The organism is Tenacibaculum retecalamus, from assembly GCF_027941755.1.
In the GTDB taxonomy this organism is placed as follows: domain Bacteria; phylum Bacteroidota; class Bacteroidia; order Flavobacteriales; family Flavobacteriaceae; genus Polaribacter; species Polaribacter haliotis_B.
Window position 1 is genome coordinate 2793873 of record NZ_CP115916.1, and the last position, 95344, is coordinate 2889216.

The window sequence follows — 95344 nt, forward strand, 5'->3', positions numbered from 1 at the left end:
TAAAAACGAAAAAGTAACAGAAAATGAGGCTGCTAAAATAGCACATCAATCTGAAGGGAATTACAATAAAGCACTTCATATATTAAACAACAACTCAAATGACTTAATTTTTGAAGAATGGTTTATTACATGGATTCGTGCCGCTTTTAAAGCCAAAGGAAATGCTGCTGTTATTCAAGATTTAATTAGTTGGTCTGAGGCCATTGCAAAATCGGGTCGTGAAACTCAAAAGCAGTTCTTACAATACTGTTTGCAATTTTTTAGACAAGCGCTATTATTAAATTATGGTGCTCCCGATTTAGTTTTTCTAGAAACAAAATCAGCAAATTTTCAACTATCAAAATTTGCTCCTTTTATACATAGTACGAATATCTTAACTATTGAAAAAGAAGTAAGTGAAGCTCAGTATCATATTGAACGAAACGGGAATGCTAAAATAATTTTGTTAGATTTATCTATAAAACTAACACGTTTATTACATACTAAAGAAGAAAAAATAAAACTATAATTTTGCTAAAAATTAAAAACATATCACTCCGAATTAGAATCTTCCTTTCCATGATATTATTGGTGTTACTAGCATCAATTTTAATTATTAGCGTTACCATATTTCAATATGGTGAACAAACAGACGATTATAATACGCTACGTTTTAACAGAAAAGAAAGTGCTACAAAACAAGATATTGAAATTGAGTTAAAACGCAAGACAACCTATGCGGTTACTACTAATAATTTAGCTAAAATTTTTCAAGATCGTATTTATGATATTGCCTACGTGCATAAACTTACCGTATCTATGTACGATATGGAAGGGCTACTTTTAAAATCGTCTATTCCTTATAATTTTGATAAAAAAGAAGGTAAAAACTTAGCTTCAGAAATCATTGTAGAACTTGCTAATAACTCTGATCATAAAGTTATAAAAGACAAAGATGAAAAAGGAATAACCTACCAATCTTCTTACACTTACATAAACGATACACGTTTTAAAAGAATTGGTATTTTAAAATTACAAATAGCACAGGATAACGAAGAACAAAAGCACGAATTACGTGAATTTATATCTCGCTTATTACTAGTTTATCTATTAATGTTTATCATCGCTATTTCGTTAGCTTATTTTTTATCAAGCTATATTACACGCTCTATTCAAACGATTTCTGAAAAAATTAAAGAAACACGTTTAAATCAGCGTAATGAAAAAATCACCTTGAATTCTGCTAGTTCAGAAATAAATTCTTTGATTGATTCTTACAATAATATGATTGATCAATTAGAAGAAAGTGCCGTAAAACTTGCTAGAAGTGAACGTGAACAAGCTTGGAGAGAAATGGCAAAACAAGTAGCGCATGAAATAAAAAATCCGCTAACACCAATGCGTCTTTCTGTACAGAGTTTCGATAGGCGATTTAATCCTGAAGATCCGAAGATTAAAGAAAAGATGTCTGAATATAGCGAAACATTAATTCAACAAATTGATGTAATGAGTTCTATCGCTTCTGCTTTTTCCGATTTTGCGAAAATGCCTACTCAACGTAGAGAAAAATTAGATGTTGTTGATGTTGTTAAACATTCTTTAGATATTTTCTCTGAAGATTACATACATTACATTCCGCAAGAAACCGAGCTATTTGCTAACTTAGATAAAACGCAATTGATAAGAATTTTAACTAATTTAATAAAAAATGCAACACAAGCAATTAAAAAAAGTGAACCAAACCCTAAAATTGAAGTAAAAGTAACTTCTGATGGAAATAACGTGAAAATTACCGTTTCTGATAACGGAAAAGGAATTACTGATGAAAATAAAGAATTAATTTTTGAACCTAAATTCACCACCAAAACAAGCGGAATGGGCTTAGGTTTACCAATGATAAAAAACATAATTGAAGCGTACGACGGCTCTATCAGCTTTACATCAAAAGAAGATATCGGAACTGTTTTTACCGTAATTTTACCTAAAACTTAATCAAATGAATTTCGAAAAAATCTTAGTATCTATTACTAACGGATTAGCAACAGTTACCATTAACAGACCTAAAAAATTAAATGCTTTAAACAGTACTACAATTGAAGAATTAAGTACTGCTTTTGAAGCTTTAGAAGATGATATCAATGTAAAAACAATCATTATTACTGGTAGTGGAGAAAAAGCATTTGTAGCAGGTGCTGATATTTCTGAGTTTGCAAATTTCTCTGTAGAAGAAGGAGCTAGATTAGCTAGACTAGGGCAAGAATCTTTATTTGATTTAATTGAAAACTTAGCAACTCCTGTAATAGCTGCCATAAATGGTTTTGCTTTAGGTGGCGGATTAGAATTAGCAATGGCCTGTCATTTTAGAATAGCATCAGACAATGCAAAAATGGGATTACCAGAAGTGTCTTTAGGTGTAATTCCTGGTTACGGTGGTACGCAACGTTTACCTCAATTAGTTGGTAAAGGAAAAGCCATGGAATTAATTATGACTGCCGGAATGATTTCTGCAGAAGATGCCAAACAATGGGGATTAGTAAACCATGTGGTAACCCAAGATGAGTTAGTGCCTTTAGCAGAAAAGTTAGCTAGTAAAATAATGCGTAATTCTTCTGTAGCAATTAGCGCAGCAATTAGAGCCGTAAACGACAATTTTAAAGATGGCGTAAATGGTTTTGAAACTGAAATTGCTGAGTTTGGTGATTCTTTTGGTACCGAAGATTTTAAAGAAGGAACTACTGCTTTTTTAGAAAAAAGAAAACCAATTTTTCCTGGGGAATAAAAATTTAAATTTAATCATAAAAAAAGCATTTAGGTTTTAAAATCTAAATGCTTTTTTTCTTAAGGGGAATCATTAATAACAGGGGGATTATCAAATCATGTTGTAAATATATATAATATTAACACATACACAACATTTATTTAAAAACTTTACCATAAAATAATTTTTTTTAACAGAACATTGAAATATGTTTATTTTATCCCACTCCATTCATCATGAAATTGTTGTAAGAAACTTTGCATATAATTATGCCTTTCTAAAGCTATTTTTTTTCCTGCTTGAGTATTCATTTTATCTTTAAGAAGCAATAACTTTTCATGAAAATGATTGATTGTTGGTGCAGTAGATTTTTTATACTCGTCTTTTGTCATATTTAAATTAGGAGCAATTTCAGGATCATATAAAGCCCTGTTTTTAAATCCGCCATAATTAAAGCAACGAGCAATTCCTATCGCTCCAATCGCATCTAACCTATCTGCATCTTGAATTACAGCTAATTCTGGTGAACTAAATTTTTCTCCGCTTGCCAAACTTGTTTTAAAAGAAATATATTGAATAATATTTTCTATATGGATAATAATATCTTCGTTAACTTGTTGATTTTCTAAAAACTCACGCGCCAATTTTGGCCCACAGTTTCATCTCCGTTATAAAATTTAGCATCTGCAATATCATGTAACAAAGCACCTAATGACACTATAAACCCATCCACCGTTTCATCTTTTGCAATTAATAAAGCATTTTTATACACACGCTCTATATGAAACCAATCGTGTCCTCCTTCTGCACCTTGTAATCTTTCTTTTACAAAGGTTATTGTATTTTCTATAATTTGCTCTTTATTCATGCTTCAAAAATAAAAAATCCTGTGCTAATGAATAACACAGGACTGTAATAATATAAAAATACATTTTTTAAACCGTAATCGATTCTTTAATCAAATTATTAGCAACTAAATATTCCGCTATTTGTATAGTATTCGTTGCGGCTCCCTTACGAAGGTTATCAGAAACAACCCAAAGATTTAAAGTATTTTCTTGAGATTCATCTCTACGAATTCGTCCTACAAAAACTTCATCTTTATTATGTGCAGTAATTGGCATTGGGTATAAATTATTCGCTACATCATCTTGTACTATAATTCCGTTTGTATTGTCTAAAATATCACGAACTTCTTTTAAATCAAAATCATTTTTAAACTGTACGTTTACAGCTTCAGAGTGCCCTCCTGCAGTAGGAATTCTAACCGCAGTTGCTGTAACAGAAAAAGAAGCATCACGTAAAATCTTCTTTGGTTCTTTTACCAATTTCATCTCTTCTTTAGTGTATCCATTTTCTAAAAAAACATCGCAATGTGGCAAAGCATTTCTTCCTATTTTATGAGGATAAGCCATATCACCTTCAATACCAGCCTCTTCGTTGGCTAATTGTTGTACTGCTTTTATACCGGTTCCTGAAACAGATTGATAGGTAGAAATAACCACACGTTTCATCGTGTATTTTTTATGCAAAGGCGCTAATGCCATTACTAACTGAATCGTAGAACAGTTAGGATTTGCAATAATTTTATCTTCTGATGTTAACACATCTCCGTTAATTTCTGGAACAACTAATTTTTTGGTAGAATCCATTCTCCAAGCAGAAGAATTATCAATTACTGTTGTACCAACTTCTGCAAATTTTGGTGCCCAAATTAAAGAAGTTTCACCTCCTGCAGAAAACAAAGCCAAATCTGGCTTCATATTTACAGCCGTTTCTAAACCAACAACAGTATATTCAGTTCCTTTAAATTCAATTTTATTACCAACTGAACGTTCAGACGCAACAGGAATTAATTCTGTTACACGAAAATTACGTTCTGCTAATATTTGTAACATTACATTACCTACCATTCCGGTGGCCCCTACAACTGCTACTCTCATTTTTTTAATATTAAGTATGTTAATAAACTTTAATCTATACAAATACAAAGGTTTAAAAAAATTGAATTAGTTGTATCTGTTTTTATTAAAATTTTTGGTTAAAGTTTAAAAAACATCAAATTGTAGTAAAAAGTGTGGTTTTAAACATTAAAAATCAAAAAAGAAGTACATTTGCAAAGATTTTATAGAAATCAACATACATTTTGACTAACTAAAAAAAGTATAGCATGCAACTGTACAATAAGTTAAGCGCAAAAGAACGCGCTGCATTAATTGACGAAGCCGGTAAGGATCGTTTAACAATTTCTTTCTATCAATATTTTAAGATAGAAAACCCACAATTATTTAGAGATAAATTATTCCTAGAATGGGATCAATTAGAGGTACTTGGTAGAACTTATGTTTCTTACGAAGGAATTAACGCACAAATGTCTGTTCCTGCGGAGAATTTCTTACAACTGAAAGAACAATTAGATGCAATTTCATTTTTAAAAGATATTCGTTTAAATGTTGCTGTTGAACACGATAATAAATCGTTTTTAAAGTTAAAAGTAAAGGTTCGTAACAAGATTGTGGCAGATGGTTTAAATGATGATACTTTTGATGTTACTGATAAAGGCGTGCATTTAAATGCTATAGAGTTTAATGAAATGTTAGCGAATCCAAACACAGTTTGTGTAGATATGCGTAATCATTACGAAAGCGAAATTGGGCATTTTGACGGCGCAATTACCCCTGATGTAGATACTTTTCGAGATTCTTTAGATATTATTGAAGAAGACTTAAAGGATAATAAAGAAGATAAAAATTTATTGATGTATTGTACTGGCGGAATTCGCTGTGAAAAAGCTTCTGCATATTACAAACACAAAGGTTTTAAAAACGTTTTTCAGTTAGAAGGCGGAATTATAGAATATACACGTCAGGTAAAAGATGAAGGCGTTGAGAATAAATTTATCGGTAAAAACTTCGTTTTCGATCATCGAAGAGCTGAGCGAATTACTAATGATGTAGTTGCTAACTGTCACCAATGTGGTAAAGCTTGCGATGAGCATACAAATTGTGCTAACGAAGCCTGTCATTTACTTTTTATTCAATGCAGTGAATGTGCTAAAAAAACTGAAAATACTTGTTCTACCGATTGTCAAGAAGTAATTCAATTATCTTTTGAAGAACAAAAAGAATTGAGAAAAGGAAAAGGAAATAGTAACAAAATATTTAAAAAAGGACGATCTGAAGTTCTTAAATTTAAAAAATAATTCAAATCAAAAGCACTCTTTCGAGTGCTTTTTCTTTTTAAATGAGTATTTTTATATTCTAATTTAGCATCTAAAAATGTCACTTCAACCAATACATCGTAAAATTATTCATGTAGACATGGATGCCTTTTATGCTTCGGTTGAGCAATTAGACAATCCTGACTTAAGAAACAAACCTCTTGCTGTTGGTGGTAATGAAATACGCGGTGTAGTTTCAGCAGCCAGCTACGAAGCTCGTAAATTTGGTGTTAGATCGGCTATGAGTGGCGTGTTAGCTAAAAAAAAATGTCCGCATTTAATATTTGTTCCTCCGAGGTTTGATCGTTACAAAGAGATCTCTTCTAAAATTAGAGCAATTTTTTACGATTATACCGATTTGGTTGAGCCACTTTCTTTAGATGAAGCTTATTTAGACGTTACCGAAAATAAAAAAAGTAATTTATCAGCTAGTTTAATTGCCAAAGAAATTCGTGAACGTATATGGAACGAACTCGAATTAAGAGCATCCGCAGGAATATCTATCAATAAATTTGTAGCTAAAATTGCTTCTGACATAAACAAACCTAACGGTCAAAAAACTATTAATCCTGATGAAGTTGTTCCGTTTTTAGAAGAGTTATCTGTCAATAAATTTTATGGCGTAGGTAAAGTTACCGCTGCTAAAATGCATAATTTAGGCATTTTTAAAGGGTTAGATTTAAAGAAAAAAACACTAGAAGAGCTTACTATTTTGTTTGGTAAATCTGGATTGCATTATTACAATATTGTAAGAGGAATTCATTATAGCGAGGTAAAACCGAATAGGGTTCGGAAGTCGGTAGCTGCTGAGACTACTTTTAATGAAAATTTATCTTCTGAAATTTTTATGTTACAACGTCTTGAAAAAATAGCAGATGAGTTAGAACGCAGAATGAAAAAATCGAATACGAAAGGAAAAACTGTTACTTTAAAAATAAAATATAGCGATTTTACACAACAAACTAGAAGTAAAACTGTTGATAATTACATTCAGAATAAACAAAATTTTTATCCGATTATAAAAGAACTGTTATATCAAGAATCTTTAAAAAATTCCGTTCGTTTACTCGGTATTTCTTTTAGCAATTTAAATACAGAGATGAAAGAACCGATATGGGTACAATTAAAATTTAATTTTTAGACTAAAGGTATTCTTAAAGATACTTTTGTTCCACTTACATTCCCGTTTTCATCCGTTAAATCAATATATCTCAACGAATAATTTCCTTGATATTGTTCAGAAAAATTTTCTAATCTTTCTTTCGTTAAATCAATACCTATCGACTTTCTATTTAAGGTTTTATTACTTTTAATTTTAAAAGCTTCTTTACGACCAATTCCGTTATCCTCTACTTCAATCTGATAAAAATCATCTGATATTTTATCAACCGATAATTGAACTCTTTTTTCTCCTTTTTTTGAAGATAATCCATGCCAAATAGAGTTTTCTAGAAAAGGTTGTAAAATTAATGGCGGAATTTTAACGGTTTCTAAATTAAGATTAGGATTAAAGTTTTCTTCATAAATAATTTCATTCGAAAAACGAATATTTTCAATACTCATATACAAAGCCATCGTTTTAAGTTCTTCTGAAAGAGGAACTTCTTTCACTGAAGATGACTCTAAAATACTTCTAATTAATTTTGAGAATTTATTTAAATAATGGACTGCGTTTTTCTGTTCGTTATTTATAATGTATAACTTAATAGAATTTAATGCATTGAATAAAAAATGAGGGTTCATTTGAATTCGCAAAGCATCTTGTTCTAAATGCAAAATTTGCTTATCATTTTTTAATAAACTTTGTCTGTATATTGAATATAATAAAACACCAAATAAAGCTATGGATACCAGTGCAATAATTAAAATATTACGGTTTCTTAATAATTTAAGTTTAGCTATTTCGGTTTCTTTTGCTAAATGCTTTAACTTATTACTACTTACTTCACTGTCGTATTTATTTATAAGACTATTCATATATCTAATATTATTACTACTAGATACTTGGTTTTCTAACGCTATAGTTTTATGATAATATTCTAATGCTTCTTTATATTTTGCTTTTTTTTGATTTAATTCAGATAAATATTTATAAGATAAAATTAAACTCGATGGAGTATTATTTTCTAAACCAATTTTAAGTGATTTATCTAAATATTCTTCAGCTTCTTTATATTTATTTAATTTTATAAGTACCAACGATAATGTATTGTATACCGAAGACAAATAGTACTTATTTCCAATTTTTTCTATAGATGGAACTACTTCTATAATATAAGTATATGCTTCGTTATACTCTCCTTTTTTTATTAAAACATTTGCAATACTATTATGACATATTACTTTACCTAAACGATCTTTATTTAAGGTATTATATGCTAATGATTTTTTATAGCTCTTTAACGCTACATCTAAATCACCAATGTTTTCATGCGCAAACCCTATGTTCTGGTGATTTATTGCTAAACCTCTTATATCATTTAATTTTTCCTGAATAACAATTGATTCATTAAATTTATCTAAAGCCTTTCCGTACTGTTTTAGCGTTAAATAAATATTACCGACACTATTAATTGCAATACTTTTACTCTTTTTAATATCATTACTCGGCGCTTTTATTTTAGCTATAATTTCTAAAACTCGCTGATGGTAACTTAAAGCAGATCTAATTTTATCTTGACGTCTATATACAACTCCTAACTGATTTAATGTTACCACTTCGGCTTCTATACTTCTTATTTTTATCGCTAACTCTAAAGCCTCCTTATATTTCTCTATTGCCTTATCATATTCTGTAACATTTCGATAAGATCTTCCCTGAATATTTTTAGCGTATATAATGCCTAAATTATAATTGGCTTTTTTACTTTTTGATAAAAAAGAATCTATTTCTAAGTCTGTAAATCTAATTTTTCTAAATTGTTTTTGAAGCAAAAAGTAATTCACTTCCTTTTTAGCTAATATACTAGAAGCTACACTATCCATCTTTTTCTGAGGAAAACAAACATTTGTAATAAAACAAAATAGAACTGTTATGAGGAAGTTTTTCATTATTAAAATTTTTCTAGAAAATCTGATTTTCTTTGACGTGAAACTGGAATTTTATGATTATCCTCTAAAACAACATAACCATCTGACTTTAAAAACTCTTTAATTTTATTTAAGTTTATAACAAATGAATTGTGAATTCTAAAAAAATGATCTTCAGGGAGTAATAAGTTTATTTCCTTTAACTTCTTTGTTACAACAATCTTCTTATTATTGGTTGTATGGATTGATGAATAATTTCCATCTGATTCAACAAATAAAATATCCGACTCTTCCAAGAAAATTAATTTTCCATCAGTATTTATAGTTATTTTTCTTTTATTAAACTTCCTATTAAATTTTGTTAGTATTTGATCAAACTTATCGTTGTTGTGATTTTTTGAATGATGATTTTTAATTCGATTTACTGTTTCTTCTAAATCATCTGAATCTACAGGTTTAAGAAGGTAATCTATAGCTTCGTTTTTTAAAGCTTTTATTGCATATTCATTATAAGCGGTGGTAATAACTATTGCAAAATCTTTTTTATTTAGCTTTTCAAGTAATTGAAATCCATCCATGGTTGGCATTTCAATATCTAAAAAAAGGCAATCGATTGGATTTTCATTAATATACTTTATTGCTTTTTCGGCTTCTGTAAATGTTTGTATAATTTCTAAATCATTATTAAAATTAGACAATTCCCAAGTAAGGCCTTGTATTGCCTTAGGTTCATCATCAACAATTACAGCTTTTAACATAAAGTAATATTTTATACCAAATATAGCAGATATTTAATCAATACTAAAACCCGAAAAACGTAAAAACACGACTTAAAGCACGAGAAATATACCTAAAACAACAAAACAAAAACCATCTACACACAAACTCACACCGTTTACACATAAACCTCTTTTTAAAATATATTTTCGTCGCATATTTGCACCATAATACACAAGGAAATCATATTGGTAAATTGGGGGATTAATCAATTAATGAAGTTATAAAAAAAACACTACTTATATAAGTAGTGTTTTTTGTTTTTGGATGCTTTCATAAAAAAACCAGCAAAATAAATTTACTGGTTTTCACTAATTTTTATCTAAGTAATTAACTATTTTATTTTCATCGATTTTGCAATTGCTTCTAATTCAAACAAAAAATCACGCTTATTTACAGAAGGTGCGTAGGTAAAGCCTTCAAAAATAACCAACCGATTATTTTTCTTATCAATGATCGTATAATTTATAAACGATCCAGCCATAAAATCATTTTTAACTTCCCATTTACCACGAGTTTCATACGCTTTTTTCCCATCCAATTCTGCATCAAAAGTAAATGACGTGTATGCTTGTTCGGTAATCATGTACATCCCTTCTTTACTTCCAGGTATGTGTTTTTTACCAATGGTATCACGTACCGCAGTAATATTATCTGCAACCGTGTTTTCATCCTTTAAAGGAACGCTGTATATTAAAATATTATTAGTTCCATCTCCTCTCGCGATTCCGCTTTTTAAACGTTGACGAAACCAAATAAAATCACCTGTATCTTCAACCAATCTAAACCTTTTAGGAATATCTAATGATAATCCTATATTCTGAATAGTTTTGAACTTAGTTTCATCTATACGATCCTTTTTAAAAATACGTTGAGTAAACCTAATATCCTCCTCTTTAAATAACTTAATAATTTCTTTTCCTCTGTTACTTAAAAGAGCTAATATTCCTGCTTCGTTTTTAGCCGTGGCATGCACTATAATTTGCGGAGAAGCATACCTATTTTTCTCAACAGTAATACCTTCTTTTTGGCCTTCTTTAAGGATTAAAATAGCTTTTCCATGTCTCATAAAACTACTAAACCCTACCGGATCTATTTGACTAACCGATAATAAGGTTTCTGGCTGTGGTAAACCTACTTGATGCTCTCCAAAAACTTTACGAATTTGATCTCCTATTTTTCCTTCCCAATCTAATCCTTTTGTAACCACCATTATTTTGTTAGTGTTACCATTAGAGGTAGGTAAAGTGTAACCATCCTTACCATTACCTGTATTACATGATATTGTTAAAAGTACCAAAACAAATAATATTATTGTTTTTTTCATAGTTTGTAGTTTTTAAACGTTGATTTTAGCTCTTAAAAATTTTAAGTTTCATTCCTGGTTTTAGACTTTTTACACTCCAAATATTGTTCCACTTTTTAATTTGCTCTATAGAAACTGATGGATATTTTTTAGAGATTGTCCACAATGAGTCTCCATTTTGTACTACATAAACATCATGCTTACCAGTTGGCACCTTATATTTTTTTTTAGAAACTTTTTTAGAAACGCCAATTTTCTTCGGATAAATACTTAAGCGTTGCCCTATTTTTAAACGATGGTTACGCATACCGTTCCAACGTTTTATATCACTAACTCTTACGCCAAACTTATTTGCTATTTTACCTAAATAATCACCGCTACGCACTTTATAACGGATGCGTTTATCCATCTCAAAATACTTAGGTAAAGGTTTTTCTCTTTTACTTTCATCTTCATTCGCTAAAACATAAATTTCTTTCTCTTTATCCAAAAAATCAATCATATTTTTTCGAGGCAAACGAACTGCGTAATTTTTATTTTTTACATAAGGGATGATATCTAACTTGTAAGACGGATTTAAAAAAGATAATAATTCTGAATCTATCTTTGTTTTTTCTGAAATCTGATCAAAACTAACCGTTCTTTTTACGCGAACAGTATCGGTTTCGAAATGAAAAATATTAGGTGGTTCTGGATAAATTCCATGTTCTTCGGCATATTCGAAAATATACATAGTTGCATAAAATGCAGGTACATAACTTGCAGTTTCGCGAGGTAAAAACGGACGAATATTCCAATAATTACGGTAACCTCCTGAACGTTTTATAGCTTTTGAAACATTTCCAGGCCCGAATTATAAGCTGCCAAAGCCAAATCCCAATCACCAAAAATTCTATATAATTGACTTAAATATTTACACGCTGCAATTGTTGCTTTTACAGGGTCTTGGCGCTCATCAACATACGAATTTACCTTTAAATCAAACTGAACTCCTGTACCATACATAAATTGCCATAAACCTGTTGCGCCCACTCTAGAGCGAGCTGCGGGACGTAAAGCAGATTCTACAATCGCTAAGTATTTCATTTCTAACGGAACATCAAACTGATCTAAGTACTGCTCAAACATCGGAAAGTAATATTGCGCCTTTGCCATTAATGCCGGATAATATTTTTTACGATATTTTAAATAACTATTAATTACCTTTTCTAATGACGGATTATAGGCCAAGTGAAATGGTGTTTTTAAATCTAAATCTGTTAGCCGTTTTTTTAATAAATCTGAAGAAAGAATGGTAGTTGTATTACCTATAATATCTTTATCGTTAATCACATATTGAATACTATCAAATAATGATGAATTAAACTTTTCTTCAATCAATAAACTATCAATAATTTTTAAATCTGCATCAGAATATAATTCTTCTGCCTGTTTTATTTTGATAGAATCTATGGCAACCAAAGTTGAATCAACAATTGTTTCTACAACTGTTTTAGGTATCAAAATACTATCAACAGGTTGCTGTGCAAAAATTGATGTTGTAAAAAAAGTAGTATTAGTAGGTTTCTCATATTTTGATTTTAAATATCTAATTCAACCACAATCGGACAATGATCCGAATGTTTTGCTTCGGGTAAAATATAGGCTCTTGAAATTTTTTCTTTTAACGGCTCTGAAACCATCGCATAATCTAAACGCCAACCTTTGTTATTGGCTCTAGAATTTGCGCGATAACTCCACCAAGAATACTCTTGTCTTTCTAGATTTAAATAACGAAAACTATCTGTAAATCCGCTGTCTATAAATTTAGTTAACCACTCTCGTTCTTCGGGTAAAAAACCTGAAACTCCTTTCATTTTAGGATTGTGAATATCAATAGCTTCGTGACATATGTTATAATCACCGCAAATCACTAAATTCGGAATCGTTTTTCTCAAATCAGCGGCATACGCTAAAATTTCATCCATATAATTGAACTTATAATCCAATCTTGCAGCATTAGTTCCTGAAGGTAAATACATACTCATTACCGAAACATTATCAAAATCTACACGTAAATTTCTCCCTTCAAAATCCATCGACTCAATTCCCGTTCCGTATTCAATATGATTTGGTTTTTCTTTACAAAAAACAGCTACTGATGAGTAGCCTTTTTTTTGTGCTGAAAACCAATAATGATAAGGATAACCAGCATTTTCGAACTCCGTTACATCTAACTGTTCCTTATGTGCTTTGGTTTCTTGAATACAAATTACATCTGGATTTGCAGCCTGCAACCAATCGATGAATCCTTTTTTTAATGCGGCACGAATTCCGTTTACGTTGTATGAGATTATTTTCATTAATCTAAAAATATTGGTTTTTTAAGAAAAATCCACGTTAGCTGTTTCTTTTCTCCTGTTTGCGTTTGAATTATTTTTTTTCTTGGTGATAAAAAATATCCTAAAGCAATTGCTAACGCCATTCGAAGCCAACTTGGCTCTACATGAAATACTTTATCTAAAATCAGTAAAAAAAAGATTGCTAAAAGAGGATAAATAATTCTGTGAATTTTCTTTATTAATTGTATCATTTAATCTAAAATAATAGGCTTTTTTAGAAAAAACCAAGTAATTTGAGTTTTCTCTCCAGACTCAGTTTGTATTTTCTTTTTCCTAGGAGAAACCAGTACTGCAAAAAAAGCAGAAACAGCTATTCTGATTCCTAAACTTTCAATATTAAATACTTTATCTAGAATTGCACTTACAAGAAGTACTACTAGAAAAACTACAATAAAGCTGTTTTTAGCTAAAAACTTCATCCTAAATATTCATTTCAGGAATTTCTCCGTTTACAATTAAAGTTCCTGCGGTAGCTTCTTGAATTTCTTCAACCGACACACCTGGAGCTCTTTCTAGTAAATGAAAAGCACCTTCTTTAACTTCTAATACCGCTAAATTGGTAACCACTTTGGTAACGCAACCAACACCTGTTAAAGGCAAAGAACATTCTTTTAATATTTTAGATTCGCCACGTTTGTTGGTATGCATCATAGCAACAATAATATTTTCTGCTGACGCAACTAAATCCATCGCGCCACCCATTCCTTTTACCATTTTTCCTGGAATTTTCCAGTTAGCGATATCACCGTTCTGAGCAACTTCCATCGCCCCTAAAACGGTTAATTGAACGTGTTTACCACGAATCATAGAAAAGCTAGTTGCTGAGTCGAAAATAGAACCACCATCTAAAACAGTAACGGTTTGTTTACCTGCATTTATTAAATCGGCATCTTCAGTTCCTTCAACAGGAAAAGGTCCCATACCTAACAATCCGTTTTCTGATTGAAACTCCACTTCTATTCCTTCAGGTATATAATTTGCTACTAAAGTCGGAATTCCGATACCTAAATTAACGTACCATTTATCTTGTAATTCTTTCGCTATTCTTTGTGCTATTTGTTGTTTACTTAATGCCATTTTGTTACGCTTTAGGAGTTACAGTTCGTTGCTCAATTCTCTTTTCATATTTTTCTCCTTGAAAAATACGTTGCACAAATATCCCTGGAATATGTATTTGATTAGAATCTAAGGTTCCTGCTGGCACTAGCTCTTCTACTTCTGCAACTGTAATCGTTGCTGCACCACACATATTCGGATTAAAATTACGCGCTGTTCCTTTAAAAATTAAATTCCCTGCTGTATCTCCTTTCCATGCTTTTACAAAGGCATAATCTGCTTTAAACGCAGGCTCTAATACATACATTTTTCCATCAAACTCACGAGTTTCTTTTCCTTCTGCTACTTCTGTTCCGTAGCCTGCTGGTGTATAAAACGCTGGAAAACCTGCTTGTGCAGCTCTACATTTTTCAGCTAAAGTTCCTTGTGGTGTTAATTCTACTTCCAACTCACCAGATAACATTTGACGTTCAAACTCATCATTTTCTCCTACATAAGAAGAAATCATTTTTTTAATTTGTTTATTTTGAAGTAACAAACCTAGTCCAAAATCATCTACTCCTGCATTGTTAGAAATACAGGTAACATTTCTTATATTTAATTTTACCAACTCAGCAATTGCATTTTCTGGTATTCCGCATAAACCGAAACCTCCTAACATAAAAGTCATAGAGTCTTTTACACCTGCAACAGCTTCTTGTACGTTATTTACTTTTTTATTTATCATTGTAATTGTTTGTTTAATGCTAAAAAAAATATTCAACCCTCTTATAAAACAGATGCCTATTAAAAATCCGTTTCTTCTTCTGAAGGGTTATCTCCTTCTGTCTCTTCACCTTCTTTTACCTTGGCACAATTAATTTCTATTGAAAGTTTTTGCGAAGGTTTTTCAAAATCTGTTTGACTAATATTTAATGTTTTATCAGCATAACATTTTTGCATAAATAACGCCCATGTTGGTAACGACATTGCTGCTCCTTGTCCTTTACCAATTCCAGCGAAATGCGTTGCTCTGTCTTCACCACCTGTCCAAACACCAGTTGCTAAATTAGGTACAATTCCCATAAACCAACCGTCAGACTGATTTTGAGTTGTTCCTGTTTTTCCGGCAATTGGATTTGTAAATTTATAAGGATGTCCAGTAATATAATCTGGGTATTTACCCAGTAAACGTAAACGAATACCTGATCCACCTGTTGTTACCCCTTTCATTAAATCTAACACAACATATGCCGATTCTTCACTTAAAACTTCTTTTGTTTCTGGTACAAACTCCTGTAAAACTGTTCCGTTTTTATCTTCTATACGAGTGATCATCATCGGACTTACACGTAATCCTTTGTTTGCAAAAGTTGAATACGCACTTACCATTTCTATCAACGATAATTCTACCGCACCTAAAGCAATTGACGGATTTGCTTCAATTTTAGATTTTATTCCTGCTGACTCCGCTAAACGTGCTACGTTTATTGGAGAAACTCTATCAATTAATTGAGCTGACACCACATTAACTGAATTTGCTAATGCTTTTTTTAATGTTAACTCTCCTCCGTATTTATTATCTGAGTTTTTAGGCGTCCAATCTTCTGGCATACCATATTTTTCTTTCGGAATCGTATATAAAACATTCGGTAACTTGTCACAAGGCGACATTTTTAACTGGTTGATTGCTGTTGCGTATACAAAAGGTTTAAAAGTAGAACCTACTTGCCTTTTTTGTTGCTCTACAGCATCGTACTTAAAATATTTGTGATTAATACCTCCTACCCAAGCTTTAATATGACCCGTTTGTGGCTCTATAGATACTAAACCTGAACGTAAGAAATGTTTATAGTAACGAATAGAATCATATGGTGTCATTACCGTATCACGTTCTCCTTTCCAAGAAAACACACGCATATCAACATCTGTATTAAAAGACTTTTCTATTTCTTTTTCTGATTTACCTGCTGCTTTTAAACGTTTATAACGCGTTGAACTTCTTTTACCACGTTTTAAAATATTTAAAACCTGTGATTTATCTAAATCATAAAAAGGGGCATTTTTATTTCTTTTTTGTTCTTTAAAGAAAAAAGATTGCAAGTTTGCCATATGTTCTCTACTCGCTTCTTCTGCATATCGCTGCATACGAGAATCAATCGTAACATGTATTTTTAATCCGTCTTTATAAATATTATAAAACTCTCCATTGTCCTTCGGATTTTCTTTAGCCCATTTTTTTAAACGTTGCTTTAAGTTTTCTCTAAAATAAGTTGCTAATCCATCACTATGACTTTCTGGTGTGAAATTTATTTTTAAAGGCAATTTTTGTAATGAGTCTTTTTCTTTCTCTGTAATAACATCATTTTTTGCCATTTGAGCAAACACCACGTTTCTGCGTTGTAACGATTTATTTCTTGATATTTTTCTATGAGGATTAAACTGTCGTGGGTTTTTTAACATCGCTACTAAAATAGCAGACTCTTGTAAATCTAACTCCATAGGTTCTTTACCAAAATAAATACGTGCCGCAGAACGAATACCAGTTGCACTAAAAAGAAATCCCTGAGTATTTAAATACATCGTTGCTATTTCTTCTTTGGTGTATTGACGCTCTAATTTTACTGCCAATACCCATTCTTTTAACTTTTGAGTAAGTCTTTTAATTTTATTACTTGCCCCCCCTTTATTAAAAAGGTTTTTGGCTAACTGTTGTGTAATTGTACTTGCTCCTCCTTCAGTTCCTAGTTTTGAAACTGCTCTCGCCAAACCTCTAAAGTCTATACCAGAATGTTCGTAAAAACGTTCATCTTCTGTAGCAACTAATGCTTTTATTAAATTTTTAGGTAAATCTTTATATTGAATTGGAGTTCTATTTGCTTTTATGTAATATTTTCCTAATGTTTTTCCGTCAGAAGAGATAACTTCTGTTGCTAAATCTTCTTTAGGATTTTCTAACTCTTCAAAAGTCGGAAGTTCACCAAAAACGCCCCAAGAAGCTAGTAAAAATAGTAATCCCAGTAAAAGGAAACCTCCTAATATGACACCCCAAAACCATTTGATATATTTACTAAAGTTAGTTATTGTTTTTTCTTTCATTATTGTAATTTTTCAATTCTAAATCCCACTTCAGAAATTCCTTTAAGCTCTTCAATTCCTGCAATTTCACCATTTTTTCTCATGGCTTGGTTAATTTTAAATGTATATTCTCCTGTTCTTGGAAATATGATGTTTTCTTTATAAAAAAGTTTATTTTCTTTAATACTTGAAAGTCCTTTTCCTAAAAATTCACCTGTAACATCAGTCATATCATACTCTAAAGTATCAATAATTACTTGTCCGTCAGGGAAATTTATTTGAGCTATTAAAAACAAATTACTATACTCGTAATCCTTATTATTTCTAAGATTTATAAAAAGATTTCTCTTGTTTATAGAATCTTTTACAGGAAAAGTAAACGCAACCGTATTACTCTTATTCCAAGAGTTTTTTGGTAACGTAATATACTCGTCAAAAACTCTTTTAGCATCACACGACGTAATTATAAAAACAGTTAAAAAGAGGATATATATACTATTCTTTTTCATTCTTTTTTTCGTTATTTTTAGCCTCATTAGGCTTTTTTCTTCTCTGATTGTTATTTCTTCTCTTCTGATTGTTCGGTTTTTTATTTTGAGATTGAACGTTTGTATCGCTCTTTTCACTTTCTGATTTCGGGTTGTTTACTCTAGGAGCATTTCTTGGTTTTGGTTTCCTAGTAGCTACCGTTTTTTTATCAGCATCCTTATTTACCACTTTACGTACTGGTTTTCTTTGAGGATTTTTATTAGATTTTTCATCAGCAGATTGAACACCACTACTTTTATTTACAGGATTTCTTTGAGGCCTTCTTTTTGGTTTTGTTTCAGTAGATACAACACCTCTATTTTTGTTTGCTGGTTTTCTTTGTGGGCGTTTTTTATTATTACCACGAGATTTTTTTGGTGCATCAAAACGAGTTAAACTATCTTGTCCTACAACATTTTCAAAATCAACAACAGCTTCTGTAACTATTTCTAACTCATACTCATCTAACGGTAAAGCCAGTTCATTATTTTTATTCAATTCAATAATTTCTTGAACTTGATCTAATGATAATTGAAACCATTTAAAACTTTCGTGTTTATATGTATACCAAAGTATTTTTTTAAAGATATCCATCTTTACAAAAACGGCATCTCCTTTTTCTGTTTTTAGTATTTTATCTTGCTTCGGAAAACTCTGTAAAGCATCTAAGTAAGTATCTAACTCAAAGTTTAAACAACATTTTAGTTTACCACATTGCCCTGCTAACTTTAAAGGGTTTAGTGATAATTGTTGATAACGTGCCGCTGCGGTATTTACTTTTCTAAAATCGGTTAGCCAAGTAGAGCAACAAAGCTCTCTACCACACGAACCAACACCTCCTAAACGAGCTGCTTCTTGACGCATACCAACTTGTTTCATTTCTACACGAATAGAAAAAGTTCCTGCTAAATCTCTAATTAACTGGCGAAAATCTACACGTTCATCAGCTGTATAATAAAAAGTAGCTTTGGTTCCGTCTCCTTGATACTCAACATCCGAAAGTTTCATTTTTAATCCTAAACGACTAATAATTTCTCTTCCTTTTCGTTGTGTTTCTTGCTCTCTATCTCTGGCGGCATGCCAAATATCGATGTCTTTTTGTGTCGCTTTTCGATAAATTTTATTTACTTCTTCACTATCTACTGCTACTTTTCGTTTTTTCATTTGAACTTTTACAAGCTCTCCCGCTAAAGCAACAATACCAATATCGTGACCAGATGAACCTTCAACCGCCACCACATCACCCATAGAAACGGTTAATTTTTCGGTGTTTTTATAAAAATGCTTTCGTCCGTTTTTAAATCGAACTTCAAAAATATTAAATGGAGCTTCACCTGTAGGCAAAGTCATATTCGATAGCCAATCAAAAACGGCCAATTTATTTCCACTTCCGCAGGTACCTGACGCACAATTCCCATTGCTTTTGCATCCATTAGGTACGCCGTCTTTGCTGGTTGAACAACTGTTACAACTCATAATATAGTATATTTTTACAAGCGCTTTTTAAACCTGAAGTTTCCAGTATCAAAAAACACTTTTTTATTATTGATTTTCAGCTAGATAAACTTTTTTATTCTAACCTCCCTTAATCAGTAAAGATACATATTCTATCGAAAATTAAAAATGGATTTTTAGTATAAAAAAACACGCTATAGTTTTATAAAACTATAGCGTGTTAAAATTAAAAATATTGTTTTTTTTATTTAGTTCTTTTTTGCCCAGTTATCTCGTAAACCAACTGTTTTATTAAACACTAAGTTTTCGTCAGTAGAGTCATCATCTACATTAAAATATCCTAAACGTTGAAACTGAAATTGTTGACCAATTTTTGCTGTTTGTAAACTTGGCTCTACAAAAGCAGTAATTTTTTCTAATGAATTAGGATTCACAAATTCCATAAAATCTTTGTCTTTATGGTTATCTGGAGCTTCATCTAAAAACAAACGATCGTATGCTCTTACCTCAGCTTTTACAGCGTGTTTTACAGATACCCAATGTAAGGTTCCTTTTACTTTTCGCTTGCTTTCTTCTGTGTCACTTCCCGATTTTGTTTTCGGGTCATATGTACAGTGAATTACCGTAATTTCTCCGTTTTCATCTTTTTCACAACTTGTTGCAGTAATAAAATAAGCATTTTTAAGACGAACTTCTTTTCCTAATTTTAATCTAAAGAACTTCTTGTTTGCTTCTTCTCTAAAATCTTCTCTTTCGATATAAATTTCTCTTGCAAAAGGAATAATTCTAGTGCCAGAATTTTCATCCTCAGGATTGTTTTCTGCAATTAAAATCTCTTCTTTATCTTCAGGATAATTATCAATAATTACTTTTACAGGATCTAAAACTCCCATAACTCTGTTTGCTGTTTTGTTTAAATCTTCACGGATTTTAAATTCTAACAACGAAACATCAATAATGTTTTCTCTTTTTGATACTCCAACCGTTTCTATAAAATTACGGATTGATGCTGGTGTATAACCACGTCTTCTTAATCCAGAAATTGTTGGCATTCTTGGATCATCCCATCCGTTTACGATTCCTTTTTCTACCAAAGTTAACAACTTACGCTTACTCATAATAGTATAGCTTAAGTTTAAACGAGAAAACTCGCGTTGCTTTGGCGGATTTGGAAATTCAGCTTTACTGTATTCGTACACGTTATCGCGAAACCAGTTGTATAATTCTCTATGAGGTTTAAATTCTAAAGAACATAAAGAGTGTGAAATTTGCTCTAAATAATCACTCTCACCATGCGTCCAATCATACATTGGGTAAATAACCCAGTCGTTTCCTGTTCGGTGGTGTGTTTTCTTTAAAATACGATACATTAATGGATCACGTAATAACATGTTTGGCGATTCCATATCTATTTTAGCTCTTAAAACATGCGTTCCTTCATCAAACTCACCAGCTTTCATTCTGCTGAATAAATCTAAGTTTTCTTCAACAGATCTACTTCTAAAAGGACTATTTGTTCCAACCTTTGTTGGTGTTCCTTTTTGAGCACGCATTTCTTCAGAAGATTGACTATCGATATACGCTTTACCGTCTTTTATTAATAAAACAGCCCAGTCGTATAATTGCTGAAAGTAATCAGATGAATACAATTCATTTGCCCATTTATACCCTAACCAAGTAACATCTTCTTTAATGGCATCTACATACTCTTGCTCTTCTTTAGCAGGGTTTGTATCATCAAAACGTAAGTTTACTGGCGCATTGTATTTTTCACCCAAACCAAAGCTAATTCCGATAGCTTTTGTGTGACCGATATGTAAATATCCGTTAGGTTCTGGCGGAAAACGAAAACGTAAGTTTTCTTTTGGTAATCCGTTTGCAATATCCTCTTCAATAATTTGTTCTAAAAAATTCAATGATTTTTTTTCTTCTGACATCTTCTGTTGAAATTGAAGTGCAAAATTACGGAAAATTTTATCCAAAAAAAGAAAAGCGAAAACCCTTTATAGAGTTTTCGCTTTCAATCTAAATATCTTTCGTTAAATAATTATCAATCCGTATGATGTGATTCTGAAATAAATTCAGAATGACGTTGAAAATTAGTTATCACATCAAATACAATTCGTCAACCTGAACTTGTTTCAGGTTCTCATTATTAGAACCTATCAACATTATGCTATTCTGAAATAAATTCAGAATGACGTTGAAAATTACAATTCGTTATCCATAATTTGTTATAGATCCTTATAACAAAACTGGTTCTCGATACAATTTTATTCCGTTAGCACTTCTTAAAAATCACTCGAACTGACAGTCCGTAAATTTTAATACTTAAAAATAGGCAACAAGTTTAATTTACCTTTTGTACTACTTATTATTTTCCGAACGTGTTATTTTCTTGATTGATGTCTGCCATTAATTTTGACGGATCAATTTCTACAGATTTTACTTCTTTTGAAGTTGTAAATGTATATGTTGGGTGTGCAAACGTCCAATCTGCAATTTTAGTTGCCTTGGTTGGTTTTTCACCACGCATCATACGTAAAGGAATATTAAACGCTTCTTTGCTTCCATCAACATAAGTAACCTCAACATCTATAGGCATTGGCATTTGACCAATTCTCTCTAAAGTAACTTCTTTACCTGAAACAGCTTTTACACCATAATCAATCGTATGTATGGTTTGTGTCCATTCGTTTAAATACCAATCTAAATGAATTCCTGAAACTTTTTCAGCAGTTCGTTTAATATCATTTGGTGTTGGGTGCTTGAAAGAAAAATCGTTAAAATATTTTTTTAATGTTTTTGCAACATTTTCTTCTCCAATAATATATTCTAATTGAGACAAGAAGATATTTCCTTTAGAATAACTTGCAATTCCGTATGCAGTATTTGTATGATACCTATCTGCATGTGTAGTTAATGGCTCTTCTATATTATTTTTTACTACATAATTATAACCTCTATACGATCCTGTATGTGGATTTCCAGCTTTTTTACCTAAAATTTCATTTCCTGCTTTGTTAGAAATATAAGTTGTAAAACCTTCATCCATCCATGGGTGTTTGCTTTCGTTTGTAGCTAATAAAAACTGAAACCAAGTATGTGCCATTTCGTGAGCTGTTACACCAAATAAACTTCCCCAACTACGTTTCCCTGTAATTAAAGTACTCATAGCGTACTCCATTCCGCCATCACCACCTTGAATAACTGAATATTGTTTGTATGGATATTGCCCTATGTTTTCACTAAAGTAAGTCATTAATTCAGCAGTTTTAGGCTGTAATTTTTTCCAGCTTTCTAAATATTTAGCGTCTAATGTTTTCTTGTATAAGAAATGTAAATCGATACCGTTATCCATCGTTAACATATCGTGTTTATATTCTGGATCTGCAGCCCAAGTAAAATCGTGTACGTTTGGCGCTGTAAAATTCCAAGTTAACTTTTCTCCTGACGGAATATTTAAAGCTTTCTTTTTGTTTTCATAACCATGCCCAACTTCTTGTGCATTTTGTAAATATCCTGTACCACCAACTACGTAGTTTTTATCAATATGTAAAGTAACATCAAAATTACCCCAAACACCATGATACTCACGACCTAAATAAGGAGGCGTATGCCATCCTTCAAAATCATATTCGGCCATTTTAGGATACCACTGTGCCATAGACAAAGCAACTCCCTCTGCATTATTACGCCCAGAACGACGAATTTGATTTGGCACCTGTGCATCAAAAATCATATCAAAAGTTACACTTTCTCCTGGTTGAATTGCTTTGTTTAAAGTAACTTCTAAAATTGTACCAACAGTTTCGTGCTTAACAACTGCTCCGTTTTGTTTTAATGAGTTTACTTTGATATATCCTATTTCAGACGGAGATAATTTTACAATTTTATCTGCAATTTTACTACTCGGATCTTTAATGTTTCTCGAACGAACATCCATTTGAGAATTTGGTTGAAAGGCATTAAAATACAAGTGATAAAACACTTTATTTAAAACATCTGGTGAGTTGTTTGTGTACACCAATTTTTGCGTTCCTTTATATTGAAATGTCTTTACATCCATATCAATATCCATTTTATAATCAACATGTTGTTGCCAATAATTTTGACTTGTTGATTTTTTTACTGGTACTTTCGCTACACTATTGTTGTTTGTTGTACTAGTAGCAGCACAAGAAACTATCGATAATAATGAAAGCCCTAATATTATTTTTTTCATATTAAATTGATTTAATTCCTATTGTGGTTAGGGTGTTTTTTAAGTTATTTAATTCGTTTTCATTTTTTAGTATCGTAAAGCTTCGTTTTTTTCCGTTGTGTAATTTTAAAAATACACGTTCTCTTCCTAAAACTTTCTTAACCTCTAGCCCTTCAATTTCTGAAAGATTGTAATTAGTTTTCCAAGATCTTTTAAAGAGATAAAAAAATACTGCAACTACTGATACTATTGCCAATATAAGCATCAAAACAAAAAGAAATTCATTTTTATAATAACGCATCGAAAACAATTGAACTCCCATATTAAGTGCATTAACTAACATTAATACGATTACTAATTTCGAATGAGATGGTACCTCATCTTTAATTTTTAATTGTTCTTTTTGCTTATCAAACTCTAACTGCATAGGTTGTTATTATAACAAAAAAAGGGCATCAAAATAATGCCCTTTTTTTAAATAGTATTCTGTTTTTATTTTCTTCCGTTTACCATTCTATCAGCCATTAAAACTGCATTGTAAGCGTTTACAATACGGCCAGAAACAGATAAATCTGCAAAAGGAACTAAATCTCCTGCTGGATTTGCTCTAGACGTAGATCCTGGTTTTGTAACCATTAAATCGATCTTTGTACCTGAGTTCATAATAATGTGCTTTACCTGGCTTGCAGATAACTGTGGATAGTAAGAACGTATTAATGCCGCTACACCTGCTGTTGCTGGAGAAGCCATTGATGTTCCACTAATTTTTTGATATTTGTTATCAGGAAAAGTTGAGTGTATTTGAACTCCAGGAGCAAAAATATCTACATTTACTTTACCATAGTTTGAAAAACCTGCTGGTAATTTTTCATTATAATTAGCACTCATTGCACCAATCGTTAAGAAATTATCAGAAACCTCTGTTAATTGATCTGGAGCATCGTTTGGAAATGTTTTGTCTACATCGATGTTTTCTCCTGAATTTCCTGCTGCGTTTACAATTAATACATCTTTAGAAGCTGCATATTTAATTGCATCGTAAACCCATTCTTTATTAGGTGAAAAAGCTTTACCAAAACTTGTGTTTATCACTTTTGCACCATTATCAACCGCATAACGAATACCTAAAGCAACATCTTTATCATACTCATCTCCGTCTGATACCGAACGTACAGCCATCATTTTTACATTAGTAGCAACACCGTTCATACCTTTATCATTGTTACGTGTTGCACCAATAATACCTGTTACGTGAGTACCATGAATTTCTCCTTCTTCAGAATGCCCTGTATTTGCATCACCATAACCTGGTTTATCGTTAATATCGTATGCATTATCACCTACAACTGTACGATAATCTGTTTTTAAATTAGCACCACTAACTGCGTCTGAAGCTGTTTTAACTAATTTACTTAATTGTTCTTTTGCTTCTGTTAAAGAACTTAAACCAAAACCATACATTTGTTTTGCTCCGGCTATTGCTTGGTTTAAACCTACATCTGTTGTTTTAATTGCTAAAACTTCTTCTTTGGTATAATCTGCTTTTCCGAAGTGTTTTGCAAAAGCATCATCAGCCATTGTTACTCCAGCTAACATTTGTCCGTAACGCGCTTCATTTGTTTTTGCTGCTTTAACTTTTGTTTCTTGTAAAGCCTTTACTGCTTTTAAAGTTTCTGCATCAGCAATTGATGGATTCATTAAAATACGTTCGTATTCTAAATGTTCTTTGTATGATTTTCCTAAAAAGTTCCATCCGTTGATATCATCAACATATCCATTTTTATCATCGTCAATTCCGTTTCCTGCAATTTCTTTGGTGTTTACCCAAGCAACATCTACTAAATCTTCATGCTTTAAATCTGTACCAGAATCTACAACTCCAACAACAACTTCAATACCTTTTTTTCCTTTTAAGAATTCGTATGCTTTATCAACACTCATTCCTGGAATAGAATCGGTTGCTAAATCTAAATGATGCCAGTTATCTTTTTCATACGCTGTTAATTCAGCTTTTTTTGCTGACATAGTAACTATTGTGTTACTACCTGTTGGCACTACCTGTTTACTTACTGATGAACAACCTACTAAAGAGGTAATTGCAATTGCTGAGTAAAATACGGGTTTTAAAATTCTCATAATGTTTCTCTTAATTAAATATATCTGTAAAATTATAACTCTCTTTTAATCGCACTCCTTTTTCGGTGTGCTTTACTGTTATTAACTCGTTATAAGCATCGTGCTCTAAAAACAAGTAAAACTCTTTGTCTGCTGCTTCTTTTAAAAAGATTTCTTTTTCTTGCAACGTTAATAACGGTCGTGTATCATAACCCATTATGTAAGGCAAAGGAATATGACCCGCGGTTGGTAATAAATCGGCCATGAAAACAACTGTTTTTCCTTGATATTGAATTTTAGGTAACATTTGTTTTTCGGTATGTCCATCCATAAACAACACATCAAAACCTACTTGGTTTTGGCTATTTTTATTGATGAAGTTTAGCTGTCCGTTTTCTTTTATAGGTTGTATGTTTTCTTTTAAAAATGATGCTTTTTCACGCGCATTAGGCTCAATTGCCCATTGCCAATGCCCTTCATTACTCCACACTTTTGCATTTTTAAAGGCAGGCATAAAACCTGTTTTATCTTTATTCCATTGAATAACACCTCCACAATGATCAAAATGTAAATGCGTTAAAAATACATCTGTAATATCATCTCTATGAAAACCATATTTAGCAAGTGATGCATCTAGTGAAAAATCACCAAACATATAATAATACCCAAAAAATTTATCTGATTGTTTATTTCCTATTCCGGTATCAATAAGTGTAAGTCTATCGCCATCTTCAATAAGTATACAACGCATACTCATTGATATTAAATTTTTATCGTCGGCAGGGTTTGTTTTTTGCCAAATTGATTTCGGAACTACGCCAAACATAGCGCCACCGTCTAATTTAAAATTACCTGTTTCTATGGGATAAATTCGCATACCTACAAATATGCGGAATTTTAACGAAAGTTTTTGTTAATAAAAACAAAAAAAGACACGCCAAATGACGAGTCTTTTTTTTTATGATATACTCTATTACTGAGTAATGCCAGTAACCCAACTTGAAACAAGCTCTAGTACTTTTGGTGAAATGGTTTGTTCAATTTTTCTATACTCATTCATTCTCCCAGTTTCGCACTCTTGAAAAAAGTGATTCAAATTTTCTAATTCTACTATTTTATACGCTTTATTTCCTCCTTTAATTAATGCTTTTCGGATTCCTTCTTGATTTATCTTAGCATTTACCTGTGTGTCTTTACTTCCATTTAAGGATAAAACCGGAATTTTTAATTTCTCAATTTCATCTGCTGGATTGTATTGTAAAAAGTAACGCGACCAAGGCTTTAAACTTGTTTTTAATTGATTTTTTATAAATGCATTAATATTTTTTTCCGGTACATTTAAAGACGTTAATATTGGTCGTATAAAGTTATTATAATGAGCCGTTAACTCTTTTTTAATTTCTGATGTGCTTTTATTAGACGTTACAATTGCAATGGCTTTTCTTGTGTTTTTTTCGTAAGCCACTTCATCTTTAACAGGAAACTGTCTTAATGTTTTAGATTGTATTACTGATAATTCTGTACCAGAAATACCAGTAGAAGCCAGCAACACCATAAAAGCAACATCTTTGGAATTATTAGCCGCTAAAGGTGCAATAATACCACCTTCACTATGACCAATTAAACCAATTTTTTTCGCATCAATATCCTTTCTTGTTTTTAAATAGGTAATAGCGCTCAATACATCTTTCGAAAAATCCTCAGTTGTTGCATTACCAAAGTCTCCTGTAGATTTTCCGTGTCCACGATCATCAAAACGTAAAACACCAATGCCTTGTTTTGTTAAATGGTCTGAAAGTACTAAAAAAGGTTTGTGTCCCATAAAACTCTCGTCTCTATCCTGTAGCTACTTCCGCTAATTAAAATAACCACTGGAAATTTTCCATTTTTATTTGGTAAAGTTAGTGTACCTGCCAAAGATACCTTAGCTTCTTTATTATTAAAAACTACTTCTTCTTCATAATAAGGATAAGGTTTAACAGGTTCTTGTGGCCTTTTTGAATCTTCAATTTTTATGGCTCCTTTTTTTAAATGTAAGGCCATCTCTATTCCCCCTTCTTTATAAGTTCCTTCAAATTGTTTTGCTTCTTTATTATAAATACCTTCATAATACATTCCAACATTAGAACCATTAATTATTAACTTCTCATTTACAAAAGTTGTTTTTGTAGGTTTAATACCCGAAACTCTAAATGTAGGAACACTCATTGTGGTTGAATAAGTGTTATTGTCTTGTGTTATGTTAAAAACGAATGTGATTTCTTTAGTTCCTCTTTTTGCTATTCCGTTCCAAGTTCCCGAAACGTCTTGCGAAAACACACTTGTAATTGTTACCGTAATAAAAAATATAATTGCAATAAATAGTCTCATAATTGTTAAGTTTTTGAATGTAATTATCCTAGCCAAGTATAATTTAGCTGTGATATGTTTAAAAAATAATTTTGTTTTTTTTGAAAAAGATAGCTTTACTTTAACACTATCTTAAAGTATATTTCCTGCTGCTTTTACTTGTGTATCTTTTTGTTTACCCATAATTGAACCAACAAGCATTCCGCCAATTAATCCTAAAGAAATCCCTAAAGAGCGTTCTAAATTTGATAAAATAGCAATTCCAAATAAAAGTCCAAATGACAAACCTAAACCCATGTATCTGTTCGTGTAATATCCTTTAGGTGTTAATGAAAATGTTTCTTTTAAATAGTTTTCGAAAGTATTAAGCGCAGTTTTAAAATACTTTTTTTTATTCTGCGGATTTGAAGCCAACTTTAAATTTGCTAGTTTATTTTCTATCGATTTTATTTCTTCATCTGAAAAAGTTCTTTCTTTTAATTTTGATAAAATATGAAGAAACTTTTCATAAATTTTAATTTCTGATTTGTTGGAAGATTTGACAGATAAATTTTCTAAAAAAATTGAAGCTTCTTGAATAGTCATAATAATTAATGTTTTCTTAATTAGTGGCTTAAAACAAAATTTATTACAGGTGATCGTAATTATTTTTTCGTTTTAACTATTTAAATGTTCCATATCTGCTAATAATTGTTCTAGTTTTTTAAACACTCTTCCGTACACCAGATTTAAATCCCACTTATAAATTCTACCTCCAAAGGTAGCTAGCAGAATTAAAATAATAATTACAATTACGATTCCTAATAAAGGTATTCCGAACACAAGATAAACATCTGGAAAACCATATAAAATTTCAATTACCAACCGCTCACCTAAAGGCATTCCTTCAGCTTCTTTAAACCAAAATCCTATGATAAATGATATAAAAATTATTGGATATAAAAATTTAGAGATTTTTACGTTTATAGAAATTTGCTTTTTAATCCAATCATTAAATGTTTTTAAATATTGATAACTACTAACACCTTTTTCTATTTTTTCTAGATCATTTAGTAATTTTTTATTTATAAATACTAAAACACTTAATGCTATAAAAAAGATAATTCCCATCCACGGAATACCAACAAATACAGATACTACTAAAAAAACAAAAGAGAATGCAACAATTGTAATCAAGTTTATTTTAAACATCCTTTTAAATTTATCAATGATATGAATTGATTTTTGATTGTAAAGGTTATTTATTTTTGGAGCTATTAATGCATCTTTTTTTAGAAACCCTTCTTTCCAAATATTTTCAATTGATTTTTCCATCTAATATCTTTTTTAAGCGTTCTTTTATTCTTTTAATTCTAACACCAATATTATTGGTTGTTGTTCCCATAATTTCGGCAATTTCTTTATATGATTTTTCTTCTAAATACAACAAGATAACCCCTCTATCTATTTCAGATAATTGTCGTATTGCACGGTATAATTCATTTAGATTTTCATCAGAAAAAGCAAAATTATCTTCCGTTAATTCATTCGGAAGTGCATCTGAAGTAAACTGATGTCCTTTCTTTTTGTCTTTCTTCAATAATGTTAAACAAACATTTAATGAAATTCGATATACCCAAGTACTCCACAGTGATTGTTCGTTAAAATTATCTTTGCTACGCCAAATTTGTAAGCAAACTTCTTGATAATAATCTTCAAAATCTTCTTGCGAATTCGTGTAAGCCCTACACAATTTAATAATAATGCCAGTATATGGTAAAATTGATATGTTATAAAAATCGCTGCTCAATGTGAGGTTTTATAAGTTAGTGGCTACTTTTTAAATTTATTACAGCCATTGTAAAAATATATTTTACAATCTCATTATTACTTTATTTTCTAAACTATCTTTACTTTTTTTAATTGAAAACAATGCACACTACATCCTTCTTAAATTACATCAATAAATATATCGATTTAACTTCGGATGAAGAAGCTTTGTTACTTTCTAAAATAGTTCGCAGAAAATATCTTAAAGATCAATATATTGTACAACAAGGTGATATTTGTAAAACGGAATGTTTTATTTTGTCTGGATGTACCAAAACTTTTTATGTTGATGATGAAGGGCAAGAACATATTGTAATGTTTGCTATTGAAGATTGGTGGACATCAGACATGGGTAGTTTTATAACCCAAACCCCTGCCGATTACAATATACAATGTATTGAAAATACCGAACTTTTTCAGATTTCTTATGATATTATTGAAGAGCTTTATATAGAAATTCCAAAATTAGAACGTTTTTTTAGAAAAATTATTGAACGCGCCTTAGTCGCTTCACAAAAACGTATTGTTAGTAATTTTAGTCTTACCGCAAAAGAAAGATATTTGCTCTTTAAAGAAACATATCCGAAGATAGAACAACGCGTTCCGCAATATATGATTGCTTCTTATTTAGGAATCACCAAAGAATTTTTAAGCAAAATTAAAAGTCAACTTATTCAAAATCAATAAATGTTAATCTAGTTTAACATCATTTCATAAACTACTTCATTTTCTAAAAATGTTTTGTTTTAGACATTTGTATCATCATATTTAAAACACAAAAGATGAATACATTATTAGAAAAAATTAGCACAATTAACGATATGATTTTACAAGGAAAAGCCTTAAAAGCTTTTGATGAGTTTTATCATAACGATGTTGTAATGCAAGAAAACGACACCCCTATTGTTAAAGGAAAAGCTGCTAACAGACAACGCGAAGAAGAATTTTTTGCTGCAATTACCGATTTTAGAGGTGCGCAACCTTTAAAAGTAACCATAGGCGAAAACACCACCATGGTTGAATGGCATTTTGATTATACTCATAAAGATTGGGGAATTAGAAACTACACCCAAGTTGCCGTACAAAACTGGAGGGACGGAAAAATAATTAAAGAAAAATTTTATTACGGAGCTTAAACTATAACACTAACAATTTAAAAAAACAAAATGAATAAATCAATAAAAAACATCGCAACTATTGCCTTTATGGCTCTTTTAACTTTTTCTTTTACAACTATAAAAAAAGAAAGAAAGGAAATTAACGTTAATAAAAGTAATGTAATCTGGAAAGGCTATAAAGTTACTGGATCTCACCAAGGAACTATTGCAATAAAATCGGGTCATTTAAACTTTAATGACAATAAATTAACTGGAGGAGCATTTGTTATTAATATGTTATCTATTAATAATACCGACTTAGACGGAGAATACAAAGGTAAACTGGAAGGACATTTAAAATCAGATGATTTTTTTGGCGTAAAAAAATTTCCAACAGCAACTTTAAAATTTAAAAAAGTAAAAAGTATTGGAAAAAATGCTTACAAAGTTACTGGAGATCTTACTATTAAAGGAAAAACAAACTCTGTTAAATTTACACTTTCTGTTTATGGAAATAAAGCTAGTGTATCTTTAAAAATTGATCGCTCAAAATTTAATGTGAAATACGGTTCTACAAGTTTTTTCGATAATTTAAAAGACAAAGCTATTTACGATGAATTTGATTTAGTTGCAGATTTAGAATTTTAAACTATGAAACAATTCGGAATACTCATATTACTTTGCAGTATCGTTTTAAGTAGCTGTAACCTAAATAAAAAAACAGCTATTGTTAATTCGAACACAACTGAAGTACATGTTGATACTTTAACAAAACACTTAAAACCATTTAAATCTGAATTACCTACCATTGGTCTTTTAATTTATAGCGGTGTGTTACAAACAGAAATAACAGCTCCTTCAGATGTTTTTGCAAAACATAGTCAAAACGGCAAACAACTTTTTAATGTAATTACAATTGCACAAACTAAAAATGCCATTACCACAGAAGAAGGTTTAAGAATTTTACCTGATTATACTTTTAATAACGTGCCAAAATTAACTGCCTTAGTAGTTCCTAGTGGTTACGATATGTACTCACAAGTACGCAATGAAAAACTTGTAAATTTTATAATAGAAAAGAACAAGGAAACAACCTATACGGTAAGTAATTGCGGTGGCGCACAATTAATTGGAAAATCTGGTATTGCAGACGGTAAAAAGATTGTAACTTGGATTGGTGGTGGAACACAATTACAAAAGGATTACCCTAATTTATTGGTACAAGACGATACTAAAATAGCTTATGTTGAAGATGGTAAATTTTTATCATCTAACGGAAACTTAGTTAGTTATATTTCAGCACTAAAATTAGTAGAAAAAATGAGTAGCCCTGAACATAGAAAATATGTAGAATCGTATTTATTTCTTGATAGATTTAAAAACTGGAAAGAGTAATTTTTTAATTAAAGAAACGCAAATATTATCTATTTGCGTTTCTTATTATATATATTTTAATTCAATAAACTTAAAGCTAAATTCATTGAGCTTATTAGTTCTTTTTTATCAGGGTTAATTTTCGAAACTACTCGAAGTCCACTATAAATAGTAAATAATAGAGATGCTAATATTTTTAAATCTTGATTAGATTTTAATTGCCCTGCATCCTTTCCTTTTTTTAAAAAATCAAAAAACACTGTTTCTAATTCTTTTTTATTTTCTTCTAATACTTTAAGAATTTTTGGGTCTCCAGGTACCAATTCTGTTGTTGTATTTACTACAAAACAACCTTTTTTATCAGCATCACAAATTGCCTCATCAATGGCTATTTCAAATAATTTAGAAAATGCTTCTTTTACATTTTCAAAATTTTTAAAAAATTGCCTTAAACCTTCAATTCCTGTTTTTCTATAATACTGAAACGCTTTTTTAAACAGCGTGTCTTTATCACCAAAAGTACTGTAGAGACTGGCTCTATTAATTCCTAAATGATTTACTAAATCGTTAATTGAAGTAGCTGCATACCCTTGTTTCCAAAACAAATTCATTGCTTTGTTTAAAACTTCATTCTCATCAAATAATTTAACTCTTGGCATATATAAAAAATGTGGAAGCGTAAAACACTTCCACAAAGATAAAGATATTGGAATTATCATTCCAAAAAATGATAAAAAAATTAACCTACTAACGGATTTACATTCGTTCCTCCATCAATATTATATTCACTTCCTGTAATAAAAGATGCATCGTCACTTGCTAAAAACGATACTAATTTTGCAACATCTTCTGGTTGACCAAATCGCTTTAATGGTATGCGGTTTTGTAAAGTTTCTGCAAAACCATTTAATTGTTCTTCTGGCATACCTGTTTTTCCAAAAATTGGCGTTGCTATTGGCACTGGATTTACCGAATTAATTCTAATTTTTCTTGGTGCTAATTCTGTTGCTGCTGTACGAGTATATGAATTTAAAGCTGCTTTTGACGCTGCATAAATTGCAGTATTTGGCATACCTGTATAGGCATTTATTGATGACAAATTTATAATTGATGCCCCGTCATTTAAAACAGGCAAAAACTTTTCGGTAGTAAATACAGCACCTTTAAAATTAATTCCTATTTGATGATCAAACATTTCTTCTGTTATTTGTCCAACTGGTGCCGGAGCAAAAATACCTGCATTTACAAATAGCACATCTACTTTATTAAAATCGTTTTTTACTGATGCCACTAAGCTATCAATAGCGTTTAAATCGTTTACATCTGCAACAATTCCTTTTACTCCTAATTCTTGCGCTGCAGTTGCTACTTTTTCGGCATTTCTTCCTGTAATAATAACTGTAGCTCCTTTGCTCTTTAATTCTTTAGCGCTAGCATAACCAATACCACTATTACCACCAGTTACTACAGCTACTTTTCCATTTAAATTACTCATAATTTCTATTTTTTTATGTTTTAAATAATAACAGAACAATCGTTCCGTTTGCAAACATACAAATAACAGAACGATTGTTCCAAGTAAAATAACTAATTTTTAAAAAAGTAAAAACTGTTCTTTTTTTAATAACTTAGTCTAATCAATTACACAGTAAAATAGCTTTAAAAAAAAACGGCAAAATCATAAACATGAAATATGAATACACAATACTTTATGTGAAAAATGTAGCTGAAACAATTAAATTTTATGAAAAAGCATTTGGCTTTTGCAGGAAATTTATAAACCTGAAAATGATTATGGTGAATTGATATCAGGAGAAACTTCAATTGCATTTGCTTCAATAAAACTCGGAAATTCGAACTTTAAAAAAGGGTTTGAAAAAATCTCTAATTCTAAAAACCTTTCGGAGTGGAATTGGCATTTACTTCAGAAAATATCGAAAAAGATTTTCAGAATGCAATCACTTTTGGAGCAACTGAATTTGAACCCATAATAGAAAAATCTTGAGGTTAAAAAGTAGGTTACGTTCTTGATAACAACGGATTTTTAATTGAAATATGTACACCGATAAAACTATAGTTTCGAATTTACAAATACGATGAGATTCGAAAATCAACACATAAAAAACTATTTATGTTTCTAAAAATATTAGAACAACCAGAAAAAATAACATTATTTAAAAATACCGCCAAATCATTCATTTGGCTTTTAATAATCTATAAAACGTTTCAGGTAAGTACATCCGAAAAGTTTACATTTATTAGAAACTACATTTAAGCCCAATAATGTTAATAATAAATACTACAAATCAATTTTATCGTTTATCAAAAAGAGCATACATATTTTCAACAAACACCTCTTTATTTGATTTAAATTTATTGACAAACGATTTTGCACCACCTTTTAAATGGTCATTCAAATTATTATCGCTCCATTGTGCTATTTCTAAAATTATTGGTAATAATTCTTTGCCTTTTTGAGTAAGTCTATAAATGTTTGTCTTTTTATTACCTTCCATTTTTCCTTTAGAAATCAATTCTAACTCTACCAATTTTGATAATCTATTAGATAAAATATCTGTTGAGATTTTCTCACTTGAATTTACAAATTCAGTATATGTTTTCTTACCTGAAAACATCATATCTCTAATAATTAAAAGAGACCATTTATCTCCTATAATATCTAATGCTGAACTGATTGGACAAGTTGACCTATGCTTTTGATTCATTTTTAAATTTTATTACTTGGTTAATCCAAGTTATTTACTATTTTTGCTTGGGAAACAAAAGTAATAATAAATTAAGATAACTTAAAATGAAAGGTAAACATTCTAAAATAGTGGTTTTAGGAGCTGGAATTGGAGGTTTAACAACCGCAATAGCATTGCGTCAAAAAGGGTTTAAAAACATTAGTATCTATGAACGTAGAGAAAAGGCAACAACAATTGGAGCGGGTTTAGTTTTATGGTCTAATGCGACTAAAATACTTCATAAACTGGAATTATTAACAGAAATTGAAAAAGTTGGAGGAGAATTAGAACAAATGCAAAGGTGGACTAAAAATGAAGAATTTTTAGGAGCGATTAAGGTAAACAATATCAACACCTCTATTGGTTTCAAAAGCTATTCAATTAGCAGAATGGATTTACAAAATATTCTATTAAAAAAGGTAAATGAATTAAACGTTTCCATCTATTACAATCATAACGCTTTAAATATTTCATATCAAGATAATATTTCTTCTATAAGTTTTAAGAATGATATTTCTGTAAATGCTCAAATTATAATTGGGGCTGATGGAAGAATGGATTCAATAGCTCGACAGTATGTAAACGGAAATAATACTCCTATTTATCAAAATTTTGTCAATTGGATTGGTATCGTTGAAAGCGAGAAACCTATTTTTTCAGAAAACAATGTTCTAGATTTTTGGGGATGTGGTGAACGGTTTGGAATTGTTCCTATAAATAAAAACAAAGGATATTGGGCAGGAGGAAAATCACTACCATTAAACTCTTCTATTAAAAATAAGAATAACAAAACAGAACTTAAGAAACTATTCAATTCTTGGTCACCTAAAATCAAAGAAATTATAGAATTTACGGAAGACAAAAACATAAAATATATTGAAGTTTTTGACCATAATCCGATTATGAAATGGCATAAAAATAATGTATGCTTACTTGGAGATGCTGCACATGCATCGCTACCTACTTCTGGACAAGGTGCTTGTCAAGCTATAGAAGATGCTTGGCATTTTGCTTCTTTTTTAGATAAATCAGAAACAATAGAAAAGGCTTTTAATGATTTTCAAACAAGCAGATTTGAAAAAACTGCTACAATTACAATGGCAGGAAGAGATTTAGCTAAATCATTATTCAATGAAGATGAAGAATATTGCGAACAAAGAAATGAAAATGCAAAAGAAACAGATTATGAAATTGCAAGTCAAAATATAGCAAAATTATGGTCTAAAAATTTACCTAAATAAAAATGACAAAATCTAAAAAGTACATCAACAGAATAGGACGAATTTTATTCAGTATCATATTCATTACAAGCGGATTAAGTAAAATTAGTGATTGAAATAAGACTATAACTTATATGGAATCTCATAATATGATATTTGTCCCTTTTTTTTTAATAATAGCAATACTCTTACAAGTAGTAGGTGGATTATCAATTATCACGAGTTTTAAATCTAAAATTGGAGCAATATTGCTAATAATTTTTATACTCCCTGCAACATTTATTTTTCATAACTTTTGGGCTTTACCAACAGATACAAACGTACAGATAGTTACACAACAGGCTGAAATGGTTTCGTTTTTAAAAAACATCACAGTTATTGGTGCCTTATTATTAATATTTAACAACGAAAATAAGTAAACTAAAGGCTATATTACTGCTATCTCTGAAAACAAAAACCACTTTAACCGAAAAATGGAAAACGAAATACCAAGACTTTCTCGACTAACCTCAATCTTAATAATTTTTCAATCCAAAAAATTAATAACAATTGCTGAAATAGCTGATAAATTTGAGATTAGCACAAGAACAGTTTATCGTGATATTAAAGCTCTTGAAGAAGCAGGGATTCCAATTATCAAGGAAGAAGGTAAAGGTTATTCTTTAATGGAAGGTTTTAATTTGCCTCCTGTAATGTTTACAACACATGAAGCAAACACGTTAATTACGATTGAAAAAATTATCGAAACAAATACAGATAGTTCACTTATTGAAAACTATCAAAATATTATAACAAAAATTAAAGCGATACTTAAATATGCTGATAAAGAAAAAATTGAACTCCTTTCTAACCGAATAGGAACAACAAAAAAGACAAAAAATCAGATTAAAAGCAACTCGTTATCATTGATACAAACGTCAATCACAGACCAAGTCGTTATTGAAATACAGTATAAATCTATCTATAAAGAACAATTAACTAAAAGAGAAATAGCACCTTTAGGGTTATACTTTTCAAATGATAATTGGATAGTAATCGCTTTTTGTAATTTAAGAAATGAGCTAAGAGAATTTAGATTGGATAGAATATTAAATACATTGCCTCTCAAAAAACATTTTGAAAACAAAAATTTTAGCCTATCCGAATACTTTATTCAAGTTTCTGAAAAAAACACTAAATGCGTGACATAGGGTTGTCGCAACCCTAAATTATTTTTGTTCTATTATAAATTTATAAAAGGATAAAAATGATTAAAAAAGATCGAACAAACGCAAAAGTAATGGAATTTACTTCTTTTAAGAAAAAGGAAAATGTAACAGATGATGAATTAATACAAGCTGTAATTCAGTTCGAAAATTCATTCTTAGCAAATCAAGAGGGAATTTTATTTCATTGTTTAGTTAGAAATTTTAATAACGAATATGCAAATGTATTATTTGCTGATAATATGGATACTATAAACAATCTTTTTAAAGAAGCTGAAAATAATGATTCAACTAAACACTTTTTTAGTTTAATAGAAGATGAATCTGTTAAAATAACCATCCATCAAATAGAAAAAGAAAATTTTAGAGTACCAACACATTTTTCTTGTATAGAACACGGTACATTTTCGCTTAAAGATAATAATGATTATAAAAATTTAATTAACGTATCAAATACTATTGAGAAAGAGTATTTAAACAAATTAGAAAATACAAAAGCGCATTTTATTGGTACTGTTTCTGATAACTTATATTCTGAAATTACTTTTGGAGAAACACTTGGAAAAACAAAAGAAGCCTGTTTTGGTTATATGGAAAATAATTTTTGTAAGCCATTATTAGAAATGGCTGATGAAACATCTATGAAACTTGATTTTTGGTATTTAATAGCATAATTGAACAACCAAATACATTGTATAAATAAAATGTTAGCTTGAGAATATTTCAGGAAAAGAGAGTTATGCTTATTTCTTTTCCTGAAATATTATTTAACATAAAATTTCTTGCTGTTTGAAAACCTAAATTTACTACATTGAAAACTTAAAAAGAACAGTAGCTATGAATGAATTTAAAGAAATATCTAATTTTTTTGAAACAGAATATCCTTTAAATCAAGATGGATTAAGAGAACTACTTCTATTATTTAAAAAAGAAACCGTTACAAAAGGAACTCAAATTTTAAAAACTGATACTGAAGAAAAACAACTACGTTTTTTAAACTCTGGCGTTATAAGAGAGTATTTTGCAACTTCAGAAAAAGAAACGAACATTAATTTTTATACTAAACCACAATTTATTACCGATTTATCTTCATTTAATAACGATTTACAAACCAAAAAAAATCAAGAAACTTTAACCGAAGTAACACTTCTTGTTGTTGATAAAAATCCGTTTAAAGAACTGTTAAAAAAATATGAATGCGGAAAGTCATTTATCGATTTATCTTTTCAAAAATTATTAAAACACAAAGAGCTTTTAGAATATAACAGAATTACTAAAACTGCTGATGAGCTTTATAAAGAATTGTTTATTTACAAGACCGATTGGTTAAATAAAATTCCGCAATATCACATTGCTTCTTACTTAAATATTTCTCCAGAAACCTTAAGTAGAATACGAAAGCGCATTTCTTGATTTGAATCAATGGATACTGACCTTCCTTTTTTCAATTTTGTCTTTCAAATTATTTAATTATGAAAATACATCATGTAAGAAATGCTACACTCGTTATTGAAACTAATGATAAAGTTATTTTAGTAGATCCAATGTTAGGAAAAAAAGGAACAGCTGATCCGCCATTTACATTGTTTAGATTTAAACCATTACGAAACCCGATACTCGATTTACCAAATAACGCGATGGAAATCGTGAACAAAACCACACATTGTTTAATTACACATCTACATCCAGATCATTTAGATAAAGCGGCTGAAGCATTTTTAAAAGAAAGGAGTATTCCAGTAATTTGTAGTGTAAAAGATAAAAAAACACTTGTAAAAAGAGGTTTAAATATAACTCAAACTGTGGCATATTGGAAACAATCCGATTTTCTTGGCGGAACAATTGAAGGTATTCCAGCAAAACACGGTTATGGGTTTGTTGCCAAGCCTATGGGCAACGTTATGGGTTTTTTTATCAATCTTAAAAGTGAAAAATCAATTTATATAAGTGCTGATACTATTTATACCAATGATGTTGATAAAGTATTGAAAACATATAAACCAGATATTAGTGTTGTAGCAAGCGGAACAGCGCAACTAGACATTTTTAAACCGCTTTTAATGACCTTAAAAGATATTACTAAATTTGTTAAAAATGCACCTGGTTTTGTTATTGCTAATCATTTAGAAGCTGTTAACCACTGCCCTACTACTAGAAAACAACTAGAAACAGAATTAACGAAACATCAACTTATTAAAAAAACTTTTATACCAAAAGATGGGGAGGTTATGGAGTTTGAATAAATTTTAAGCACCTTTGTAATAGTAAATATTTATAATGATGGAGCAATTACAAAAATACTTAATACGTTATGCTGAATTTACTGACCATGAAATTAAACTCATTTATAATACTTGCACTAAACAAATCTACCAGAAAAAACAATTTCTAATCGAACAAAATCATATTTGTAAATACAAGTATTTTATCCTAAAAGGGTTGGTGCGACAGTTTAGAGTGGAAGAAAATGGCAATGAAAACATCAGTGCTTTTGGAATTGAAAACTGGTGGATTACCAATTTAGATAGCTTTGTAAATAAAACACCTACAATTAACTCAATTCAAGCGATAGAAGAAACTACAGTACTTCAAATTACAAACACGCAATTAGAAGATTTATATTTAAAAGTTCCTCAATTAGAACGTGTTTTTAGAATCATTACAGAAAACACATTGATTGCGCTTCAACGTAAAGATGAAATTTACATGAAAAAAAGCAGCAAAGAGCGTTACTTTATTTTAGTAGCTCAAATACCCGATTTTGCCCAAAGAGTTCCGCAATATATGATTGCTTCTTATCTGGACATTACACCAGAATACTTGAGTGAAATTAGGAAAAAAGGGAATCAAAATTAATTTCTTAAGATACCTTAAGGAAACTTCATTAGCTTGTAAAATACCTTTGTACTATAATAAAAAACAAATTTATATTATGGAACGAATAGCTTATAAAGACATCCCAAAAGGAATGTTTGAAAATTTACGAGAAATTGAAAACTTTATTGAAAGTTCAACCTTAGACATGCAATTACTTGAAATTATAAGATTACGAGTAGCACAAAAAAACGGTTGTGCATATTGTGTAGACATGCACTATAAAGAGCTCAAAAAAACAGGTGAAACCGAACTTCGATTATCATCATTATGTGTTTGGGAAGAAACTCCGTATTTTACAGATAAAGAAAGAGCTGTTTTAAAGTTTACTGATGCTTTAACAAAATTGTCACGAGGCATTATTTCTGATGAAATTTATAATCCGTTGTTAAAATTATTTTCAAAAGAAGAAATATGCTACTTAACCTTGGCTATATCTCAAATAAATACATGGACACGTTTAATGAAAGTGTTTCAATTTACACCAGGGAATTATAAGGTGACCGAATAAAAAAGTGTAAAAAAAGGAATACTAAATTTAGTATTCCTTTTATAGTTTTAATCTTTCTAGGGCTTTCTTTTTGTACAAATCACCTATCGGAATTTCAATTTTATCTATTTCTACATCTTGTTTTGTATACGCAGTTATTTTTTGAGAGTTTACAATATAAGAACGATGCACTCTTATAAAACGGTTGTCTAATTTTTCTTCAAAGGCAGAAATACCATGTTTAATTACCAACTTAGATACTAACGTATGTATTCTGATATAATCCTTTATACTTTCTATATATAAAATATCTTCAAATAAAACCTTGATATTTTTTTTATTACTTTGAACAAACATGTGTGTAGTTTCTTCCTTTTTATTAACAGGTTTCTCTATCGTTTGTGTATCTAGAAATTTTTCTATCGCCTTAAAAAATCGAGTAAAAACAATGGGTTTTAATAAATAATCAACCACATTTAATTCGTAACTTTCAATAGCGTATTCTCTGTGTGCGGTTGTAAATATTACTTTAGGCTTGTTGGCCAAGTTTTTTAAAAATTCAATACCTTTTAAAACAGGCATTTCAATATCTAAAAACATTAAATCTACCGATTCTGTTTTTAACACACTACTAGCTTCTATTGCAGATGCACAAACAGCCACAATTTCAAAATCTGGTAATTGATTTAAATGCGTAGTAATTAACTCTCTCGCTAATTCTTCATCATCAACAATTAAACATTTATACTTTTTCATGTGCTGTTAATTTTAATTCTAAATGATAACTTAATTCTTGATTATTAATTTTTAAAGAATATCCACTATTTGGGTACAATAAATTTAATTGTTTTTGGGTGTTTTTCATACCTATTGAATGCTTTTCAACATCTTCTCTTCCTTGATATGATTTTGGTTTTGTATTCTTTAATTTAAAGGCAATTTCTTTTGTTGTTGCTGATAAATATAAGTCAATAGTCCCTTTATTTAATTCTTGACTTATACCATGTTTAAAAGCATTTTCAACAAAAGTCAGTAAAATTAATGGTGCTATTTTTACATTTTGAATATTATTTTTTTCAAAAACAACTGTTACTCTATTTCCATACCTAACCTTTTCTAAAGCGATGTAGTTTTCTAACAAATCTATTTCTTTATCAATAGGCACATATTTATCTTTACATTGATACAATATATAATCTAAAATCTCAGAAAGTTTGGCAATTACTTCTGGTGTTTTATCTGATTTTTTTAATGCCAATGCATATAAATTATTTAACGTATTAAATAAAAAATGTGGATTTAATTGATGCTTAAGTAAATTAAGCTCGGTCGATTTTTTTTGCTCCTTTAAAGCAATAATATCCTTTTGATCTTGATAATATTTTATAGCAATTAATATGATTGAAGGAAAAACAATCCACATTATATTATTGATAAAAGAAATGAAAGAAAGTAATCGATCCCACAATAAAAAAGGTGGTCGCATTTTATAAATTTCAGGAAAATAAACTTCAAAATAATTGATAATAACAACGATATAAAAAAATCGTAATAAGTAAATAACCATTAAAGCTCCAACTACAAATAAAGCAATTCGTTTTTTATTTAAAAAATACGGAATTAGAAGGTAAAAGGTAAAAATGCTAAATAAAAACTGCAAAAATACTTTAAACGCAATATACTGCACCACAAATAACTTGTCGTGTTGTTTAAACCAATAAGTGCTTAACAGGTAGATAAACATAACAACCCAAAAGATTGTTTTTTGTAGAATACTTGTAGATATAATTTTTTTCATCAATATTAAATATACAATTTATGCGAACGCTAAAATTACGTTTTTGCTACCTCCACATTTTACTTCAAACTTAAAAAAATAAATTATCGCTGCTTCTTTTAATAGACAAAGGCCTATAAAGTAGAGTTAAATAGTTTTTTAAAGCAAATTAATCGTTTAAAAGATAAAAAAGAAGTTTCTATCAACGTTTTTACCCATTAAGTCTACAAAAAAATAAAGCAACCATTCATTTTTCTAGATTCGTTTGATTTTTAAAAATAAAAAAATGAAGACCTATACTTTAATACTGCTGTTTGTAGTAGTAAATTTTTGGAATTTAAATGCCCAGAAAAATAAAAAAAATTATTCAGAATTGATTAAAAAAGGGTGGAAACTCTGTTTAGATAAAGATTTTATAGCCTCGGCAAAAATTTATGAAAAAGCATTTAAAATTAATTCAAATGCGCCCTTAAATGACAGATACAACGCAGCATGTATTTATGCTTTAGCTAACAATTTAAATGGTGCCTATAAACATTTATTTATTGCAGTAAATACTTTAAACTGGTACGACATTAATCACTTAAAAAACGATAATGATTTAAAGAATATTAGAGCCGATAAAAGATGGAATGAGTTGATTACTATAATGCAAAAAACTAAACAAAAAATTGAAAAAAATTATGATAAAGAGTTGGTTACAATTTTAGACAAAATTTATTTTGATGATCAAAGCACAAGAAGTCAAATTAGAAGTAAAGAAGAAAAATATGGAAGAGACTCTAAAGAAATGCGTATTTTTTGGAAAGAAATTTTACACAAAGATTCCATCAATCTACTTAAAGTTAGTAAAATACTAGATACACAAGGATGGCCTAACAAAGAAAAAATTGGTGCAAGAGGTACTTTAACAATTTTTCTTGTTATTCAACATGGAAATCAAGAAGTAAAACTTAAGTATTTATCAATGATTCAGGAAGCTTTAAAAAAGAACTGGCTACCCAAAAGACAGTATGCGATGTTTTATGATAGATTGGTTTTAGGGCAAGGAAAAAAACAACTGTATGGAACGCAGTTAGCAATGAGCAAAGAAAATAAAAAACCATATGTTTTACCATTAGACGATGCTAGAAACGTAGATAAAAGAAGAGCTGAAATGGGTTTAAATTCTATGCAAGAAAATTTAAACAGGTGGGACTTAACCTGGGATGTAGAAGCATATTTAAAAATTTTACCAAAACTTGAAGCTAAGGAAAGAGCATTAAATCAAAAAAACAATTAAAAATGAATTTAAAAAAATTAACAATTTCGTTACTTACACTGTGTATTACCAGTATTACACTAGCCCAAAACACCAATAATTATTTTAGACATTTACGGTACAACCATGTTTCGCCTTATATAAAATTAACTGGAACTTATCCAATTAATGCTATAACTGCCAAAAACACGTCGCATTATATTTTTACATACAATAATGCTAATCAACTTGTTGAAATAACAAACAATCATTATTTTACTGAAAGAAGACACCCTTTGGCTTCAATCGGCGCATACAAAACAATAATTTCATACCTAAATAATACAGAAACTAGATTTTTTTTAGATAAAAACGGTAAAAGAATAACGAACGACCGTCAGGTTTATAAAGAAGTTTTTACTGTTGATAAAAAAGGGAATTATACTAAACTTGAGTTTTTTGATATTAACGACAAACCAATGGAATCTAATTGGCAAATAGCCCGTTACCAATGGTTTAAAAAACATAAAATGGTAGTTGAAAAAAGATTTGGTTTAGATAATAAACCAAGAAATCTTTCTAATTATTTTGAATTTGGTGTTACAGGGATGACCTTTAGAAAAGACGGATCACCAATAGGTAATTATAATTTAAATGAAAATTTAGAAATTGTAAATAATTCTGGTGGTGTTGCTTCGTATCAAGACACCTATGATAAAAACGGCAACCATATAAAGTATACTTATCATGATGAAAATAACAAACTGGTAATGAATCAGTTTGGTCTTTCTATTGGTGTCAAAGAATATGATAAGTTGGGAAATTATATTAAACAAGGTCATTACGATCCTAATATGAAATTTTTACGAGGAAGAGATATTGCTAGTAATCAACACATATCGTTAAGCAAAATAGCTTCAAAAAAAGACAGCTTAGAAATTAAAAGAATTTCTTTGGGTTATTTAATTGCTCTGCAAGAGTTAAAACCTAATTTAATGCAAGAGGTTATGAATGATAGCTTAAATAAAGTAACGGTAGGTTATAGTAGAGAATTAAGAAAAGAAGTAGTTACAGCCATTCCTAAAAAAAGAATGCTTGAAAATGCTGCAAATTGGAATAAATCAAATACTCGTTTTCCTCCTAACCCAAGTAATCAAATTAAAATATTAGATGTTTATCACAGAATAGCAACGGTTAAATTATACTCTGATAATTGGGTAGAGTATTTACACTTAATAAAACTTGATGACAAATGGAGTATTATCAATCTTTTATGGCAACATAAAAACGTTAAAAGATATCCGTTTTAGATGGAAGAGCCTTTTGTAAACAAAAACCCTCAGGATTTAATTCAATCTTGAGGGTTTAAACTTACACACTTTATGGGATAGTACCTGAAATAATGTATAAATACTAGAGTTTTAATCTTTCTAGGGCTTCTTTTTTATATAAATCTCCTATTGGAATTTCTACTCTCCCTATTTCAACATCTTGTTTTGTATACGCTGTAACCTTATCGCAATTAACAATATAAGAACGATGAACTCTTACAAATCTATCATCTATTTTTTCTAAAAAAGCAGCGAGACTATAAATAATTAAGTGATTTGTGTCTACAGTATGAATTTTCACATATCCTTTTAAACTTTCAATATATAATACATCTTCTAATAAAATTTTAATATTTTTTTTATTACTCTGTACAAAGATATGTGACTGTTTAGAAATTTTCTCACTTTTTGAGTTTACAACAACTTGAGTTTCTAAAAACTTTTCTATAGCTTTATAAAACCGTACAAATAAAATCGGTTTTAATAGATAATCAACTACGTTTAATTCATAACTCTCAATAGCATAATCTCTATAAGCTGTAGTGAATATTACTTTCGGTTTATTTACTAAGGTTTTTAAAAAATCGGTTCCTTTTAAGATTGGCATTTCAATATCTAAAAATAATAAATCTATAGATTCTTTCTTTAAAATTCTATTTGCCTCTAAAGCAGACCCGCAACTTGCAATTATCTCAAAATTTGATAGTTGATCTAAATGTCTTGCAATTAATCTTCTTGCCAATTCTTCATCATCAACAATTAAACACTTATACTTTTCCATTATGGTTGATTTTTAATTTTAAAGTATACATTATATCAGTATTTATAATATTTAAATGATACTTTTTGGGATATAATAATTCTAATTGTTTTTCTGAATTTCTCATTCCAATATTACTCTTCTCATTTATTGAACTTTCAATATGAGGTTTTGAATTTTTTAATTTAAAAATAATTTCATCATCTGAAGTTGAAATGAATAACGAAATAAAAGCTTTATTTATTTCTTGACTCACACCATGCTTAAAAGCATTCTCAACAAAATTTAGTAAAATTAAAGGTGCAATTTTTACGTTATTATTATCAATCTTTTTTTCAAAAGACACCTCTACTCTATTACCATACCTAACCTTTTCTAAAACAATATAATTTTCTAATAATTCTATCTCTTTATAAAGAGGTACAAACTTGTCTTTACATTGATATAAAATATAGTCTAAAATTTCAGATAATTTCCCTACAATTTGAGGGGCTTTATCTGATTTTTCTAAGACCAAAACGTACAAATTATTTAAGGTATTAAATAAAAAATGCGGATTTAATTGTTGCTTTAACAACTTAAGTTCAGAGGTTCTTTTCTGCTCTAATAAATTCGCCGTTTCTTTTTGCTTTTTATAATAATTAAAAATTACCAAAATAATCATTGGTAAAGCATAACTTGGTATACTTCTTAAATATTGAGGAAAACTGATAATTCTTTCGTGAAAAAAATCAGTTTGCGTAAGTGCTTCGGTACCTTTTATCCACCTAAAACTAATAAAAATAGAAAAAGAAAAATGAGCTATGTATGATAATACAACTATAAAAGTAAAGAATACATATTTTTTATTCTTATTTAAGAATTTCGGGATAAAGAAATAAATAACTAAATAGGCTATCAATATTTGTAATATCAACTCAAACAAAGTCGCTTCTAAAAGCATTATTTTATTTTTCTTATAAGGCCAAGAAACACTTAGATAATATACAAGAGCAAACACCCAAAACAGAGCATGTTTTACAATTGTATTATTAAAGACTTTAAATAAGCTATTGTTTTTTATCATAATTATTTAAACAAAAATAAAAAGTTTTTAAAACTACAATTATTCTAGTAATTCATTAAAAAAAATTTACCAATACTTGATAAAGTATAATAAAAAAGGATTTTGCGGGTATAAAACCTTTTTTTCTGATTCGTTCATTAAAAACACTCGTATAAACTTAGATAATCTCTATTTGTTTAATGTTTATTTTTAGAGTAAAAACACTTTATAAATTTGACCTCATTAATTAAAAATTAAAAAAATTATGAAGATTCCGTTTTTAAATAAGTTAACGTTAATCCTATTTATATCAATATTCATACAACGGACAACTGTTGCTCAGAATTATACCGCTCCATCTATGATAAATATACCGTCAGGAAATTTTATGATGGGATCAAGTAGAGGGGATAAAACATTAAAACCAGTACATCCTGTCTCAATCGCTCCTTTTCAAATGGGAAAGTACTTGGTTACAGTTGCTGAGTTTAGAAAATTTATAAATGATACTAAATATAAAAGTAATACTATAAAATGCCCTGATTTGATAGATCAAAATTGGTATTCAGATCCTGGAAAAAAAAGTAATGGTACTTGGGAAAAAAATATGCTTAGTTATAGCGATTATCAACCTGTAGCTTGTATTACTTTTCAAGATATAAATGCATACATACTATGGTTAAATAAAAAGACAGGACGAAACTATCGTTTACCTACAGAAGAAGAATGGGAATATTCTGCAAAAGCAAATACCACAAGTACCTACTTTTGGGGAAATGATGAATCTAAAGCTAATTTATATGCCAACTTCGCAGATAAATCTAGTGAATATTTTGCTTCTAAAGAATTCGGAGCCAGTTATGTTGGTTTTATAGGTGCTACAAATAAAAATGACGGAGAACCATATGGAGCTATTGTAGGTATGTATAGCCCCAATCCATTTGGCTTGTATGATATTATAGGAAATGTTTCACAAGTACTTTCATCATGCTATAATGATGAAGGATATAAAACTAAATCACAATATAATATAAAATCTAATAAATGTGAATTTGTTACAGAAAGAGGTGGTAGTTGGCATTATAAACCAAAACCTTTATGGTATAGAGAAAGAACTAAAGTAGAATCAGAATTTTCTAGTACAAGAAGAGGTTTTCGACTAGCAATAGATGGTCATAGTACTAAAGTTGATGAATCAACAAAGAAATTTGAATCAGCACTAAAAAAAGCACAACATATCAGATTTGCAACAAGGCCAAAAATACCTAATGCTCCAGAAAATGTTGAGTTAGAACAAATAAAAGATTCCATTTATAAAATTTCATGGAAATCAAGTAACAATTTAAATGTAGTTGGTTACGACATTTATCAATCAAATAACTCCTATGCTCATTTATTAGGCAAGTTTTACAAGAATTATTATGATAAATTAAAAACGGTAGAGGTTAATAGAAACTCAACTAAGGTTGTATTAACAAAAAAAGGAAACAGTTTTAGAGTTATTGCAAAAACAAATGAGCAAACAAGTTTACCAAGTACTCCTGTAGTAATCGCAAAAAAAAATAAAACTGTTAGTATTCCGGGTAGTATAAAGATGGAAAATAACATTGCCTTAAATAATGTAATGCTAGGTTATAGAAAAGCAAAGAAAGATATTTCAGAATTGTATTATGTAAGAGTGCGTAGCGAACCATATACAAGAAAAGCTGCTACTATTAAATTTAATATAGAGGTATCGGAAACTGGATGGTATAAATTTAATTACTCAGGATGGCCTTGGTCTAGAGAAAAAGGCAACTTTTTTATGTTATATCAAAATGATAATTTGGTTGGAGAAGTTAATTATGATCCTGAAATAGATAATAGAACTACAGATATTTATAAAGTACACTTAAAAAAAGGGAATCATAACTTAAAAATAAGCTTTCTTTTTGAAACAGAAAACTTAAGTTTATGGAGTTTAGCTTCACTTAAATTTACTAAAATAAAGTAAATAACATTATTAAAATTAACTTATATCAGTAAAAAATAAATCACATGAAATCAAAAATTTTATTAATATTTCTTTTAACTACAGTAATTAGTTTTGGGCAAATAAACACAAAAATTAACAAACTAATTAAAAATGAAATTAATGCTGGTAAAGTACCTGCTTTAGCTGTTGCTGTAATTGATGATGGGAAAATTGTACATTTAAGTGCTAATGGTTTAAGAGATGTACAATTAAAGAAGAAAGCAACAATAAATACTCCTTTTCATATTGCATCTGTATCTAAAACAGTAACTAACATGGCGGTTTTTAAGTTAGTTGAAATGGGAAAGATTGATCTTAAAACTGATATTAATACATATTTACCTTTTAAGGTTGAGAATCCTTTTTTTCCTAACGAAAAAATTACTGTTGAGCTTTTACTAAAACATCGTAGTGGTATTAAAGATGATGTAAAATTTTATATTCCTTTTTGGAGTAATCCAAAAGGAGATTCTAATTTAAATTTACATTATTTAAAAGATTATTTAAGCCCTGAAGGAAAGCTGTATAAAAAGAGTCATTATGATGATAAACCAAATCATAAATCCGTTTTTAAATACTCTAATACTGGTATTGCCTTACTTGGTTATATTGTAGAACAAGTATCAAAAATGAGCTATGAAAATTTTTGTCAGCAATATATTTTTAAACCTATGAAAATGAATAATTCTAGTTGGTTTTTAAAAAATTTAGACTCTAGTTTAGTTGCTAAAACGTATATAAAAAGTAAATCTAAAGGTTTTATCTTCAAAGGTCATAATGGATATCCTGATTATCCTGGTGGACAATTAAGAACTTCTATTACAGATTATTCAACTTTAATTGCAGGGTTTTTAAATGCTGATAATAATCAGTTTATCTTAAAAAACCGAACTAAAAACCTTATTGTTCCTAAAGTAAATACACCACATTTAGGGTATTATACTTGGTTTATAAAGGCTATAAATAACAACCTTTATTACGAGCATGGTGGTGGTGATACTGGTGTTAGAACAATCTCTATAATTGAACCAACTAAAAAAAGAGCTATTATTATTTTTGCAAATCACCCGTATGCTTTTGATGATCTCTATAGAAATATCGAGAAAAAAATGTGGGAAAAATAATTTTATTTTCTAAAATACACAATCTAAATTCTATTTGTGAATTCCTAAAATAGGAGTTATATAATTAAAAAACGACGCCAATGGCGTCGTTTTTTGGCATTTATTCATTCGAAATTTAATTTACAGTAAAAGTCCAAACTTGTCCGATAGACTTGGCTCCTGAATTATCGATAGTATTTATTTTCCAATAATACGTTTTACCAGTTTCAACAGTTACTTCATATAATTCTTCAGTAATTGAATTTGTTGTTACTTTTTCTGGATCAGTATTTTCGTCAAAAAACACATCATATGTTAAAGTATCTGATGTATTAGAATCAGCTCCTTTCCATGTTAAATTAATGATTCCAGCATCTATAGAGCTTCCTTCAGCAGGACTTAATTGTTCTGCCATAAAAGGAGCTGTATTGGTTTCTCCTGTGCCTTTTGTATAAAAAGCATTTACTGAAGATGGTACGCCTGCTTCATTTTTACTATCTACTGCTGTCACTCTCCAATAATAAGCAACTCCTTTATCTAAATTAATTGATTTTGTAGAAGAGTTAGCTGTTTCTGTTTTAACAATAATAGCCATGTCTCTACTATTAGAAAACTCTACTTTATATCGAATAGCATCATTATTTGCATCTGTAGCATCTGTCCAATCAAAAACAATCGTATTATCTATACATAATAAATTTTCTGTTGGATATTCTAAATTAACCGTGCTTGGTGCATCATTTACTATTTTTTCATTTTTACTACTTCCGCCACCGCAAGCAACGAATAACGGTAATGAAAATAACATGATTGATTTTATTACTTTTTTCATTTTTTTAATATTTTAAAAGTGTTCGTCTTATCATTTCCTAATTTTAGGATATAAATACCCGATTTATAATTACTAAACGGAATTGATAATTGATTTCCTTGTCTTTCGATTTTCTGATTTAATACAACTTTACCGGTTACATCAAATACAGTTACTTTAACATTTAAAGCTGTTTCTAATGGTACTAAAAGCTCTATAGATTCTATAACAGGGTTATTTCTTAAGAAAACATTATCGATGGTTGTGGTAAATTTACCTTCACAAGCTTTTGCTGTAGTTACTTCAATAAGCCCTTTTCCTTGTACGCTAATATTAAAAGTTGATTTATTAAACGTATTAACTAAATCTCCATTTAAAAAGACATTATAAGGTGCAGTTCCTGAATTTACATTTATCGTATAATCTTTAGACTGATTATTTTTAGCTAACCTTAAAGAAATAGTATTTGCTTCAGTAATTGTTATTTCAAAACACTGCTTATGGTTTTTATCATTAATTTCAACACATACTTCGTAATCACCTGGTGCTAAATTTTCAAAAGCATATGATGTTGATGTTAATTGTTTTGTTTCATTTATTCCATCTCCTATTAAAGTTAGCGTATAGCTTACAAATGTTTGCTTTACATTTATAGTAACTTTACCATCATTTTGATTAACACATGTTTCTGATGTAGTTTGAATAGATATATTATCTTGATTTAAATAACTTGTATCACAAATATCACCAATCCCATTATTGTTAGTATCAGCTTGATCTGGATTTATAGTATTAATACAATTATCTACATCATCCATAACACCATCAGTATCTGAATCTTCACACGCATCTCCAATTCCGTTATTATCAGCATCTTTTTGATCTGGATTTGCAGTGTTTATACAATTATCAGTAGTATCTATAACACCATCGCCATCTGTATCTTGACAAACATCTCCAACACCATTCATATCGGTATCAGTTTGAGCTGCATTTGATGTGTCTGGGCAATTATCTATATTATCCATAACTCCATCCGTATCAGAATCTTGACAAACATCTCCTATACCATCATTATTAAAATCTTTTTGATCTGCATTCATTGTGTTTATACAGTTATCAATATTATCCATAACTCCATCCGTATCAGAATCTTGACAAGCGTCTCCAATACCATTCATATCAGCATCTTCTTGATTTGGATTTGCTTTTTCCGGACAATTATCATTAATATCTAAAATTCCATCTCCATCTGTATCTTGACACACATCACCTATTCCATTCATATCAACATCTGCTTGATCTGCATTCGCTGTTGTTGGACAGTTATCAATATCATTATTTACACCATCATTATCTTCATCTTCGTTAGGGTCTAAAAAACTACCTGAAAATATACCTCTACCATAAGTTGCTGCAAAAACAACATTATCACCATTTCTTAAATCTAAATCTAAAACAGGTACATTACTCATCCCATTATATGATTGTTTCCATGTTGGTGAAACGGCATCGAAATTACTTGTTCTCCAAACTCCTAAATCTGTACCAATAATTACTTCTTTTTCATCATACGGGTTTTGTATAATAGTTTTAACTGGTAAGTCTGGTAAGTCTCCTTCTTTATTCATCCAGTTAACACCTCCATCTATAGAATGCCATACACTTACAACTCCGTAATTATGCATCGTAACAAAAATTTCATTTTCATCTTTACCAAATTCAATATCAGAAACAGAACCAATAAAATTAGAACCTGTAATTTCTGACCAAGTACCAGCACCTACATTCGCATTTGTAACTTTTAATACTTTTCCATTTTTCAACCCTAAATAAAGCTTACTAGAATCTGTGGTATAAGGAGAAATCTTTAATGCAGATGGGGCATTATCCATCAATACATTTGTTAAGTTTCCTTTAGCAATCACTCCTAATAAATTTGAATACCTTTTTACGATAAACTCAGTTCCATTAGAATAATTAGAATACAAAATATTTAATTGTGAATCTAATTCCTCTTGGTTTATAAAATCTCCGTTAGCAATGTTTTCATCATTAATAATGATGCTACTACTTGTTGTGTAATTATATAATACTATACTTTGATTATAAACATAATTAGATATAAAATAATGATCAGTTCCATCAGTATCAAAGAAACTAGCAGCTCCATCACCTCCTGCTGCTCTAATAGAACTATTTATACCTACTTCTGCTTCTTGTACTAATTGAGTTCCGTTATCCTGGGCACCTGCTAAAAAATATTCTTTTCCTGCAAATGCTGCTGTTGGAGCAACCCCAACTGTATAAAACTGTAACGTATTGTAATTATTATTTCTTGCTAAAATATCTACTCCTGAATTATTTGAATAATATACTCCTCCATCATTACCAAAAACCATTTTATCTGATGATGCAAAAGCTAAACCATGTTGATCTGCATGAACAGTAGATACTGCTAAATTTAGTAACTCATTATTATTCGACCACTTTGATATCTGACCCCATGAATTACCTGCGTCAATAGATTTAAATAAATCAATACCTCCAACATACAATGTATTTCCATTGTTAGGGTCTACTCTTAATAATAAATCATAAAAAGCCTGCCCTCTTGTAAAATCATTTGCAGCAATCCCCGTATCAACATCATTTGGTAATGATAAATCTGAAACACTTATAAAATTATTAGTTGTTTTAAACATTTTTACTGGTGCCCCTGGAGTACTCATCTGAGCTAAAACGTATACTATATTAGCATTTGTTGGTGATACAGCTATTTCGGTTCTTAATCCACCTGTTATTGTATGTACTTTATTAAAAGTAGTACCATCTACAGAATTAAATATAACTCCTCCTCCATCACCATTTGTAATACTTCTTGTAGTACTTATGTATATTGAGTTATCAGCTGTTATTTCTATATTATTAGGTTCATGCTCGTTACCGGCTAAAGTTTTCGGAATATTTAATTTTGAAAAATTAGTCCCATCAACTGACTTATAAACACCAAAACTATCCCCTCCTAAAGAAGTAGCTCCCGTATAAGCAGATTCTCCCGCTGCTATATAAACTTCTGAATTTCCAGCATTATTTCTAACAACGATGTCATTAATATGTTGTATACCTGGTACAAACGTAATATTTGTAGCATCAACATTCGCTTCAGATAATGTTCCAGTAACAGTTCCTGAATTCAAAGCGTTAATTATATCCTCCCCGTCTTTTTTACCAATCATTACAGTAGGAATAGTTACTGTTACTGCATTATCTCCTGCTGCCATATTAAATGGCGTTGTATTTTGGTTATTAACAACTATTACTGCTACTGCTCCTGCGTCTTGTGCATTTTTAGCTTTCAATGAAAAATTACAAGTACCTCTTAAGATTACTGCTATTTTACCTGCCAACGCTGAACTATTAGTAATCACCTCACAACCATCTTCGCTTGGTACTGTTCCGTCTTCTACTAAAACTAATTCTTTTGTTACACTTGCAGATAAATCTCCTCCAAAAGTAGTTGTTAAAACAGTTACATAATCCCCTGAAATTGCAGCTGGGGAAGTAATAGTTAATTTAGAGTTTGTATCTAAAAATGAGGCATTAGTAATTCCTCCAAAAATATTATCCCAAGTAATTCCTCCGTCAATACTTTTCCATAAACCATCTCCATTTACATCTCCATTTACATATGACTCTCCTGTACCAACATAAAATATTTTAGAATTATTTGGATCAACTGCTATACAAGAAATAGCTAAGTTTTCCGGAATTCCTACACGAACCCACCTTGAGCTAGAGTTTGAAATATTCGTATTCTTCCACAAACCTCCACTTACTCCTCCTGCAAATACAGTTTCATTACTGGCATCATTAGGATCAAAAATCAACGCTCTTGTTCTTCCTCCTACATTATCAGAGCCTCTCTCTTCCCAATTATTATCCACCTCTCCTGGTGCTCTTCTACTTTGTCTTAAATCATTTAACTTTTTTTGAAGTTTTAAAACATCTTCTTTATGAGTTACTCCCGTATTAGGGTTTATTTCATTTAAATACTTTTGTTCAAAGTATGCATTTGGTGGCAAGCCTTGTGCTTTTCTTTCTTTTTTAGGAAGTTTTCCTGTTTTCTGAAAAGGGTGATTTTTCAAAAATTCTGCATGTTGACTTCTCAATTTGTCGGCAGCTGTCTCTTTAGAGCCTATTGAGTTAAAGACAACACCACCTATAGCTAAAACTAGTAAGCCAACAAATAGTATTTTTTTATTCATGGTAAAGTTATTTATGATATATAACAGTTAGTGTTAAAATTACCCTAACTTATTTAAAAAAAAACTAAATTATAGATTATATACTCACAAAAAAACAATTAAATAATTAATTACGTAATATTTCCTTTTGTTTTTTTGAACAATCGTATGGCAAAACTATCTGACAAGCCAGATACATAACTACAAATTTGCATAACCCTATCATAAAGTGCTGCTTTTTCTTGTTGATATTCCTCAGGAAGTAAATTCAACACCAGTGTATCGTAGTTAGATTGTGTTCCGTTATACTTATTGTTTAATGCCGTTACAAAAACATCTAATAAATCGGCAATAATCTTATACCCTGCTACTTCTTTTTCAATAACATCTTTACTACGGTATATTTTTTCTACACTTATTTTTATGATATCGTTAATTTGTGCCTCATACTTACACTTGTCTAATAACGATTTTTCGAAATTACCATTTAAAATAGCTGTTTCGTTTTCTAAAAATATATCAACAGCTTCGTTAATTAACACACCTATTGCTAAGGCTCGTAAATAACTAATACGGTCTTTTGTGTATTTTAATGAATGGTATTTTTTACTATCAATCGTGTTTTTAACCAACTTAATCATATACTCTAAAGCATATTCTTCGTTGATTAACCCTAAGTTAATTCCATCTTCAAAATCGATAATTGTATAACAAATATCATCTGCAGCTTCTACTAAATACGCTAATGGATGGCGGTAATATGAAATTCCGTCACTTTCTTTTTTCTGTAAACCTAAATCATTGGCTACATCTAAAAAAGCTGCTGTTTCTGATTGAAAAAATCCGTATTTTTTATCAACAATATGTTTTGTTGGTTTCTTCGGAAGTGATTCTTTAGGATATTTCATAAATGCTCCTAAGGTTGCATAACTTAAACGCAAACCACCTTCGCTACCCTGATTATTTTCGGTTAAAATTTTAAATCCGTTTGCATTTCCTTCAAAATCTATTAAATCTTGATATTCTTTTTCGGTAAGTTGCTCTTTATATTTTAATCCGTTACCGGTTTTAAAATACTCTCCGATGGCTTTTTCTCCTGAATGCCCAAAAGGCGGATTCCCGATATCGTGTGTTACGGATGCTGCTGCAACTATGGCTCCGAAATCATTAAAAGTGTAGCCTAAATCTACTAAATTCGGATGACGTTCTAACAATACTTTACCAACACGTCTTCCTAAGGTTCTACCAACTACCGACACTTCTAAACTGTGTGTTAATCGGGTGTGTACAAAGTCGGTTTTCGATAACGGAATTACCTGTGTTTTATCTTGTAAACTACGAAAAGCTGATGAAAATATGATTCTATCAAAATCTACTTCAAAGCCTAAACGGGTTTCGTCTTGTAATATGCGTTCGCGTTTTTGTGTATCACCAAAACGTTTTAAAGAAAGGAGTTGTTCCCAGTTCATCATTTGAATAAAATTTGTCGAATTTACTAAAAAAAGAGAAGCCTTTCGACTTCTCTTTTTTTTACTTTTAATTAAGCCACACTCCAAAATCGTTTAACCTCCTCACAAATATCTTCAATCTGTGAAAGAATCATTTCTGGTCTCTTGGGTGAGGAAACTATTCTTTCCCCAAAAACATCCATAGAATAACAAATTTCTGATAATGGAATAGCATCGTACTCATATGCAATTTCTGAAATATACTTATGTAAAATCGTTGCAACAATTTTTAATTCTTGAGTGTCAAAAATATTTCCTTTTGATAAATGAATTTTAACCCCTCCAATATACTTTTTTCCTTGATAATCCATAGTAAAAATTATATCTGGAGAAACAGTAATTTCAACCCCTTTAATAAATGTCGATTTTACAGGTCTTTTTTTAATTATACTTAGATTATGATTTCTAAGCATTTCCGGAATCTCCATATTTAAATATTTCTGCATTCCTTCTAGAGATACAAACTTATTTTGAAGTTGCCTTGGTTTTTCAACAATCTTAGACTTCAACCTAATTGAACCTTCAATTATTGGTTTTTTATCACCATTTAAAGATAGGGACTTTTTAATACACGCCCTTGATGTCTGATGCCAACCAACCATTATAACTGAAGGTTCTTTTTGATTTTTAATTACTCTTTTCTTTTTAGCTTCTGTTCCTTTAATAAAATCAATTAAAGGGTTTATAGATATTTTATACGCCATTTTATTGGGTTTTTAAGCTTATTAACTTTTTTGTTTTTTGTTAATAAGTCTATTCGCAAGTCTAAAAACAAGGCCATAAAGCTTAATTTAAACTATGATAAAATTTAGAAAAATAACTTGGTGAAAAGAATACTGTTTTGTAAGTTTGAAAAACAAAGAATTGAGATGAGTCAATCTCAATATTCTTTTTCTTTAATAATTTTTACTCCCGTCCAAAGGAAAAAATTAAAATATTTTACCAAGAGCGATATTTTCAATATCGCTTTTTTTATGTTTTGTTTTTACTCTATGTACTTTTATTTTAAATTTTCTTTAAAAAGAGAAGCCTTTTCGACTTCTCTTTATCAACTTTTAATTTAATTTTGGTTTAAGACCCACACATTAAACAATCATCGTCTGGTGCTCCGTTTTTAGAAGCATCAACCATGGCTTTAAATTCTGTAGCACTCATTGGTTTTTCTTCTTCAACTACAGCATCTTTCTTTTGGATGTTTAAGGTGAATTGCTTTGCATTTACTGCCGATTTTGTACGTAAATAGTACATTCCTGTTTTTAAACCACTTTTCCAAGCATAAAAATGCATTGAAGTTAGTTTCGCATAATCAGGATCTTTCATAAATAGGTTTAAAGACTGAGATTGATCGATAAAATAACCTCTATGACGCGCCATATCGATAATATCTTTCATACTCATTTCCCAAACTGTTTTGTATAAATCTTTTAAATCTTGAGGAATAGCATCAATATGTTGGATAGATCCGTTTGCACGCATAATATCTTCCTTCATATTATTATCCCATAAATTCATTTCTACTAAATCTTCTAATAAATGCTTGTTTACAACGATAAATTCACCTGATAATACTCTACGCGTATAAATATTAGATGTATAAGGCTCGAAAGCTTCGTTGTTTCCTAAGATTTGAGAGGTAGATGCTGTTGGCATTGGTGCCACTAATAAAGAGTTACGAACACCATGCTCCATTACTTGAGTACGTAAAGAATTCCAGTCCCAACGACCACTTAATTCATCATCTTTAATTCCCCACATATTGTGTTGAAATTCTCCTTCAGACATTGGTGAACCTTTAAATGTTGAATATGGTTCTTTTGCCTTCGCAATTTCCATTGATGAAGTTACAGAGGCAAAATATAAGGTTTCGAATATTTCTTGATTCAACTTCTTAGCTTCATCAGATGTAAATGGCATACGCAACATAATAAAAGCATCTGCCAATCCTTGAATTCCTAATCCTACCGGACGGTGACGAACATTAGAGTTTTCAGCTTCGATAACCGGATAGTAGTTACGATCAATTACCGTATCTAAGTTTCTAATTACTTTTTTAGTTACAGTAAATAATTTATCGTGGTCGAAAAATTTATTTCCATTTTCATCTTCACCAACAAACATTGGTATTGCTATGGATGCTAAATTACATACAGCTACCTCATCTTTGGCTGTATATTCCATAATCTCAGTACATAAATTTGAAGAACGAATAGTTCCTAAATTTTTCTGATTCGATTTACGGTTAGCAGCATCTTTATATAACATGTACGGTGTACCTGTTTCTATTTGCGATTCTAAGATTTTCTCCCATAAATCACGTGCTTTAATCGTTTTTCTACCTTTTCCGGCAGCTTCATAACTTGTATATAAACGCTCGAATTCTTTTCCGTAAGTATCAAATAAATTCGGACATTCATGTGGACACATTAACGTCCAATCTGCATCTTGCTGCACACGTTCCATAAATAAATCAGAAATCCACATTGCGTAAAATAAATCACGCGCTCTCATTTCTTCTTTACCATGATTTTTCTTTAAATCAAGAAAATCATAAATATCAGCATGCCAAGGCTCTAAATACATAGCGAAAGAACCTTTACGTTTTCCTCCTCCTTGATCTACATAACGTGCAGTATCATTAAATACCTTTAACATTGGTACAATTCCGTTTGATGTACCATTGGTACCGGCAATATAACTTCCTGTTGCACGAATATTATGTAAAGACAAACCAATACCTCCTGCAGATTGCGAAATTTTAGCAGTTTGTTTTAGTGTATCGTAAATACCTTCTATACTATCATCTTGCATTTGTAATAAAAAACAAGACGACATTTGTGGTTTTGGTGTACCTGCGTTGAATAATGTTGGCGTAGCATGGGTAAAATATTTTTTACTCATTAACTCGTATGTAGCGATTGCTTCGTCAATATCTTCTTTATGAATACCAATAGATACACGCATTAACATGTGTTGAGGACGCTCAACAATGTTACCGTTTAACTTTAATAAATAAGAACGCTCTAATGTTTTAAAACCAAAATAATCATAATTAAAATCACGATTATAAATAATAGTAGAATCTAACTTATCAGCATTTTTCATGATAATGTCATAAACATCATCAGCCAATAAAGGAGATTCTTTTTCTGTACGAGGATTTACATACTTGTACAAATCAACCATCGTTTCTGAAAACGATTTTTTGGTGTTTTTATGTAAGTTAGATACTGATATTCTTGCTGCTAATTTAGCATAATCAGGATGTGCAGTAGTCATTGTTGCAGCAACTTCTGCAGCTAAGTTATCTAATTCTGAAGTTGTTACACCGTCATATAAACCTTCAATAACACGCATGGCAACTTTTACGGGATCAACAATTTTATTTAATCCGTAACACATTTTTTTAACCCTTGATGTGATTTTGTCGAACATCACAGGCTCTTTCCTACCATCTCTTTTTGCTACATACATATTATTAATTGGTTTTAATTGATAAAGTCGCCTAAAACATTACGTTTTATAGTAACCTTATTATAGTTATTTAATTGTTTTGTTTCTATAAAGAAACGTATGATACTAAAGCATAAATATACTTTAGCAAAATTTACCGCATGTAGGGGGTTAGCAGTTGTGTGTGTTTATTTTTTAAAAATCAGCATCGAAACTAATGTCTCCAGTACCACCTGATGATACTCCTGCTTTTTGGTATTCAGAAACTCTTTTTTCGAAGAAATTTGTTTTTCCTTCTAAAGAAATCATCTCCATAAAATCAAACGGATTTGTAGCTTCATATTCTTTATCGCATCCAAATTCTAATAATAATCTATCAGTTACATACTCTAAATACTGTGTCATTAATTTAGCATTCATACCAATTAAACTTACAGGTAAAGATTCTGTAATAAATTCTCTTTCAATATTTAAAGCATCTAAAATAATTTCACGAATACGATCTTTCGGTACTTTATTTACCATGTGATGATTGTGTAAATGAACTGCAAAGTCACAATGCATTCCTTCATCACGAGAAATTAATTCGTTAGAAAATGCCAATCCTGGTAATAAACCTCTTTTCTTTAACCAGAAAATAGAACAAAAAGACCCTGAAAAGAAAATACCTTCAACCGCTGCAAAAGCAATTAATCGTTCTGCAAACGAATCAGACTCTATCCATTTTAATGCCCAATCTGCTTTCTTTTTAATCGCTGGAAAAATTTCAATTGCCTTAAACAATTTATCTTTTTCTGCATCATTCTTTACATATGTATCTATTAATAACGAATACGTTTCAGAATGCACGTTTTCCATCATTATTTGAAAACCATAAAAGAATTTTGCTTCAGAATATTGAACTTCGTTTACAAAGTTTTCTGCTAAATTTTCATTTACTATTCCATCAGAAGCAGCGAAAAAAGCTAAAACATGCTTAATAAAATAACGTTCATCGTCAGTTAACTTCGTTTCCCAATCTATAACATCTACAGATAAATCGATTTCTTCGGCGATCCAAAAACAAGCTTGTTGTTTTTTATACCACTCCCATAAATCGTCATGTTGAATTGGAAAAATTACAAATCTATCTTTGTTTTCTTGTAAAATTGGTTCGATGAAAGCCATTATATATTTGTGCTAAATTTTAATGTTATTTTTATTTTCTAGAGGGTTAACAAAGATTCAAAAAATTACTAAAAACTGAAAGCCTTACTTATTCACAAATCCCTTGAAGTTTTCAACAAATTGAAAAAAAAGCACAAAAGAGCGTCTTTACAACAAAAGCACAAATCGTTTAAAAACAAGAGTTTAAAATTAAAAAATATGCTTGAGTAGTGATAATCACTGAGTTTCCTGTTTTGGTTTTTTTGCATAAAAAAAGTGATGTTTTCACATCACTTTTTCAATTTATTTTTAGGCTTATTTTTCTACCTTTAAAACATCTTTTATAATTTCTTCTATTTGTTTTTTTGGTAATGCTCCGTTTGCCATTTGAGGCTGTTCACCCGCTTTACAAAATAACATTGAAGGAATACTACGAATTCCGAAAGCGGCAGATAATTCTTGTTCTGCTTCTGTATCAATTTTATAAATATCAATCTTACCTTCGTATTCTTTACTCAATTCTTCTAAAATCGGAGCCAAAGTTTTACAAGGTTCACACCAATCTGCATAAAAATCAATTAATGCTGGTTTGTCTCCTTCAAATTTCCACTCTTTATTCTCTTCGAAATTAAATACCTTTTCTAAAAAAGTTGCTTTTGTTAAATTCTCTGTCATGCTGTTTATATTAATTATTTACTTGAAAATTCTCAAGCTTAAAGGTAGTCGTTTTTATACCTTATAAATTACAATAAGGTTATTTAGTGTTAAAATCGTCTTAAAAAATTGGAGTCTCATACTTTTTTCTGCTAACTTTGAAAGAATTAACTAATATTTATACCATGAAAAAAATCCTTTTTTCGATTCTTTGTGCGAGTACTATTTTAGTGTCTTGTAAACAAGAAAATCAACCTAAAAACACAATTGCTGTGAAGTACCCAGAAACGACTAAAAAACCTGTAGTAGATGATTTTTTCGGAACAAAAATAACCGATAACTATCGTTGGTTAGAAGATGACAGAAGTACAGAAACTGAAAATTGGGTTAAGGCTGAAAATGAAGTAACCTTCGATTATTTAAGTAAAATACCATATCGCGAGCAGTTAAAAAATCGTTTGTCTGAATTATGGAACTACGAAAAAATAGGTACGCCTTTTAAAGAAGGCGAATACACCTACTTTTATAAAAACAACGGATTGCAAAATCAATATGTTTTATATAGAAAAGATAAAGAAGGTAAAGAAGAGGTTTTCTTAGATCCAAATACGTTTTCTGAAGATGCAACAACATCATTAGGCGCTGTTAGTTTTTCTAAAAACAGTGAAACAGTTGCTTATTCAATTTCTGAAGGTGGTAGCGATTGGCGTAAAATAATTGTTATGAATACCAAGAGTAAGGAAATTATTGGTGATACATTAATTGATGTAAAGTTCTCTGGAATTTCTTGGTACAAAAACGAAGGTTTCTATTATTCTAGTTACGATAAGCCAAAAGGAAGTGAATTATCTGCTAAGACAGATCAACATAAATTATACTATCATAAATTAGGAACAGCACAAAAAGAAGATGCTATTATTTTTGGAGCAACTCCTCAAGAAAAACATCGTTATGTTGGTGGTAGTGTTACTGAAGACGACAATTACCTTGTAATTACAGCAAGTGTATCAACATCTGGAAATAAATTATTTTTTAAAGATCTTTCTAAACCTGATAGTTCATTAATAACAATCTTAAATCATACAGATAGTGATACCTACCCGATAGATAATATTGGCTCTAAAATATACTTGGTAACCAATCTTAATGCACCTAATAAAAAAGTAGTTACTGTAGATATTTCTAATCCAACTCCTGAAAATTGGAAAGATTTTATTCCTGAAACAAAAAACGTCTTAAGTCCGTCAACAGGGGCAGGTTATTTCTTTGCTAAATATATGGTAGATGCGGTTTCTAAAGTAGTACAATATGATTATGACGGAAAATTAATTCGTGAAGTAAAATTACCTGGCGTAGGATCTGCCGGTGGTTTTGGCGGAAAAGCAACTGCTAAAGAATTGTATTTTTCATTTACAAACTACAACACACCAAGTTCTTCTTATAAATTCGATCCGAAAGAAGGAACATATGCTGTTTATTGGAAACCTGCCATTTCTTTTAATGGTGATGCTTATGAAAGCAAACAAATATTTTATACTTCGAAAGACGGAACAAAAGTTCCGATGATTATTACCTATAAAAAGGGACTAGAATTAAACGGTAAAAATCCAACTATTTTATACGGTTACGGCGGATTTAACGTGAGTTTAACTCCTAGTTTTAGTATCGCAAACGCTGTTTGGATGGAACAAGGTGGTGTATACGCAGTACCAAACCTACGTGGTGGTGGTGAATACGGTAAAAAATGGCACGATGCCGGAACACAATTAAAAAAGCAAAATGTATTTGACGATTTTATTGCTGCAGCTGAATATTTAATCAACCAAAAATATACCTCATCAGATTTTCTTGCCGTTCGTGGTGGATCAAACGGTGGATTATTAGTCGGAGCAACAATGACCCAACGACCAGATTTAATGAAAGTAGCTTTACCAGCCGTTGGTGTATTAGATATGTTACGTTATCATACATTTACTGCGGGAGCAGGTTGGGCGTACGATTACGGAACCGCAGAACAAAGCAAAGAAATGTTCGATTATTTAAAAGGATATTCTCCTGTACATAATGTTAAAAATGTGGCTTACCCAGCAACAATGGTAACTACTGGTGATCATGATGATCGTGTGGTACCAGCGCATAGTTTTAAGTTTGCTGCCGAGTTACAAGACAAACAACAAGGAGAAAATCCGGTATTAATTCGTATCGAAACAAATGCTGGTCATGGTGCCGGAACACCGGTTGCAAAAACAATAGAGCAGTATGCTGATATTTTCGGATTTACCCTATTTAATATGGGATTTGATCAGTTACCGAATCCACCAAAATCTAAAATTAAGAGTTAAAAACTGTAACAGATAAAAGGTTATAGGTACTAATACATAAATCAATCTAAATTAAACACAATGAAAACCATTCACAAAATGCTGTTTACTACTGCAGTTGCTTCCATAGCAATTGCTTCGTGTAAAACAGAAAGTAAACCTGAAGAGAAAAAATCTCAGGGAATTATTATTGAAAACATGGATACTTCTGTTAAACCTACAGATGATTTCTTTAGATATGTAAACGGAACTTGGATGGACAAAACCGAGATTCCTGCTGACAGAACTTCTTGGGGTGGTTTTGGTGAATTACGTAAAAAAACGGATGCTGATGTATTGGTTATTTTAAATGATGCAATTCAAGAAAGAGATTTTCCGAAGGTAAAAGACGCTGAAGGAAATGAAATAGATTCTGATCAAGAAAAAGCAGTAAACTATTACGAAACTATAATGGATACTGTTGCTAGAAACAAGCAAGGTACCGAGCCAATTAAGCCTTTTTTAGCTAAAATTGAAGAAATTAAAACTAAAAAAGATGTAGAAAACTACATTACAAACATGGCACCTTATGGTGGTGGTGGTTTTTATGGTTTTGGCGTTTATAACGATTTAAAAAACAGCAGCCAATACGCAGGTTATATGGGCGCTGGTGGTTTAGGTTTATCTCGTGATTATTATATGGATGCTAAAGTAGCAGACAAATTAGCTAAATATCAAGAGTTTGTTGCTAAAACATTAATGACTTTTGGTGATGATGAAGCTACCGCTAAAAAGAACGCAGCTACTATTGTTGCTTTCGAAAAAAGTTTAGCAGAGCCAATGATGACAAAAGAAGAGCGTAGAGATACACGTAAAATGTATAACCCTATGACGGTTGCTGAATTAACTGAATTAGCTCCTGCAATTGATTGGGCTGCACATTTAGAAGGTATTGGTGTTACTGATCTTGAGAAAATAATTGTTACCGATCTTGGATACTTTAAAGCATTAAGCGGAATTTTAGATGCTCGTTCTGTAGAAGATATTAAATTGTTATTCCGTTGGAATACAATTAACAATTCACTTGGTTTATTATCTACCGATTTAGAAACTGCTAATTGGGAATTTTACAGTAAAGAAATGCGTGGTGCAAAGCAACAACGCCCAAGAAACGAACGTGCTTTAGGTAATTTAAATGGTGCTGTTGGTGAAGCTTTAGGTAAACTATATGTTGATAAAATGTTTCCACCAGAAGCAAAAGCAAAAGCAAAAGAAATGATCAACAATGTAATGTTAGGTTTCGAAAAGCGTATTGCTGGTTTAGAATGGATGAGTGCTGAAACTAAAACAAAAGCATTAGAAAAGTTACACAAGTTAACGGTTAAAATTGCCTATCCTGATGTTTGGAAAGACTACTCTGAATTACAAGTAAAAGGATTAGAAAATGGTGGTTCTTATTTCGAAAACGCTAAAAACGTTACGAAGTGGAATTATAACAAAAACATGGAGAAATTAGGAAAAGCTGTAGACAGAACAGAATGGGGAATGTCTCCTCAAACTGTAAATGCTTACTTTAATCCTGTAAACAACGAAATCGTTTTTCCAGCTGCAATCTTACAACCTCCTTTTTACGATTACAAAGCAGATGAGGCTGTAAATTATGGTGGTATCGGAGCAGTAATTGGTCACGAAATTTCTCATAGTTTTGATGATTCTGGTGCTCGTTTTGATGGCGATGGAAATCTTAAAAACTGGTGGACTGATACAGATTCTGAAAAATTTGCTGTAATTGGTAAGCAATTAGTAAAACAATACAGCGATATTGTTGCAATCGATAGCATGCACTTAAACGGTGAATTTACTTTAGGTGAAAATATTGGTGATTTAGGTGGTGTACAAGCTGCTTACGAAGGTTTACAAATTTTCTTAGAAAAGAACGGAAAACCTGCTGATATTGATGGCTATACTGCAAACCAACGTTTTTTCCTTTCTTGGGGAACAATCTGGAGAACTAAAATGCGTGATGAAGCTTTAAAGAACTTAATCATGACAAACACACACGCTCCTGGTCAATACAGAGCCTATATGCCACTTAAAAACGTTGATGCTTTCTATGAAGCTTTTAATGTTAAAGAAGGTGATAAAATGTATTTAAAACCAGAAGAAAGAGTTAGAATCTGGTAGACACGCAGTGTCTTCTGTAATGATTTTCTTTACGGAAAATTGTACAAACTATATAAAAGAAAACCGATACGAAAGTGTCGGTTTTTTTTATTCCTGTCACTTCGAGTGATTTTTGAGGCACGAAAAAATCGTATCGATAAGTTGGGCGTTACCGTAAACGGTCGCGCTTTCACTACTCGCTTTTTTTTCGTGCCTCAAAAAAGAGCTCAAACAAACCGTTCAATCGCTAACGCAAAAAACAATAGAAACTCTATTTTTGCAATCATGCTACAGGTAAACAATATTTCGTTTTCTTATATTAAAGAAAAAACAACACTTACAAACATCAATTTCTCTTTACAAAAAGGAGAGCATGTATCTATAATGGGCGAAAGTGGCTGCGGAAAATCAACTTTATTAAAAATTATATACGGCTTATTAGATGTTGACAAAGGAAACATATATTGGAATGATTTTAAAATCTTAGGACCTGCGCATTATTTAGTTCCCGGTATCGATATTTTTAAATACGTTGCGCAAGATTTCGACTTAATGCCATTTACATCTGTAAGTGAAAACATTAAAAAATTCTTATCTCGTTTTTATCCAGAAGAAGCAGAAAAAAGAACAAGTGAGTTATTAGGGGTAATAGAAATGACTGACTTTGCCAACATCAAAGTAAAAAACTTAAGCGGTGGTCAACAACAACGCGTTGCCATTGCTCGTGCCTTAGCTAAAGAACCTGAATTGTTATTACTCGATGAACCTTTCGGACAAATAGATAATTTTAAAAAAATTCGCTAAGTAGAAACTTATTTACCTACTTAAAGGAAAAAAATATTGCTTGTATTATAGCCACTCACGATGGTAATGACGCACTTTCTTTTGCTGATAAAATGATTGTTATTAAAGACCATCAAATAATTGCGAATGATATACCAATGAACTTATATAAAAATCCGAAGTTAAAATATATAGCCGCTTTATTTGATGATGTAAATGAGGTTCTCATCAACAATAAAAAAGTATTATTATATCCGCATCAAATAAAAATTGTTGAAAGCTCAATAATAAAAGCAATTGTTAAAAACACGTATTTTAAAGGTAATTATTGGTTAATTGAAGTGAGTTATAATGGTGCATCCATTTTTTTAAATCACTCATCAACTATTAAAATAAAAAAAATAGTTTCATTAAAATTTAATGAGACAGTTTTTTAATAAAAAACACACTATTATTTGTATAAATAATAGTGTGTTATAAAAACTCTTTTTCATTTGAAGGGTGTAGCAACCTTTCCTATAATAAAAACAGATTAAGTTTATTTTACCCTACTTTTAAATTAAAAAACATCATTTATTGTTTGCTGAATATTATTAAAAATAAAAACATCGCCTGTTGTTTTACCTAATAAAATACGTCCTATTGGAGACGAAACAGAAATTGCAAAATAAACGTCATTATTAACCATAAGTTTACCTGAGCTAATACTTAAAAAAAAGACGCTTTACTTGTTTTAACTACACTTCCTAAATGTGCTACCTTAGAAACTTTATCAACATTTATTTTGGAAAGAATCTCTTTCATTTTTGTAATTCCGCTAAGTTGTTGCCCTGCTTTTTCCATTTCTAATTGCAACATTGCACGTCCTGTTTCATGCTTATCTCCTGCTGAACTTTTTGTTTCAGATTGTAATGCTTTTTGATTTGATGAAATAATTTCTTCAACCGTTTGCAGTCTTTTATTTACATATGTAACGCATTGTGCGTATAACTCTCCTTTTACCTTCATAATAAATCTGCTAATTCTTTTCCTACCAAACTACCAATAGCAATTCCCATACCGCCTAAACGAACTCCGCAAAAAACATTGTTAGATAGTTGTTTTACAATTGCTTTTTTCTGACTTCCAACGCCCATAATTCCACTCCATCGATGTTCAATTTCAAAATTAGTGTTTGGTAAAATTGTCGTTTTTAAAATTTCTTCTAATTTATTTTGAATGATTATTGTTTCTCCAAATTCTGAGGTTTCTTCGGCTTTAAAATCGAGATTTCTTCCGCCTCCAAACAAAATTCTATCATCAATATTTCTGAAGTAATAATAACCCTTATCTAAATGAAAAGTTCCTTTAATGTGAAGATTTTTTATAGGTTTTGTAATTAACACTTGTGCTCTTGCCGGTTGTACATTTTCATTGAGCAATTGGTTTGCAAATCCGTTTGTAGCAATGCATAATTTATTGCTGGAAAAGCTAATTTTATTGGTTTGTATAGCTACTTTATTCCCAATTTCCTCAAAATTTTTAACGGTAATATTATTTAAAATTTTTATATCACTTTGCTGAATTACTTGAAGTAGCTTCGTTACCATTTTACCTGTATCAATTTGCCCTTCAAACTGATTGGTAATATAGTTTTGATGAATATTTTGAAACTCAAAAAAATTGTTATCAATCGTAAAAACATCCGAAGAAAAGAGTGGCTTTAGTAATTGGTTAATTTTATTTTTTTCAACTAAGCATTCTTCATAAAACACTGAATCATTAAATAATTCATATCCTTTATTTTGTTGGAAATCAATATTTTTATCACCTAAATTTTCACGAAGTAATTGTAATCCATTCCAACGTTTTTCTACTAAATTAAAAACCTCTTCTTCACTATGTGTTTTTAAATCATCTATCAATTCAGATAAACTACCAAAACAAGCAAAACCTGCATTTTTACTACTTGCTCCTTGTGGCAACATCCCTTTTTCTAAAATTATAATTTTAGCTTTCGGATATTTTCTTCTTAAATTCAATGCACAATTTAAACCTACAATTCCACTACCAACAATGGTAAAATCTACATTTGTAAACCATTCCTTTAATTCCCAATAACTGTAATTCAACATCTTAATTTCTATATATATTTGTACCTTGGCACACTACTTGAATATTTAAATTTAAACAATAAAAAGTAATATTATGAAGTTATTCGGAATCTTAATTTTGGCACTAAGCTTTACACAGTGTGCAAGCATGAAACTAGAATCAAATCCTCCTTTTACGGTTAACACCGCATCTTACTCTCATATTACTGGTGGTTTACCTGGTAACAACACACTTAATTTAATGATTGAGTTTACAGAAAACCAATCTGTCGATTTTCAAAAAGTGTATTTTCAAAATAAAGTTATAACCGCTGTAATTGAACAAAAACAGGATAAAAATTACATTGCTGCTCGTTATAAAACCTCAACAGGTGAAGATAAAAAAGACTTAGTTTTAAATGGTGATCCTGTAAAAGAATATGGAAATACCGCAAAAACTAAAGAGGAGTTTCCTTTTGAATTAAAAAATACTGAAGCCGTAGTTACTTATAAAGTAGATGAGAAAATTCATTATTATAAAATAAAAAATATTAAAAAAGAGAAAAGAGTTTTTATGCCCACAGCAAAACCTCAAAACTAACAAAAACCACCTCATAATGAGGTGGTTTTTTGTTTTTGGCACGTATTTTGAAATTGAGTAATCATAACCATAAAACCAATGCTTATGAAACGTATAAAATTACTCTTATTTACAATTATAGCAAGTATAGCTTTAACGTCTTGTGTGGTTCAGGATACTGATTTTTCTTTAAACGAATACATTTCAAGCTATGACTTATGGTATATTGATTATCACAGAACTACTGGTAGTGGCGATGTTTCTTTTTTATCAAAAGCTTTTACAGTTTCTTTTTTAAACGGAACCATGTATGCAAATAACAATATTGTTGATATTGGTAAAACTGGTAACGGGTTAGGAATTGCTGTAGGTGACTATGTTCCTCGTGGAACCGTGTTAGAAACTTATCATGATTTAGATGGTAATTATAATTTTGAAGTAGTACAATTAGCAGATGATGAAATTAGAATTGATGATTTATCGCAAAATGTAAGTTATTATTTAATCGGATATCAAAGAAGCAATTTCAATTACGATAAGTTGTTTTACGACAACATCGAATATTTCTTACAAGAATATATAGGTTGGGAAAGAACAGATGCTTCTGGAGGTTCTCCAAATGTATTTGATGACGAACACTTTTTGCAATTTACACCAGAAAATGATGTAACTTTCTATTCATCACACGATGCTTTTGGCACAAATATTGATAATATTAGTTGGGATTATGTAGGTGGTTATGAAGTTGCTAATTATAACGGTATTAACAACTTAAAACTTTTAACACTTAATTATGATGGCGGCGATACAGAAGAGTTTGAATTAAGCGTTATAAATGATGAAAGGATACAATTATTTCACCTAAGTTCTGAAACAACGTACACTTTTTCTGGTAGAGGATTTGTACAATATTTAAAAAACGAAAATAAAAGTATTACAAAATCTTCTGTAAGGAATAACAGTAGAAAACGTACTAAAATACAACGTAAAACCGTTGATAGAAAATATTTAAAATAAAGTTTGGTTAGTTGATTTTTGGTTGGGGTAGTAGCCAACTAAAGGAAACCGCTCTAGAAATAGAGCGGTTTTTATGTTTTATAATATATGCTTAACATAAAATATTTTACCTTTATAAAAAAACAAAAAATGCAACAAACAGCCTTAATTACTGGAGCAACTTCAGGTATTGGTAAAGCAACCGCTCGTCTTTTTGCTAAAAATAATATCAACCTTATTATTTGTGGAAGACGTACTGAAAAACTACAAGAACTTCAACAAGAATTATCAACCTTAACAAAAATACATACCTTACAATTTGATGTTCGTTATAAAGAACAAGTGCAACAAGCCATTGGTAATTTACCTGATGAATTTAAGCATATTGATATTTTGATTAATAATGCAGGAAATGCCCACGGGTTAAGTAGCATTCAAGAAGGAAGTATTGATGATTGGGATGCCATGATTGATGGAAATGTAAAAGGTTTATTATATGTTTCAAAAGCAATAATTCCACAAATGGTTGATAGAAACAACGGATTTATTCTTAATATCGGCTCTATTGCTGGTAAAGACGTATATCCTAACGGAAATGTATATTGTGCTTCTAAATTCGCTGTAAACGCTTTAAATAAAGGAATGCGTATTGATTTAAACAAACATAATATTAGAGTTTCTGCTATTCACCCAGGATTGGTAGAAACCGAGTTTTCAGATGTTCGTTTTAAAGGAGATACCGAAAGAGCAAAAACCGTATACCAAGGCTACAAAGCATTACAACCCGAAGATATTGCTGATATTATTTACTTTGTTATCAGTAGGCCATATCATGTAAATATTGAAGATTTAGTGGTGTATCCTACCGCGCAAGCTACCGCATCAATTATAAATAAAAATGCATAAATTGTGATTAACAAACGTCTTTTAATTAAAAACCTTCTTTCTCATAACGATGAAAATAGTTTTTATGATAAAAAACAAAAACTATCCTTAAATTCAAAAGAAGGAAAAGCTAAATTTATAAAACATGTTTGTGCCTTATCTAACTCAAACCCTAGTAATAACTCATACATTGTTATTGGGGTTAAAGATGAAGAAAATAAGATTTTAGGAGTTGATTTTTATGATGATAGTAAAATTCAGAATTTAATAAACGCTTATTTAAACAATCCTCCAAAAATAGAATATGAAAATGTTCCTTTTCCACGTTTGCCGCGTCATAAAGTAATAGGTTTAGTAACTATTTACCCTAATAATAAAATTACATCACTTTTAAAAAATATTTGGAAATACCGTAAAAACACTATTTTTTTTCGCAGAGGAAGTAACTCAATGCCTTCTGAAGGCAATTTTACCTTAAATGATGCAAATACTACTATTGTAGCTGCAATCGAAAAAAACGCTAGCAACAATATACAATTAACTCTCGATGGTGTTTTTGATTTTATCAACAATCACAAGCCTAAATATAATCCGCAATACAAAGTGTTTAACGAGCAGTTTGTATTGTGTTGGGCTGGAAAAAAGAAACTAATTAACCATGAAATATTTTATACTAGAGTAGATATTGAATTGATAAATGAACAAGTTCGTTTGTTTTTTTCTGCCTTAGATGATGTTCAGATTAGCTACAATGAACAATCGTTTATAATTACCGAATATATTGTTTTAGGAATCGATGGCACTGAAAAACATTATCCGTTAGAAAAAACAATTATTCATTTTAAAGGTAATGGTAAACATGATATTATAACCGAATTTTTGTTTGAAGCTCCTCAATACGATAAAACTATTTTACATCATATTTATAACAATAACAATGCTATTGTTACCAAAATTGAGAATAATAAACAGCTTTCGATAACTGAATCTGAAAACGTTTACAAACTACCTACCTCCTATTTAATATGCTATTTAAACGGGGTTTTAGACGCACCTCAACAGCTAAAAAAAATAAAAAATTATATTAAAAATTTAGAAGATAAAACTGCCTATATAAAATACAAAGAAGCAATGCGTGTGTTGCGTAAAGTGAAATATAATTAAAACCTCGTACGAATGGTTTTTAAACTAGCTTCAATGGTTTTTGTTGAAGCTTCTGAAACTCTATACAATACAGCATATCGTTTCCATTGATTAGTAACTTCTTTTATTTCATCTATAATTATCTTTGCTTTTTTTATTGATAATGCACTTGCCAACTCTAATAATTCTTTCTTTCCTGGATCTACATAATTTTTAGCACAAGATGTACTGTGATACCCTTGTGAAGAAGATGAAAAAGTTAAATCGTAAGCAGGTGCTAGTGACCATTCTCCTTCAGCATTCATTAAAAAAGCAAAATTTTTAGAATGATCGTCTCGATTATGTACTAAAATATTAAAAACAGCTCTACGGAACATTTGTTCAGCAGCTTGTGCGTTATTTGTTAACTTCTTTGCTTGGTAAATTAAATTTCCATAATCTATGGTACTATGCTCGTAATCATCATTTAGAAGTCCTGCAGCTGATAACATTTGAAGTTTATCATTTCCTATACGGTCAAATCGTTTGGTTCCAAAATAACTATTTCCAGAATTACTAGTAAACACTCTGCATTCAGACATTTCAATTCCTGAATCTAAGGCCATTTTATAATAAGTCAACTCTATATTGGCGATATCTTTCGAATCTACATCCGCAGCAAATTTAATAATCCAATGCTCATATTCTTCCGGAAGATTAGCCACACCACTAATGAGTGAATCTGTCTTCGGATTATATCCTGCATAAATTTTTGGTCGTGCTCCACCTGGGCTACCTCCTCTTCCAAACATATCATCAATTATGGCACTACTCTCTCCGCTTATTACTTCAGAAACATTATCCTTTAGTTTGTCTAGATTAATTTCTACAGCTTCTTGCTCTAACGCTACACTCGGTCTGTACTGTAGTGCACCCATACTGTTCTTCCCTGCAAATGTTAAATGATCTAACGCATTAAGAGATTCAATAGCAACTCGATTTGTACTAAGGCGTTTCTTTATTAACAAATATCCCCAAGCATCTGGTAAAGAATCAGCAAACACACCAAAAAGACCATTAAATGGTTTTTCTTTGGTTGTTTGAGGAGTATCATTAAACATTAATTGATTAGGAGACAGATTTTTTCCTACTTCTAAATAAGCATCACTATATTTAAATAATATATCTCTACCATCTAAAACAAGTTCACCAATAAGCTCTTCTTCTTTAGAAAACTGTATGTATACATTAAGTTTAGTTGTTGCCATAGTTAATAATTAAATAACTCTTTTTTCCGTTTCATATCACTTGGCAGTAATATTGATTCAAAATCTGTTAAACGTTTAAGAGTTTCACAAATTTTTAAAAGTGATTCTAGAGAAATAATACCTGTTGTTTCAAATTTTCGAACACTAGCATAAGATACTCCTGATCTTTCTGATAATTCCTTCTGAGACATTTTTTCTTGTTTCCTTAAAACTCTGGCTCTTTTTGATAAAAGAATCATTATTTCTTTAGGCGATTTTTCATCTCCATATCCCCACATATCGTACTCTTAGTTTAGAATACTAATATAATAATTATATTTTAAAAATTGCTGCTATAACATCTTTTTTTAATGATATGTTTTAAAAATTGCTGCTATAATAGCAATTAATTTTATTTTTGATGTAAAAAACAACACCTTTTGAGTGTTGTTTTTTTTATAACCCTTTGTGCAAAATAATTTCGTTTTATTGCTCTTTACTCATTTCAAAAATTAGTTGTCCTCCGTTTATAATATCAGCATGAGAAAGTACATTATCTGTTATTTTCTTACCGTTTATTGTTATACTTTTTACAAATACGTTTTCTTTACTTTGATTTTGAGCCGTAATTTTTAAGGTTTTTCCGTTTTCTAAATAAATAGTAGCTTCTTTAATATTCGGACTTCCAATTGCATAATTTGACGACCCTGGCGTTACAGGATAAAAACCTAAACTACTAAATATATACCAAGCACTCATTTGACCCGCATCGTCATTACCAGACAAACCATCAACAGTATCACTATACATGGTATCCATAATCATACGAACTCTTTGTTGTGTTTTTTTAGGATGTCCGATCCAATTATATAAATACGGAATGTGATGTCCTGGCTCGTTACCATGCACATAATTTCCTATAATTCCGTCGCGAGTAATATCTTCATGGTTTGCTATGTATTTATCAGCTATTTCTGTGGTAAATAATTCATCTAGTTGCTTACTAAATTTTTCTTTACCTCCCATCATTTCAATCATTTTATCAATGTTTTGCGGAACATACAATCCGTAATTCCATGCATTTCCTTCAATAAAACCTTGTCCGTGCGTATCCATTGGGTCAAAGTTTTTTCTAAAAGTACCATCAGATAATTTAGGTCGCATAAATCCGATTGTTGGATCATAAACGTTTTTATAATATTCAGCTCTTGTTAAATACTCTTTTTCTACATCAGCTTTTCCAACTTTTTTTGCAATTTGAGCAATACACCAATCGTTGTAAGCATATTCTAATGTTTTTGATACTGATGAATGGCTTTTATCTTCTGGAACATATTTATAATCAATATAATCCCCAATACCATCAAAATAACGAACCGTGGCTGTGTTTGTTGATGCTTTAAGTGCATGATTTACATCAAAATCTCCTACGTTTTTTGCTAATGCATCAGCAATAACTGAAGTTGCATGATACCCAATCATACACCAATTTTCATTAGCATAATGACTCCAAATTGGTAACATATTATGTACACTCTGGTCGTGATGTGCTAACATCGATTTTATCATGTCGTTGTTTCGCTTTGGTTGTGTTATGTTGTACAATGGGTGCAATGCTCTGTAAGTATCCCAAAGAGAAAATATGGTGTAATTCGTAAAACCATCAGAAGTATGTATATTTTGATCTAGTCCTCGGTATTTCCCATCAACATCTTCATACAAAATAGGTGATAAATTAGTGTGATATAAAGCGGTATAAAAAGTAGTTTTCTCTTTTTCAGAAATTGTTTCTACATCAATTTTACCTAACTCTTTATTCCATTTATCTTTAGTTTCTTGTTTTGTTTTATCAAAATTCCAATGCGGAATTTCTTCTTTTAAATTATTTAAAGCTCCATTGGTACTTACTGGTGATAAAGCAAATTTTACATTTATTTTTTCACCTTCTTCTGTATCAAAATTAAAATAAGCTCTTATATCTTTTCCTGCCATTTCAGGAAAATTTTCATTTTGTTTAAAACGTCTGTAAAATCCATCATACGTTTCTTTATTGTATTTTTTATGACCATAACTTTTAAATGGTTTAGAAAATTCCATCGCAAAAAACACTTTTTTTGTTCTTGCCCACCCTTTTGTTTGTCTGTAACCTGTTATTAAACTATCATTTTCTACACGAATAAATGTCCATACATTTTTATTATCATGATGATAGATATTGTACACTAAATCTAAAATAACATGAGAATCGGTAGATTTAGGAAATGTATATTGATGAAAACCAACACGCTCGCTAGCTGTTAGTTCAGCTTTTATATTGTAACTATCTAAATTAACTTTGTAGTAACCTGGAGATGCTTTTTCGGTATCATGTGAAAACGTTGAATAAAATCCTTTAGTACCTTCTTTTGTTTTTAATGGGTCTAATGTTAGTTTCCCTGTAGTTGGCATTACTAAAAAATCCCCTAAATCAGCATGCCCTGTTCCACTAAAATTAGTGTGAGCAAAACCTATAATTGTTGAATCTTTATGTTGATAACCCGCACAATATTCATATGTTTTACTATTGTAGCTACCGTTTTCATTAAACATAACCTCAAAATTAGTTTGAGGACTTAACTGTACCATTCCAAAAGGAGCAGTTGCTCCAGGAAAAACATGTCCCATTTTACTAGTTCCAATTAAAGGATTTACATGTTTTGTAAAATCTTTTTTTTGTCTTTGATCTACTACACTCTCTTTTAACTCTTGTTTACAGCTTACCACAAATAAACACAAACTCAAAATCACTAAAAATGATAAATATTTTTTCATATTATTACTAAAAATAGGTTTACAATGCTAATAACGCAAAATAAACTCAAAATAGCATAATAAAAATACTATAAAACCAAAGAGATAGAAATAACAACAATTCAACTCAAAATGTTTAAATTTAAACACTACATTTAAAGAGGCTCTTTTTATAAACGTTAAAACTGTTTTAATAAATCAGCTAAAAAGTACTGCCTTAAAAAGTATCTTTGTGCTTTATTTATTATTATATGTCTATAAACACGCTTTTAGTAACACCTCCTTTTACACAATTAAATACTGCGTATCCTGCAACCGCATACATTAAAGGTTTTTTAGAATCTAAAGATGTAAAAGCAACGCAAATGGATTTAAGTATCGAGCTGTTTACTGCGGTGTTTACCAAAGAGTTTATAGAGGCTATTTTTAAGCAAGCAGAAATGCTTGGTAATAGTGATTTTCCTTTAGTTGATAAACAAAAAGAAGAATACATAAATAAGGTAGATTCTGTGATGGATTATTTGCGCGTGCAAGAAGTTACAGCAGCGTATCAGATGGTACATAAAGATTATTTACCGCACGGACATAGACGTATTAAATTAAATAAAGATTTAACTACCGAATTCGGAAAATTAGGAATTTTAGACAAAGCCAAACACATTGCAACACTCTTTGTAGAAGAATTAGGCGATTATATAAATGCCAATGTCGATGAGTTTTTTTCTTTTACACGCTATGCAGAACAACTAGGAAGATCTGCCTCTAGTTTCGATACTATTAACGAGTTTTTACAATATGAAACTACCTTAATAGAAGATGAAATGTTGTATTTATTAGAAGAGAAACTACAAAAAGACAACTATGATTTAGTTTGTTTTACAGTACCTTTTCCTGGTAATTTATTTTCGGCTTTACGCTGTGCACAGTTTATAAAACAAAAATATCCTAGTATTAAAATTGGTATGGGTGGCGGTTATTGTAACACCGAGTTAAGACGTTTATCTGACCCAAGAATTTTTGATTTCATAGATTTTATTACTTTGGATGATGGTGAAGGTCCGTTATTAAAAATCACAGAGTTTTTAGATGGTAAAATAAAAGAAGATGGTTTAGAAAGAACTTTTATCTGTAAAAATAACCAAGTTATTTATGCTGATAAAACACCAAACACCATTTTTCATCATAAAAACTTGCCTGCTCCTAGTTATGTAGGACTTCCAACAAATAAGTATTTATCGTTTTTAGATGTTATGAATCCGATGCACAGAATGTGGTCTGATGGAAAATGGAATAAACTGACCATTTCTCACGGATGCTATTGGAAACAGTGTTCTTTTTGTGATGTTACGTTAGATTATATAGGGAATTATCAAAATACAACCGCTGATGATTTAGTGAATAAAATTGAAAAAATAATCTCTGAAACAGGTATTACAGGTTTTCATTTTGTTGATGAAGCTGCGCCGCCGAAAATGTTGAGAGCTCTAGCAAATAAGTTACTAGAAAGAAAGGTTTTTATTACTTGGTGGACTAACATTCGATTCGAAAAAACATTTACTCCAGAATTGTGTGCTTTACTTTCTAAATCGGGATGTATTGCCGTTACTGGTGGTTTAGAAGTTGCTTCAGATAGGTTATTAGCTAAAATGAAAAAAGGGGTAGATATTGGACAAGTTGCTAGAGTAACCAAAGCTTTTTCTGATGAAAACATCATGGTACATGCTTATTTAATGTTCGGTTTTCCTACAGAAACAGCGCAAGAAACTATTGATTCTTTAGAAGTTGTGCGTCAGTTATTTCAAAATAATTGTATTCAGTCTGCTTTTTGGCACATGTTTGCTTGTACTAGTCATAGCCCGGTTGGTAAAAATCCGGATGAATTTAAAATTAATATTACTGAGCCAGAATTTAAAGGTTTTGCTGAAAATGATTTGTATCACGAAGATCCCACAGGTGCAGAACATCACCTATATAGCGAAGGATTAAATACCGCTTTAAATAATTATTTAAATTACAAAGGATTTGAAATTCCTTTACATAAATACTTTGATTTTAAAACACCAAAAACAACCCAAGATACTAATTTGATTGCAGGTTTTTTAACTGCCTAAATTTAATATCAACTAATTTACACAAACTTAAATAACTGATTTTTAATTTAATAAAAAATTAAGAGGTAATCATAAATATTTGTTAAGCCTTTCTTTTTACTGAAACGTTTTTTTTTAATCGTCGTCTTTTTAGATATAAACCGAATCTTAAAAAACATAATATCATGAAAAAATTTGTATTTACAGTATTAGCAATCGCATTATCTTTTGGAACTGTTTCAGCTTCAGAAATAAACAAAACAACAGTAAAAACTACTACCGAATATTATAAAGTTAGTACTTTTTGTAAGTTAATTACAGCTGGTAATTACGAAGCTGTTAAAGCAATGATTGAAAACGGAACCAATATTAACAGAAAATCAACAGGCTTAACTCCGTTAATGTTTGCTGCTAGATATAACAAAGTAGCTATCGTTAAATTACTAATTAAAAAAGGCGCTAAACTAAAGACAAAATCCGATAAAGGAAATTATACAGCGTTAGATTATGCAAAAATGTCTAAAGCACATGCAGCTTATAAAGTAATTACTACTGCATTAGAAAAATAAAGTGCCCCGAATTTTAAAAAAAAGGCTTCACAATTTGTGAAGCCTTTTCAATATAATTAAATGTCGATTATCGACTTATAAATCAAACTTAATTCCTTGCGCTAAAGGCAATTCATCAGAATAATTTACAGTATTTGTTTGTCTTCTCATGTACACTTTCCAAGCATCTGATCCAGACTCACGTCCACCACCAGTTTCTTTTTCACCACCAAAAGCACCACCAATTTCAGCACCAGAAGTACCAATATTTACGTTTGCAATACCACAATCAGAACCTGCATATGATAAGAACTTTTCAGCTTCTTTCATTTCATTTGTCATAATTGCTGATGATAATCCTTGTGCAACACCATTTTGTTTTGCAATCGCATTTTCTACTTCCCCAGAATATTTCATTAAGTATAAAATCGGAGCAAAAGTTTCATGCTGAACAATTTCAAAATGATTCTCAGCTTCAATAATAGCTGGTTTTACGTAGCATCCGCTTTCGTAACCTTCACCTTCTAAAACTCCACCTTCAACCAATACTTTTCCACCTTCAGCTTTTGCTTTTTCAATTGCAGCTAAATACGTATTTACAGAATCGTGATCGATTAACGGCACCAATATGATTTTTTTCATCTAAAGGATTTCCAATAGTTAATTGCCCGTAAGCACCAACAATTGCATCTCTTACTTTATCGTAAACCGATTCGTGAATAATTAATCTTCTTGTTGAAGTACAACGTTGTCCACAAGTTCCAACAGCACCAAATACTGCACCAGGAACCACCACTTTTAAATCGGCAGTTGGTGTAATAATAATTGCGTTGTTTCCTCCTAACTCTAATAAAGATTTTCCGAAACGTCCTGCAACAGTTGCACCAACAATTCTTCCCATTCTTGTAGAACCTGTAGCAGATACTAAAGGAATACGAGTATCGGTAGTCATCATTTCACCAACTTTGTAATCTCCGTTAATGATAGAAGAAATTCCTTCTGGTAAATTATTTTCTTTTAAAACATCAGCAATAATGTTTTGACAAGCGATAGAACATAAAGGTGCTTTTTCAGAACCTTTCCAAACACATACATCACCACAAATCCATGCTAAAGCTGTATTCCAAGCCCAAACGGCAACAGGAAAATTAAATGCAGAAATAATACCAACAACACCAATTGGGTGCCATTGCTCTCTCATTACGTGTCCTGGACGTTCAGACGGAATTGTTTGTCCGTTTAACTGACGTGATAAACCAACAGCAAAATCACAGATGTCAATCATTTCTTGAACCTCACCGTAACCTTCTTGTAAAGATTTACCCATTTCGTAAGAAACTAATTTCCCTAATGGTTCTTTTAAATCTCTTAATTTATTACCAAACTGACGAACAATTTCTCCACGTTGTGGAGCAGGCATATCTCTAAAAGATAAAAATGCCGCTGTAGCAGTTTCCATTACTTTATCATAATCTTCTCTTGTAGTAGATTTTACTTTACCGATTAGTTTACCGTCAACTGGTGAGTAACTTTCAATAATTTCTCCGTTAGAAAAGTTATTAGAACCTGTAGAAGTTCCTTCGTTTATATCTTTTACTCCTAATTGAGCTAAAGCTTCTTTGATACCAAAATCTGCCATTTTATATTGTAATTTTAGTTGTTTAAAATTTAAAGATCAAAACTACGAATAATTTTATAAATTAATAAATTAAACAAAAACAATACTATTTGTTTAAAAGTAAACAAATCTTTTTCGGATTATAGGATTGATAAAAATGATTTATTGATTAAAAACTATCAAAGATTAAAGTACTTTTGTTTAGTAATGCAAAACGAAATTTTTAACATACAAACATCAGAAGAATTTACGAAAGTAGCTTTACAGGTTTTTAAACATCAATTTAAAAACAATAAAGTATACCGTTCTTTTTGTGATTTATTATATGTACATCCTTCAGATGTTAAAACTATTAAACAAATTCCTTTTTTACCAATTCAGTTTTTTAAAAGTAAGAAAGTACTTTCTTCTTCGGATGAAATTCAAGAAACATTTTCTAGTTCTGGTACCACAGGTAGTATAACAAGTAAGCATTTAGTAACTGATTTATCGTGGTATGAAACTAGTTATTTAAAAAGCTTTAATCATTTTTATGGAAACATAGAAGATTATGTTGTTTTGGCATTGTTACCAAATTATTTAGAACGTAAAGGATCTTCATTAGTTTATATGGTGGATGATTTAATTAAAAAATCGAAACAACCTGAAAGTGGATTTTATCTCGATAATTTAGATGAATTAACAAAAAAACTCATCAAATTAGATAAAAAAGGACAAAAAGTATTACTTATTGGCGTTTCTTTTGCTTTGTTAGATTTAATTGAAATGCATCAATTTAACCTTAAAAATACCATCGTTATGGAAACTGGTGGTATGAAAGGACGTAGAAAAGAATTGATAAGAAGTGAACTACATGCCTTTTTAAGTAAAGGTTTTGGTATTGATAAAATTCACTCAGAATATGGGATGACCGAGTTGTTAAGTCAAGCATATTCTAAAGGTAATGGCGTTTTTAATTGCCCTCCTTGGATGCAAATTATAATTCGAGATACCGAAGATGCTTTAACTATTTTACCGAAAGAAAAATCGGGCGGAATTAATATTATTGACCTCGCAAATTATAATTCTTGTTCATTTATTGCTACGCAAGATTTAGGAAAAGTGCATCAAAATAACGAAATAGAAATTATTGGTCGTTTTGATAATTCGGATATTAGAGGTTGTAATTTGATGGTTTTATAAACTTAATTACAATTCATCTTTAATATTTAACAGTTCAGTTATTCATTAATTGCGCTACTTTTATTTCCTATTACTTTTACATTATAAAATTTACCTATAATGATACAAGTAACAAATTTATCAAAATCATTTGATCAATTACAAGCGGTACAAAACCTAAGTTTTTCAATAAAAAAAGGAGAAGTATTTGGACTTCTAGATCCAAACGGAGCAGGAAAATCTACCACTATAAATATAATGAGTACCATATTATCTAGCGATAAAGGCAAAATTCTTATTGATGGTAACGATATAAAAAAAACACCAAATTTTTGTAAAACTCTTATTGGTGTTGTTCCTCAAGAAGTTTCTTTATATAATGAATTTACAGCCTATCAGAATTTACTTTTTTGGGGTAAACTATATAAAATTCCAACGCAAGAATTAAAAGAAAAAGTTACAGCTGTCTTAGAGTTAATAGGATTATCTGATAGAAAAGACGATTTGATTAAAACCTTTTCTGGCGGAATGAAACGTAGAATTAATATTGCTTCAGCCATTTTACATAACCCAAAAGTATTATTTATGGATGAACCTACGGTTGGTGTTGATCCACAAAGTAGAAATCGAATCTTCGAAATTATAGAAAACTTAAATAATCAAGGAATGACCATTGTGTATACAACACATTATATGGAAGAAGTTGAGCGTTTGTGTAACAGAATAGCTATCATAGATAATGGAAAAATTGTAGCTCAAGGAACCCAATCAGAACTTCAAAAAGAAAGCAATGTAAAAGAAACAATTGAAATTACTTATCAATCAATCTTAGCGAATCAAAAAAAATCATTGCTAGAAAATTTTCAAAAAATTACATTTAAAGAAAAATCATTTGTTATTGTTTGTGATGTTAATAAAGACCTTGTAAATATTATAAGTATTTGTAATGCTCAAAAAATTAGTATTGAAGACTTAAAACTAAATAAAGTAACACTAGAAAGCATTTTTCTGAAATTAACAGGAAAACAATTAAGAGATTAACATCAATAAATAAAACTATGATACTTACCATATTTAAAAAAGATTTACAATTATTTTTTGCGGATAAAAAAGGAGCTTTTTTAACCTTTATTTTACCAATACTTATTATTTCAATTTCTGTTTTAGGTTATCAAGGAATTGAAGGAAACTTAGGAATTGTACAAGCTGTAGCAGGAACATCCATTATGATGTTACTGTTTAGTATTTCCGCTCTTGGAGGTGGCTTGTTAGAAGAAAAAGAAGCTGGGACTTTAAAAAGATTATTATACTCTCCTCTTAAACCAATGGATATCTTATTTGGAAAAATGTTAGCCGCTTTAGCAATCTCTATTACACAATTAATAATAATGTTTTTGTTTTCTTGGGTTGTTTTTAGCCTCCCAATTTTTAAAGATATTACTTCATTAATTTTAATGATAATTAGTACTGCCTTTGCGGTATCTAGTTTTGGAATTTTTTTAGTTTCTATTGCTAAATCACGTCAACAACTACAAGGTCTTAGCACCTTAATAATTATAATTTTTTCAGCAATTGGAGGAAGTATGATTCCTTTGTTTATAATGCCAGAAATTATGCGAAAAATAGCTGTAATAAGTGTTAACTATTGGGGAATCCAAGGTTTTTATGACATTTTTTGGAGAAATTTACCTTTAATAGATATTTTACCAAAAATAGGAATATTAGTTACAATAGGCTTCATAATGACATTAATTTCTGTGCTTTTATTTAAAAAGAATGTTTTGAAAATGATTTAATATACCGCTGTAATTTTCCAACTAATTTATCGACTACTGGTAAAACTAATTTTAATGAAACAATTAATTACAGTACTATTTATAGTAATTTCAACAGCAATTTTTTCTCAGCAGCTAGATTATAATACTAAAAATGGCTTTGTTGCTGAAGGTTATGATGTGGTATCTTATTTTGTAAATAAAAAACCTTTAGAAGGAAAAAAGAAATTTCAAACTACTTATGATGGTGCTAAATTTAAGTTTTATTCAGAAAAAAACTTAGTCACTTTTAAAGAGAATCCGATAAAATATATTCCTCAATACGGCGGATATTGTGCTTATGCTATAGCTGTAAAAAATACTAAAATGTATATTGATGCCGAAGCTTATGAGATAAGAGATGGTAAACTATACCTGTTTTATAGTTCATGGATTTCAAGTAAACTTGATGATTGGAAAAGTGGAAACACAAAAGAACTTCAAGGTAAAGGAGATAAAAATTGGGTAGCATTAAAATATAAAAAGAAATAATAGATGAAAAACTTATATGCGTTGTTTTTACTTATTTCAACAATAAGTTTCGGGCAACAATACAATACTAAAAAAGGTACAATAGCTAACGGATATGATGTTGTTGCTTATTTTTCTAACCAAGCAATAAAGGGAAATAAAAAAAATACTACAAACTACGATGGAGTTACTTTTTTATTTTCTTCACACGAAAATTTAAAATTATTTCAAAAAAATCCTAAAAAATACACTCCACAATACGGTGGCTACTGTGCCTACGCAATAGGAAAAACAAATAAAAGAGTAAGTATTGATCCTAAAACTTTTGAAATCAGAAATGATAAATTATACTTATTTTATAATTCATGGGGAACCAATACATTAAAACTTTGGCAAGAAGAAGGTGCTGAAAAACTAAAAAAACAAGCTGATACAAACTGGCTAAGTTTAAATCAGTAAATTATTTATTCGTTGTGGGGACAACTGTAAGGAGTTGAATTTATTCAGCTCTTTTTTTATGCAAAAATTACACCTTTTTATTCTTACTTTTGTTAGACAAAAACCTACCTATGAATAATTTCTCTTTTTTTAACCGAAAAAACATTCAAAAAGAATTACAAGAAACAGAATTTGATCTTTTAATTATTGGTGGCGGAATTACTGGTGCAGGAATCGCTTTAGATGCTGCATCACGTGGAATGAAAGTTGCCTTAATTGAAAAAAATGATTTTGCTTCAGGTACTTCAAGTAAATCCACAAAATTAATTCACGGAGGTTTACGTTACTTAAAACAATTCGATTTTTGGTTAGTAAAAGAAGTAGGTACCGAACGTGCAATTGTACATAAATTAGCACCTCATTTAGTCGTACCAGAAAAAATGATTTTACCTTTAATTGACGAAGGAACTTATGGTTCTTGGCTAACTTCTATCGGATTAAAAGTATACGATGTTTTAGCAGCCGTAGAAGGTGATGATAAGCGTAAAATGCTCGATAAACAAGAAGCGTTAGATAAAGAACCTTTATTGCCAGAAAACATTTTAAATGGTGCAGGTTATTATGCCGAATATCGTACCGATGATGCGCGCTTAACCATTGAAGTATTAAAAACCGCTAGCCAATACACTGCTCAAATACTTAATTACACAAAAGCCAACGAGTTTATTTATGAAAATAAACGTGTAGTGGGCGCAAAAGTTACCGACACTTTTACCAATGAAAGTTATGCTATAAAAGCAAAATATGTTGTAAATGCTGCAGAGCCTTGGGTAGATGAGTTACGACAAATTAACAACTCTAAAATTGGTAAAAGATTACATTTAACAAAAGGCGTTCATTTGGTTGTTGCACATGAGAAATTACCAGTAAAACAATCGGTATATTTTGATGTACCTGATGGAAGAATGATGTTTGCTATTCCTCGAGGAAAAGTTACTTATTTTGGTACTACTGATACCAATTTTCAGCAAAATAAAGACTCCGTAGAAACAACAATGGTAGATGCTTTATATTTAATTGAAGCGGTAAATAATATGTTTACCAACATAACTTTAACCTTAGATGATATTCAATCTTCATGGGCAGGCTTACGACCATTAATTCATGAAGAAGGAAAATCGGCTTCGGAATTATCTCGTAAAGATGAAATTTTTGTTTCTGATACAAAATTGATTTCAATTGCTGGTGGTAAACTAACAGGTTATCGTAAAATGGCTGAGCGTATTGTTGATATGGTTTCTAAAAAAATGAAACGTCGTTTTGAAACAGCCTTTGACACAATTCAAACAGAAGAAATTATATTAGCTGGTGGACCATTTCAAAATTATAAATCGGTAAATATATACATCAATCAAGTATATAAAAACTTAACAAATTACGGATTTACAAAAACGGATGCTGCGTATTTAGTACATAATTACGGAAAACAAACAGACATAATAATAGATAAGTTTGATGAAATCAAAGAAGAAAATATAGAATTACGTTTATTAAAAGCAGAAGTTTGGTTTACCATTCAACATGAAATGACTTGTACACCAACCGACTTTTTTATGCGTAGAACTGGCCGTTTATTTTTTGATAAACCAAGTGTTGACACCTATAAAAATGATATTATAAATGAGTTTGTTACTTACTTTAATTGGTCAGAAACAGCAACAGAAAAACAACGACAAGAATTAGAAGCTATGATTGATTTAACTGTAAATTTTAAATAATTTACTGCTAATAATATTATTGTATCTTTGCACCCCCTTATATATATTTTTTTATATAAAATATTTTTATCCCCTAAATTTCAGTAAGATGAAACTAAAAATTATCGTTGTATTATTCCTATTCGTAAGCTTAATTAGTAAAGCTCAATCAGTAAACATTATATCTGATACTGATTTTGATAATCTTAAAATAAATAGCGCCAAATTACTTGATTTAAAAAAAACTAAAGGAAATCAACCTAAAGTTGAAGCACTATTAGGCGCTGTAACTTCTTATAAAGTTGATGAAAATGAGTCTTATTATTATTTTGTTTTTAAAGGAGTTAAAATTGATTTTTCTACATTAGGAAAAAGCAAACCTTATATAGAATCTTTTGAAGTAAATGGTAACGATGCTACTTTAGCTATAAAAGACATAAGTATTACCATTGGAGACAATATTAGTAAACTAGGTGCTATTGTTTTTAGTGTTGGTAGAAATGGTACTAAGAGTATTTTGTATTCAACTTGTGAGGACTGTGATAGTTTTGTAAATATTGAGTTTGATCAAACATCAAATCTTATTACCAAGATTAGTTATATGGATATGTCTTAAGATTTATACTAAAAATTAAGTAACCTTTTAAATAGTGTTACAGAATAAATAAATTAAGGGTAACAATTTTATATTGTTACCTTTTTTATTACTCCATTTTCTCATGCGCTTCTAAATCCTTCGTTAAATCTAACTTTCGCAATGTTGGGTTAATAATCCCTGTAGTAACTACTGTAATTAAAGTCATTGTTCCTCCGAAAACAACAGCAGTAACTGTTCCCATTAACTTTGCCGTTACGCCGCTTTCAAAAGCACCTAATTCGTTAGAAGAACCTACAAACATCGAATTTACCGAAGCTACTCTACCTCGCATATGATCGGGTGTTTTTAATTGTAAAATTGTTTGACGAATTACCATTGAAACTCCATCGGTAACACCACTAAAAAATAACGCTACAATTGATATCCAAAATACAGAAGATAACCCGAATACGATAATACAAACTCCAAAGCCAAAAATAGCCGCTAACAACTTCATTCCGGCATTTTTACTAATAGGTATGTAAGCAGTAACTAACATCGTTAAAAAAGCACCTATGGCGGGTGCAGCACGTAAGGCTCCGAATCCTTCAGAGCCTACTTTTAAAATATCTTGTGCATAAATAGGTAACAAAGCTACAGCACCACCAAAAAGTACCGAAATCATATCTAAAGTAATGGCTCCTAAAATAGCTTTTGTTTTAAAAACAAAACTGATTCCTTCTTTTAAACTCTTTAATACTGGCTCGCCAATTTTTGGATTTAAAATTGGTTTTTTCTTAACAAAAAACACCATCAAAAATGAAAATAATACCAAACCAAAAACAATACAAAGCGACCAATGAACTCCCATCCATGAAATGGTAAACCCGGCAAAAGCTGGTCCTAATACTGAAGCCATTTGCCAAGTAGAACTACTCCATGTTGCTGCATTAGGATATAGTTTTTTTGGAACTATCAACGCTATTAGTGAAAATATAGTTGGACCAAAAAACGAACGTAAAAGTCCGCCAAAAAATACCAATCCATAAATTGCATATAAAACAGTGTTTATTTCCCAGCCTTTTATAAAACTTGGTAAGGTTAAAAAAAACAAGCCTAAACTTATTAATGAAAAAGCGCCAATACAAAGTGCTAATAAATTTCTTTTTTCTTTTTGATCTACAATATGACCTGCAAAAAGTGCCATAGAAACTGCCGGAATTACTTCCATTAAGCCAATTATACCCAATGATAACGGGTTTTTTGTAATACTATATACTTGCCATTCGATAATAATAAACTGCATAGACCATGCAAATACTAACGCAAAACGCACTAAAAGAAAAATATTAAACTCTTTAATTCTTAATGAAGCGTATGGATCTTTCTTTTCCATGATGTTTTATTAATTCAGTTTTAAATCCATTAAAATGGCAAAAGTTTCATTTACATCTTGCTCTTTTACTACAATTGTCATTTCATGAGTAGTAGAAATTACTTCTTGTACAGCGATATTAGCCCAAGCAAATTGTTTTAAAATAAAATAATATATTCCAGATTGTTCCAAATTATCTTTTGGAAGCTTAATTGTTATAGAAGCTAAATCGTTTACGTTATTAATTAACGTTTCTTTCTTAAAAATTTCTTCAACAAAATGTTGTAAATTTTTACTCGTTACGATATTTGTTTCAAAAATTCCTTGAGAAACCGTTAAAAAATAATCATTACTATCGGCAGATTTACTTAAAATTTTAGCAATTTCTTTTAATAAAGATGGTGTATTTTTAAAAGTAAAATCACATAAATCCGAACGAACTATAACATCACCAAGATCAAGCGCTAATTTTTTGATATTTTTACGTACTCTTAATTCATTTGCTGGCGATAACCTGTTTATAGCCATCATAACAGCGCCTACTTTTATATCTTTTTTTAGTAATTTAGAAACTTCTGGTAACACAACCCTTGCTAAAGAAGATACATTAATTAACTTTTCATTTAAAGCCTCCTCAATAAAAGGAGTTTTCCTTATCGTTATTTCTACAGCTTCTTGAATTGTTTTCATTTTTTGTTTAATTTTAAACAAATGTAAATAAAATATAACTAACAGTAAAATTTTTCTATTTTTAAAATTTTGTAAGATATCTTACAAAAACCTTTGCTAATCAGATTTTTAAATTAAATTTGTTCCTATTGCATTGTTTTTAACAAAACCTAACACAACACAATCTTAGAAGCGATTGATGGGTTGACTTCTTTTTATTAAGAAGGATTATTTGTATAAATGCAAACAACAACTAATCTAATCTATTTGTTAACTTTAAAAACTCATCTTTCGCTTCTTTTTTGTCGTATAGTACATTATAAACAGCATCGATAATAGGTGTTTTTGCACCATTTTTTTGATTAATTTCATAAGCACTTTTTGCTGCATAATATCCTTCAGCAACCATACTCATTTCCATTTGTGCAGATTTTACAGTATAGCCTTTACCAATCATGTTACCAAACATTCTATTTCTACTAAAAACAGAGTATCCTGTAACTAATAAATCACCTAAATAAGCCGAATTATTAATATTACGTTTCATTTTATGAACCTTTTTAATAAAGCGTTTCATTTCACGAATACCGTTACTCATTAATACTGCTTGGAAATTATCTCCATAGCCTAAACCATGAGCAATACCTGCGGCAATAGCATAAATATTTTTTAACATGGCAGCATATTCTGTACCAATAATATCATCAGATATTTTTGTTTTTATATAACGACCAGCAATATATTTGCTTAAATCTTTGGCTTTTTCAGCATCCTGACAAGCTAACGTTAAATAAGATAAACGTTCCATTGCTACTTCTTCTGCATGACATGCACCTGTAAGTACACCAATGTTTTCTATCGGAATATTAAATTTTTGATGAAAATGCTCGCCAACAATTAATCCTGTTTCTGGTACAATTCCTTTAATTGCTGAAAAAATTATTTTATCCTTTAATGAAGCCGTTAATTTTTCTAATTCGGTATTTATAAAAGCTGAGGGAATAGCAAAAATAAGCACATCATAATTATCAACAATATAATTCATATCGTCAGACAAATCTAACTGCGCTGGTTGCAACTCTGCCGAACTTAAATAATTAGGATTGTGTTTGTTACGTTTTATATGTTCTATAGCATATACACTTCGCATATACCAACCAATGTTTTCTAGATTTTCAGATAACATTTTTACAATGGCAGTAGCCCAACTTCCTCCACCTAAAACCGCTATTTTGGTTTGCTTACTCATATCGTTGTTTGTTTAGTATGCTAAATTAATAAATCTATAGGCTTCTTCTAAAAGTTAAGGGTATTATATTTGAATTTTGAAAAACCAAACATCATGAACGTACAAATAATAAACAAATCGAAACATCAAACTCCTGCATATGAAACCGAAGGTTCTGCCGGAATGGATTTACGTGCTAATTTAAATGAACCTGTAGTTCTAAAACCTTTGGAAAGAGCGATTATAAAAACCGGTTTATTTATTGCTTTGCCTAATGGTTTTGAGGCACAAGTTCGTCCGCGAAGCGGATTGGCAGCTAAAAAAGGTATTACTGTATTAAATGCTCCTGGAACCGTTGATGCTGATTATCGTGGTGAAATTGGGGTTATTTTAGTAAACCTATCTAACGAAGAATTTATTGTAAATGATGGTGAGCGTATTGCGCAATTAGTAATTGCAAAACACGAACGTGTAAACTGGCAAGAAGTTACTGTTTTAAATGAAACTGAACGTGGTGCTGGTGGTTTTGGTAGTACTGGAGTTTAAGTTATTTTTTTATAAAGTTGACTCATTTTACGAATCTCATCGTACAATAATTCAAAGTCTAAAAAACAATGTGAATGATATTGGTATTCGAGTTTTTTATAAAATTCGAAAGCTTGTGGTTGCGCATCCATAGCATCTAACCAAATAAGATCATATTGTTTTTTAATGGCTTGAGTTTCTAACCAATTCAATAATTTTTTACCAATTCCGTTTCCTTGTGTTTTTTGATGTAAGTAAATTCGGTGTAATTTTACGTGTTTTTTATCAACAAAACCATCGAGTTGCTCATCCCAAACAATTCTGAAATTACCTATTATTTCATTTTTAAATAATACCAAATAATTCTGAGAATTTACGTCTAAAAGTTCTGAATTTAATTTTTCTTTAGAATATTGCGTATTCACATACCAATCTCCACCATCTTTCCAAAAATGACTATAAGCCGGTGGATAAATTTCTTTCATTAATGTAAAAAGAGCTTCTAAATCGGCATTTAAAATTTCTTTTAGCTGTATGTTTTCAGAAATATAAATCATTTTTTTAAAATTATAGTTAAATGCATTAAACAAAAAGCTGTTGATTTCTCAACAGCTTTTTAATAAATAAACCTTTTAATTTAAAACTTATTCTTGATTTTCAATAGCATCTTTTATTTTACCTTCAAGTTCGTCCATTAATTCAGGATTATCTTTAATTAGGCTTTTAACAGCATCTCTACCCTGACCTAATTTTGTATCTCCATAGCTAAACCATGAACCACTTTTCTTTATAATTCCGTATTCTACACCAATATCTAAAACCTCACCAACTTTAGAGATTCCTTTACCATACATAATATCAAATTCTGCAATTTGAAAAGGTGGAGCAACTTTATTCTTTACTACTTTTACTTTGGTACTGTTACCAATAACTCTATCGCCATCTTTAATTTGTGTTCTACGACGAATATCTAAACGAACAGATGCATAAAATTTTAATGCATTACCACCCGTTGTAGTTTCTGGGTTACCGAACATTACACCAATTTTTTCACGTAACTGGTTAATAAATATAACAGTACATTTTGTTTTACTAATAGTACCTGTTAATTTACGTAATGCTTGCGACATTAAACGGGCATGTAATCCCATTTTAGAGTCTCCCATTTCACCTTCAATCTCAGATTTTGGTGTTAATGCTGCAACCGAATCAATTACTACAATATCAATAGCTCCAGAACGAATTAAATTATCGGCAATTTCTAATGCTTGCTCACCATGATCTGGTTGAGAAATAATTAAATTATCTGTATCTATTCCTAAGCTTTCTGCATAAAAACGATCAAAAGCATGTTCTGCATCAATAAAAGCTGCAATACCACCTGCTTTTTGCGCTTCGGCAATTGCGTGTAATGTTAAGGTTGTTTTACCTGACGATTCTGGTCCGTATATTTCTATAACTCTTCCTCTTGGATATCCACCTACACCTAAAGCTAAATCTAATCCTAAAGATCCTGATGAAATTGCCTCAATATCTTCAACTTGACTATCTCCTAATTTCATTACAGACCCTTTTCCGTATGTTTTATCTAACTTATCAAGGGTAAGTTGCAATGCTTTTAATTTCGCTTCTTTTTCTTTATCTGCTGCCATAAATCGTTCTAATTATATTAAAAATAAGAGTGGCTAAGTTATGAAAAACTCCCTTTATTTTACCATCTTTTTTAGGCTACATTTTGTAATATTGTTTTTTATTAATTTTTACCGAAATGACTGCAACTATTCTTTTAAAAAATGCAAATTGTAACGTTACTATAAGTAAAGGAGAAGTTATTAGTTTTATTGTTGATAACGAAGAAATTATGCATTGTAAAGATGCGCCTGGTTGGAATGCTACGGATACAGAAATGTTTCCTATTATTGGCTCTACAAAAATTAATAATTATAGTATTGAAACACCAAATGGTATTGCCAAGCAAGATCAACATGGTTTATTAAGAGAACTTAATTATCAACTTATTTCTTCGGATACAACTACCGCTATTTTTGAAAAAAAATATGTAAAAAATACACAGATAAATAATACTAAATATCCAAATAAATCTACGCAAGAAAAGTTGTTTTGGCCTTATGATTTTACTTTTAGAAAAATAATTTCATTATCAAAAAACGCTTTAAAAATAAATTTTGAAATTACTTCAGAAAAAGGAATGCCATATATGTTAGGATATCATCCTGCATTTAAACTTTCGGGTTTTGGAACCGAAATTATAAAAACATCAGAAAAAGAAATTACATTAAATGATATTTTAAATGTAGGATCAGCAGCTTATAAGGTTTTAAATACTGATGAAATTATTTTGATAAAAAATGAGTTACCTAACATAAAAATAGCTACCAAAAACTTTAATAATTTTATGTTGTGGACAGAAGTTAACAACATGGTTTGTATAGAACCTATAACTCAATATCCGTCGTTAGAAACTCAAGAATATTCAGAAAAAAATATGAGAATTAGTACTGGTAAAGAGTATTTTTCTGTAACTATTAGTACTTTATAAACATGCAAAATCACAGACATTTTATAATTCATAAGCCTTATGGTTTTTTATCTCAGTTTATTAACAATCAAACTAAGAGGAAGAAAAAATTATTAGGAGAGTTAAATTTTAATTTTCCTGAGGAAACAATGGCAATTGGTCGTTTAGATGTTGCCTCTGAAGGCTTATTATTTTTAACTACCAATGGTAAAGTAAGTGCACAAGTACGCAGTAAAAAAGTAGAAAAAGAATACTATGTTCAAGTAGATGGTCTTATTACGCAAGAAGCTATAAATAAATTAAAAGAGGGTGTAGAAATTGGTTTTGATGGCAAAAAATACATGACCTTACCCGGACAAGCTTTTTTAATAGATACTCCTAATTTTGATAATAGATCTCAAAAAATTCGTGATGAACGTCATGCACCAACGAGTTGGGTTGCTATTATTATTACTGAAGGTAAATTTAGGCAAGTGCGTAAAATGACAGCCGCCGTTGGTTTTCCTACACTTCGTTTAGTTAGAGTACGTATTGGAGAAATTTTATTAAATAATATGAAACCTGGTGATGTAAAAGAGGTTACTGAATTATTATAACTACCTTATTAAGCTCTCACCATTTTAATATGTGGAATACCATCTTCTAAATACCCTTCACCTACTTGTTTAAATCCGTGAGATTCGTAAAATTTCTGTAAATAAGTTTGTGCCGAAATCGTAATTATTCTTTCTTCGTAGTTATTAAAAATAGCTTGGATTGATGCTTTTATTAAATCATGTCCGTAACCAAATTTACGTTCGGTATCTTTTACAATTACTCTACCAATACTAGGAGTATCAAAATATTGCTTACTATCAAACAAACGAGTATACGCTATTATTTTATCATCTTTTAAACCTAAAACATGCAATGCTTTTTGGTCTTTAAAATCAATATCTTGATATACACAATCTTGTTCTACTACAAAAACTTCAGAACGTAATTGAAGTATTTCATACAGTTCTGAAGTTGTTAATTCTTGAAATTTTTTTACTTTAAAATCCATTAGCAGTTAGTAGCTATTTTATTAACTCTATCTGCGTGACGTCCTCCTTCAAATTCTGTACTTAAAAAGAGTTTTACAAAACCTAATGCTTGTTGTAATGATACAAAACGTGCCGGAATCGTTAAAATATTAGCATTATTATGCTGGCGAGTTAATGCTACTAACTCATTATTCCAACATAAGGCAGCACGAACACCTTGATGCTTATTAGCTGTCATTTGAGCACCATTACCACTTCCGCATAAAATAATACCCATTTCAGCTTGTTCTGTTTCTACGGCTTCTGCTGTTGGATGAATAGCATCTGGGTAATCCATACTACTAGTATCATTCGTTCCAAAATTAATTACTTTATGTCCTAACTCTTCTAAAAGAGTAATAATTTCGAATTTATACTCGGTACCTGCATGGTCATTTCCGATGGCAATTGTCAT

The 95344-nt window shown here is 30.3% G+C and carries 88 protein-coding genes and 4 pseudogenes (1 of these 92 running past the window's edge); 40 read left to right on the forward strand and 52 right to left on the reverse strand.

The window, feature by feature from the left end; translation table 11 throughout:
• The 3 genes in view from PG912_RS13170 to PG912_RS13180 are tightly spaced (at most 50 nt apart) and all read left to right on the forward strand, a layout consistent with a single transcriptional unit that may run on beyond the window.
• Nucleotides 1-508, forward strand: partial view of a DNA polymerase III subunit gene (locus PG912_RS13170; protein ID WP_275687904.1) — the 3' portion only. It extends 644 nt beyond the left edge of the window; only the last 508 of its 1152 coding nucleotides appear in the window; its start codon lies off the left edge, out of view; its stop codon occupies nucleotides 506-508.
• A 50-nt stretch (nucleotides 509-558) separates the two neighbouring features.
• Complete coding sequence (locus tag PG912_RS13175) at nucleotides 559-1971, forward strand: sensor histidine kinase (RefSeq protein WP_275689061.1); 1413 nt, start codon at nucleotides 559-561, stop codon at nucleotides 1969-1971.
• Between the two features lie 4 nt (nucleotides 1972-1975).
• Nucleotides 1976-2758 carry an enoyl-CoA hydratase/isomerase family protein gene (locus tag PG912_RS13180; RefSeq protein WP_275687905.1) on the forward strand — a complete coding sequence of 261 codons (783 nt, stop codon included), beginning with the start codon at nucleotides 1976-1978 and terminating at the stop codon, nucleotides 2756-2758.
• A 191-nt stretch (nucleotides 2759-2949) separates the two neighbouring features.
• On the opposite strand, the pseudogene PG912_RS13185 reads toward PG912_RS13180, so the two are convergent.
• Together PG912_RS13185 and PG912_RS13190 are read right to left on the reverse strand one after the other, a co-directional pair.
• Nucleotides 2950-3605, reverse strand: a pseudogene (locus PG912_RS13185) (HD domain-containing protein).
• Between the two features lie 67 nt (nucleotides 3606-3672).
• Nucleotides 3673-4680: an aspartate-semialdehyde dehydrogenase gene (locus PG912_RS13190; protein WP_275687906.1), complete on the reverse strand. Its 1008-nt coding sequence runs from the start codon at nucleotides 4678-4680 to the stop codon at nucleotides 3673-3675.
• Nucleotides 4681-4907: 227 nt separating this feature from the next.
• Between PG912_RS13190 and trhO the strand changes: the two genes are divergently transcribed.
• Nucleotides 4908-5939: an oxygen-dependent tRNA uridine(34) hydroxylase TrhO gene (gene trhO / locus PG912_RS13195; protein ID WP_275687907.1), complete on the forward strand. Its 1032-nt coding sequence runs from the start codon at nucleotides 4908-4910 to the stop codon at nucleotides 5937-5939.
• Nucleotides 5940-6015: 76 nt separating this feature from the next.
• On the forward strand, nucleotides 6016-7098 hold the full coding sequence (dinB, locus tag PG912_RS13200; RefSeq protein ID WP_275687908.1) for a DNA polymerase IV: 1083 nt from the start codon (nucleotides 6016-6018) through the stop codon (nucleotides 7096-7098).
• Here dinB and PG912_RS13205 read toward each other — a convergent pair.
• The 22 genes and pseudogenes from PG912_RS13205 to PG912_RS13310 form a co-directional block, all read right to left on the reverse strand.
• Nucleotides 7095-8942, reverse strand: coding sequence for a tetratricopeptide repeat-containing sensor histidine kinase (locus tag PG912_RS13205; protein ID WP_275687909.1), 1848 nt, complete (start codon nucleotides 8940-8942; stop codon nucleotides 7095-7097). The genes dinB and PG912_RS13205 overlap by 4 nt on opposite strands.
• 68 nt (nucleotides 8943-9010) lie before the next feature.
• Nucleotides 9011-9745: a LytR/AlgR family response regulator transcription factor gene (locus PG912_RS13210; RefSeq protein ID WP_275687910.1), complete on the reverse strand. Its 735-nt coding sequence runs from the start codon at nucleotides 9743-9745 to the stop codon at nucleotides 9011-9013.
• A gap of 353 nt (nucleotides 9746-10098) precedes the next feature.
• Entirely contained in the window at nucleotides 10099-11091 is a 993-nt protein-coding gene (locus tag PG912_RS13215) for a DUF4837 family protein (protein ID WP_275687911.1), read from the reverse strand.
• Between the two features lie 25 nt (nucleotides 11092-11116).
• Nucleotides 11117-12546: pseudogene (locus PG912_RS13865) on the reverse strand (LysM peptidoglycan-binding domain-containing protein).
• 104 nt (nucleotides 12547-12650) lie between these two features.
• Nucleotides 12651-13412, reverse strand: coding sequence for an exodeoxyribonuclease III (locus tag PG912_RS13225; protein ID WP_275687912.1), 762 nt, complete (start codon nucleotides 13410-13412; stop codon nucleotides 12651-12653).
• Nucleotides 13412-13642: a hypothetical protein gene (locus PG912_RS13230; protein WP_275687913.1), complete on the reverse strand. Its 231-nt coding sequence runs from the start codon at nucleotides 13640-13642 to the stop codon at nucleotides 13412-13414. The genes PG912_RS13225 and PG912_RS13230 overlap by 1 nt, the downstream gene beginning before the upstream one ends.
• Entirely contained in the window at nucleotides 13643-13870 is a 228-nt protein-coding gene (locus PG912_RS13235; protein ID WP_260587269.1) for a hypothetical protein, read from the reverse strand.
• Nucleotide 13871: 1 nt separating this feature from the next.
• Entirely contained in the window at nucleotides 13872-14528 is a 657-nt protein-coding gene (locus PG912_RS13240) for a CoA transferase subunit B (protein WP_260587270.1), read from the reverse strand.
• 4 nt (nucleotides 14529-14532) lie between these two features.
• Nucleotides 14533-15234 (reverse strand): CoA transferase subunit A, encoded by a 702-nt coding sequence (locus tag PG912_RS13245; protein ID WP_275687914.1) that lies wholly within the window; start codon nucleotides 15232-15234, stop codon nucleotides 14533-14535.
• A gap of 59 nt (nucleotides 15235-15293) precedes the next feature.
• Nucleotides 15294-17585 carry a transglycosylase domain-containing protein gene (locus PG912_RS13250; RefSeq protein WP_275687915.1) on the reverse strand — a complete coding sequence of 764 codons (2292 nt, stop codon included), beginning with the start codon at nucleotides 17583-17585 and terminating at the stop codon, nucleotides 15294-15296.
• Complete coding sequence (locus PG912_RS13255) at nucleotides 17585-18073, reverse strand: gliding motility lipoprotein GldH (RefSeq protein WP_260587273.1); 489 nt, start codon at nucleotides 18071-18073, stop codon at nucleotides 17585-17587. The genes PG912_RS13250 and PG912_RS13255 overlap by 1 nt, the downstream gene beginning before the upstream one ends.
• Nucleotides 18060-19568: a PSP1 domain-containing protein gene (locus PG912_RS13260; RefSeq protein WP_275687916.1), complete on the reverse strand. Its 1509-nt coding sequence runs from the start codon at nucleotides 19566-19568 to the stop codon at nucleotides 18060-18062. The genes PG912_RS13255 and PG912_RS13260 overlap by 14 nt, the downstream gene beginning before the upstream one ends.
• Before the next feature lie 227 nt (nucleotides 19569-19795).
• Entirely contained in the window at nucleotides 19796-21484 is a 1689-nt protein-coding gene (locus PG912_RS13265; protein ID WP_275687917.1) for a glutamine--tRNA ligase/YqeY domain fusion protein, read from the reverse strand.
• A gap of 437 nt (nucleotides 21485-21921) precedes the next feature.
• Entirely contained in the window at nucleotides 21922-23772 is a 1851-nt protein-coding gene (locus PG912_RS13270; protein ID WP_275687918.1) for a M1 family metallopeptidase, read from the reverse strand.
• Between the two features lies 1 nt (nucleotide 23773).
• Nucleotides 23774-24178 carry a DUF2101 family protein gene (locus PG912_RS13275; protein WP_260587278.1) on the reverse strand — a complete coding sequence of 135 codons (405 nt, stop codon included), beginning with the start codon at nucleotides 24176-24178 and terminating at the stop codon, nucleotides 23774-23776.
• 65 nt (nucleotides 24179-24243) lie between these two features.
• Complete coding sequence (locus PG912_RS13280; RefSeq protein ID WP_275687919.1) at nucleotides 24244-25887, reverse strand: S8 family peptidase; 1644 nt, start codon at nucleotides 25885-25887, stop codon at nucleotides 24244-24246.
• A 10-nt stretch (nucleotides 25888-25897) separates the two neighbouring features.
• A complete protein-coding gene (locus PG912_RS13285) occupies nucleotides 25898-26743 on the reverse strand; it encodes an MBL fold metallo-hydrolase (protein WP_275687920.1) in 846 nt (281 codons plus the stop codon).
• Between the two features lie 96 nt (nucleotides 26744-26839).
• Nucleotides 26840-27688, reverse strand: a complete 849-nt coding sequence (locus tag PG912_RS13290; protein WP_275687921.1) for an alpha/beta hydrolase family protein — start codon at nucleotides 27686-27688, stop codon at nucleotides 26840-26842.
• Nucleotides 27667-28236 (reverse strand): hypothetical protein, encoded by a 570-nt coding sequence (locus PG912_RS13295; RefSeq protein ID WP_275687922.1) that lies wholly within the window; start codon nucleotides 28234-28236, stop codon nucleotides 27667-27669. The genes PG912_RS13290 and PG912_RS13295 overlap by 22 nt, the downstream gene beginning before the upstream one ends.
• A gap of 111 nt (nucleotides 28237-28347) precedes the next feature.
• Entirely contained in the window at nucleotides 28348-28800 is a 453-nt protein-coding gene (locus tag PG912_RS13300; RefSeq protein ID WP_275687923.1) for a hypothetical protein, read from the reverse strand.
• A gap of 72 nt (nucleotides 28801-28872) precedes the next feature.
• Nucleotides 28873-29529 (reverse strand): hypothetical protein, encoded by a 657-nt coding sequence (locus tag PG912_RS13305; protein WP_275687924.1) that lies wholly within the window; start codon nucleotides 29527-29529, stop codon nucleotides 28873-28875.
• On the reverse strand, nucleotides 29513-30004 hold the full coding sequence (locus PG912_RS13310) for an RNA polymerase sigma factor (protein ID WP_275687925.1): 492 nt from the start codon (nucleotides 30002-30004) through the stop codon (nucleotides 29513-29515). The genes PG912_RS13305 and PG912_RS13310 overlap by 17 nt, the downstream gene beginning before the upstream one ends.
• A gap of 122 nt (nucleotides 30005-30126) precedes the next feature.
• Between PG912_RS13310 and PG912_RS13315 the strand changes: the two genes are divergently transcribed.
• The 4 genes from PG912_RS13315 (at nucleotide 30127) to PG912_RS13330 (ending at nucleotide 32516) form a co-directional block, all read left to right on the forward strand.
• Nucleotides 30127-30711 carry a Crp/Fnr family transcriptional regulator gene (locus PG912_RS13315; RefSeq protein ID WP_275687926.1) on the forward strand — a complete coding sequence of 195 codons (585 nt, stop codon included), beginning with the start codon at nucleotides 30127-30129 and terminating at the stop codon, nucleotides 30709-30711.
• Nucleotides 30712-30806: 95 nt separating this feature from the next.
• Complete coding sequence (locus PG912_RS13320) at nucleotides 30807-31160, forward strand: SnoaL-like domain-containing protein (protein WP_275687927.1); 354 nt, start codon at nucleotides 30807-30809, stop codon at nucleotides 31158-31160.
• 30 nt (nucleotides 31161-31190) lie between these two features.
• Nucleotides 31191-31769 (forward strand): YceI family protein, encoded by a 579-nt coding sequence (locus PG912_RS13325; protein ID WP_260587288.1) that lies wholly within the window; start codon nucleotides 31191-31193, stop codon nucleotides 31767-31769.
• Between the two features lie 3 nt (nucleotides 31770-31772).
• Nucleotides 31773-32516, forward strand: coding sequence for a DJ-1/PfpI family protein (locus PG912_RS13330; protein ID WP_260587289.1), 744 nt, complete (start codon nucleotides 31773-31775; stop codon nucleotides 32514-32516).
• Nucleotides 32517-32572: 56 nt separating this feature from the next.
• On the opposite strand, the gene PG912_RS13335 is transcribed toward PG912_RS13330, so the two are convergent.
• The 3 genes from PG912_RS13335 to PG912_RS13350 all read right to left on the reverse strand — a co-directional run bounded on the left by PG912_RS13335 (nucleotide 32573) and on the right by PG912_RS13350 (nucleotide 35221).
• On the reverse strand, nucleotides 32573-33214 hold the full coding sequence (locus PG912_RS13335) for a TetR/AcrR family transcriptional regulator (protein WP_275687928.1): 642 nt from the start codon (nucleotides 33212-33214) through the stop codon (nucleotides 32573-32575).
• 20 nt (nucleotides 33215-33234) lie between these two features.
• Complete coding sequence (locus tag PG912_RS13340) at nucleotides 33235-33990, reverse strand: SDR family NAD(P)-dependent oxidoreductase (RefSeq protein ID WP_275687929.1); 756 nt, start codon at nucleotides 33988-33990, stop codon at nucleotides 33235-33237.
• A gap of 817 nt (nucleotides 33991-34807) precedes the next feature.
• The gene (locus tag PG912_RS13350) at nucleotides 34808-35221 is read right to left on the reverse strand and encodes a winged helix-turn-helix transcriptional regulator (RefSeq protein ID WP_275687930.1); all 414 of its coding nucleotides are present in this window, start codon (nucleotides 35219-35221) and stop codon (nucleotides 34808-34810) included.
• An 86-nt stretch (nucleotides 35222-35307) separates the two neighbouring features.
• Here PG912_RS13350 and PG912_RS13355 point away from each other — a divergent pair, with 86 nt between their 5' ends.
• From PG912_RS13355 to PG912_RS13390, 8 genes are all read left to right on the forward strand, one after another.
• A complete protein-coding gene (locus PG912_RS13355; RefSeq protein WP_275687931.1) occupies nucleotides 35308-36483 on the forward strand; it encodes an FAD-dependent monooxygenase in 1176 nt (391 codons plus the stop codon).
• Nucleotides 36484-36587: 104 nt separating this feature from the next.
• The gene (locus tag PG912_RS13360) at nucleotides 36588-36881 is read left to right on the forward strand and encodes a DoxX family protein (protein ID WP_333780709.1); all 294 of its coding nucleotides are present in this window, start codon (nucleotides 36588-36590) and stop codon (nucleotides 36879-36881) included.
• Nucleotides 36882-36935: 54 nt separating this feature from the next.
• Nucleotides 36936-37652, forward strand: coding sequence for a helix-turn-helix transcriptional regulator (locus PG912_RS13365; protein ID WP_275687933.1), 717 nt, complete (start codon nucleotides 36936-36938; stop codon nucleotides 37650-37652).
• Nucleotides 37653-37708: 56 nt separating this feature from the next.
• The gene (locus PG912_RS13370; RefSeq protein ID WP_275687934.1) at nucleotides 37709-38341 is read left to right on the forward strand and encodes a hypothetical protein; all 633 of its coding nucleotides are present in this window, start codon (nucleotides 37709-37711) and stop codon (nucleotides 38339-38341) included.
• A 163-nt stretch (nucleotides 38342-38504) separates the two neighbouring features.
• Entirely contained in the window at nucleotides 38505-39080 is a 576-nt protein-coding gene (locus PG912_RS13375; protein WP_275687935.1) for a Crp/Fnr family transcriptional regulator, read from the forward strand.
• Between the two features lie 59 nt (nucleotides 39081-39139).
• Entirely contained in the window at nucleotides 39140-39910 is a 771-nt protein-coding gene (locus tag PG912_RS13380) for an MBL fold metallo-hydrolase (RefSeq protein WP_275687936.1), read from the forward strand.
• Nucleotides 39911-39947: 37 nt separating this feature from the next.
• Entirely contained in the window at nucleotides 39948-40523 is a 576-nt protein-coding gene (locus tag PG912_RS13385) for a Crp/Fnr family transcriptional regulator (protein WP_275687937.1), read from the forward strand.
• 76 nt (nucleotides 40524-40599) lie between these two features.
• On the forward strand, nucleotides 40600-41052 hold the full coding sequence (locus PG912_RS13390) for a carboxymuconolactone decarboxylase family protein (protein WP_275687938.1): 453 nt from the start codon (nucleotides 40600-40602) through the stop codon (nucleotides 41050-41052).
• Nucleotides 41053-41091: 39 nt separating this feature from the next.
• On the opposite strand, the gene PG912_RS13395 is transcribed toward PG912_RS13390, so the two are convergent.
• Both PG912_RS13395 and PG912_RS13400 read right to left on the reverse strand, forming a co-directional pair.
• On the reverse strand, nucleotides 41092-41787 hold the full coding sequence (locus tag PG912_RS13395; RefSeq protein ID WP_275687939.1) for a LytR/AlgR family response regulator transcription factor: 696 nt from the start codon (nucleotides 41785-41787) through the stop codon (nucleotides 41092-41094).
• Nucleotides 41774-42829, reverse strand: a complete 1056-nt coding sequence (locus tag PG912_RS13400; protein WP_275687940.1) for a sensor histidine kinase — start codon at nucleotides 42827-42829, stop codon at nucleotides 41774-41776. The genes PG912_RS13395 and PG912_RS13400 overlap by 14 nt, the downstream gene beginning before the upstream one ends.
• Nucleotides 42830-43094: 265 nt before the next feature.
• On the opposite strand from PG912_RS13400, the gene PG912_RS13405 reads away from it, so the two are divergent.
• Both PG912_RS13405 and PG912_RS13410 read left to right on the forward strand, forming a co-directional pair.
• Nucleotides 43095-44090, forward strand: coding sequence for a DUF6624 domain-containing protein (locus tag PG912_RS13405; protein WP_275687941.1), 996 nt, complete (start codon nucleotides 43095-43097; stop codon nucleotides 44088-44090).
• A 2-nt stretch (nucleotides 44091-44092) separates the two neighbouring features.
• Complete coding sequence (locus PG912_RS13410) at nucleotides 44093-45358, forward strand: nuclear transport factor 2 family protein (RefSeq protein WP_275687942.1); 1266 nt, start codon at nucleotides 44093-44095, stop codon at nucleotides 45356-45358.
• Nucleotides 45359-45461: 103 nt separating this feature from the next.
• Here the strand turns inward: PG912_RS13410 and PG912_RS13415 are convergent, their stop codons facing one another.
• Both PG912_RS13415 and PG912_RS13420 read right to left on the reverse strand, forming a co-directional pair.
• Nucleotides 45462-46160, reverse strand: coding sequence for a LytR/AlgR family response regulator transcription factor (locus tag PG912_RS13415; protein WP_275687943.1), 699 nt, complete (start codon nucleotides 46158-46160; stop codon nucleotides 45462-45464).
• Nucleotides 46147-47205, reverse strand: coding sequence for a sensor histidine kinase (locus PG912_RS13420; RefSeq protein WP_275687944.1), 1059 nt, complete (start codon nucleotides 47203-47205; stop codon nucleotides 46147-46149). The genes PG912_RS13415 and PG912_RS13420 overlap by 14 nt, the downstream gene beginning before the upstream one ends.
• Before the next feature lie 244 nt (nucleotides 47206-47449).
• Here PG912_RS13420 and PG912_RS13425 point away from each other — a divergent pair, with 244 nt between their 5' ends.
• Both PG912_RS13425 and PG912_RS13430 read left to right on the forward strand, forming a co-directional pair.
• The gene (locus PG912_RS13425) at nucleotides 47450-49177 is read left to right on the forward strand and encodes an SUMF1/EgtB/PvdO family nonheme iron enzyme (protein WP_275687945.1); all 1728 of its coding nucleotides are present in this window, start codon (nucleotides 47450-47452) and stop codon (nucleotides 49175-49177) included.
• A gap of 44 nt (nucleotides 49178-49221) precedes the next feature.
• Complete coding sequence (locus PG912_RS13430; protein ID WP_275687946.1) at nucleotides 49222-50322, forward strand: serine hydrolase domain-containing protein; 1101 nt, start codon at nucleotides 49222-49224, stop codon at nucleotides 50320-50322.
• Between the two features lie 115 nt (nucleotides 50323-50437).
• Here PG912_RS13430 and PG912_RS13435 read toward each other — a convergent pair whose 3' ends face one another.
• The 7 genes from PG912_RS13435 to trxA all read right to left on the reverse strand — a co-directional run bounded on the left by PG912_RS13435 (nucleotide 50438) and on the right by trxA (nucleotide 62138).
• Entirely contained in the window at nucleotides 50438-51133 is a 696-nt protein-coding gene (locus PG912_RS13435) for a fibronectin type III domain-containing protein (protein ID WP_275687947.1), read from the reverse strand.
• On the reverse strand, nucleotides 51130-55380 hold the full coding sequence (locus tag PG912_RS13440; protein WP_275687948.1) for a thrombospondin type 3 repeat-containing protein: 4251 nt from the start codon (nucleotides 55378-55380) through the stop codon (nucleotides 51130-51132). The genes PG912_RS13435 and PG912_RS13440 overlap by 4 nt, the downstream gene beginning before the upstream one ends.
• Before the next feature lie 110 nt (nucleotides 55381-55490).
• Nucleotides 55491-56828: a deoxyguanosinetriphosphate triphosphohydrolase gene (locus PG912_RS13445; RefSeq protein ID WP_275689062.1), complete on the reverse strand. Its 1338-nt coding sequence runs from the start codon at nucleotides 56826-56828 to the stop codon at nucleotides 55491-55493.
• 71 nt (nucleotides 56829-56899) lie between these two features.
• Nucleotides 56900-57571, reverse strand: coding sequence for a hypothetical protein (locus tag PG912_RS13450; RefSeq protein WP_275687949.1), 672 nt, complete (start codon nucleotides 57569-57571; stop codon nucleotides 56900-56902).
• A gap of 367 nt (nucleotides 57572-57938) precedes the next feature.
• The gene (locus tag PG912_RS13455; protein WP_275687950.1) at nucleotides 57939-60338 is read right to left on the reverse strand and encodes a ribonucleoside-diphosphate reductase subunit alpha; all 2400 of its coding nucleotides are present in this window, start codon (nucleotides 60336-60338) and stop codon (nucleotides 57939-57941) included.
• Nucleotides 60339-60512: 174 nt separating this feature from the next.
• Complete coding sequence (locus tag PG912_RS13460) at nucleotides 60513-61484, reverse strand: ribonucleotide-diphosphate reductase subunit beta (RefSeq protein WP_275687951.1); 972 nt, start codon at nucleotides 61482-61484, stop codon at nucleotides 60513-60515.
• A 294-nt stretch (nucleotides 61485-61778) separates the two neighbouring features.
• Nucleotides 61779-62138: a thioredoxin gene (gene trxA, locus PG912_RS13465; RefSeq protein WP_275687952.1), complete on the reverse strand. Its 360-nt coding sequence runs from the start codon at nucleotides 62136-62138 to the stop codon at nucleotides 61779-61781.
• 164 nt (nucleotides 62139-62302) lie between these two features.
• Here trxA and PG912_RS13470 point away from each other — a divergent pair, with 164 nt between their 5' ends.
• The 3 genes and pseudogenes from PG912_RS13470 to PG912_RS13870 all read left to right on the forward strand — a co-directional run bounded on the left by PG912_RS13470 (nucleotide 62303) and on the right by PG912_RS13870 (nucleotide 67800).
• Nucleotides 62303-64459: a prolyl oligopeptidase family serine peptidase gene (locus PG912_RS13470; protein ID WP_275687953.1), complete on the forward strand. Its 2157-nt coding sequence runs from the start codon at nucleotides 62303-62305 to the stop codon at nucleotides 64457-64459.
• A gap of 60 nt (nucleotides 64460-64519) precedes the next feature.
• On the forward strand, nucleotides 64520-66601 hold the full coding sequence (locus PG912_RS13475) for a M13 family metallopeptidase (protein ID WP_275687954.1): 2082 nt from the start codon (nucleotides 64520-64522) through the stop codon (nucleotides 66599-66601).
• Between the two features lie 264 nt (nucleotides 66602-66865).
• A pseudogene (locus PG912_RS13870) lies at nucleotides 66866-67800 on the forward strand (ABC transporter ATP-binding protein).
• A gap of 122 nt (nucleotides 67801-67922) precedes the next feature.
• Here the strand turns inward: PG912_RS13870 and PG912_RS13760 are convergent.
• Genes PG912_RS13760 through PG912_RS13490 form a run of 3 tightly spaced genes read right to left on the reverse strand, consistent with a single transcriptional unit; the run spans nucleotide 67923 to nucleotide 69474 of the window.
• Complete coding sequence (locus PG912_RS13760; protein WP_333780671.1) at nucleotides 67923-68051, reverse strand: hypothetical protein; 129 nt, start codon at nucleotides 68049-68051, stop codon at nucleotides 67923-67925.
• Between the two features lie 20 nt (nucleotides 68052-68071).
• Entirely contained in the window at nucleotides 68072-68371 is a 300-nt protein-coding gene (locus PG912_RS13485; RefSeq protein WP_333780672.1) for a hypothetical protein, read from the reverse strand.
• Entirely contained in the window at nucleotides 68368-69474 is a 1107-nt protein-coding gene (locus PG912_RS13490; RefSeq protein WP_275689063.1) for an NAD(P)/FAD-dependent oxidoreductase, read from the reverse strand. The genes PG912_RS13485 and PG912_RS13490 overlap by 4 nt, the downstream gene beginning before the upstream one ends.
• Nucleotides 69475-69604: 130 nt before the next feature.
• Here PG912_RS13490 and PG912_RS13495 point away from each other — a divergent pair, with 130 nt between their 5' ends.
• The 4 genes from PG912_RS13495 to PG912_RS13510 all read left to right on the forward strand — a co-directional run bounded on the left by PG912_RS13495 (nucleotide 69605) and on the right by PG912_RS13510 (nucleotide 73060).
• Entirely contained in the window at nucleotides 69605-70036 is a 432-nt protein-coding gene (locus PG912_RS13495; protein WP_275687955.1) for a hypothetical protein, read from the forward strand.
• An 84-nt stretch (nucleotides 70037-70120) separates the two neighbouring features.
• Nucleotides 70121-71032, forward strand: coding sequence for a hypothetical protein (locus tag PG912_RS13500; protein ID WP_275687956.1), 912 nt, complete (start codon nucleotides 70121-70123; stop codon nucleotides 71030-71032).
• 129 nt (nucleotides 71033-71161) lie between these two features.
• Nucleotides 71162-71917: an SDR family NAD(P)-dependent oxidoreductase gene (locus tag PG912_RS13505; protein WP_275687957.1), complete on the forward strand. Its 756-nt coding sequence runs from the start codon at nucleotides 71162-71164 to the stop codon at nucleotides 71915-71917.
• Between the two features lie 3 nt (nucleotides 71918-71920).
• Entirely contained in the window at nucleotides 71921-73060 is a 1140-nt protein-coding gene (locus tag PG912_RS13510; RefSeq protein ID WP_275687958.1) for an ATP-binding protein, read from the forward strand.
• On the opposite strand, the gene PG912_RS13515 is transcribed toward PG912_RS13510, so the two are convergent.
• From PG912_RS13515 to PG912_RS13525, 3 genes are all read right to left on the reverse strand, one after another.
• A complete protein-coding gene (locus tag PG912_RS13515) occupies nucleotides 73057-74286 on the reverse strand; it encodes a type II toxin-antitoxin system HipA family toxin (protein WP_275687959.1) in 1230 nt (409 codons plus the stop codon). The genes PG912_RS13510 and PG912_RS13515 overlap by 4 nt on opposite strands.
• A gap of 2 nt (nucleotides 74287-74288) precedes the next feature.
• On the reverse strand, nucleotides 74289-74564 hold the full coding sequence (locus PG912_RS13520) for a helix-turn-helix domain-containing protein (protein ID WP_275687960.1): 276 nt from the start codon (nucleotides 74562-74564) through the stop codon (nucleotides 74289-74291).
• Between the two features lie 187 nt (nucleotides 74565-74751).
• Nucleotides 74752-77076, reverse strand: coding sequence for a GH92 family glycosyl hydrolase (locus PG912_RS13525; RefSeq protein WP_275687961.1), 2325 nt, complete (start codon nucleotides 77074-77076; stop codon nucleotides 74752-74754).
• 230 nt (nucleotides 77077-77306) lie between these two features.
• Here PG912_RS13525 and PG912_RS13530 point away from each other — a divergent pair, with 230 nt between their 5' ends.
• Together PG912_RS13530 and PG912_RS13535 are read left to right on the forward strand one after the other, a co-directional pair.
• On the forward strand, nucleotides 77307-79166 hold the full coding sequence (locus PG912_RS13530) for a B12-binding domain-containing radical SAM protein (RefSeq protein ID WP_275687962.1): 1860 nt from the start codon (nucleotides 77307-77309) through the stop codon (nucleotides 79164-79166).
• Nucleotides 79167-79330: 164 nt separating this feature from the next.
• Nucleotides 79331-79714 (forward strand): ankyrin repeat domain-containing protein, encoded by a 384-nt coding sequence (locus PG912_RS13535; RefSeq protein ID WP_275687963.1) that lies wholly within the window; start codon nucleotides 79331-79333, stop codon nucleotides 79712-79714.
• A gap of 75 nt (nucleotides 79715-79789) precedes the next feature.
• On the opposite strand, the pseudogene amaB reads toward PG912_RS13535, so the two are convergent.
• Nucleotides 79790-81332 (reverse strand): annotated as a pseudogene (amaB, locus tag PG912_RS13540) (L-piperidine-6-carboxylate dehydrogenase).
• 186 nt (nucleotides 81333-81518) lie between these two features.
• Here amaB and PG912_RS13545 point away from each other — a divergent pair.
• The 7 genes from PG912_RS13545 to PG912_RS13575 all read left to right on the forward strand — a co-directional run bounded on the left by PG912_RS13545 (nucleotide 81519) and on the right by PG912_RS13575 (nucleotide 87568).
• A complete protein-coding gene (locus PG912_RS13545; protein ID WP_275687964.1) occupies nucleotides 81519-82493 on the forward strand; it encodes a LuxE/PaaK family acyltransferase in 975 nt (324 codons plus the stop codon).
• Nucleotides 82494-82592: 99 nt separating this feature from the next.
• Complete coding sequence (locus PG912_RS13550) at nucleotides 82593-83513, forward strand: ABC transporter ATP-binding protein (RefSeq protein WP_275687965.1); 921 nt, start codon at nucleotides 82593-82595, stop codon at nucleotides 83511-83513.
• 17 nt (nucleotides 83514-83530) lie between these two features.
• Nucleotides 83531-84268: an ABC transporter permease gene (locus PG912_RS13555; RefSeq protein ID WP_275687966.1), complete on the forward strand. Its 738-nt coding sequence runs from the start codon at nucleotides 83531-83533 to the stop codon at nucleotides 84266-84268.
• A gap of 54 nt (nucleotides 84269-84322) precedes the next feature.
• Entirely contained in the window at nucleotides 84323-84778 is a 456-nt protein-coding gene (locus tag PG912_RS13560; RefSeq protein ID WP_260587321.1) for a YHS domain-containing (seleno)protein, read from the forward strand.
• A 3-nt stretch (nucleotides 84779-84781) separates the two neighbouring features.
• Nucleotides 84782-85216: a YHS domain-containing (seleno)protein gene (locus PG912_RS13565; protein ID WP_260587322.1), complete on the forward strand. Its 435-nt coding sequence runs from the start codon at nucleotides 84782-84784 to the stop codon at nucleotides 85214-85216.
• A 110-nt stretch (nucleotides 85217-85326) separates the two neighbouring features.
• Nucleotides 85327-86973 carry a glycerol-3-phosphate dehydrogenase/oxidase gene (locus PG912_RS13570; RefSeq protein ID WP_275687967.1) on the forward strand — a complete coding sequence of 549 codons (1647 nt, stop codon included), beginning with the start codon at nucleotides 85327-85329 and terminating at the stop codon, nucleotides 86971-86973.
• A gap of 88 nt (nucleotides 86974-87061) precedes the next feature.
• On the forward strand, nucleotides 87062-87568 hold the full coding sequence (locus PG912_RS13575) for a hypothetical protein (RefSeq protein ID WP_275687968.1): 507 nt from the start codon (nucleotides 87062-87064) through the stop codon (nucleotides 87566-87568).
• 88 nt (nucleotides 87569-87656) lie between these two features.
• Here PG912_RS13575 and PG912_RS13580 read toward each other — a convergent pair whose 3' ends face one another.
• From PG912_RS13580 to PG912_RS13590, 3 genes are all read right to left on the reverse strand, one after another.
• Nucleotides 87657-88925, reverse strand: coding sequence for an MFS transporter (locus PG912_RS13580; protein ID WP_275687969.1), 1269 nt, complete (start codon nucleotides 88923-88925; stop codon nucleotides 87657-87659).
• Between the two features lie 9 nt (nucleotides 88926-88934).
• Nucleotides 88935-89594: a hypothetical protein gene (locus tag PG912_RS13585; RefSeq protein ID WP_260587330.1), complete on the reverse strand. Its 660-nt coding sequence runs from the start codon at nucleotides 89592-89594 to the stop codon at nucleotides 88935-88937.
• Nucleotides 89595-89826: 232 nt separating this feature from the next.
• Entirely contained in the window at nucleotides 89827-90822 is a 996-nt protein-coding gene (locus PG912_RS13590) for an NAD(P)H-dependent glycerol-3-phosphate dehydrogenase (protein WP_275687970.1), read from the reverse strand.
• A 93-nt stretch (nucleotides 90823-90915) separates the two neighbouring features.
• On the opposite strand from PG912_RS13590, the gene dut reads away from it, so the two are divergent.
• A complete protein-coding gene (dut, locus tag PG912_RS13595; protein WP_275687971.1) occupies nucleotides 90916-91347 on the forward strand; it encodes a dUTP diphosphatase in 432 nt (143 codons plus the stop codon).
• Here dut and PG912_RS13600 read toward each other — a convergent pair.
• Nucleotides 91344-91883 carry a GNAT family N-acetyltransferase gene (locus PG912_RS13600; RefSeq protein WP_275687972.1) on the reverse strand — a complete coding sequence of 180 codons (540 nt, stop codon included), beginning with the start codon at nucleotides 91881-91883 and terminating at the stop codon, nucleotides 91344-91346. The two genes, dut and PG912_RS13600, sit on opposite strands and share 4 nt — an antisense overlap.
• 87 nt (nucleotides 91884-91970) lie before the next feature.
• On the reverse strand, nucleotides 91971-92978 hold the full coding sequence (recA, locus tag PG912_RS13605; protein WP_260587336.1) for a recombinase RecA: 1008 nt from the start codon (nucleotides 92976-92978) through the stop codon (nucleotides 91971-91973).
• Between the two features lie 116 nt (nucleotides 92979-93094).
• Between recA and PG912_RS13610 the strand changes: the two genes are divergently transcribed.
• Both PG912_RS13610 and PG912_RS13615 read left to right on the forward strand, forming a co-directional pair.
• Nucleotides 93095-93886: an aldose 1-epimerase gene (locus PG912_RS13610; protein ID WP_275687973.1), complete on the forward strand. Its 792-nt coding sequence runs from the start codon at nucleotides 93095-93097 to the stop codon at nucleotides 93884-93886.
• 2 nt (nucleotides 93887-93888) lie between these two features.
• Nucleotides 93889-94461: a pseudouridine synthase gene (locus tag PG912_RS13615; protein ID WP_275687974.1), complete on the forward strand. Its 573-nt coding sequence runs from the start codon at nucleotides 93889-93891 to the stop codon at nucleotides 94459-94461.
• 8 nt (nucleotides 94462-94469) lie between these two features.
• Here the strand turns inward: PG912_RS13615 and PG912_RS13620 are convergent, their stop codons facing one another.
• Both PG912_RS13620 and rpiB read right to left on the reverse strand, forming a co-directional pair.
• Nucleotides 94470-94910 carry a GNAT family N-acetyltransferase gene (locus tag PG912_RS13620; RefSeq protein WP_275687975.1) on the reverse strand — a complete coding sequence of 147 codons (441 nt, stop codon included), beginning with the start codon at nucleotides 94908-94910 and terminating at the stop codon, nucleotides 94470-94472.
• Nucleotides 94910-95344, reverse strand: a complete 435-nt coding sequence (gene rpiB / locus PG912_RS13625; RefSeq protein WP_260587340.1) for a ribose 5-phosphate isomerase B — start codon at nucleotides 95342-95344, stop codon at nucleotides 94910-94912. The genes PG912_RS13620 and rpiB overlap by 1 nt, the downstream gene beginning before the upstream one ends.

Excerpts from the sequence above, each read along its gene's own strand:
- PG912_RS13175 (WP_275689061.1), top strand. The coding sequence starts at position 559 with ATGATATTATTGGTGTTACTAGCATCAATTTTAATTATTAGCGTTACC.
- PG912_RS13180 (WP_275687905.1), top strand. The coding sequence starts at position 1,976 with ATGAATTTCGAAAAAATCTTAGTATCTATTACTAACGGATTAGCAACA.
- PG912_RS13190 (WP_275687906.1), bottom strand. The coding sequence starts at position 4,680 with ATGAGAGTAGCAGTTGTAGGGGCCACCGGAATGGTAGGTAATGTAATG.
- trhO (WP_275687907.1), top strand. The coding sequence starts at position 4,908 with ATGCAACTGTACAATAAGTTAAGCGCAAAAGAACGCGCTGCATTAATT.
- dinB (WP_275687908.1), top strand. The coding sequence starts at position 6,016 with ATGTCACTTCAACCAATACATCGTAAAATTATTCATGTAGACATGGAT.
- PG912_RS13205 (WP_275687909.1), bottom strand. The coding sequence starts at position 8,942 with ATGGATAGTGTAGCTTCTAGTATATTAGCTAAAAAGGAAGTGAATTAC.
- PG912_RS13210 (WP_275687910.1), bottom strand. The coding sequence starts at position 9,745 with ATGTTAAAAGCTGTAATTGTTGATGATGAACCTAAGGCAATACAAGGC.
- PG912_RS13215 (WP_275687911.1), bottom strand. The coding sequence starts at position 11,091 with ATGAAAAAAACAATAATATTATTTGTTTTGGTACTTTTAACAATATCA.
- PG912_RS13225 (WP_275687912.1), bottom strand. The coding sequence starts at position 13,412 with ATGAAAATAATCTCATACAACGTAAACGGAATTCGTGCCGCATTAAAA.
- PG912_RS13230 (WP_275687913.1), bottom strand. The coding sequence starts at position 13,642 with ATGATACAATTAATAAAGAAAATTCACAGAATTATTTATCCTCTTTTA.
- PG912_RS13235 (WP_260587269.1), bottom strand. The coding sequence starts at position 13,870 with ATGAAGTTTTTAGCTAAAAACAGCTTTATTGTAGTTTTTCTAGTAGTA.
- PG912_RS13240 (WP_260587270.1), bottom strand. The coding sequence starts at position 14,528 with ATGGCATTAAGTAAACAACAAATAGCACAAAGAATAGCGAAAGAATTA.
- PG912_RS13245 (WP_275687914.1), bottom strand. The coding sequence starts at position 15,234 with ATGATAAATAAAAAAGTAAATAACGTACAAGAAGCTGTTGCAGGTGTA.
- PG912_RS13250 (WP_275687915.1), bottom strand. The coding sequence starts at position 17,585 with ATGAAAGAAAAAACAATAACTAACTTTAGTAAATATATCAAATGGTTT.
- PG912_RS13255 (WP_260587273.1), bottom strand. The coding sequence starts at position 18,073 with ATGAAAAAGAATAGTATATATATCCTCTTTTTAACTGTTTTTATAATT.
- PG912_RS13260 (WP_275687916.1), bottom strand. The coding sequence starts at position 19,568 with ATGAGTTGTAACAGTTGTTCAACCAGCAAAGACGGCGTACCTAATGGA.
- PG912_RS13265 (WP_275687917.1), bottom strand. The coding sequence starts at position 21,484 with ATGTCAGAAGAAAAAAAATCATTGAATTTTTTAGAACAAATTATTGAA.
- PG912_RS13270 (WP_275687918.1), bottom strand. The coding sequence starts at position 23,772 with ATGAAAAAAATAATATTAGGGCTTTCATTATTATCGATAGTTTCTTGT.
- PG912_RS13275 (WP_260587278.1), bottom strand. The coding sequence starts at position 24,178 with ATGCAGTTAGAGTTTGATAAGCAAAAAGAACAATTAAAAATTAAAGAT.
- PG912_RS13280 (WP_275687919.1), bottom strand. The coding sequence starts at position 25,887 with ATGAGAATTTTAAAACCCGTATTTTACTCAGCAATTGCAATTACCTCT.
- PG912_RS13285 (WP_275687920.1), bottom strand. The coding sequence starts at position 26,743 with ATGCGAATTTATCCCATAGAAACAGGTAATTTTAAATTAGACGGTGGC.
- PG912_RS13290 (WP_275687921.1), bottom strand. The coding sequence starts at position 27,688 with ATGGGACACAAACCTTTTTTAGTACTTTCAGACCATTTAACAAAACAA.
- PG912_RS13295 (WP_275687922.1), bottom strand. The coding sequence starts at position 28,236 with ATGAGACTATTTATTGCAATTATATTTTTTATTACGGTAACAATTACA.
- PG912_RS13300 (WP_275687923.1), bottom strand. The coding sequence starts at position 28,800 with ATGACTATTCAAGAAGCTTCAATTTTTTTAGAAAATTTATCTGTCAAA.
- PG912_RS13305 (WP_275687924.1), bottom strand. The coding sequence starts at position 29,529 with ATGGAAAAATCAATTGAAAATATTTGGAAAGAAGGGTTTCTAAAAAAA.
- PG912_RS13315 (WP_275687926.1), top strand. The coding sequence starts at position 30,127 with ATGCACACTACATCCTTCTTAAATTACATCAATAAATATATCGATTTA.
- PG912_RS13320 (WP_275687927.1), top strand. The coding sequence starts at position 30,807 with ATGAATACATTATTAGAAAAAATTAGCACAATTAACGATATGATTTTA.
- PG912_RS13325 (WP_260587288.1), top strand. The coding sequence starts at position 31,191 with ATGAATAAATCAATAAAAAACATCGCAACTATTGCCTTTATGGCTCTT.
- PG912_RS13330 (WP_260587289.1), top strand. The coding sequence starts at position 31,773 with ATGAAACAATTCGGAATACTCATATTACTTTGCAGTATCGTTTTAAGT.
- PG912_RS13335 (WP_275687928.1), bottom strand. The coding sequence starts at position 33,214 with ATGATAATTCCAATATCTTTATCTTTGTGGAAGTGTTTTACGCTTCCA.
- PG912_RS13340 (WP_275687929.1), bottom strand. The coding sequence starts at position 33,990 with ATGAGTAATTTAAATGGAAAAGTAGCTGTAGTAACTGGTGGTAATAGT.
- PG912_RS13350 (WP_275687930.1), bottom strand. The coding sequence starts at position 35,221 with ATGAATCAAAAGCATAGGTCAACTTGTCCAATCAGTTCAGCATTAGAT.
- PG912_RS13355 (WP_275687931.1), top strand. The coding sequence starts at position 35,308 with ATGAAAGGTAAACATTCTAAAATAGTGGTTTTAGGAGCTGGAATTGGA.
- PG912_RS13365 (WP_275687933.1), top strand. The coding sequence starts at position 36,936 with ATGGAAAACGAAATACCAAGACTTTCTCGACTAACCTCAATCTTAATA.
- PG912_RS13370 (WP_275687934.1), top strand. The coding sequence starts at position 37,709 with ATGATTAAAAAAGATCGAACAAACGCAAAAGTAATGGAATTTACTTCT.
- PG912_RS13375 (WP_275687935.1), top strand. The coding sequence starts at position 38,505 with ATGAATGAATTTAAAGAAATATCTAATTTTTTTGAAACAGAATATCCT.
- PG912_RS13380 (WP_275687936.1), top strand. The coding sequence starts at position 39,140 with ATGAAAATACATCATGTAAGAAATGCTACACTCGTTATTGAAACTAAT.
- PG912_RS13385 (WP_275687937.1), top strand. The coding sequence starts at position 39,948 with ATGGAGCAATTACAAAAATACTTAATACGTTATGCTGAATTTACTGAC.
- PG912_RS13390 (WP_275687938.1), top strand. The coding sequence starts at position 40,600 with ATGGAACGAATAGCTTATAAAGACATCCCAAAAGGAATGTTTGAAAAT.
- PG912_RS13395 (WP_275687939.1), bottom strand. The coding sequence starts at position 41,787 with ATGAAAAAGTATAAATGTTTAATTGTTGATGATGAAGAATTAGCGAGA.
- PG912_RS13400 (WP_275687940.1), bottom strand. The coding sequence starts at position 42,829 with ATGAAAAAAATTATATCTACAAGTATTCTACAAAAAACAATCTTTTGG.
- PG912_RS13405 (WP_275687941.1), top strand. The coding sequence starts at position 43,095 with ATGAAGACCTATACTTTAATACTGCTGTTTGTAGTAGTAAATTTTTGG.
- PG912_RS13410 (WP_275687942.1), top strand. The coding sequence starts at position 44,093 with ATGAATTTAAAAAAATTAACAATTTCGTTACTTACACTGTGTATTACC.
- PG912_RS13415 (WP_275687943.1), bottom strand. The coding sequence starts at position 46,160 with ATGGAAAAGTATAAGTGTTTAATTGTTGATGATGAAGAATTGGCAAGA.
- PG912_RS13420 (WP_275687944.1), bottom strand. The coding sequence starts at position 47,205 with ATGATAAAAAACAATAGCTTATTTAAAGTCTTTAATAATACAATTGTA.
- PG912_RS13425 (WP_275687945.1), top strand. The coding sequence starts at position 47,450 with ATGAAGATTCCGTTTTTAAATAAGTTAACGTTAATCCTATTTATATCA.
- PG912_RS13430 (WP_275687946.1), top strand. The coding sequence starts at position 49,222 with ATGAAATCAAAAATTTTATTAATATTTCTTTTAACTACAGTAATTAGT.
- PG912_RS13435 (WP_275687947.1), bottom strand. The coding sequence starts at position 51,133 with ATGAAAAAAGTAATAAAATCAATCATGTTATTTTCATTACCGTTATTC.
- PG912_RS13440 (WP_275687948.1), bottom strand. The coding sequence starts at position 55,380 with ATGAATAAAAAAATACTATTTGTTGGCTTACTAGTTTTAGCTATAGGT.
- PG912_RS13445 (WP_275689062.1), bottom strand. The coding sequence starts at position 56,828 with ATGAACTGGGAACAACTCCTTTCTTTAAAACGTTTTGGTGATACACAA.
- PG912_RS13450 (WP_275687949.1), bottom strand. The coding sequence starts at position 57,571 with ATGGCGTATAAAATATCTATAAACCCTTTAATTGATTTTATTAAAGGA.
- PG912_RS13455 (WP_275687950.1), bottom strand. The coding sequence starts at position 60,338 with ATGTATGTAGCAAAAAGAGATGGTAGGAAAGAGCCTGTGATGTTCGAC.
- PG912_RS13460 (WP_275687951.1), bottom strand. The coding sequence starts at position 61,484 with ATGGCTTTCATCGAACCAATTTTACAAGAAAACAAAGATAGATTTGTA.
- trxA (WP_275687952.1), bottom strand. The coding sequence starts at position 62,138 with ATGACAGAGAATTTAACAAAAGCAACTTTTTTAGAAAAGGTATTTAAT.
- PG912_RS13470 (WP_275687953.1), top strand. The coding sequence starts at position 62,303 with ATGAAAAAAATCCTTTTTTCGATTCTTTGTGCGAGTACTATTTTAGTG.
- PG912_RS13475 (WP_275687954.1), top strand. The coding sequence starts at position 64,520 with ATGAAAACCATTCACAAAATGCTGTTTACTACTGCAGTTGCTTCCATA.
- PG912_RS13760 (WP_333780671.1), bottom strand. The coding sequence starts at position 68,051 with ATGGTTAATAATGACGTTTATTTTGCAATTTCTGTTTCGTCTCCAATA.
- PG912_RS13485 (WP_333780672.1), bottom strand. The coding sequence starts at position 68,371 with ATGAAGGTAAAAGGAGAGTTATACGCACAATGCGTTACATATGTAAAT.
- PG912_RS13495 (WP_275687955.1), top strand. The coding sequence starts at position 69,605 with ATGAAACTAGAATCAAATCCTCCTTTTACGGTTAACACCGCATCTTAC.
- PG912_RS13500 (WP_275687956.1), top strand. The coding sequence starts at position 70,121 with ATGAAACGTATAAAATTACTCTTATTTACAATTATAGCAAGTATAGCT.
- PG912_RS13505 (WP_275687957.1), top strand. The coding sequence starts at position 71,162 with ATGCAACAAACAGCCTTAATTACTGGAGCAACTTCAGGTATTGGTAAA.
- PG912_RS13515 (WP_275687959.1), bottom strand. The coding sequence starts at position 74,286 with ATGGCAACAACTAAACTTAATGTATACATACAGTTTTCTAAAGAAGAA.
- PG912_RS13520 (WP_275687960.1), bottom strand. The coding sequence starts at position 74,564 with ATGTGGGGATATGGAGATGAAAAATCGCCTAAAGAAATAATGATTCTT.
- PG912_RS13525 (WP_275687961.1), bottom strand. The coding sequence starts at position 77,076 with ATGAAAAAATATTTATCATTTTTAGTGATTTTGAGTTTGTGTTTATTT.
- PG912_RS13530 (WP_275687962.1), top strand. The coding sequence starts at position 77,307 with ATGTCTATAAACACGCTTTTAGTAACACCTCCTTTTACACAATTAAAT.
- PG912_RS13535 (WP_275687963.1), top strand. The coding sequence starts at position 79,331 with ATGAAAAAATTTGTATTTACAGTATTAGCAATCGCATTATCTTTTGGA.
- PG912_RS13545 (WP_275687964.1), top strand. The coding sequence starts at position 81,519 with ATGCAAAACGAAATTTTTAACATACAAACATCAGAAGAATTTACGAAA.
- PG912_RS13550 (WP_275687965.1), top strand. The coding sequence starts at position 82,593 with ATGATACAAGTAACAAATTTATCAAAATCATTTGATCAATTACAAGCG.
- PG912_RS13555 (WP_275687966.1), top strand. The coding sequence starts at position 83,531 with ATGATACTTACCATATTTAAAAAAGATTTACAATTATTTTTTGCGGAT.
- PG912_RS13560 (WP_260587321.1), top strand. The coding sequence starts at position 84,323 with ATGAAACAATTAATTACAGTACTATTTATAGTAATTTCAACAGCAATT.
- PG912_RS13565 (WP_260587322.1), top strand. The coding sequence starts at position 84,782 with ATGAAAAACTTATATGCGTTGTTTTTACTTATTTCAACAATAAGTTTC.
- PG912_RS13570 (WP_275687967.1), top strand. The coding sequence starts at position 85,327 with ATGAATAATTTCTCTTTTTTTAACCGAAAAAACATTCAAAAAGAATTA.
- PG912_RS13575 (WP_275687968.1), top strand. The coding sequence starts at position 87,062 with ATGAAACTAAAAATTATCGTTGTATTATTCCTATTCGTAAGCTTAATT.
- PG912_RS13580 (WP_275687969.1), bottom strand. The coding sequence starts at position 88,925 with ATGGAAAAGAAAGATCCATACGCTTCATTAAGAATTAAAGAGTTTAAT.
- PG912_RS13585 (WP_260587330.1), bottom strand. The coding sequence starts at position 89,594 with ATGAAAACAATTCAAGAAGCTGTAGAAATAACGATAAGGAAAACTCCT.
- PG912_RS13590 (WP_275687970.1), bottom strand. The coding sequence starts at position 90,822 with ATGAGTAAGCAAACCAAAATAGCGGTTTTAGGTGGAGGAAGTTGGGCT.
- dut (WP_275687971.1), top strand. The coding sequence starts at position 90,916 with ATGAACGTACAAATAATAAACAAATCGAAACATCAAACTCCTGCATAT.
- PG912_RS13600 (WP_275687972.1), bottom strand. The coding sequence starts at position 91,883 with ATGATTTATATTTCTGAAAACATACAGCTAAAAGAAATTTTAAATGCC.
- recA (WP_260587336.1), bottom strand. The coding sequence starts at position 92,978 with ATGGCAGCAGATAAAGAAAAAGAAGCGAAATTAAAAGCATTGCAACTT.
- PG912_RS13610 (WP_275687973.1), top strand. The coding sequence starts at position 93,095 with ATGACTGCAACTATTCTTTTAAAAAATGCAAATTGTAACGTTACTATA.
- PG912_RS13615 (WP_275687974.1), top strand. The coding sequence starts at position 93,889 with ATGCAAAATCACAGACATTTTATAATTCATAAGCCTTATGGTTTTTTA.
- PG912_RS13620 (WP_275687975.1), bottom strand. The coding sequence starts at position 94,910 with ATGGATTTTAAAGTAAAAAAATTTCAAGAATTAACAACTTCAGAACTG.
- rpiB (WP_260587340.1), bottom strand. The coding sequence starts at position 95,344 with ATGACAATTGCCATCGGAAATGACCATGCAGGTACCGAGTATAAATTC.